At 62.7% G+C, this 83,649-nt stretch carries 87 protein-coding genes, 1 tRNA gene and 1 pseudogene; 34 read left to right on the top strand and 55 right to left on the bottom strand.

Annotation, left to right across the window (positions count from 1 at the left end; translation table 11 throughout):
- The 30 genes from PSV33_RS01510 to PSV33_RS01365 all read right to left on the bottom strand — a co-directional run.
- A partial coding sequence (locus tag PSV33_RS01510) for a retention module-containing protein (RefSeq protein WP_300557818.1) occupies positions 1-988 on the bottom strand: 988 nt, incomplete at its 3' end.
- A gap of 77 nt (positions 989-1,065) precedes the next feature.
- Entirely contained in the window at positions 1,066-1,560 is a 495-nt protein-coding gene (locus tag PSV33_RS01505; RefSeq protein WP_300557816.1) for a response regulator transcription factor, read from the bottom strand.
- A 195-nt stretch (positions 1,561-1,755) separates the two neighbouring features.
- Positions 1,756-3,051: an HlyD family type I secretion periplasmic adaptor subunit gene (locus tag PSV33_RS01500; RefSeq protein WP_300517235.1), complete on the bottom strand. Its 1,296-nt coding sequence runs from the start codon at positions 3,049-3,051 to the stop codon at positions 1,756-1,758.
- A gap of 116 nt (positions 3,052-3,167) precedes the next feature.
- Positions 3,168-5,366: a type I secretion system permease/ATPase gene (locus PSV33_RS01495; RefSeq protein ID WP_300557814.1), complete on the bottom strand. Its 2,199-nt coding sequence runs from the start codon at positions 5,364-5,366 to the stop codon at positions 3,168-3,170.
- Positions 5,367-5,866: 500 nt separating this feature from the next.
- A tRNA-Met gene (locus tag PSV33_RS01490) sits at positions 5,867-5,943 on the bottom strand.
- Positions 5,944-5,960: 17 nt separating this feature from the next.
- A complete protein-coding gene (rplQ, locus tag PSV33_RS01485) occupies positions 5,961-6,362 on the bottom strand; it encodes a 50S ribosomal protein L17 (RefSeq protein ID WP_300557813.1) in 402 nt (133 codons plus the stop codon).
- 83 nt (positions 6,363-6,445) lie between these two features.
- The gene (rpoA, locus tag PSV33_RS01480) at positions 6,446-7,435 is read right to left on the bottom strand and encodes a DNA-directed RNA polymerase subunit alpha (protein ID WP_096669182.1); all 990 of its coding nucleotides are present in this window, start codon (positions 7,433-7,435) and stop codon (positions 6,446-6,448) included.
- Between the two features lie 94 nt (positions 7,436-7,529).
- The gene (gene rpsD, locus PSV33_RS01475; RefSeq protein ID WP_096669184.1) at positions 7,530-8,153 is read right to left on the bottom strand and encodes a 30S ribosomal protein S4; all 624 of its coding nucleotides are present in this window, start codon (positions 8,151-8,153) and stop codon (positions 7,530-7,532) included.
- A 129-nt stretch (positions 8,154-8,282) separates the two neighbouring features.
- Complete coding sequence (rpsK, locus tag PSV33_RS01470) at positions 8,283-8,687, bottom strand: 30S ribosomal protein S11 (protein ID WP_077592475.1); 405 nt, start codon at positions 8,685-8,687, stop codon at positions 8,283-8,285.
- Positions 8,688-8,704: 17 nt separating this feature from the next.
- A complete protein-coding gene (rpsM, locus tag PSV33_RS01465; protein WP_096669186.1) occupies positions 8,705-9,070 on the bottom strand; it encodes a 30S ribosomal protein S13 in 366 nt (121 codons plus the stop codon).
- A gap of 24 nt (positions 9,071-9,094) precedes the next feature.
- The gene (gene rpmJ, locus PSV33_RS01460; protein WP_011481465.1) at positions 9,095-9,208 is read right to left on the bottom strand and encodes a 50S ribosomal protein L36; all 114 of its coding nucleotides are present in this window, start codon (positions 9,206-9,208) and stop codon (positions 9,095-9,097) included.
- Between the two features lie 28 nt (positions 9,209-9,236).
- Entirely contained in the window at positions 9,237-9,455 is a 219-nt protein-coding gene (gene infA / locus PSV33_RS01455) for a translation initiation factor IF-1 (protein WP_077563621.1), read from the bottom strand.
- A 5-nt stretch (positions 9,456-9,460) separates the two neighbouring features.
- Entirely contained in the window at positions 9,461-10,780 is a 1,320-nt protein-coding gene (gene secY / locus PSV33_RS01450; RefSeq protein WP_300557812.1) for a preprotein translocase subunit SecY, read from the bottom strand.
- Between the two features lie 23 nt (positions 10,781-10,803).
- A complete protein-coding gene (rplO, locus tag PSV33_RS01445; protein ID WP_300557810.1) occupies positions 10,804-11,235 on the bottom strand; it encodes a 50S ribosomal protein L15 in 432 nt (143 codons plus the stop codon).
- A 12-nt stretch (positions 11,236-11,247) separates the two neighbouring features.
- The gene (rpmD, locus tag PSV33_RS01440) at positions 11,248-11,430 is read right to left on the bottom strand and encodes a 50S ribosomal protein L30 (RefSeq protein ID WP_077592479.1); all 183 of its coding nucleotides are present in this window, start codon (positions 11,428-11,430) and stop codon (positions 11,248-11,250) included.
- 11 nt (positions 11,431-11,441) lie between these two features.
- Positions 11,442-11,960, bottom strand: a complete 519-nt coding sequence (rpsE, locus tag PSV33_RS01435) for a 30S ribosomal protein S5 (protein ID WP_096669190.1) — start codon at positions 11,958-11,960, stop codon at positions 11,442-11,444.
- A gap of 17 nt (positions 11,961-11,977) precedes the next feature.
- Complete coding sequence (rplR, locus tag PSV33_RS01430) at positions 11,978-12,343, bottom strand: 50S ribosomal protein L18 (RefSeq protein WP_077592481.1); 366 nt, start codon at positions 12,341-12,343, stop codon at positions 11,978-11,980.
- 11 nt (positions 12,344-12,354) lie between these two features.
- Complete coding sequence (rplF, locus tag PSV33_RS01425; RefSeq protein ID WP_300557808.1) at positions 12,355-12,888, bottom strand: 50S ribosomal protein L6; 534 nt, start codon at positions 12,886-12,888, stop codon at positions 12,355-12,357.
- Positions 12,889-12,910: 22 nt separating this feature from the next.
- Complete coding sequence (gene rpsH / locus PSV33_RS01420; protein ID WP_096669194.1) at positions 12,911-13,306, bottom strand: 30S ribosomal protein S8; 396 nt, start codon at positions 13,304-13,306, stop codon at positions 12,911-12,913.
- 17 nt (positions 13,307-13,323) lie between these two features.
- A complete protein-coding gene (gene rpsN, locus PSV33_RS01415) occupies positions 13,324-13,629 on the bottom strand; it encodes a 30S ribosomal protein S14 (protein ID WP_077592484.1) in 306 nt (101 codons plus the stop codon).
- 7 nt (positions 13,630-13,636) lie between these two features.
- The gene (gene rplE, locus PSV33_RS01410; RefSeq protein ID WP_300557828.1) at positions 13,637-14,176 is read right to left on the bottom strand and encodes a 50S ribosomal protein L5; all 540 of its coding nucleotides are present in this window, start codon (positions 14,174-14,176) and stop codon (positions 13,637-13,639) included.
- A 2-nt stretch (positions 14,177-14,178) separates the two neighbouring features.
- Complete coding sequence (gene rplX / locus PSV33_RS01405) at positions 14,179-14,499, bottom strand: 50S ribosomal protein L24 (protein WP_300517198.1); 321 nt, start codon at positions 14,497-14,499, stop codon at positions 14,179-14,181.
- Between the two features lie 9 nt (positions 14,500-14,508).
- Complete coding sequence (gene rplN, locus PSV33_RS01400; RefSeq protein WP_007869247.1) at positions 14,509-14,877, bottom strand: 50S ribosomal protein L14; 369 nt, start codon at positions 14,875-14,877, stop codon at positions 14,509-14,511.
- A 324-nt stretch (positions 14,878-15,201) separates the two neighbouring features.
- Positions 15,202-16,788, bottom strand: coding sequence for a glycerol-3-phosphate dehydrogenase/oxidase (locus PSV33_RS01395; RefSeq protein ID WP_300557805.1), 1,587 nt, complete (start codon positions 16,786-16,788; stop codon positions 15,202-15,204).
- 146 nt (positions 16,789-16,934) lie between these two features.
- Positions 16,935-18,665, bottom strand: a complete 1,731-nt coding sequence (locus PSV33_RS01390) for an ABC transporter substrate-binding protein (protein WP_300557803.1) — start codon at positions 18,663-18,665, stop codon at positions 16,935-16,937.
- An 88-nt stretch (positions 18,666-18,753) separates the two neighbouring features.
- The gene (locus PSV33_RS01385) at positions 18,754-19,062 is read right to left on the bottom strand and encodes a DUF2160 domain-containing protein (RefSeq protein WP_300557801.1); all 309 of its coding nucleotides are present in this window, start codon (positions 19,060-19,062) and stop codon (positions 18,754-18,756) included.
- Positions 19,063-19,074: 12 nt separating this feature from the next.
- On the bottom strand, positions 19,075-19,887 hold the full coding sequence (locus tag PSV33_RS01380; RefSeq protein WP_300557799.1) for a carbohydrate ABC transporter permease: 813 nt from the start codon (positions 19,885-19,887) through the stop codon (positions 19,075-19,077).
- A complete protein-coding gene (locus PSV33_RS01375; protein WP_300557797.1) occupies positions 19,880-20,773 on the bottom strand; it encodes a carbohydrate ABC transporter permease in 894 nt (297 codons plus the stop codon). The genes PSV33_RS01380 and PSV33_RS01375 overlap by 8 nt, the downstream gene beginning before the upstream one ends.
- On the bottom strand, positions 20,770-21,846 hold the full coding sequence (locus PSV33_RS01370; protein WP_300557795.1) for an ABC transporter ATP-binding protein: 1,077 nt from the start codon (positions 21,844-21,846) through the stop codon (positions 20,770-20,772). The genes PSV33_RS01375 and PSV33_RS01370 overlap by 4 nt, the downstream gene beginning before the upstream one ends.
- 1 nt (position 21,847) lies before the next feature.
- Positions 21,848-22,921 carry an ABC transporter ATP-binding protein gene (locus tag PSV33_RS01365; RefSeq protein WP_300557793.1) on the bottom strand — a complete coding sequence of 358 codons (1,074 nt, stop codon included), beginning with the start codon at positions 22,919-22,921 and terminating at the stop codon, positions 21,848-21,850.
- A 197-nt stretch (positions 22,922-23,118) separates the two neighbouring features.
- Here PSV33_RS01365 and PSV33_RS01360 point away from each other — a divergent pair, with 197 nt between their 5' ends.
- The 5 genes from PSV33_RS01360 to PSV33_RS01340 all read left to right on the top strand — a co-directional run bounded on the left by PSV33_RS01360 (position 23,119) and on the right by PSV33_RS01340 (position 27,874).
- Positions 23,119-23,886 (top strand): DeoR/GlpR family DNA-binding transcription regulator, encoded by a 768-nt coding sequence (locus PSV33_RS01360; RefSeq protein WP_300557826.1) that lies wholly within the window; start codon positions 23,119-23,121, stop codon positions 23,884-23,886.
- A gap of 23 nt (positions 23,887-23,909) precedes the next feature.
- Entirely contained in the window at positions 23,910-25,403 is a 1,494-nt protein-coding gene (gene glpK, locus PSV33_RS01355) for a glycerol kinase GlpK (RefSeq protein WP_300557791.1), read from the top strand.
- Positions 25,404-25,468: 65 nt separating this feature from the next.
- Positions 25,469-26,662 carry an esterase-like activity of phytase family protein gene (locus tag PSV33_RS01350; RefSeq protein WP_300557789.1) on the top strand — a complete coding sequence of 398 codons (1,194 nt, stop codon included), beginning with the start codon at positions 25,469-25,471 and terminating at the stop codon, positions 26,660-26,662.
- 6 nt (positions 26,663-26,668) lie between these two features.
- Complete coding sequence (proC, locus tag PSV33_RS01345) at positions 26,669-27,517, top strand: pyrroline-5-carboxylate reductase (RefSeq protein WP_300557787.1); 849 nt, start codon at positions 26,669-26,671, stop codon at positions 27,515-27,517.
- A gap of 138 nt (positions 27,518-27,655) precedes the next feature.
- Positions 27,656-27,874: a hypothetical protein gene (locus PSV33_RS01340; protein WP_300557785.1), complete on the top strand. Its 219-nt coding sequence runs from the start codon at positions 27,656-27,658 to the stop codon at positions 27,872-27,874.
- A gap of 67 nt (positions 27,875-27,941) precedes the next feature.
- Here the strand turns inward: PSV33_RS01340 and ubiA are convergent, their stop codons facing one another.
- The 3 genes from ubiA to PSV33_RS01325 all read right to left on the bottom strand — a co-directional run bounded on the left by ubiA (position 27,942) and on the right by PSV33_RS01325 (position 30,444).
- Positions 27,942-28,799 carry a 4-hydroxybenzoate octaprenyltransferase gene (ubiA, locus tag PSV33_RS01335; RefSeq protein ID WP_300557783.1) on the bottom strand — a complete coding sequence of 286 codons (858 nt, stop codon included), beginning with the start codon at positions 28,797-28,799 and terminating at the stop codon, positions 27,942-27,944.
- 26 nt (positions 28,800-28,825) lie between these two features.
- Complete coding sequence (locus PSV33_RS01330) at positions 28,826-29,344, bottom strand: Dps family protein (protein WP_300557781.1); 519 nt, start codon at positions 29,342-29,344, stop codon at positions 28,826-28,828.
- Positions 29,345-29,460: 116 nt separating this feature from the next.
- Positions 29,461-30,444, bottom strand: coding sequence for a LysR substrate-binding domain-containing protein (locus PSV33_RS01325; protein WP_300557779.1), 984 nt, complete (start codon positions 30,442-30,444; stop codon positions 29,461-29,463).
- A gap of 278 nt (positions 30,445-30,722) precedes the next feature.
- On the opposite strand from PSV33_RS01325, the gene PSV33_RS01320 reads away from it, so the two are divergent.
- Positions 30,723-31,055 carry a MoaF N-terminal domain-containing protein gene (locus PSV33_RS01320; protein WP_300557777.1) on the top strand — a complete coding sequence of 111 codons (333 nt, stop codon included), beginning with the start codon at positions 30,723-30,725 and terminating at the stop codon, positions 31,053-31,055.
- Between the two features lie 5 nt (positions 31,056-31,060).
- Here PSV33_RS01320 and recG read toward each other — a convergent pair whose 3' ends face one another.
- Positions 31,061-33,190, bottom strand: coding sequence for an ATP-dependent DNA helicase RecG (recG, locus tag PSV33_RS01315; RefSeq protein WP_300557775.1), 2,130 nt, complete (start codon positions 33,188-33,190; stop codon positions 31,061-31,063).
- A 17-nt stretch (positions 33,191-33,207) separates the two neighbouring features.
- Here recG and queA point away from each other — a divergent pair, with 17 nt between their 5' ends.
- Genes queA through PSV33_RS01300 form a run of 3 tightly spaced genes read left to right on the top strand, consistent with a single transcriptional unit; the run spans position 33,208 to position 36,462 of the window.
- Positions 33,208-34,257: a tRNA preQ1(34) S-adenosylmethionine ribosyltransferase-isomerase QueA gene (gene queA, locus PSV33_RS01310; RefSeq protein WP_300557773.1), complete on the top strand. Its 1,050-nt coding sequence runs from the start codon at positions 33,208-33,210 to the stop codon at positions 34,255-34,257.
- Between the two features lie 12 nt (positions 34,258-34,269).
- The gene (gene tgt / locus PSV33_RS01305) at positions 34,270-35,433 is read left to right on the top strand and encodes a tRNA guanosine(34) transglycosylase Tgt (RefSeq protein ID WP_300557771.1); all 1,164 of its coding nucleotides are present in this window, start codon (positions 34,270-34,272) and stop codon (positions 35,431-35,433) included.
- Positions 35,434-35,460: 27 nt separating this feature from the next.
- The gene (locus PSV33_RS01300; RefSeq protein ID WP_300557769.1) at positions 35,461-36,462 is read left to right on the top strand and encodes an aldo/keto reductase; all 1,002 of its coding nucleotides are present in this window, start codon (positions 35,461-35,463) and stop codon (positions 36,460-36,462) included.
- A gap of 80 nt (positions 36,463-36,542) precedes the next feature.
- Here the strand turns inward: PSV33_RS01300 and PSV33_RS01295 are convergent, their stop codons facing one another.
- The 7 genes from PSV33_RS01295 to PSV33_RS01265 form a co-directional block, all read right to left on the bottom strand.
- Positions 36,543-37,868: an Ig-like domain-containing protein gene (locus PSV33_RS01295; RefSeq protein ID WP_300557767.1), complete on the bottom strand. Its 1,326-nt coding sequence runs from the start codon at positions 37,866-37,868 to the stop codon at positions 36,543-36,545.
- A gap of 102 nt (positions 37,869-37,970) precedes the next feature.
- Positions 37,971-39,020, bottom strand: a complete 1,050-nt coding sequence (locus PSV33_RS01290; protein WP_300557765.1) for a serine endopeptidase — start codon at positions 39,018-39,020, stop codon at positions 37,971-37,973.
- 51 nt (positions 39,021-39,071) lie between these two features.
- A complete protein-coding gene (locus tag PSV33_RS01285; protein WP_300557763.1) occupies positions 39,072-41,018 on the bottom strand; it encodes an MFS transporter in 1,947 nt (648 codons plus the stop codon).
- A 178-nt stretch (positions 41,019-41,196) separates the two neighbouring features.
- Complete coding sequence (locus PSV33_RS01280; RefSeq protein WP_300557761.1) at positions 41,197-42,477, bottom strand: FIST N-terminal domain-containing protein; 1,281 nt, start codon at positions 42,475-42,477, stop codon at positions 41,197-41,199.
- A gap of 36 nt (positions 42,478-42,513) precedes the next feature.
- Positions 42,514-43,155 (bottom strand): glutathione S-transferase family protein, encoded by a 642-nt coding sequence (locus PSV33_RS01275; RefSeq protein ID WP_300557759.1) that lies wholly within the window; start codon positions 43,153-43,155, stop codon positions 42,514-42,516.
- Positions 43,156-43,215: 60 nt separating this feature from the next.
- Complete coding sequence (locus tag PSV33_RS01270; RefSeq protein ID WP_300557757.1) at positions 43,216-44,067, bottom strand: PhaM family polyhydroxyalkanoate granule multifunctional regulatory protein; 852 nt, start codon at positions 44,065-44,067, stop codon at positions 43,216-43,218.
- Positions 44,068-44,309: 242 nt separating this feature from the next.
- Positions 44,310-45,116 carry an enoyl-CoA hydratase/isomerase family protein gene (locus PSV33_RS01265; protein WP_300557824.1) on the bottom strand — a complete coding sequence of 269 codons (807 nt, stop codon included), beginning with the start codon at positions 45,114-45,116 and terminating at the stop codon, positions 44,310-44,312.
- A gap of 153 nt (positions 45,117-45,269) precedes the next feature.
- Between PSV33_RS01265 and PSV33_RS01260 the strand changes: the two genes are divergently transcribed.
- From PSV33_RS01260 to PSV33_RS01245, 4 genes are all read left to right on the top strand, one after another.
- Positions 45,270-45,638, top strand: coding sequence for a TraR/DksA family transcriptional regulator (locus PSV33_RS01260; RefSeq protein WP_300557755.1), 369 nt, complete (start codon positions 45,270-45,272; stop codon positions 45,636-45,638).
- A 31-nt stretch (positions 45,639-45,669) separates the two neighbouring features.
- Positions 45,670-46,044, top strand: a complete 375-nt coding sequence (locus PSV33_RS01255; RefSeq protein WP_300557753.1) for a hypothetical protein — start codon at positions 45,670-45,672, stop codon at positions 46,042-46,044.
- Positions 46,045-46,104: 60 nt separating this feature from the next.
- Positions 46,105-46,518 carry a VOC family protein gene (locus PSV33_RS01250; protein ID WP_300557751.1) on the top strand — a complete coding sequence of 138 codons (414 nt, stop codon included), beginning with the start codon at positions 46,105-46,107 and terminating at the stop codon, positions 46,516-46,518.
- 153 nt (positions 46,519-46,671) lie between these two features.
- A complete protein-coding gene (locus PSV33_RS01245; protein ID WP_300557822.1) occupies positions 46,672-47,277 on the top strand; it encodes a MarC family protein in 606 nt (201 codons plus the stop codon).
- Positions 47,278-47,297: 20 nt separating this feature from the next.
- Here PSV33_RS01245 and PSV33_RS01240 read toward each other — a convergent pair whose 3' ends face one another.
- On the bottom strand, positions 47,298-48,314 hold the full coding sequence (locus tag PSV33_RS01240; RefSeq protein ID WP_300557749.1) for a fumarylacetoacetate hydrolase family protein: 1,017 nt from the start codon (positions 48,312-48,314) through the stop codon (positions 47,298-47,300).
- A gap of 155 nt (positions 48,315-48,469) precedes the next feature.
- On the opposite strand from PSV33_RS01240, the gene PSV33_RS01235 reads away from it, so the two are divergent.
- The 4 genes from PSV33_RS01235 (at position 48,470) to PSV33_RS01220 (ending at position 52,136) form a co-directional block, all read left to right on the top strand.
- Positions 48,470-49,303 carry an IclR family transcriptional regulator gene (locus tag PSV33_RS01235; RefSeq protein WP_300557820.1) on the top strand — a complete coding sequence of 278 codons (834 nt, stop codon included), beginning with the start codon at positions 48,470-48,472 and terminating at the stop codon, positions 49,301-49,303.
- Positions 49,300-50,391 carry a DUF3108 domain-containing protein gene (locus PSV33_RS01230; protein WP_300557747.1) on the top strand — a complete coding sequence of 364 codons (1,092 nt, stop codon included), beginning with the start codon at positions 49,300-49,302 and terminating at the stop codon, positions 50,389-50,391. Before PSV33_RS01235 ends, PSV33_RS01230 begins: the two co-directional genes overlap by 4 nt.
- A 157-nt stretch (positions 50,392-50,548) precedes the next feature.
- Complete coding sequence (locus PSV33_RS01225) at positions 50,549-50,830, top strand: DUF3567 domain-containing protein (RefSeq protein ID WP_300517100.1); 282 nt, start codon at positions 50,549-50,551, stop codon at positions 50,828-50,830.
- A 166-nt stretch (positions 50,831-50,996) separates the two neighbouring features.
- Complete coding sequence (locus tag PSV33_RS01220) at positions 50,997-52,136, top strand: ABC transporter substrate-binding protein (RefSeq protein ID WP_300557746.1); 1,140 nt, start codon at positions 50,997-50,999, stop codon at positions 52,134-52,136.
- Between the two features lie 10 nt (positions 52,137-52,146).
- Here the strand turns inward: PSV33_RS01220 and PSV33_RS01215 are convergent, their stop codons facing one another.
- Positions 52,147-53,205, bottom strand: a complete 1,059-nt coding sequence (locus tag PSV33_RS01215) for an AbrB family transcriptional regulator (protein ID WP_300557744.1) — start codon at positions 53,203-53,205, stop codon at positions 52,147-52,149.
- Between the two features lie 102 nt (positions 53,206-53,307).
- Between PSV33_RS01215 and PSV33_RS01210 the strand changes: the two genes are divergently transcribed.
- Positions 53,308-54,198 carry a ChaN family lipoprotein gene (locus PSV33_RS01210; protein ID WP_300557742.1) on the top strand — a complete coding sequence of 297 codons (891 nt, stop codon included), beginning with the start codon at positions 53,308-53,310 and terminating at the stop codon, positions 54,196-54,198.
- 19 nt (positions 54,199-54,217) lie between these two features.
- Here PSV33_RS01210 and PSV33_RS01205 read toward each other — a convergent pair whose 3' ends face one another.
- Positions 54,218-55,558, bottom strand: coding sequence for an aminotransferase class III-fold pyridoxal phosphate-dependent enzyme (locus PSV33_RS01205; RefSeq protein WP_300557740.1), 1,341 nt, complete (start codon positions 55,556-55,558; stop codon positions 54,218-54,220).
- Positions 55,559-55,687: 129 nt separating this feature from the next.
- Here PSV33_RS01205 and purU point away from each other — a divergent pair, with 129 nt between their 5' ends.
- From purU to PSV33_RS01180, 5 genes are all read left to right on the top strand, one after another.
- Positions 55,688-56,560, top strand: coding sequence for a formyltetrahydrofolate deformylase (purU, locus tag PSV33_RS01200; protein ID WP_300557738.1), 873 nt, complete (start codon positions 55,688-55,690; stop codon positions 56,558-56,560).
- Between the two features lie 113 nt (positions 56,561-56,673).
- Positions 56,674-57,555 (top strand): LysR substrate-binding domain-containing protein, encoded by an 882-nt coding sequence (locus PSV33_RS01195; RefSeq protein WP_300557736.1) that lies wholly within the window; start codon positions 56,674-56,676, stop codon positions 57,553-57,555.
- A 189-nt stretch (positions 57,556-57,744) separates the two neighbouring features.
- Positions 57,745-59,247, top strand: a complete 1,503-nt coding sequence (locus tag PSV33_RS01190) for an FAD-linked oxidase C-terminal domain-containing protein (RefSeq protein WP_300557734.1) — start codon at positions 57,745-57,747, stop codon at positions 59,245-59,247.
- Positions 59,248-59,350: 103 nt separating this feature from the next.
- On the top strand, positions 59,351-59,704 hold the full coding sequence (locus PSV33_RS01185) for a CidA/LrgA family protein (protein WP_300557732.1): 354 nt from the start codon (positions 59,351-59,353) through the stop codon (positions 59,702-59,704).
- Positions 59,688-60,413 carry an LrgB family protein gene (locus PSV33_RS01180; RefSeq protein ID WP_300557730.1) on the top strand — a complete coding sequence of 242 codons (726 nt, stop codon included), beginning with the start codon at positions 59,688-59,690 and terminating at the stop codon, positions 60,411-60,413. The genes PSV33_RS01185 and PSV33_RS01180 overlap by 17 nt, the downstream gene beginning before the upstream one ends.
- A gap of 4 nt (positions 60,414-60,417) precedes the next feature.
- Here PSV33_RS01180 and PSV33_RS01175 read toward each other — a convergent pair.
- Positions 60,418-62,235 (bottom strand): annotated as a pseudogene (locus PSV33_RS01175) (carboxyl transferase domain-containing protein); the annotation flags it as partial.
- Positions 62,236-62,305: 70 nt separating this feature from the next.
- A complete protein-coding gene (locus PSV33_RS01170; RefSeq protein ID WP_300557728.1) occupies positions 62,306-62,857 on the bottom strand; it encodes a polymer-forming cytoskeletal protein in 552 nt (183 codons plus the stop codon).
- A gap of 119 nt (positions 62,858-62,976) precedes the next feature.
- Between PSV33_RS01170 and PSV33_RS01165 the strand changes: the two genes are divergently transcribed.
- Together PSV33_RS01165 and PSV33_RS01160 are read left to right on the top strand one after the other, a co-directional pair.
- Positions 62,977-63,288, top strand: coding sequence for a hypothetical protein (locus PSV33_RS01165; RefSeq protein WP_300557726.1), 312 nt, complete (start codon positions 62,977-62,979; stop codon positions 63,286-63,288).
- Between the two features lie 64 nt (positions 63,289-63,352).
- A complete protein-coding gene (locus tag PSV33_RS01160) occupies positions 63,353-63,802 on the top strand; it encodes a hypothetical protein (RefSeq protein ID WP_300557724.1) in 450 nt (149 codons plus the stop codon).
- A 27-nt stretch (positions 63,803-63,829) separates the two neighbouring features.
- On the opposite strand, the gene PSV33_RS01155 is transcribed toward PSV33_RS01160, so the two are convergent.
- From PSV33_RS01155 to PSV33_RS01125, 7 genes are all read right to left on the bottom strand, one after another.
- Positions 63,830-64,669: a hypothetical protein gene (locus tag PSV33_RS01155; RefSeq protein WP_300557722.1), complete on the bottom strand. Its 840-nt coding sequence runs from the start codon at positions 64,667-64,669 to the stop codon at positions 63,830-63,832.
- A gap of 9 nt (positions 64,670-64,678) precedes the next feature.
- A complete protein-coding gene (locus tag PSV33_RS01150) occupies positions 64,679-65,524 on the bottom strand; it encodes a YaiO family outer membrane beta-barrel protein (protein ID WP_300557720.1) in 846 nt (281 codons plus the stop codon).
- A gap of 63 nt (positions 65,525-65,587) precedes the next feature.
- Positions 65,588-66,574 (bottom strand): hypothetical protein, encoded by a 987-nt coding sequence (locus PSV33_RS01145; RefSeq protein ID WP_300557718.1) that lies wholly within the window; start codon positions 66,572-66,574, stop codon positions 65,588-65,590.
- The gene (locus PSV33_RS01140; RefSeq protein WP_300557716.1) at positions 66,571-67,623 is read right to left on the bottom strand and encodes a polymer-forming cytoskeletal protein; all 1,053 of its coding nucleotides are present in this window, start codon (positions 67,621-67,623) and stop codon (positions 66,571-66,573) included. Before PSV33_RS01140 ends, PSV33_RS01145 begins: the two co-directional genes overlap by 4 nt.
- The gene (locus PSV33_RS01135) at positions 67,620-69,056 is read right to left on the bottom strand and encodes a glycosyltransferase family 2 protein (RefSeq protein WP_300557715.1); all 1,437 of its coding nucleotides are present in this window, start codon (positions 69,054-69,056) and stop codon (positions 67,620-67,622) included. Before PSV33_RS01135 ends, PSV33_RS01140 begins: the two co-directional genes overlap by 4 nt.
- A 26-nt stretch (positions 69,057-69,082) precedes the next feature.
- Positions 69,083-70,198 carry a non-hydrolyzing UDP-N-acetylglucosamine 2-epimerase gene (gene wecB / locus PSV33_RS01130; protein ID WP_300557713.1) on the bottom strand — a complete coding sequence of 372 codons (1,116 nt, stop codon included), beginning with the start codon at positions 70,196-70,198 and terminating at the stop codon, positions 69,083-69,085.
- 69 nt (positions 70,199-70,267) lie between these two features.
- Entirely contained in the window at positions 70,268-70,561 is a 294-nt protein-coding gene (locus PSV33_RS01125) for a hypothetical protein (RefSeq protein ID WP_300557711.1), read from the bottom strand.
- 351 nt (positions 70,562-70,912) lie between these two features.
- On the opposite strand from PSV33_RS01125, the gene PSV33_RS01120 reads away from it, so the two are divergent.
- The 6 genes from PSV33_RS01120 (at position 70,913) to PSV33_RS01095 (ending at position 77,020) form a co-directional block, all read left to right on the top strand.
- The gene (locus PSV33_RS01120; RefSeq protein ID WP_300557709.1) at positions 70,913-71,356 is read left to right on the top strand and encodes a response regulator; all 444 of its coding nucleotides are present in this window, start codon (positions 70,913-70,915) and stop codon (positions 71,354-71,356) included.
- A 153-nt stretch (positions 71,357-71,509) separates the two neighbouring features.
- Entirely contained in the window at positions 71,510-72,226 is a 717-nt protein-coding gene (locus PSV33_RS01115) for a Crp/Fnr family transcriptional regulator (RefSeq protein WP_300557707.1), read from the top strand.
- Positions 72,227-72,371: 145 nt separating this feature from the next.
- A complete protein-coding gene (locus PSV33_RS01110; RefSeq protein WP_300557705.1) occupies positions 72,372-73,064 on the top strand; it encodes a Crp/Fnr family transcriptional regulator in 693 nt (230 codons plus the stop codon).
- A gap of 230 nt (positions 73,065-73,294) precedes the next feature.
- On the top strand, positions 73,295-73,666 hold the full coding sequence (locus PSV33_RS01105; protein WP_300557703.1) for a hypothetical protein: 372 nt from the start codon (positions 73,295-73,297) through the stop codon (positions 73,664-73,666).
- 51 nt (positions 73,667-73,717) lie between these two features.
- Positions 73,718-76,258 (top strand): EAL domain-containing protein, encoded by a 2,541-nt coding sequence (locus PSV33_RS01100; RefSeq protein WP_300557701.1) that lies wholly within the window; start codon positions 73,718-73,720, stop codon positions 76,256-76,258.
- 468 nt (positions 76,259-76,726) lie between these two features.
- Positions 76,727-77,020: a DUF4148 domain-containing protein gene (locus PSV33_RS01095; RefSeq protein WP_300557699.1), complete on the top strand. Its 294-nt coding sequence runs from the start codon at positions 76,727-76,729 to the stop codon at positions 77,018-77,020.
- Between the two features lie 132 nt (positions 77,021-77,152).
- Here PSV33_RS01095 and PSV33_RS01090 read toward each other — a convergent pair whose 3' ends face one another.
- On the bottom strand, positions 77,153-80,227 hold the full coding sequence (locus PSV33_RS01090; protein WP_300557697.1) for an L-glutamate gamma-semialdehyde dehydrogenase: 3,075 nt from the start codon (positions 80,225-80,227) through the stop codon (positions 77,153-77,155).
- 97 nt (positions 80,228-80,324) lie between these two features.
- Between PSV33_RS01090 and PSV33_RS01085 the strand changes: the two genes are divergently transcribed.
- The 3 genes from PSV33_RS01085 to PSV33_RS01075 all read left to right on the top strand — a co-directional run bounded on the left by PSV33_RS01085 (position 80,325) and on the right by PSV33_RS01075 (position 82,724).
- On the top strand, positions 80,325-80,804 hold the full coding sequence (locus tag PSV33_RS01085) for an Lrp/AsnC ligand binding domain-containing protein (protein WP_300557695.1): 480 nt from the start codon (positions 80,325-80,327) through the stop codon (positions 80,802-80,804).
- A gap of 177 nt (positions 80,805-80,981) precedes the next feature.
- Entirely contained in the window at positions 80,982-82,121 is a 1,140-nt protein-coding gene (locus PSV33_RS01080; protein WP_300557693.1) for an ABC transporter substrate-binding protein, read from the top strand.
- 21 nt (positions 82,122-82,142) lie between these two features.
- Complete coding sequence (locus tag PSV33_RS01075; protein ID WP_300557691.1) at positions 82,143-82,724, top strand: DUF3617 domain-containing protein; 582 nt, start codon at positions 82,143-82,145, stop codon at positions 82,722-82,724.
- 122 nt (positions 82,725-82,846) lie between these two features.
- On the opposite strand, the gene PSV33_RS01070 is transcribed toward PSV33_RS01075, so the two are convergent.
- Positions 82,847-83,569 (bottom strand): YggS family pyridoxal phosphate-dependent enzyme, encoded by a 723-nt coding sequence (locus PSV33_RS01070; RefSeq protein WP_300557689.1) that lies wholly within the window; start codon positions 83,567-83,569, stop codon positions 82,847-82,849.
- Between the last annotated feature and the right edge of the window lie 80 nt (positions 83,570-83,649).

Here is an 83,649-nt window from a genome sequence, read left to right as displayed (position 1 = left end):
TCAGGACGGCATTGGTCTCGGTCAGTGCCGCGGTGGCGCTGCTCAGGGTGGAGACGTCCTGGCTGCCGGTGATGTTGACCGTCACCGTGTTGCTGGCACCGTCTGTCGTGGTGACGGTGAACACTTCCGTGACCGTCTGGCCAGCGTTGAGGTTGTTCAAGGCGCTGCTGGTGGTGTAGGTCCAGGCGCCTGCGGCGTTGATCACGAAGCTGCCGTAGCTGCCGGCGGTGCCGGTCTGGGCCACCACCGTCGCGGCGGTCGCATCCAGGTCGCTCACGGCGAGGGTGCCGCCTGTCGTCAGGACGGCATTGGTCTCGGTCAGTGCCGCGGTGGCGCTGCTCAGGGTGGAGACCGACCCAACAACGGCAGAATCCGACGCAGGAACCACAGAAGCAACAGAAGCGCCAGTCGCAGGAAGTGCAGCGGAGAAGCCCTGATCGCCCAGTTCAGACGAGCCCGCCGCATCGTCGGGTCGCGGAGCGCTGCCAGCTGGCAAATACCCCAAAGATTGCCTGCCAAGTGAAGCGTATTCATACGTTAACGGCGCAAGCTCCTCGGCTGTCCTTAACAACTGCACAAAATTGTTGCCATCGTCAGCCCGTATATTGGCGCCGCCGGCGTCAGAAGCCGAACTCACCCCGGATGACGTTTCCTGCAATAACCTGTCAAGGCTGCTGCCTTCGCTAATCGCATTAAGAATGCTGGTGAGTTCTCCAACACGTGGCAAAAGGGCGCCGCTGTCCGCATCCGGCAGGACGTTGCCAAAGACGGTTGAGTCAAGTGTTACGGTTTCCCTGGAACGGAGAAGAAACTTTCCGCCTTGATCGAAGGCGAGTTCCACACGGCCTCCGGCCGCCGTGACGATTACTTCCCCTTCAAAAACAGGATCGCCGAACTTAAGAAGGCGCTGTTCACCATCGCTGTTCTGCGCAAAGGCTATGCCTTCAATCAAAACGACATTGCCGACGACGTTGGCTTCTTTTGCCATATCGAATCCCAGACGGAGTTATTACATTGAGTTTCAATGTAGTCCGTTTGACTGGCCAGGGGAACTGTACGGAGGTACTAGGCCGCCCCCCGATTCTGAGGGCGTCCGGACGCCTGGCCGTTCACGACCAGCGACAACTGAAGGCGATCCCGCACATGAAGTTTTTCAAGAATGGCGCCTACATGCGCCTTGACGGTTCGCTCTGTAATGCCAAGTGCTCGGGCAATCTCCTTATTGCTGGCTCCGGCGGCGAGCGTGGCGGCAACCTCCTTCTCCCGGTCAGTGAGGTCTTGAGACCAGCCAGACCTCACACCGGCCTCAACCCTACCAGCTGGCGCCTGCACCTGCAGCCGGCTGGTGGCGCTAACCAATCGCTGCATCAATGACTCCCCAATCCAGAGCCCCCCCTGCAACACAACCGCAGCAACCTGGATCAAAACATGAGGAAAGGCGTGCGTATTGCAATATCCCCGTGCACCTGCCGAAAAAGCGGCAATCGCCTCCTCATCTGTCGGCAAATCACTCAATGCCACGCAGGGGACCAGCTTCAAACGCGGGGCAAGACGTTCCATCTGCACAGCCACAGGCACGCCCTGCTCAAGCCGCAGCCAAACGAGATCAACCGTGCCCGCTTCCCAACCGGGTCTCACAGTGTGGACTTTGCCGGCTCTTCCCGTCTTGAAAGCTTCACTCCAGCGAGGAAGCATGCGTCCGTGCGGGCAGAGAAATAGATGTCCGGAGTCCTGAATTCCCACTGACGTCCCGATCTAGCGCTCTGTAAAGGCGGCCTGTTTTGCCTTCAATACAGGTTTGAGAAGATAGGACAGTATGGATTTTTGGCCGGTGATGATATCCACTTCAGCGACCATCCCCGGAATGATGGGAAGACCCTCACCCAGCTTGGATTTTTCGGTACGAACACGCACCGTATAAAAGGTATTGCCGCGCTCATCAGTGACCGAATCAGCGCCAATAAATTCCAGCTTGGCCTCGAGGCCACCATAGATGGAAAAATCATACGCTGTGAACTTCACCAGGGCCCGATCGCCCGGTCGCAAGAAAGCGATATCTTTTGGCAACACCTTGGCTTCGAGAAGAAGGTTTTCTTCAAGCGGCACAATTTCAATGATGTCCCTTCCCGGCTGAACCACCCCTCCCACGGTATTGACAAGAAGGCGCTTGACCGTGCCCTTGACCGGGGAGCGCAGCGAGGATTTATCGACTTTGTCTGCCAATCCAACCCCGCCAGCTGAACTCACGTTCAGCCTTGCCAAGGTATCGGACAACTCCTTGCGGGCTTCGCTCTGAAAATTCAAGGTGATTTCCTGAATTTTTCGCGAGGCTTCTTCGATCGCCGACTGGGTCTTTGAAATTTGGGCTGAGGCCATTTCCCGCTCGCCCAGAAAACGCCCCGTTTCCCGCTCCAGCCGGAGTAATTCGACTTCTGATACAGCGCCATCCTTGAGCAAGGGCTTGGTGTACCCCAGTTCTTTGGCCGTCAATTCGTATGCACGCGACGCCTGCTCCCGCTTCGCCCGAACTTCAACCAGTTCCTGCTGACGCTGAGCCAGTTGCTGCCGGGCGATAGCCAACTGTGCGTTCAAGGTGGATGTGCTGGCTTCGTAGGCACGAAGCTCCTCTCCGACTGTCTTCGGCGCCTCGGCAACGGCTTCAGGGGGTGGTACAAAAGCCACCCCTTCGGCAAGCGCACGCAGGCGGGCCGCCTTGGCCAGCAGGGCCAGATACTGGACGCGGTTTTCTTTGACGGAAGAATCGAAGCGCGTCGTATCGATGTTTACCAGCACTTGCCCAGGCTCAACAACCTGACCTTCCTGGACGAGAATTTCGGAAACAATACCGCCATCCAGACTTTGCAGGATCTGCAATTGCCTCGAAGGAATGACCTTGCCTTCACCTTTCGTAATTTCATCAACCTCCGAAAGCCCCGCCCATAAAACTGCCAGAATGAAAACCACGCCGAGGCTTTTAACGAGCATTCTGGCTCGCAAAGGCTCCTGGGCGAGCATGGCGCGGTCCGCATCACCGCCAAATCCCGCATCCATGCGACGATCATCTTCTCGCCACGATGAGAGCGTGCGATCCAGCCCAGGCTGCAACACTCGCCGGACAGCCTCCAGGCCGGCCATCAAGGGTCGAGCCCACGTGATCCATCGCGGCTTCATGAGGCTTTCCCAATGCGGCCGGCTTTCAGCGCCTCGATGACCTGCTCATAGGGACCATCGGCAACGATGCGACCCTCGTCGATAACGATGATGCGGTCAGCCAGATCCAGTAAGGTATTTCTATGCGTCACCACGACCATGGTCTTGTGTTTGGCATAACTGCGCAAGCGCTCCTTGAATTGCGCTTCTGAAGAAAAATCCATGGCGCCCGTGGGCTCGTCCAGCAACAACACCGGTGGTTCCAGCAAAGCTGCACGGGCGATTGCCACGCCCTGTCGCTGGCCGCCGGAAAGCGACTCTCCCCGCTCGCCAATGATCATGTCAAAGCCTTGAGGATGGCGATTGGCAAACTCAATCAAACCGCCCACCTCGGCGGCAGCCAGAATCGCCCCGTCGTCGGCATAGGGTGCCGCGATTGCGATGTTGTCGCGCAAGGTGCCGTAAAAAAGCATGGCATCCTGCTCAACATAACCGACGTTGCGACGCAAATCCGCGGGGTCAAGCTGGCGAAGGTCGATGCCGTCCATGGTGATCGCGCCTTCAGAGGGGGTGTAAAGGCCCAAAATCAGTCTCTGCAGGGTCGTCTTGCCCGAGCCCACCCGGCCAATCACGACCACATTCTCCCCCGGCTTGATTCTGAAGGAAACTCCTCGCAAAGCTTCCTGGGTACGCCCGGGATAACTGAAGTGCACATCGTCAAATACGATTTCCCCTGCGATGTCCGGCCGGTGTACGAAATTTATTTCATCGGAGCGCTCACCCGGTTTTTTCATCGTATCTTCAAGCGAGGCCAAGGCGGTTCTTGCATTCTGGTACTGCATCAACAGCGCCACAATTTGACCCAGCGGTGCCATGGCTCGCCCGGACAACATCGTGGCCGCGATCAGGCCGCCCATGGTCAGTTTGCCTTCATGAATCAGATACACGCCTGCCACGATCATCACGATGTTGATGAGTTGCTGCAGACTTGAGACAACGTTGATCACCGACGACGACAACAACCGCAGCTGAGCACTAACACGAGCGAGAAACGCTGCAGTGTCCTCGAGCTTCGCCTGCATCTGACTTTCAGCGCCGTGTGCCTTGATGGCCTCCATGGCTGTCAATGTCTCGACCAAGGTTGCATTGCGCATTGCAGAGGCTCTGAAAGTGGTCTCCGAAAGCAGATGCATCTTGTGCTGAACAATGTAGCTGTAAATGACAACAACAATGACCCCGACCAGAGGCGGAATGACCAGCGGCCAGGATATCCAGCCAAGGACGAGAAAGAACAGCAGGGCAAACGGGAGGTCAACCACAGCAGTGACTGTGGCAGATGCGATAAAGTCGCGCACCGATTCGAAGGAGCGAAGTGTCGCGGCATAGGAGCCCACTGAAGCGGGTCGCTCGGAAAGCCGCATCCCCAGCACCCGTTCCATGATCAGCGTGGAGAGCTTGATATCAATACGAGAACCCGCAAGATCCACAAAATAACCCCGCATGATGCGAAGGAAATAATCAATAACCAGCACCAGCAACAGGCCGAAGGCCAGCATCCAGAGCGTCTCGACCGCGAAGTTGGGCACCACGCGGTCATAGACATTCATCGAGAAAAGTGGCAAGGCGAGCGCAAACAAATTGATGAGGAGCGCCGCCGCCAGAATATCCCGATAAAGCGGAAACTGGTCCCGAAAAGCTCCCCAAAACCAATGTCGCTGAGGGATGTCAGCCAGCTCAGGGGTTCGCTGGTCAAAACGAAAGTTTGGCCGAGAGAAAATCGCGATGCCGACATATCGGCCAAGCAGTTGTTCACGTGACAGCTGCACAACGCCCTGGCCGGATTCCGGAAAAAGCAGGTTTGCAGTTTGCCCCTGATCATCCCAACCGAGCAGAAGACAGGCGCCATCGCCCTCAAGGAGCAGAACAACAGGCAAAAGCGCCGAATCTATTTTTTCAAGGGGACGTCTCAATATCTTGCATGACAGACCCGCGCGCGCTGCAGCACGGGAAAAGAGCGACGGAGGAAGACCCGCCTTGGGCAGAGGAAGGCCGGCAGACAAAGCGGCCCGCGTACTTGGCCGGCCATGTATGCGCGTCAACTCGACCAGACAGTCGAGCAAGGGATCGTGATGCAACAAGTCCTCGCGCAAGCCTTGGGCCAAGTGGCTAGCCTCGCTCTTAGGATTGGTCTGCAATGGCACGTTCATGTCACTCATTTCTCGATCTGTCAGGCCAGCTCTTTCAAAATTGAAGCCAACACGGAAAGTAACCAATTGTAATAAAATCAAACACTTGCCGCCACATTTGCAAGTCAGATTTTGTGAGTTGGCATCATTTTTGGCGACATCGGCTGCTTAGTGTGGCGGCACGACCCCATGACCGTCAAACAAATCTCTCAGCTGCCAGCCCTTTGGGACCGCTCCAAGAGTTTACGCGACAGAGAGGGCTACAGATTCGACAATTGCGTCATCCGAAAACAAAAGAGGCCCTAACTGCACATGTTACCCCTGCAAGGGTTGCCCGCCCGCGTCACAAGACACCAGCCTCTCATGGAAATCCCAACCGACCCGTTGGAAAAAGCAAATCGACCTCTTGAGTCCATGGACCAAGCAGACCGAAAGAGCCCCTCACCTACGTGGCAATAGCAAACAAACGGCGGAAAGCAAAACGCCCACGTGAAGTGGGCGTCTGCTACCAGCCTGAACGGCGTGGGTATTGGTTGCGCGGGCAAGATTTGAACTTACGACCTTTGGGTTATGAGCCCAACGAGCTACCAGGCTGCTCCACCGCGCGATATGATTTATTATACCCTATTCCGACTTAGCGATGTCAGAAGTAGTGTCTTCAGCAAACTCCGGGCGATCAACCAACTCCACCAATGCCATCGGTGCGTTGTCGCCGACACGAAATCCCATTTTGAGGATACGTGTGTAGCCACCAGGACGTGTCTTGTAGCGAGGGCCGAGCTCGGCAAAAAGCTTGACCACCATGTCGCGGTCACGCAGACGGTCAAATGCCAAGCGCTTGTTCGCGAGCGTAGGCTCTTTTGCCAATGTGATCATCGGCTCAACGACGCGGCGAAGCTCTTTGGCCTTGGGCAAGGTTGTTTTGATCGCTTCATGCTGAATAAGGGAATTCATCATGTTACGTAGCATGGCCAGCCGGTGTGAGCTGGTGCGATTGAGTTTACGAAGTCCGTGTCCGTGACGCATGGTGCTGTCCTTTCATTTTGTAATTCAGATAGCCGTATCAGGTACTACCTGTGCACTGCCTCCCGAGAGAGGCTTATTTTTAATTAACGCTTGTCAAGACCAGCCGGGGGCCAGCTTTCCAGGCGCATACCAAGTGTCAACCCCCGGGAGGCCAAGACTTCCTTGATTTCATTGAGCGACTTGCGCCCCAGATTTGGTGTCTTGAGAAGCTCGTTCTCTGTGCGCTGAATCAGGTCGCCGATGTAATAAATGTTCTCCGCCTTCAGACAGTTGGCAGAACGAACCGTCAGTTCGAGTTCGTCGACTGGACGCAGCAAAATCGGGTCAAATTGCTGGGAACTACGCTGCACTGGTGCATCAAAAGCAGCCAGTTCGTTGCCTTCAAGCTGTGCAAATACAGCCAGCTGCTCCACAAGGATTTTCGCTGAGGCCCGGACAGCATCTTCCGCAGTCACTGCACCGTTGGTCTCTATTTCCAGAACCAGCTTGTCTAGGTCGGTCCGCTGCTCGACGCGGGCACTTTCGACCGTATAGCTCACACGTTTGACAGGGGAAAACGATGCATCCAGGACAATCCGACCAATCGACTTGGTAGATTCGTCGCCGTAGCGGCGCATGGTTCCGGGTACATACCCACGGCCGTTTTCCACCTTGATCTGCATGTCTATCTTTCCGCCGTGCGACAAATTGACAATGACATGTTCTGGATTGATGATTTCGACATCATGCGGCGTCTGAATATCGGCGGCGGTCACGGGGCCTTCACCCTCCTTGCGCAAGCTCAGCGTCACTTCATCGCGGTTGTGCAGCTTGAAAACGACGCCTTTGAGGTTCAAAAGGATGTTGACAACGTCTTCCTGGACGCCATCAATGGACGAGTACTCGTGCAACACCCCGGCAATCGTGACTTCGGTTGCGGCGTGACCTACCATGGAAGAAAGCAAAACGCGGCGCAAGGCGTTGCCGAGCGTGTGGCCGTAGCCACGCTCGAAAGGCTCCAGAGTCACCTTGGCGCGGTTCGCGGCAAGCTGCTCAACGTTGATGGTTTTTGGTTTCAGTAAATTGGTTTGCATGCATCTTCCTCTCAATACCCTCGGCTCGTTACACCGATAAGGCCGGGTGAAGCGACCCTGCGCCTACAGTGCCCCGTAAGCGCAGGAACGAAAATTAACGTGAATACAGTTCGACGATCAACGACTCGTTGACGTCCGCAGCAAATTCGTCGCGATCCGGCACTTTCTTGAAAATGCCCTCGCCTTTGTCTATGCTGACATCCACCCAAGCCGGCATGCCGACTTGCTGCGCCAGTTGCAGAGCTTCCGCGACGCGGGTCTGCTTCTTGGACTTGTCACGAACGGCGATCACATCGCCCGTTTTGACCATGTAAGACGGGATGTTGACCGAGCTGCCGTTGACAGTGATCGCCTTGTGCGACACCAGCTGGCGCGCTTCGGCACGGGTGGAACCGAAACCCATCCGGTAAACCACATTATCCAGGCGCGATTCCAGAATAAAAAGCAGATTGGCGCCGGTGTTTCCCTTGCGACGATCAGCTTCTTCGAAATAACGGCGGAACTGCTTCTCCAGCACGCCGTACATGCGCTTGACCTTCTGCTTCTCGCGAAGCTGCAGACCGAAGTCCGAGGTCCGGGTACCGGAGGTGCGACCGTGCTGGCCGGGCTTGGAGTCGAATTTGGCCTTGTCCCCGATGGCTCTGCGAGCACTCTTCAGGAACAGGTCGGTGCCTTCACGGCGGGATAGTTTGGCCTTGGGGCCGAGATAACGTGCCACTTGAATTCCTTATGTCATCTGCTGCAGAAACTGCAGGAGCCGCAGGTAGTCACCCGACGGCGGTGGGCTTGATAAAAACTCACCCGGCTGGCCTGCGTGAAAACGAGGAACAAACCGGGAAAGCAGAACTTAAATACGACGGCGCTTCTGGGGACGGCAGCCGTTGTGCGGCACAGGCGTGACGTCGGCAATCGAATTAATGCGAATGCCAAGTGCTGCCAGCGCGCGAACCGATGACTCACGTCCCGGACCAGGGCCTTTGATTTCGACATCCAGATTCTTGATGCCCTGCTCGATGGCGGCACGACCAGCCACCTCAGAAGCGACCTGAGCGGCAAAGGGGGTCGACTTGCGCGAACCTTTAAAACCCTGACCGCCAGAAGATGCCCACGACAAGGCATTGCCCTGGCGATCTGTGATCGTGATGATGGTGTTGTTGAAAGACGCGTGAACGTGAGCGACGCCGTCGGCAACGTTCTTGCGTACTTTCTTGCGAACGCGTTGTGCTGCGTTACTGCTGGGGGCTTTTGCCATAACTACCTCTTACTCAATTATTTCTTCAAGGACTGTGCCGCCTTGCGCGGACCCTTGCGGGTGCGCGCATTGGTGCGTGTGCGCTGACCGCGCATGGGCAACCCGCGCCGATGGCGAAAGCCACGGTAGCAGCCGATATCCATCAAACGTTTGATGTTCATCGTGGTTTCGCGACGCAGGTCACCTTCAATGGTGAATTGCGCGATCTGATCGCGAATTTTTTCCAAGTCACCGTCTGTAAGATCTTTGACTTTTTTGGAATACGCAATGTCACATGCTTCGCAAATTTTGCGAGCACGAGTGCGACCGATGCCGAAAATAGCAGTCAAGCCGATTTCGGCGTGCTGCTGTGGCGGAATATTGATACCAGCGATACGAGCCATGTGCGTCCTCTAAAACTCTTGAAATCAGCCTTGACGCTGTTTGTGGCGTGGGTCTGTGCAAATCACGCGAACAACGCCCTTGCGGCGGATGATTTTACAGTTGCGGCAAATTTTCTTGACCGAAGCTGAAACTCTCATTTCTTTCTCCTAAACTTCTGAACTGTACTTACTTGGCGCGAAACACGATGCGTGCTCGCGACAAATCGTAAGGCGTTAACTCAACCGTCACCTTGTCACCAGGAAGAATGCGGATGTAATGCATTCGCATTTTTCCCGATATGTGACCCAAAACAATATGACCATTTTCCAGCTTTACGCGAAACGTCGCGTTGGGCAAGTTCTCCACGACCTCCCCCTGCATCTGGATAACATCATCCTTCGACATCCCAATCAACCACCTGGTGACGTTTTAAAGTTCGCTTTCTTCAGCAGGGATTCATACTGCTGGGACATCATGTAGTTCTGAACCTGCGCCATGAAATCCATGGTGACAACCACAATAATCAGCAACGAGGTTCCACCGAAATAGAACGGCACGTTGTACTTCAAAATCAGGAATTCCGGCAACAGGCACACAAAAGTGATGTAAATTGCGCCCGCCAGAGTCAAGCGCACCAGAATCTTGTCAATGTAACGCGCCGTCTGATCACCGGGCCGAATACCAGGAATGAATGCGCCGCTCTTCTTCAGGTTGTCGGCAGTTTCCCGACTGTTGAAAACCAGCGCGGTGTAAAAAAAACAGAAAAATATGATCGCACTGGCATACAGCAACACATAGATCGGCTGCCCCGGCGTCAGCGTACTGGCGATGTCCTTGAGCCAACGCGTCCCTTCCCCGGTACTGAACCAACCAACCACGGTTGCCGGCAAAAGGATAATCGACGACGCGAAAATTGGAGGGATCACACCGGCCATGTTGAGCTTCAAGGGCAGATGGGACGATTGACCGCCATAGACCTTGTTGCCGACCTGGCGCCTGGCGTAGTTCACCAGAATCTTTCGCTGCCCACGCTCTACAAACACAACAAAATAAGTGACCAAAACGACAACGGCGACAATCACGATGGCCACCAGAATACTCATGGCACCGGTGCGGACGAGCTCAAGCAAACCGCCAAGGGCATTGGGCAGGCCTGCTGCAATACCTGCAAAAATCAGGATCGAGATGCCGTTACCCAAGCCACGCTCGGTGATCTGCTCACCGAGCCACATCAGAAACATCGTGCCAGCAGTCAAACTGACCACGGCCGTCATGCGAAAACCAAATCCAGGAGCCAGCACCAGACCTGGAGAGCTTTCCAGAGCAATCGCAATACCCATCGACTGGAACAGTGCCAGACCCAAGGTCCCGTAGCGGGTGTACTGCGTGATCTTCCTGCGACCAGCTTCACCTTCTTTTTTCATCTGCTCGAATGTCGGAACGACATAGGTGAGCAACTGCATGATGATGGAGGCCGAGATGTAGGGCATGATGCCCAGCGCAAACACCGTGAACCGCGAAAGGGCTCCTCCAGAGAACATATTGAACAAACTCAATATGCCGCCCTGCTGCCCCTTGAACAGTTGCTGCAGCTGCCCGGGGTCGATTCCAGGAACCGGAATATGGGCTCCGACCCGATACACCACCAGCGCAAGCAGCAAAAACACAAGCCTGTTGCGCAGATCACCGAACTTGCCGGTTTTTGCAATTTGTGCAGAGCTGGTTGCCACTGGTCGTTATCCGTGTATGAAAATTAAGCGAGCACGCCGCCGGCGGCTTCGATCACGGCCTTGGCACCTGCAGTTGCGCCAATGCCATTGAGCTTGACAGCCTTGGTCAGCGCACCCGACTTGATAACCTTGACGTTCTTTGCCAACTGACCCACGAGGCCAGCTGTTTTGAGCGTCAACAGATCCACCTCGGCCAAACCGAGCTGTTCGAGCGCAGTCAAGGTGACTTCCGCATTGAACTTGAGGTTGTGCGATTTGAAGCCGCGCTTGGGCAAGCGACGCTGCAAAGGCATTTGACCGCCTTCAAAACCCACCTTATGGTAGCCACCGGCGCGGGATTTCTGGCCTTTATGGCCGCGACCGGCCGTTTTGCCAATGCCCGAACCGATGCCGCGACCGACGCGTCGTTTGGCATGTTTTGCGCCTGCGGCAGGCTTGATTCCGTTTAGTTCCATCATAAGCTCCGCTTACAGCACCTTGACCAGGTAGCTGATCTTGTTGATCATGCCGCGCACAGCGGGCGTGTCCTGCAGTTCGCTCTTGCTGTTGATACCGCGCAGGCCCAGACCGCGCACCGTAGCGCGATGGGATTCCTTGGTACCAATCGGGCTGCGAACCAGCGTCACCGTGAGTTTTTTCTCTGTCGTCATTGGGTATCGCCTTAGCCGAAGATTTCTTCGACGGATTTACCACGCTTGGCTGCGATGTCCGAAGCCGTCGTGGAGTTATTCAGGGCGTCCATCGTTGCACGCACCATGTTGTACGGATTGCTGGAGCCGTGGCTTTTAGCGACGATATCGGTGATACCCATCACTTCAAACACTGCACGCATGGGGCCGCCGGCAATAATGCCTGTACCTTTGGCCGCAGGCATCATCATGACGCTGGCAGCACCCCAATGGCCGAACACATTGTGATGAAGCGTGCCGTTTTTCAGGGACACCTTCGTCATGTTGCGGCGCGCTTCTTCCATGGCTTTTTGTACGGCCGCAGGCACTTCTTTCGACTTGCCCTTACCCATACCGACACGACCGTCGCCATCGCCAACCACTGTCAGGGCGGCAAAACCCAAAATCCGGCCGCCTTTGACAACTTTGGTCACGCGGTTCACCGCGATCATTTTTTCCTTCAGACCATCGTCTGGAGCGTCGTTTTGTTGTTTTGCTTGAAACTTAGCCATACTTAATTCCAGTCTGCTTAGAACTGCAAGCCAGCTTCGCGAGCTGCCTCGGCCAGCGCTTTGACGCGGCCGTGGTACGCAAAGCCAGCGCGGTCAAACGCTACTTTTTCCACACCTGCCGCTTTTGCCTTTTCGGCAATGCGCTTGCCAATGGCCTGCGCAGCAGCAACGTTGGCACCCTTGCCCGAAGCGCCAAGATCCTTGCGGACTTCGACTTCTGCGGTCGAGGCAGATGCCAGGATCTTGGTGCCGTCGCCAGAGATGACGCTGGCGTAAATATGCAAATTGGTGCGGTTCACCGTCAGACGGGCAACACCTTGCGTGGCAATGCGAATGCGGGTCTGGCGTGAACGACGAAGGCGCTGCTCTTTTTTGGTCAACATGGTGCAGCTCCTTATTTCTTCTTGGTTTCTTTGATCGTGATCTTCTCATCCGAATAACGGATGCCCTTGCCCTTGTAAGGCTCGGGAGGACGAACTGCACGCACTTCAGCAGCAATCTGACCGACGCGCTGACGATCCGACCCCTTGATGACCACTTCGGTGGGCGTAGGCGTCGCAACCTGAATACCGGCCGGCATATCCATCACCACGGGGTGCGAATAACCTACCGTCAAATTCAGCTTGGCACCTTGCGCCTGGGCCTTGTAACCCACACCAACCAGGTTCAGCTTTTTCTCGAAGCCCTTGGTGACGCCCGTCACCATGTTGTTGACCAGCTGACGCATGGTTCCACTCATGGCATTGGCTTCACGCGACTCGTTGGCCGGCACAAAAGTCAGCTGGCCAGCATCATTCTTGATGGTCACCAGGGCATTTTGCGTCAGCGCCAGGGTACCGAGGGCACCCTTGACATTGATCTGGTCGTCTTTCATCGCCACGTCCACACCCTGGGGCACGACGACTGGCATTTTTCCTACACGAGACATTTCAGTTACTCCTCAATGCCCGTTAGGCCACATAGCAAAGCACTTCACCACCGATACCGGTAGCGCGCGCCTTGCGATCAGTCATGACACCCTGGGGAGTCGTGACAATGGCGACGCCCAGACCGTTCATGACCTGGGGGATGGCGCCGTGGCCTTTGTAGACGCGAAGGCCGGGGCGGCTGACGCGCTCAATGCGCTCAATCACCGGGCGTCCTGCGTAATACTTCAGGGCGATTTCCAACTGGGGCTTGCCATCGTTGGCGCTGACGGAGAAGCCATCAATGTAGCCCTCATCCTTCAACACCTGCGCGATGGCGACTTTGACTTTTGAAGACGGCACCAACACAACGGCTTTTTCAACCATTTGTGCATTGCGGATGCGCGTCAGCATGTCGGCAATAGGATCACTCATACTCATTTGCGGTTCTCCTATGCTTACCAGCTTGCCTTGGTGATACCAGGGATATCACCAGCAAAAGCCAACTCGCGGATCTTGGCGCGAGCCAAGCCAAATTGACGGAATGTGCCACGCGGACGACCCGTGATCGCACAGCGGTTGCGCTGACGTGTCGGATTCGCATTGCGGGGCAACTTTTGCAACTCCAGACGGGCCAGTGCGCGCTCTTCATCGGAGCGCTTGGCGTCGTTGGACGTCGCTTTGAGTTCAGCGTGTTTCTTGGCGAACTTGGCCACGAGTTTGTCGCGCTTCAGTTCACGTTGCAATAAAGCCTGTTTTGCCATGCCCGCCTCAGTTCTTGAACGGAAAACGGAAGCCGGTGAGGAGCGCCTTGCACTCTTCGTCGGTCTTAGCCGTTGTGGTGATGCTGATGTTGAGACCACGCAAGGCGTCAACCTTGTCGTACTCAATCTCAGGGAAAATGATCTGCTCTTTCACGCCGATGTTGTAGTTGCCGCGACCGTCGAAGGCCCGACCCGAGATTCCACGGAAGTCGCGGACACGGGGCAATGCCACGGTCACGAAACGATCCAGGAACTCATACATCTGGACACCGCGCAACGTGACCATGCAGCCGATCGGGAGGTCTTCGCGGATCTTGAAACCGGCGATAGCCTTCTTGGCCTTGGTGACCACCGGCCGCTGGCCAGCAATCTTGGTCATGTCGCTGACGGCATGTTCCATGACCTTTTTGTCGGCCACGGCCTCACTCACACCCATGTTGAGGGTGATCTTGGTGATGCGGGGAACCTGCATCGGAGAGGTGTAACCAAACTTTTCCATCAAGCTTGGTGCGATTTTTTCGCGGTATTGCTGTTGCAAGCGTGCCATGTTCATGCAGCCTTAATTTCTTCGCCGCTGGACTTGAAGACGCGCACTTTTTTGCCGTCAGCCAACAACTTGATGCCCACCCGATCCGCCTTGCCCGTTGCAGCATTGAAAATGGCCACATTGGATTGGTGAATCGGCATGCTTTTTTCAACGATGCCGCCAGTGGCTCCCTTGAGAGGGTTGGGCTTGGTGTGTTTTTTCACCAGATTGATCCCGTCCACCAGCACATGGCTGTCGTCCTTGCGCAGCGAAATCGTGCCACGCTTACCCTTGTCACGACCTGCGATCACAATGATCTCGTCGCCTTTGCGAATCTTGTTCATGGCGCGTCCTTACAGAACTTCAGGAGCCAGGGACACGATCTTCATGAACTTCTCGGTGCGCAGCTCGCGCGTCACCGGTCCGAAGATGCGGGTGCCGATGGGCTCCAGCTTGGCGTTAAGCAACACGGCTGCGTTGCCATCGAATTTGACGAGTGAACCATCGCCGCGACGGATGCCCTTGGCAGTACGAACCACCACAGCACTGTAAACCTCGCCTTTTTTGACGCGGCCACGCGGAGCGGCTTCTTTGATACTCACCTTGATGACATCACCAACGCTGGCGTAGCGGCGCTTGGACCCGCCCAGCACCTTGATGCACATCACAGATTTGGCACCCGTGTTGTCAGCAACATCGAGTTTGGATTGCGTTTGAATCATTTAAATTAGTCCCAACTTGCACCAGCGCCTTTTCCCCAAAGGGGAAGACTTGCCAGTCAGTCTTGGGCCCGTCGTCCACACCGCAAACCACTCGCGATGCTTCCGTTAGGCAGAATTCTCAGCTTTTTACAGCGAAGCCCACGATTATTAACAAATTTCGTCCGCCTGTCAACACTTGGCGCTGCAAATTCTTCGACAAGCACGATTCCTGTCGGGGTCACATGCAAAAATGGCGTCAAACCCTAGATGGGTGGGAACAGGTCGCTATCAAAAACGAAGCGCCGGCGACGTGGCATCCCCATTCAGAATGCGCCTTGCCGGCATTCATTGCGGCAAAGTCAGGTACTGATCGGCCAAGGCAAGGAAATCCGCCAGGTGGGGATCCCGCTGGTTTTCCTCCACCAACAGGTCCGCCACGGTACGCGCCAGGGTCCTGGCCAGGGCGGCGTCCAGAAACAGAAGCCGGGATCGACGCGCCAATACATCCTCGACTGTGCGGGCGTACTCGTGGCGCGCCGCAAAACGCACCATCGCCTCCGTCAGGCCGCCGCCCAGCATTCTTTCCGCTCCCGGCAAGGCCTGGACGGCAGCAGCCTCGCTTCCATACAAATGCACACCCGGCTCATCACTTATCTTGTGGACGGAAGGCTGAGCCCCCACCAACTGGAGGCTTGCCGTGACGCCACCCGGGCGGTATGCCAGCAACTCAGCACCAAAACAGCTGTCCAGCACGTCTTCCGCCATCGCCCGGTAGGTTGTCCATTTGCCGCCGGTCACGGTAACCAGACCGCTTTTGCTGACCAGGACGGTATGTTCACGCGACAGCGCCTGTGTGCTGTCGCCGTCGTCTTGCGGTGGTTTGACCAGCGGGCGCAAACCGACCCAGATGCTCTTGATGTCGGCCGGGCCAGGCGCCCGGCTCAGGTAACGCGCCGATTCACCGAGGATGAAGGCGACCTCTTCGCGGAAGGGCAGCGGTTCGCGCGCCAGGTCGTTGCGCGGCGTGTCGGTGGTTCCCAGGATGGTCTTGCCGAGCCAGGGCACGGCAAACAGCACCCGTCCGTCCGCGGTTTTTGGAACCAGCAGGGCATGGTCGGTGGGCAAAAACGAGCGATCAACAACAATGTGAACACCCTGACTGGGTGCGACCATGGGTTTTGCCTCGCGACCTATGGCCTGACCGTCAAGGAGTCGCAGCTGATCAACCCACACCCCCGCCGCATTCACGATACATTTGGCCCACAGAGTAAGTGTTTGCCCACTTTCACGATCGGCCACATGCAAACCCGCCAGCTTGCCGCCCTCATGGACGAGGCCGGTCGCAGCACAATAATTGACAAGCAAGGCGCCGGCTCGGGCGGCACTGCGCGCCAGCGCCAACGCGAGCCGCGCATCGTCGAACTGCCCGTCCCAGTATTTGACCCCGCCCCTGAGTCCGGACGGGCGGGCCGTGGGCTGGAGCTGCAACGTTTCGGCGCGGTTGAGGAACTCGGTGGCGCCCAATCCGGCCTTGCCGGCCAGCGCGTCATACATCTTGAGTCCGATGCCATAGAACGGAGCTTCCCAGAACTTGTAGGAAGGCATCACAAAAGGCAGGGGCTGCGCCAGATGCGGCGCATTGGCCAGCAAGCGCGTGCGTTCATGCAGGGCTTCGCGAACCAGGGAAATGTTGCCCTGCGCCAGATAGCGAACCCCGCCATGAACCAGCTTGGTGGCGCGCGAAGAGGTTCCCTTGGCGAAGTCGTGTGACTCGACCACCACGACGGAAAATCCGCGTGCCGCGGCATCCAGCGCAACACCCAGGCCGGTGGCGCCGCCGCCGATGATCGCAATGTCGTAAGTGTGGGATGCCTTGAGGCGTTCTATCAGGTCGGCGCGTCGCGTTGGCAACGGTGGGGAATCAAAAGTCATGGGCTCCATTGTCCATCTCCGCGGCAAGCCCTGCACAGACTGCGCATTCGTGGCCGTCTTGTTGGCAAGCGCGCACGGACACTGTGGTCCGTGCGCGGTCTTGCATCAGTCAAGCAACATGCGGGCCGGGGCCCGGCTGGGCGCGGTTAACGAACCTTGCCGTCCTTCCAGGCCTGCAGCAGCTTGTCGTAGTTGATGGTCTCGCCCTTGGGCTTTTCGTTGGCCAGCTTTTTCCACGGCGCGCCTGTGTCGCTGAGGTACTTGGCCGGATCGCCTTTCGGGTTGAGCTTGGGGGCGCACCGATCCATACCGGCGCGCTCGAGGCGGGCCATGACCTGGTCCATCTCTTCGGCCAGCGTGTCCATCGCACCTTGAGGCGTTTTTTCGCCCGTCACGGCCTGGGCCACGTTTTTCCACCAGAGCTGTGCGAGCTTCGGATAGTCGGGCACGTTGGTGCCGGTCGGCGTCCAGGCCACGCGGGCCGGGCTGCGGTAGAACTCCACCAGGCCACCGAGCTTGGGGGCCATGTCTGTCATGGCCTTGGAGCGGATGTCCGATTCGCGGATCGGTGTCAGCCCAACAATGGTCTTCTTCAGCGAGGTGGTCTTGGCGGTCACGAACTGCGCGTACAGCCAGGCAGCCGCCGTCCGGTTTTCGTCATGGGCCGAGAAGAATGTCCAGGAGCCCACGTCCTGGTAACCGTTTTGCATGCCCTGCTTCCAGTAAGGTCCGTTGGGGCCGGGCGCCATGCGCCACTTTGGCGTTCCGTCGGCATTGACCACGGGCAAGCCTTTTTTGGTCATGTCGGCGGTGAAGGCGGTGTACCAGAAGATCTGCTGCGCGATCTGCCCCTGCGCCGGCACCGGGCCAGCTTCGCCGAACGTCATGCCGGTGGCTTCCTTCGGAGCGTACTTCTTCATCCAGTCCACGTATTTGGTCAGCGCATAAACAGCGGCAGGTGAGTTGGTCGCACCACCGCGGGAGACTGACGCACCGACCGGTGTGCACTTGTCGGCTGCCACGCGGATGCCCCATTCATCGACCGGCATGCCGTTGGGGATGCCCTTGTCTGCTGTTCCGGCCATCGACAGCCAGGCATCTGTGAAGCGCCAGCCCAGCGATGGATCCTTCTTGCCATAGTCCATGTGACCGTAGATCGGTTTGCCGTCGATGGTCTTGACGTCTTCGCTGAAGAAGGCGGCGATGTCCTCGTAGGCGCTCCAGTTCAGCGGCACGCCCAGCTCGTAGCCGTACTTGGCCTTGAACCTGTCCTGCAGGTCCTTGCGCGCAAACAGGTCGGCACGGAACCAGTACAGGTTGGCGAACTGCTGGTCGGGCAGCTGGTACAGCTTGCCGTCCGGTGCCGTGGTGAAACTGGTGCCGATGAAATCCTTGAGGTCCAGGCCAGGATTGGTCCATTCCTTGCCCTTGCCGGCCATGTAGTCGGTGAGGTTCATGACTTTGCCGTAGCGGTAGTGGGTGCCGATCAGGTCCGAGTCCGAAATCCAGCCGTCGTAAATCGACTTGCCCGACTGCATCGAGGTCTGCAGCTTCTCGACAACGTCACCTTCCTGGATCAGGTCATGCTTGACCTTGATGCCGGTGATCTCCTCGAACGCCTTGGCCAGCGTTTTGGACTCATATTCGTGGGTGGTGATGGTTTCCGACACCACGGAAATTTCCTTCACCCCCTTGGCCTGCAACTTCTTCGCCGCTTCGATGAACCATTTCATCTCGGCCATCTGCTGGTCCTTGCTCAGCGTTGATGGCTGGAATTCGCTGTCTATCCATTTTTTTGCCTCGGCATCGCCGGCGCTGGCGTTCTGCATGACCGTCAGGGCCGCTGCGAGTGCCAGTGCTGTGTAGCGCATCTTCATGACTTGTCTCCTCGATTGAACACCTCCCCCAGTGTTTCCATGACTCGCCCGGCCCGGGGAAGCAATGAGCCGAATCCGTACCCTCCCACTAGCCTTTGCGCATCACAAGCGCAATCCATCCCATGGAGATGAAAAAACTCACCCAGATCGATGGGTCAGCCTGCAAGCCCAGCGCCGCGCCGAGCTTGCCGCTGAGCCCGACAAAAATCAGATTGATATAGGCCGCCCCCAGCAGGCCGATGAACAACCGGTCGCCGCGTGTGGTATCCAGCGGCAGAAAGCCGCGACGCACGGTGGTGGGAGACTTGATCTCCCAGATCGTCATGCCGATCAGCATCAGCACAATGCAGCTGAAAAAGACCGCCACAGGCAAGGTCCACGCCATCCACTCAAACATGGTTGTTCCTCCTCATACCCGACCCATCGCAAAACCTTTGGCGATGTAATGCCGCACAAACCAGATCACGATCGCACCGGGGACGATGGTCAGCACCCCTGCGGCAGCAAGGGTCGCCCAGTCCATGCCCGAGGCCGAAACTGTGCGCGTCATCGTGGCGACGATGGGCTTGGCATTGACACTGGTGAGGGTGCGGGCGAGCAACAGCTCAACCCAGCTGAACATGAAGCAAAAGAACGCCGCCACGCCGACGCCGGCCTTGATCAGCGGCAGGAAGATGCGGACGAAGAAGCGCGGAAAGGAGTAACCGTCGATATACGCGGTTTCGTCGATTTCGCGCGGAATGCCACTCATGAAACCTTCCAGAATCCAGACCGCCAGCGGCACGTTGAACAGCAGGTGCGCCAGCGCCACGGCAATATGGGTGTCCATCAGTCCCACGGTGGTGTACAGCTGGAAGAAGGGCAGCAAAAACACGGCAGGCGGCGTCATGCGGTTGGTCAGCAGCCAGAAAAACACATGTTTGTCGCCGATGAAGCTGTAGCGGGAAAATGCATAGGCAGCGGGCAAGGCTACCGTGATCGAGATCACGGTGTTGATGGCCACATAGATCAGAGAATTGATGTAGCCCGAATACCAGGAGGGATCCGTAAAGATGGTCCGGTAGTTGGCCCAGGTGAACTCCTGCGGAAAAAAGGAGAAACTCGACAGGATTTCCGAATTGGTCTTGAAGCTCATGTTGATCATCCAGTAGATGGGCAACAGTGCAAAAAGAATGTAGGCAATGAGGAACAGCGTCCTCGCCTGGAAGCGGGGCTTAGTCACCGGCGTTCTCCTTGGTTGCCGTACCCACCCGCTGCATCCAGTTGTAGAGGATGAAACACAGCAGCAGGATGATCAGAAAATAGATCAGCGAAAACGCCGCCGCCGGCCCCAGATCGAACTGGCCCACGGCCTTTTGCGTGAGGTACTGCGACAGAAAGGTGGTTGCATTGCCTGGCCCGCCACCGGTCAGTACAAAGGGCTCGGTGTAGATCATGAAGCTGTCCATGAAGCGCAGCAGCACGGCAATCATCAGCACTCCGCGCATCTTGGGCAGCTGGATATAGCGGAACACTGCAAATTTGCTGGCCCCGTCGATGCGTGCAGCCTGGTAGTAAGCGTCCGGGATGGAGCGCAGGCCGGCGTAACAAAGCAGCGCGACCAGCGGCGTCCAATGCCAGACATCCATGACCAGCACGGTGATCCAGGCGTGCAGCGCGTTGCCGGTGTAGCTGTAGTCGAAGCCCATTTTCTGCAGCACCATGCCGAGCAGGCCAATATCGGCACGTCCGTAGATCTGCCAGATGGTGCCCACGACGTTCCAGGGAATCAACAGAGAGAGGGCCACCAGTACCAGAACCAGTGAGGCTCTCCATCCTTGCGCCGGCATCGACAGCGCCAGCGCGATACCAAGTGGAATTTCCACGGCCAGCACCGAAAACGAAAATGTCAGCTGCCGCCACAGCGCTGCGTGCAGGTCCTCATCGCGCATCACTGCCGCAAACCACTCGGTCCCGACAAACACCCGTCGCTCGGGCGAGATAATGTCCTGCACCGAATAGTTGACCACGGTCATCAGGGGCAGGATGGCTGAAAAGGCGACACAGATGATGACTGGCAGCACCAGCCACCACGCCTTCTGGTTGACCGGTTTGTTGGTGGTACTCATGCCACAAGCTCCTCGTTGGCATAAAAACAGGTATGTAGACCCAGCACCTGCAGCAAGACGCCCTCGCCGGCCCGCGGAACCGCCACCTCTGGCTGCAGACGCACTTTCACAGATGTCTCGCCGACCCGCGCTGTCAACATCGTGTGGGTCCCGATGTCTTGCGCCCGTGTGACGGTCGCGGGCAAGGCACCTGCAGTGCCGGACGCCGCCAGCGTCACATATTCGGGGCGTATGCCGAGCTTGTAGTGGCCGGGCGGCAGTTCCCGCCCGGTTGGCATGGGCAAGGTGCAGCCAGCAATCTCGAGGGAATCGCCGGTGACCCGGGCAGGTAAAAAATTCATCCCGGGTGAACCGATGAAGTGACCCACAAAAGTATGTTGAGGTCGCTCGAACAATGCATCGGCTGACCCGATCTGCACGGCGCGGCCGCGGGTCATCACTACCACCTGCTGGGCAAAGGTCAATGCCTCCACCTGGTCATGCGTGACATAGATCAGGGTGAGCTTGAGTTCATGATGAATCTGCTTGAGCTTGCGGCGCAGCTGCCACTTCAGGTGCGGGTCGATGACGGTCAAGGGCTCATCGAAAAGAACCGCTGAGACGTCCGGCCGCACCAGGCCGCGGCCCAGCGAGATCTTCTGTTTCGCATCGGCCGCGAGGCCGGCGGCGCGCTGGTTCAGCTGGCCACTCATCTCCAGCATCTCGGCGATCTGCCCAACCCGTTTTCTGATCTGGTCTTCCGGCATTTTCCGGTTGCGCAGCGGGAAGGCGAGGTTTTCGGCCACAGTCATCGTGTCGTAGATGACCGGGAACTGGAACACCTGCGCAATGTTGCGCTCCTGCGGCGTGGCATGGGTCATGTCCCGCCCATCAAATTTCACCGTTCCCTGCGACGGCGCCAGCAATCCGGAAATCACGTTGAGCATGGTGGTCTTGCCGCAGCCCGAGGGGCCCAACAAGGCGTACGCCCCACCGTCGTCGAAGGTCATCTGCAGCGGCAGCAGTGCGTAGTCGGCGTCCTCCTGCGGATTGACCTTGTACGAGTGCGCAAGGTCCAGGTCGATGCGTGCCATCTCAATGCACTCCCTTGCGCTGCGGCGCAACCAGCAAGGCGCCGCTTGCATCAAATACATATGCATGGGCCGGTTGGAGATAAAGCGCAATCGGCTCACCCAGATCGAAATAGTGCACACCAGTGAGCTGCGCAACCAGCTCACCAACTGCCGTGCTCACGTGCACAAAGGTGTCCGAGCCCGAGATTTCCGCCAACTCGACCTTCCCCGGCAGACTGACGTCCCCATCACGCGGCGTTTCGCGCAAGGCGCTGGCGCGCACCCCCACGGTCAGGCCCGTTGTCGCGCCAGGCGCCAGCACGATGGGCAGTTCGGCTCCGCCGATCAGTTGCACACCGTGCGCACTCGCCTTCGCGGCGATCAGGTTCATCGGCGGGTCACTGAAGGCGCGTGCGACCCGCAGCGATTTCGGTGCATGAAAGACTTCCGCTGTCGGGCCGTACTGAAGCAGTTCGCCACCGTCCAGCACGGCGGTATAGCCACCCAGCAACAGGGCCTCACCGGGCTCGGTCGTTGCGTAAATGACTGTCGAATCGCCGATGGCAAACAGCTGGGTGAGTTCTTCCCGCAACTCTTCACGCAGCTTGTAATCCAGATTCACCAGGGGCTCGTCCAGCAGCATCAGGGGCGCGCCCTTTGCCAGCGCGCGGGCCAACGCCACACGCTGCTGCTGTCCACCCGACAGCTCAGCCGGATATCGGTCCAGGAACATGTCGATGTGCAGCCGCCCGGCAATCTCGCGTACCTGCCGGTCTATGTCCTTGTCGCCGCGCAGCTTGAGCGGCGAGGCAACGTTGTCGGCGACCCTGAGCGAAGGGTAGTTGATGAACTGCTGGTAGACCATGGCCACGTTGCGTTCACGTACCGGCATGCCGGTCACATCTTCGCCATCGACCAGGACCCGGCCCGCGCTGGGAACGTCCAGGCCGGCCATCACGCGCATCAGGCTTGTTTTGCCTGCCTGGGTCGCACCCAGCAATACCGTCACTTCGCCTGGCCGCGGCGCAAGGCTCATGTCATAAAGCCAGGTTTCGGGGCCGACTTTTTTGCTGATTTTGTCGAGCAGGAGCTGCATCACGCGCCTTTTCGGGCGGCAGAGCGCGTGTGAGTCGGGGGGAGAGATGCGTACAAGTTTTGTCTACCTTGGTTCGTATCTTTTCTATTTTTCTTCCTTTCTGCGCGTTTTAAATAGATGCTTTCCCTAATTTGTTTCTTTTTGTTTCGATATACAGTCGAATGACCTACAGACTTGAATACCGACTCGAAGCACGCGTGAATTCCAATCCCCGGCAACTGAAACTTCTCGACGTCGTCCGCGCCCGAGGCTCCGTCACGGTTGAACAACTCGCAGACACGCTGGAGGTCACACTGCAGACCGTGCGCCGTGACGTGCAGCGCCTGTCCGAAGCCGGCCTGCTGACGCGGTTCCACGGCGGTGTACGGGTACCAAGCTCGACCATCGAGAACCTGGCGCACCGCCAGCGCGAAAGCCTCAATGCCGATGGCAAGGCGCGTATCGCGTTGGCCGTCGCAGCAGAAGTGCCGGACAACTGCTCGCTGATCCTCAACATCGGCACCACCACCGAAGCCATTGCCCGGGCGCTGATGCACCACAAGGGCTTGCGCGTCATCACCAACAACCTCAACGTGGCAGCCATCCTGAGCGGCAACCCCAACTGCGAAGTCATCGTGGCCGGGGGCGTGGTGCGCGCGCGCGACCGCGGCATCGTGGGGGAAGCTGCTGTTGACTTCATTCGCCAGTTCCGCGTTGACATTGCCCTGATCGGGATTTCAGGCATCGAAAGTGACGGTTCACTGCGTGACTTCGACTACCGCGAAGTCAAAGTGGCGCAAACCATCATTGAGCATGCGCGCGAAGTCTGGCTGGCCGCCGACAGCAGCAAGTTCAACCGGCCCGCCATGGTTGAGCTCGCCACGCTGTCGCAGATCGACCGGCTGTTCACCGACCAGCCTCCGCCTGAACCCTTCCCGGCCCTGCTGGCCGAGGCAGGCGTAAGCTGTGACGTGGCCTTTCCCTGAGACCCACCCAACCACCGCACACCATGACTTACCTGCTCGCTCTGGACCAGGGCACCTCCAGCTCCCGCAGCATCGTGTTTGACGAAAACGGCCATATCCTGGCCCTGGCGCAGCAGGAACTGCCGCAGATCTACCCCCGGCCGGGCTGGGTCGAACACGATCCGATGGAGATCTGGCGCACCCAGCTCGGCACGGCGCGCGAGGCGCTGGCCAAGGCAGGGCTCAAGGCGGCCGACATCCGCGCGCTGGGTATCACCAACCAGCGTGAAACGACCGTGGTGTGGAACCGCAAGACAGGTCAGCCCATCCACCACGCCATCGTCTGGCAGGACAGGCGTGCCGAAGCCACCTGCGCCAGACTGCGCGAAGAAGGAAAGGCCGATCTCATTCAGGCCAAAACCGGCCTGCTGGTCGATGCCTATTTTTCCGGCACCAAACTGAAATGGCTGCTCGACAATGTGCCGCAGGCGCGCCAGCGGGCAGCGCGCGGCGAACTCGCCTTCGGCACCATCGACAGCTGGCTGATGTGGCAACTCACTGGCGGCAAGCTGCATGCCACCGACGTGACCAATGCCTCGCGCACCATGCTGTTCAACGTGCACACCAATGCCTGGGATGCCGACCTGCTGGCGCTGCTGGACATTCCGGAGACCCTGATGCCGCGGGTGTTGCCCTCCAGCACGCACTTCGGCGATGTGCTGCCGGACCTGCTGGGCGGCGCCATCCCGATCGGCGGCGTGGCAGGCGACCAGCAAAGCGCTCTGTTCGGCCAGGCCTGCTTCAAGGAAGGCATGGCCAAAAACACCTACGGCACCGGTTGCTTCATGCTGATGCACACCGGCCACAAATTCCAGACCTCGCACAACGGCCTGCTCACCACCAGCGCAGCGCAGGTCACGCCGCACACCGAATACGCCTTTGAGGGCAGCGTGTTTGTCGGCGGCGCCGTGGTGCAGTGGCTGCGCGACGGCCTGCATGCGATCCAGGGCAGTGGCGAGGTGCAGGCCCTGGCGCAAAGCGTTCCCGATTCGGGCGGCGTCATGATGGTGCCGGCCTTCACCGGCCTGGGCGCCCCCTACTGGAAACCCGACGCGCGCGGCACCATCACCGGCCTGACACGCGGTACCACGGTGGCCCACATCGCGCGGGCCGCGCTGGAGAGCATTGCTTACCAGAGCGCCGCCCTGCTGCAGGCCATGAGCCGCGATGCGGTGGCGGCCGGCGCCGCACCGGTGGCCGAACTCCGGGTCGACGGCGGCGCCTGCATCAATGACCTGCTGATGCAGTTCCAGGCCGACCTGCTGGGCATCCCGGTGGTACGGCCCGCCGTGACCGAAACCACGGCGCTGGGCGCGGCCTGCCTGGCAGGGCTGTCCAGCGGCGTCTACGCCAGCACCACGGAGCTTTCCGCCATGTGGCGCGCAGAACGCACCTTCTTGCCCACTTTGAGCGCCGACCGCGCAGCCAGCCTGATGGCGCAGTGGGAACACGCGGTGCGGCAGACCGTGGCCTTGTAAGCCCGGGCCGGCAGAGGTCGGCGTCCCGTCACACCCCGTACAACAGCGAAGGCTAGACTTGCTTCATGCCTTGCCGATCTCAGCCTATCACGCCCCTGTTTGAAACAACCCGGCGCCGGACGCTCGGTTACGGGCTGGCTGCCACGCTGGGTCTGGCGGGCCTGACGTACCTGCCACTGGCGCGGGCCGCCCTGGCGCCCCCCCGCCTGCGACTGATCGGCGAAGCCCGCCTGCCGCACCGGCTCCAGTTTCAGGGCACCACCGTCGGCGGCCTGTCAGGTGTGGACTATGACGAGGCCAGCGGCCTGTACTACCTGCTCAGTGATGATGGCTCGACCATCAACCCGGCGCGGTTTTACACGGCACGCCTGTCCCTGGAAACAAGTCATCCGGGCGAGCCCATGCTGACGGGCGTGACCTTCCTGCGCCAGGCCGACGGCAACACCTACCCGGCGGCGCTGCGGGGTATCCAGGTTCCCGACCCGGAGGCGATTCGCTGGCGCCCGGCCAGCCAGACCCTGCTGTGGACCAGCGAGGGCCATGCATTGACGGGAGCTGCCCCCGCGTTGCGCGAAAGCCGCACCGACGGCACGCTGGTGCGCGAATTTGCGTTGCCGGCCATGTTCGACTTTCAGCTTGCCCGGGGGCCGCGCAGCAATCGGGCCCTGGAGGGCCTGGCCTTGAGCCCGGACGGCAGACAGGCCTGGATTGCCATGGAAGGCGCCCTGCGCCAGGACGGCCCCCTGCCCACCGTGCAGGCGCCGGGTGGACCCTGCCGCTTCACCCGGCTGGACCTGGCCAGCGGGAAAGCCATGCGGCAAATCGCCTATGTGCCCGACGCGGTTCCACGCGCACCTGTCCCGCCGGCCACACAAGCCGACAACGGCGTCACTGAAATCCTGATGCTGGATGCCGACCGCATGCTGGTGCTGGAGCGGGCCTACATGGCGGGGCATGACGTCCTCTCGGGCAATTCGCTGCGTCTCTACCTGATTGACACGCGCGAGGGAACGGACACGCTGGGCGCTCCCCAGCTGCAGCCCGGCACCTTTCAGCCGGTGGCCAAGACGCTGCTCGCCGATTTTTCGGCCTTCACCGGCGCAGGTCCCGGCCACAGGCTGGCCCGCCTCGACAACACCGAGGGCATGTGCTGGGGACCGCGGCTTCCCAACGGCAACCGCAGCCTGCACTTCATTAGCGACGACAATTTCAGTTCGCGGCAAATCACCCAATGGCTGGCTTTTGAATTTTTTGACTGACCCTTCATGACTTCACCCCTTCCCACAGACACCGAAACCGACACCAGCGCCATCGCCTTCATCGGCGGCGGCAACATGGCCAGCGCCATCATTGGCGGCCTGCTCCAACAAGGCACGCCCGCTGCCCGGATCCAGGTCGTCGAGCCCTGGGCCGAGCAGCGCGCGAAACTCCGGGCGCAGTTCGGCATCACCGCTGAGGCGGCACCCGGCGCAGCGCTGGCATCCGCCGCTCTGGTGATCTGGGCCGTCAAGCCCCAGACTTTCCGGGAAGCCGCCCTGCAGGCCGGCCCGCACACCGGCCAGGCCCTGCATCTGAGCGTGGCAGCGGGCATCCGCTCGGACAGCATGGCCTCCTGGCTGGCGACCGAACGCATCGTACGCGCCATGCCCAACACACCGGCCCTCGTCGGCCAGGGCATGACCGCCCTCTTCGCGCGTCCAGCCGTCACCGCCGCCGAGCGCCAGACGGTCGAACGCGTGATCCAGACCACCGGCGAACACCTGTGGCTGGCGCAGGAAGAGCAGCTCGACGCCGTGACCGCCCTGTCCGGGTCCGGTCCGGCCTATGTGTTTTATTTCATCGAAGCCATGGTGCAGGCCGGCACCGAGATGGGGCTGAGCCGCGCGCAGGCGCACCAGCTGGCGGTGCAGACGTTTGTCGGCTCGTCGGCTCTGGCCAAAGCCTCCAGCGAGCCACCGGAAACCCTGCGGGAACGCGTGACCTCGAAAGGGGGAACCACCTACGCGGCCCTCACCTCCCTGGAGCGGGACGGCGTCAAGCAGCAGTTCATGCGCGCGATGCACGCCGCCCGGCAACGCGCGGCGGAACTTGGTGACGAGTTTGGCGCGGCCTGAAGCGGGCAACGCACAGCCCGGGTCAACCGCCGGGGCGACGCAGACGTTGAATCAGGGCGCATACGCCGGTGTTCGCGCCCCTCAGGGTTCCCGGTTCATGCGAAAGCGAAACAGCCTTTCCAACACCCGGAGTTCACCATGAAGAAATTTCTGTCCATTCTCGCCAGTGCCGCCGTTCTCGCCATGCCCCTGGCCGTGATCTCCACGCCAGCCGCTGCGCAGACCGCCGCTCCTGCGGCAGCCCCGTCCACGGCTCCCGCCGCTGCACCTGCCAAAAAGGCCACACCCGTCAAGCTCAAAGCCAAGCGCAAGGCCGTCCGCAAGGCCAAAGCCAGGACCATCAAAAAAGCCGTTTGAGCCTCAGCGCGAGGCCTCGCTGACTGTGCCCGCCCTGTGCGGGCTTTTTCATGCCCGTGCGCCGGGCTCAGGCCATCAGGTAGGCCAGGGCGATGCCGGCAAACACCGTGAACCCCAGCCAGTGGTTCAGGCGAAAAGCCCTGAAGCAGTCGTCGCGCCCGCGCCGGCGGATCAGCCAGCCGTGCCACAGCGCCTGCCCCAGCGCCGCTGCAATTGCTATGAAATAAATAGCTGGTTGCGCAATATCCATAAGGGCCCAGGCCCAAATTGACAGATAAATCAGGTAACTCGCCAAAACCGCCGCCACGTCGAAGCGGCCCAGCGTGATGGCCGAGGTTTTCATGCCAATCTTCAGGTCGTCGTCGCGGTCCACCATGGCGTATTCGGTGTCGTAGGCGATCACCCAGAACAGGTTGCCCAGCAGCAGCAGCCAGGCCAGCGCCGGCACACGCGACTGCACCGCCGCAAACGCCATCGGAATGCCGAAGCTGAAGGCCACGCCCAGCACCGCCTGCGGCATGGACACATAACGCTTGGCATAGGGGTAGACCACGGCGACGGCCAGCGCGGCAAACGACCAGGTGATGGTGGCGGTGTTGGTGGTCAGCACCAGGCCAAAAGCCAGCAGCGCCAGCACGGCCCCCAGGATCAAGGCCTCCTTGACGGACACCGCGCCACGTGTCACCGGGCGCTGCGCCGTCCGTTTGACATGCCGGTCAAACTCCCGGTCGGCAACGTCGTTGAGGCAACAGCCGGCGCTGCGCATCAGGATGGTGCCCAGCGTGAACACCGTCAGCAGGTGCCAGCCGGGGAAACCGTGCGATGCGACCCATAACGCCGACAGCGTGGGCCAGAGCAGCAACAGCCAGCCGGCCGGCCGGTCCCAGCGGATCAGCTGCAGGTAGAGGTGTAATTTATTCGTCACGCAGCGATGTTAATGGCTGCGCGGACTCACTCTTCCAGCAGCGAACGCAGCATCCAGGCGGTCTGTTCGTGCACCGTCAGGCGCTGCGTCAGCAGGTCGGCGGTCGGCTGGTCGTCGGCCTTGTCGGCCACCGGGAACAGCTCCCTGGCTGTACGCGCGACGGCTTCATGCCCCTTCACCAGAATGCGCACCATCTCCAGCGCCTTGGGCGGCGTGGTCGGCACGTCGGGCACCGAGGCCAGCTTGCTGAACTGCGCATACGAGCCGGGCGCGGGATGGCCCAGCGAGCGGATGCGTTCGGCCACCGGGTCCACCGCGGCCCACAGCTCGGTGTACTGCGTCATGAACATGACATGCAGGGTGTTGAACATCGGCCCGGTCACGTTCCAGTGGAAGTTGTGCGTGGTCAGGTACAAGGTGTAGGTATCCGCCAGCAAATGGCTCAGGCCCTTCGCGATCGCGGCGCGGTCTTTTTCGCCGATGCCGATGTTGATGGGCGGCGCGCCGGTGCGGCCGGCAGAAGCCTTGGGAGATGTTTTGGCCATGATGTGTCCTTGATTTGAATGAGTCTGGACATCACTCTAAGCAATCGCCAAGCCCAAGGCAACAGTCAAACTGTATCGCCTTGATAGGCGTCATGAACCCAGCAGGGAACCGGGGCTCAGGACAGGCGTGTCACGCCCGGCAGTTCGCAGGCGTAAATCGCGTTACGCAAGGCGGCGATGGCTTCATACCGCGTGAAACTGCGGCGCCAGGCCAGCACCACACGCCGCGTCGGCACATGGCCCTCAAACGGCAGGTAGCGGATGTAGGAGGGCAACTCCGGCACTTCCCGGCTTTTGGCTTTGGAGACGGCTTTGGCCGGCGCCGGGTGCAGCAGGGCGTCCTTGGGCACGCTCAACCGGGGCACCAGCGTCACACCCATGCCGGCCGCCACCATGTGTTTGATGGTCTCCAGCGACGAGCCTTCAAAACTCTTGCGTATGCCCTCGGCATTGCTCGAAAACCGGGCGAACTCGGGGCAGACTTCGAGCACATGGTCGCGAAAACAGTGGCCGGTGCCGAGCAGCAGCATGGTTTCTTTTTTCAGCTCTTCGGCCGTGATGTTGCTGCGCGCGGCCAGCGGATGGTTGCTCGGTACGGCCGCCATGAAGGGCTCGTCGTACAGCGGCGCAATCGCCAGGTTGGTATCGGGAAAGGGTTCGGCCAGAATGGCGCAGTCGATCTCGCCGGTACGCAGCTCTTCCAGCAACTTGACGGTGAAGTTTTCCTGCAGCATCAAGGGCATCTGCGGCGTGAGCGCAATCGCCTGGCGCACCAGGTCGGGCAGCAGGTAGGGGCCGATGGTGTAGATCACACCGAGGCGCAAGGCACCGGCCAGCGGGTCCTTGCCGCGCTTGGCAATCTCGCGGATGCTGTCGGCCTGCTCCAGCACACTTTGCGCCTGGCGCACGATTTCTTCACCCAGCGGCGTCACCGTGATTTCGTTGGCGTTGCGCTCGAACAGCTTGACCTGCAACTCTTCCTCGAGCTTCTTGATCGCCACGCTCAAGGTCGGCTGCGATACGTGACAAGCCTCGGCGCCTTTGCCGAAGTGCTTTTCGCGGGCGACAGCGACGATGTATTTGAGTTCGGTGAGCGTCATGGGCTTATTGTGCGGCTTTTCGCGGCGGCGATGCTGACCGCTCCGGCGCATCCGGCCCGCTGCAGTCAGCCGGGCTCAGCACGCGTTTTCGCCGGTTTCATGCATCGAATCAGCCTTCAGGCCTTATCTGTTAGGCACGAGCAGCTATCAAATGCGCAGCGTCAGAAAAATCCATGATAGCCCTTGAAGGCAAAGGCTTACGCTGCTTCAGGCCATAGCCGACGGCCGGACATCTGCTGGCGGCACCTAGACTGGACCATCAACTACCGGAGCCACCGATGACCAACCCAAACTCCCCGGAATCGCTGAAGGGCAAGACCTTGCGCTGGAGCTTCGCGGACGGGCCCACCGCGGGCATGACGTTTGAACACAGCTTCAAGCAGGACGGCTCCGTCGCCTGGCGCACGGCCGGCAAGGAAGGCAAGTCCACTCGGGTCGATAAATGCGCCACCGTCAGAGTTGACGATTCGGTATTTGCCGTTTCTTACCTGGGCGGATCGGGTTACACGCTCACGGTGCTATTGAATTTCCGGAACAACGAAGCGATTGCTTTTGGATCCAACGACAAGGAATGGTCGCAGCAAAAGGGCAGCTTTGAAGTCGTGGACTGAATGCTTCAGGCCTTCAAAAATTCCGCCTTCCCCCCCAGCCATCGCAAAATATGCCGATGCGCGAGGTCCGGGTATTTTTCCAGCATCACCGGCGCCAGCGCCCGCGCCCAGGCCAGCAACTCGGTATCCGTCGCCAGATCGGCAAAACGCAGCAGCGGCGCACCGGACTGCCGCGCTCCAAGGAACTCGCCCGGGCCACGAATTTCCAGATCGCGGCGGGCGATCTCGAAACCGTCCTGCGTTTCCACCATGGCCTTGAGCCGGGCGCGTGCGGTTTCGCCCAGGCGCGGCGCGTCCCCGGTCGAATAAAGCAGCACACAAGCCGAGGCGGCTGCGCCGCGCCCGACACGGCCGCGCAGCTGGTGCAGCTGGCTCAGGCCAAAACGTTCGGCGTGTTCAATCACCATCAGCGAGGCATTGGGCACGTCCACACCGACCTCGATCACCGTGGTGCTGACCAGCACGCCGAGCTGGCCGCTGGTGAACGACGCCATCACCGCCTTCTTTTCGGCCGGCGGCATGCGGGAGTGCAGCAGGCCGACCTGTGTGCCGGGCAAGGCGGCGCTCAGCGCCTCGTGCGTCTGGGTGGCGTTGATCAGGTCGACCGATTCACTCTCTTCGATCAGCGGGCAGACCCAGTAGACCTGCCGGCCCTCGGCGAGCTGGCTGCGTATACGCTCGACGACCTCGTCGCGTCGCGTTTCGCTGACCACCTTGGTCACGATGGGCGTGCGGCCGGGCGGCAGCTCGTCAATCGTCGAAACATCGAGGTCGGCGTAATAACTCATGGCCAGCGTGCGCGGAATTGGCGTAGCCGTCATCATCAGAAGATGGGGCTCTTCCCCGCCCTGCGTCATCTTGCTTCGCAGCGCCAGCCTCTGTGCCACGCCAAAACGGTGCTGCTCGTCGATGATGGCCAACGCCAGATTGTCGAAAACCACCTTGTCCTGGATCACCGCATGCGTGCCGACCACCAGGCTGGCCGCGCCGCTGGCAATCATGGCCAGCGCCTCGCGCCGCTCTTTCGCCTTCTGGCTGCCGGTGAGCCACGCGGTCTGGATGCCCAGCGGTTCGAGCCAGCCGATCAGCTTGCGAAAGTGCTGTTCGGCCAGGATTTCCGTCGGCGCCATCAGCGCACACTGCCAGCCGGCGTCGATACAGCGCACCGCCGCCAGCGCCGCCACCACGGTTTTGCCGGAGCCGACATCCCCCTGCAGCAGGCGGTGCATGGGCACGTTTTTCTGCAGATCCGCCGCGATCTCGGCGCCCACGCGCTGCTGCGCGGCCGTCAGTCGAAACGGCAGGCGCTCCAGCAACTGTTCCTGCAGCGTGCACTGGGGGCCGTGCACAGGCGACCGCAACGGCGGCGCCCGCATGGCGGCCCGTACGCGACGCGCCTGCAGCTGCGACAGCTGCTGCGCCAGCAACTCCTCGGCCTTGAGCCGCTGCCAGGCCGGGTGGCTGCGATCCTCCAGCGTGGCCAGCATTACATCCGGCGTCGGGTTATGCAAAAATGATAGCGCCTCGCGCATACTGGACAAGGGCTGCGGCAGGTTTTTACTTAAAAATTCGGCCGGAAGGGTTTCCGCCAGATCGGCCCGTGCCAACCCGCCCAGCACGGCCTTGCGCAGATAGGCCTGCGGCAAACCGGCCACGGTGGGATACACCGGCGTCAGGGCGGTCGCGAGTTCACCACCAGCGGCGCGAAAACCCGGGTGCACCATCTCACGGCTCACAAAACCGCCGCGGATTTCGCCGCGCACCCGCACACGCGCGCCCACACTCAGGGTTTTCTGGTGCGAAGGGTAGAAGTTGATGAAGCGCAGCACGCAGGTGTCGCTGCCGTCGTCCACCGTCACGCGCAGCTGCCGGCGTGGCCGGAACGTGACTTCGCTGTGCGTCACCTGGCCCTCGATCTGCACCATGTCGCCGTCGCGTGCATCGGCCAGCCGGGTGATGCGGGTTTCGTCCTCGTAGCGCAGCGGCAGGTGCAGCGCCAGGTCGATGTCACGGCGCAGGCCCAGCTTTTCCAGCGCTTTCTGCGGCTGGGACTTGGGCGCCACCGCGTTGCCGGTGCCAGCCTCAGCCGGCGGCACCTTGCGGGGAGAAGCAGTGGGGGCAGACCGGGTGGGCATGGGACAATTGTGCATCCATGAAGACCTCGTTCAGCCTCAGTGATTTTGATTTCACACTCCCCGACGAACTGATCGCCCAGCACCCCACCGCCGAACGCAGCGCCTCGCGCCTGCTGGACGGGCGCGGCGCCACCCCGGTGGACCGGCGTTTTACCGAGCTGGCAGACCTGCTGCAACCGGGCGATCTGCTGGTACTCAACGACACCCAGGTCGTCAAGGCGCGCCTGTTCGGGCAGAAAAGCAGCGGCGGCCGGCTCGAACTGCTGATCGAGCGCGTGCTCTCGCCCACGCCGGAGGCCGGCCATGAAGTCGCCGCCCACATGAAAGTCAGCAAGAAGCCTTTGCCGGGCGCGGTGCTGCAGATGGACGGCGGTTTCACGGCCACCTTGCTGGGCCGCTGGCCCAACGAGGACGGGCCGCTGTACCACTTTGCACTCAGCAGCGATCCGTATGCGCTGATGGCCAGCCACGGCCATGTGCCGCTGCCGCCCTACATCACCCACACCGACTCGGCCGTGGACGAGCAGCGCTACCAGACGGTGTTTGCCAAAAACCCGGGCGCGGTTGCGGCGCCGACGGCCGCGCTGCATTTTGACGAGGCCATGTTTACGCAGCTCGAAGCGCGCGGTGTACAACGCGCGACCGTCACGCTGCACGTCGGCGCCGGCACTTTCCAGCCCGTCAAAGCCGAAAACATCGCGGACCACACCATGCACTTCGAACGTTTTGAAGTGCCCGAGGCCACGCTGCAGGCCATCCAGGACTGCAAGGCGCGCGGCGGCCGGGTGGTCGCGATCGGCACCACCAGCGTGCGCGCCCTTGAGTCGGCGGCCAAATTCGGCCCGGACTACAAGGACACCAATATCTTCATCACCCCGGGCTTTGAGTTCCAGGTGGTGGACCTGCTGCTGACCAATTTCCACCTGCCCAAAAGCACGCTGATGATGCTGGTCAGCGCTTTTGCCGGTTACGAACACATCATGGCGCTGTATCGCCATGCGATTGCCGAACGCTACCGCTTTTTCAGTTACGGCGATGCCATGCTGCTGCAACGAACCCTCGCCTGAGACAATCATCCCATGCTGAAATTTGAAGTCCTGACCACCGACGCGGCCACCACCGGCCCCGAAGGCGCCTACCTGGGCTCTTTTGCCCGCCGCGGCACGCTCACCCTGAACCACGGCGTGGTGCAGACCCCCATCTTCATGCCGGTCGGCACCTACGGCACGGTCAAAGGCGTGATGCCGCAGTCGCTGCACGAGATGGGCGCGCAAATCATTCTGGGCAACACCTTTCACCTGTGGATGCGTCCGGGGCTGGACGTGCTGCAGCAGTTCGGTGGCCTGCACAAGTTCGAGAACTGGCACAAACCCATCCTCACCGACAGCGGCGGTTTCCAGGTCTGGTCGCTGGGCGAGATGCGCAAGATTTCGGAAGAAGGCGTGAAGTTCGCGTCGCCTGTCAATGGCGACAAGCTGTTCCTGACGCCCGAGATCTCGATGCAGATCCAGACCATCCTGAACAGCGACATCGTGATGCAGTTCGACGAATGCACGCCCTACGACACCAAAGGCCACATCACGACCGAGGACGAGGCGCGTTTTTCGATGGAGCTGAGCCGGCGCTGGGCGAAACGCTGCGAGGACGAGTTTGCCCGGCTGGAGAACCCCAACGCGCTGTTCGGCATCGTGCAAGGCGGCATGTTTGAAAACCTGCGCCAGGAGTCGCTCGATGCCCTGGTCGAGATGGACTTTCCCGGCTACGCCGTCGGCGGCGTCAGCGTCGGCGAGCCCAAGGAAGAGATGCAACGCATCATGGCGCACACGCCGCACCGCCTGCCCGACCACAAGCCGCGTTACCTGATGGGCGTGGGCACGCCGGAAGACCTGGTCGAAGGTGTGGGCGCCGGCGTCGACATGTTCGACTGCGTGATGCCCACACGCAATGCGCGCAACGGCCACATGTTCACGCGTTTCGGCGACCTGAAAATCCGCAATGCCCGCTACAAAACCGAAGAGGCGCCGGTGGACAGCACCTGCAGCTGCTACACCTGCAAGAATTTCAGCCGTGCCTACATGCACCATCTGGACCGTTGCGGCGAGATGCTGGGCCCCATGCTCAGCAGCATCCACAACCTGCATTACTACCTGAACCTGATGCAGGAAGTGCGTGATGCGCTGGATGCCGGCAAGTTCGCTGCCTTTGTGCGCCAATTCAAACAGGACCGGCAACGCGGCGTATAAGCAGCCGCCTCACGACAAGGAGTTTTCATGAAATACCGCCGCCTTGGAAGCAGCAACCTGAAGGTGTCCACCCTGTGCCTGGGCACCATGATGTTCGGCCAGCAGACCCCGGACGACGAAGCGGCGCGCATCGTTGCATCGGCGAAAGAACATGGCATCAACTTCATCGACACCGCCGATGTCTACAACGAAGGCGCCTCTGAAATGCTGTTGGGCAAACTGCTGGCGGGTCAGCGTTCGCATTGGGTGTTGGCCAGCAAGCTCGGCAACAAGGCCGGCCCGGGTGTGAACCAGGGCCACTATTCGCGCAGCTGGATCATGCAGCAGACCGATGCCATCCTGGCGCGGCTGGGCACCGACTACCTCGACATCCTGTACCTGCACCGCGACTTCCATGGCGAAAATCTTGAAGAAGCGGTGCGTGCCATCGGCGACCTGATCCGCAGCGGCAAGATCCGCAGCTTCGGCCTGTCCAACTTCCGCGGCTGGCGCATTGCCGAGATCGTGCGGCTCTGCGAAAAAACCGGTGTGCCGCAACCGGTGGTCTGCCAACCTTATTACAACCTGCTCAATCGCGGCCCCGAGGTCGAAATCCTGCCGGCCTGCGGCCACCACGGCCTGGGCGTTGTGCCTTACAGCCCGCTGGCGCGCGGCGTGCTCACTGGCAAGTACCCGCCAGGCCAGCCCCCGGCCGAAGGCACGCGCGCCGGTAGCGGCGACAAACGCATCCTGGAAACCGAGTTTCGCGAAGAGTCACTGGTGATCGCGCAGAAGATCAAGGCGCGCTGCGAGGCCAAAGGCTGGGTGCCGGGCCAGTTTGCCGCCGCCTGGGTGCTGGCCAATCCGCTGGTCAGCGCCGTGATTGCGGGACCGCGCCTGCTCTCGCACCTGGAAGATGTTTACGGCGCGGTGGACCTGGTACTGGACAGCGACGACGAGGCCTTCATCAACGAGCTGGTGATTCCGGGCCACGCCTCCAGCCACGGCTACAACGACCCGAGCTACCCCTTTTACGGTCGCCCGGTCTGAGCCCATGGCACGCTATTAAATAAGTAGCTGCTTGCGCCCTGTGCATAAGGGCTGCAGCCCGTTTTTACTGAAATTCCGGCTCAACCCTGCTTCTGGAACAGCACCAGCCTGGTTTCGGTGGCCACCATGCCGTCCTTGCCGGCCGTCATCGACACCTCGTAACGCGTGCCGGGCAGCGGAAACTGCGGCGTGAAGCTGAACGAGAAGTTGCCGTTGCCATCGGCCTGAACCCGCTGCGTCAGCAAATCCTGGTTCATGCCGAACAGGCCGGCGAGCGTTCCCACGGCGCTGACCTTGACATCAACCATCGCGCCTGGGGCGGTGCGTCCGCGCACCACCACCGGGCTGCCTTCGACTGTGGCGTTGTTGGCGTGGCTGGTGACCTGCAACAGCACGGTCGCAGGCGCGGCGCTCACGGCCGAAGCCACGTCGAAACTCCAGGTCTGGCGCACGGCATTGCCCACCATGTCCTTGGCGGTCACGTCCACGGCGTAGCGGCCGGCCGGCAGGTCTGCGCGGTAGGTGAAGAATTGCGGTGTGATCTGCGCCGCGGCAGTGACATCGCGCCCAGCCAGCATGATGCGAACGCTTTTGGGGTCCACGCCCACGCCGCCGGCATCGTCAAAGGTGCCGGACACCGAGGTGTTGGCGCTGCGCGTGATGGACTCACCGTCGCGTGGCGACAGGTTGCGGATCACCGGCGGCTTCGCATCGGCCAGCAGGGGCTGGGTCAGGGTGGAGGTCACCGCGCGGTCGCCGACACGCAGGGTGGCTACGACAGGCCGGGAGGGGGCGAGGTTGTCCAGGCGACGGATGGTGTAGGCGCCCTCATACACACCGGGCCGCACCTCGCGCATCGCCACATTGTTGATGACTCCGGGAATGTCGAAATCTGCGGTACCGCCTGGCGCGCCGTTCAGCGTGAAGCGGAGTTCAGCGCCCGGTTCGAGCTTGTCGACCGGCGCCACCGTGAAGCGGTCGATTTTCAGGCCGGCCGGTGGCGCAGCAGCCACGTCCTGGCGTGCGATGCCGGCGGGAAAGGTGTAGTTGGTCGCGATGCTGCGGTTGCGCACCTTCAGCGTGGCACGTATGGCGCTGCTTTCCGTGATCCGGTCCTGGCGCCGGAGGGTGTAATTTCCCGTGTACACCCCTCGCGCGGTTTCCTTGAGCACGATGGTGCGGGGCGCGCCGCGCACAGTCAGGCTGACCCGACCCCGCGGTGTGCCTTCCACCGTGAACTCCAGAGTGGCGCCGGCCCGGAGACCGTCGTCTGTTCCCACCTGCAGTGATCGCAACTCCGGGGCGGCGGGCTGCGCCAGGACCGTGCCCGGCAGGACCAGCAGAGCGGTGGCGGCGGGAAGCAGCAGAAAAAGGGCTGCCACCTGGTTGCGAATCTGTTTTTTCATGGTGTTCAAACCTGGAGTAAGGATTGGCCCACTGTGATCGCAACGAAGCGTAATACCTGTAAGAGAACAAGGGTGCCGAGCGTAGGCGGCCAGCGAAAACCGTCAAGGACAGGACGCCGTTTTGGCATCCGCGCCGCAGGCGTGACAGAACTTGGCAAATGCGCTTTTGCGCGTAGTGCAGATGCCGCAATGGTCAAACAGGCCGATGCCGCAATGCGGACAGAAGTCGATCTCCTGGTTTTTCAGATCCACCGCGCGTTCACAGCCGGGGCATACACCTTTGGACAGGCGCGTCAGTGCGGTGTCGTAGCTGAGTTCTTCGCGGCGCTGCGCATCGGGCAGTTGTTCGGCCAGTTTCTGTTTTTCCAGATAACGGTTCAGCGAAACAATCGCCTGCCGCCCGACCAGCACCGTGATGACAATGCCGACGATGTAACGCACATAACCGCCGTAACTGGGCAGGTAGGGCACGAGCTCGACAAAAAAGGCGAACAGTGCAAAAAAGATGAAGCCCCAGACAAAGGGCCACCAGGTGCTTTTGCGCTTTTTGGCAAACAGCCACCCCGCGGCCACCAGCAGCGGCAGGGTCAGGGCCAGCCGGTACAGAAACACGCGCAGCTCCTGGGCACGCTGCGCTTTTTGCCACTTGTCCTGCGCCGTGCGTTCCATCTCAGCGATGCGTTCACGCGTGCGCGTGGCGCCCTGGCTGGCGTCCAGCGCCTTCTGCTGCTCGGTCTCCATCGTGGCCAGCGCCTGGCGCTCGGCCGCTTTAAGGGTATCCAGCGCGCGTGTCCGTTCAATCAGCTCCGGGTCCTGGTCGACCCGATCGGTCGCGCGCCGCGTCGCCAGCCAGTTGCTGAAGGTCTCGCTGGCCGAGCGCGAATTGGCCTGCGCCACGCGCAGCTTGAGCCGCGCCTGCTCCAGCGCTTCCTGCGCCTGGCGCCCCTGGCGTTCCGCCGTCTTGAGGCTCTCGCGTGCCTCGGTGGCGGCGGGCTGCTCGATGAAATCGTCCAGGGTCAGGACCTTCTCGACCCGCGGCAGGTCGCCCACCACCGTGCTTCCCAGGCCGATCAGGAAGGCGGCAAATACAAAAGCCACCAGCCAGAGGCCGCGCTGAAACCATTTTTCGGACAGTCGTAATGCTTTGCTCATGGAGGCTCCAGTTTCAGGAAAAAGTGTGTGACCAGGCGGCGCCCCCGGGTGTCAGGCTTTTTGCAGTGCCAAGACCCGGGCCCGCAGCATGTCCGGCTGCACCTGCGTGCCCGGAATGGCCGGCCCGACGTTCAGGCCCACGCGGCTCAGCAGGCCGCGGCGGAACGGCCGCACCATGGCGCCGCCTTGCTCGATGCGGCTGAAGAAAGACCCCCAGAGATTGGTCAGCGCCATGGGAACCACCGGCACGCTGAGGCCATCACGTCCGGCGTTCTCCAGGATCTTCATGATGCCGCCCTCGAAGGGTTGAAGCTCGCCATCCCGGGTGATGCCACCCTCCGGAAAGATGGCCAGCAGGTCACCGTTTCGCAACACCCTGGCGGCCGCTTCGAAAGCCGCTTCATAAGCCACCGGGTCCTGGTCGCGCGGCGCGATCGGGATCGCCCTGGCGAGCCGGAACAGCCAGCCGAGCACCGGCATGTTGAAAATGCGGTGGTCCATCACGAAATAAATGGGGCGTGGGCTGGCCGCCATCAACAGCAGGGGGTCGATAAAACTCACATGGTTGCAGGTCAGCACAGCCGCGCCCTGCGCAGGAATGTTGTCGTCGCCCTGGACCTTGAAGCGGTAGATGCAGCGCGAGGCGATCAGCGCGATAAACCGCAGCAGGTACTCCGGCACCAGCATGAAAATGTAAAACGCCACCACCGCATTGGCCAGGCCCACAAACAGGAAGACCTGCGGAATGCTGAAGTCGGCCTTGAGCAGGGCGCCAGCAAGAACGGCGCTGACAATCATGAACAACGCATTGAGAATGTTGTTGGAAGCAATGATGCGAGCGCGGTGGGTGGGCTGGCTGCGCAGCTGGATCAGCGCATACATGGGCACGCTGTACAAACCGGCAAACAGGCTCAGCAGTGCCAGGTCGGCCATCACGCGCCAGTGGGCCGGCTGCGCCACAAAGGCAGCCAGGCCCATGATCGGTGAAGCCGGCAGTCCGCGCGAGGAGAAATACAGGTCAATCGCAAACACGCTCATGCCGATGGCACCCAGCGGCACCAGGCCGATCTCGACATGACGCCGGCTCAGCACCTCGCACAACAGCGAACCGGTGGCGATGCCGATGGAAAACACCACCAGCAGCAGGGAGGCCACCTGCTCGTTGCCGTGCATCACCTCTTTGGCAAAACTCGGAAACTGGCTCAGAAAGACGGCGCCAAAAAACCACATCCAGCTGATGCCCAGCATGGAGCGAAACACCACAATGTTGCCGTACGCGAGCCGAAGGTTGTGCCAGGTCTCGGTGACCGGGTTCCAGTTGATCGTCAGGCCGGGGTCGGTGGCGGGCGCAGTAGGAATGAACTGCGCCACCACCCGCCCCGCCACGGCCAGCAACACACAGGAGAGCGCCACATACAGCGGACCCACACCCGGCACGGCCACCATCAGCCCGCCAACGATGTTGCCCAGCAAAATGGCGACAAACGTGCCCATCTCCACCATGCCGTTGCCGCCGGTCAACTCGCGCTCGTTCAGTGCCTGCGGCAGGTAGGCGAACTTGACCGGACCGAACAGCGTGGAATGCAGTCCCATCAGAAAGGTACAGGCCAGCAGCAGCGGCACCTGCAGGTTCACGTCGCGGCTCAGAAAACCGGCGGCCGCCACCACCATGATCACGATTTCCAGGTTCTTCACGAAGCGGATCACGCGCGTCTTTTCGTATTTGTCCGTGAGCTGCCCGCTGGTCGCCGAAAACAGCAGAAAGGGCAGGATGAACAGGGCGCCTATCACCAGCCCCGCCAGCGCGGGCGGCAACCAGCTCACGCTGAGCTGGTAGGTCACCATCACGGTAAAAGCGAACTTGAACAGGTTGTCGTTGGCGGCACCCGAGAATTGCGTCCAGAAAAAGGGGGCGAAGCGACGCTGGCTCAAGAGCGCGAACTGGTCCGGATGCCCGTGCGGCGGCGGGGCTACCTCAACGACTGTTTCGGCACGCATGGTGGACTGCTCCTGTTTTTTCGGCTGGTGATGCGAGCCACGCCCGGTTGCCCGGTTGCGCGCGCAAGGCTGAAGCGGATTCTGCCCTGCTTTTCATGACAGCTCCGCGGCAGCTCCCGCCCCGGCTGCGAACCGCCCGCAGGGAATGCGCGACCGTTGCCAGGCGAAGCCTGTCTGCCTAGCCGCCCGCTGAAGTAAACACCGTCAGCACGCCGGTGTAGCCATAGAGGTTGTGGCGCGCGATTTCCCCACCGGCAAAAAAACCGACCAGCGGCACGTCGCCAAGGGCACGCCGCACAATCTGCAGCTCGGCGCTGGGCGCGCCGAAGTGCGGGCCGCCGCGCCCGGCGCAGCTGATGTAGATCGCGCCGGCAATGCGTCGGGCCGGGTGCGGTGCCGATTCGGCCTCGGACGCGCTCAGCGCACTGGCGACTTCCAGCGTCAACTCCTCCGGCTCCAGTTCCTCGCGGATCTCGGCGCAGACGCGCACCAGGTCGGCACGCGCCGCCTCGGCATTGCGTTCGCAAAAGGCCAGCTTCATGCCCGGGCTGGGCACCTCGGCAATGGCCACGCCCTGGCGCGCCGGATCCAGGCCGATGATGTGGCGCACCAGCACATCGGCCCCGAACTGCCCCGGGCGCCGGATCCGGCCGTCCTGCAGGGCATCGGCGCCGCTCAGGCCGACCAGCGTGGTGCGCACTTTTTCGAGCGCCTCGCGCGGCGCATCGAGCGACACGCCGAGGTCCTCCAGCATCACGTCGAGTGCGCTCTGGCCGTCCAGTTCCGTCACCACATTGGCGTCGCAGGCGGTGATCTCGTGCTCCCGCGAGACCGGTCGGCAACCTTGCGTCACGCGCGACATCAGGCCGGCGCCCTGGGCAAAAGCCACCCCGCTCAGGCCGCCGCTGAACACGCCGCCGGCGGCGCCCTGCCCTTTCACATTGCCGCTGCCGCTGAGCGCAAACTGGACCGCCTTGCTGCGGCTCGACGCCAGCCCGCCAAACACGTAGCCGCTGCTGGTGCGCTGGGCCATCTCGGCGATCAGCTCGGCCACGTCGGGGGTGCCGGCGTCGGCGTGCACCAGCGCGGTATGCGCCTGGAAATGGCTGGCGCCGGGCGGCGGCAGGGGCGACACACCGGAAAACACGCGGTACTGGTCCGACGGCAGTTCGCACAACATCACCGCCAGCGCGGGCTCGTCGAAATACTCGACATTGTTCGACGCGATACCGATGCCGACCGTGCCCGCCCAGTCGGTGATTTCAGGCAGCTCGGCGCCCAGGAAGTCCAGGATGTCCTGCGCCTGCGCGGTGTAGTGGTCGGTGATGTAAAGCAGGCCCAAACCGGGCGAACTGGCATAACCGTGCAGGGCCATCTGCGCACGCAACTGGGCCAGCACCAGGCCGGCTGCCATGCGCCATTGCGGGTGGGTGGCGTGGCCGTAGGGAAAAAGTTTCATGGGCTTGTCAGGACAGGTTGGCACTGGCGATCTGCCTCACCACTTGGGCAGCAGTCGCTCTCCGGGAAGCACATCGTAAGGCGAGGCCCAGCCGGGCAGCCCGCGCAGGCGCGCAAGCCATGCCTCGATGTGCGGGTATCGCCCAGCGACTTCGTAGCCGCTTTCCTCCAGCGGGTAGAAAAGATAACCGGACAGCGAGAAGTCGGCGATGGTGGCGACCCCGCCGACCATCCACTCGCGTGTGGCCAGATGTTTGTCGACGATGGCAAAGGCGGCGTCCATCCGCGCGCGCAGCCAGGCCATCACGGCCGGGTCGGGCGCGGCGGGGCCGAAGGCCTTCATGAAGCGGTAGGTGGCGAAGTAACTGGTGAACTTGTGGTTATCGAAAAACAGCCAGCGCAGCACCTCCAGCCGGTCGTCTTCCGTGGCGCCGTCATACGCGCCGTGTTTTTTCGCGAGGTAGCCCAGAATGACGCCCGACTGCGTGAGGCGGCGCGTCCCGTCCTCCAGTACTGGGGCCTCGCCCATCTCGTTGGTCTGCGCGCGCCAGGGCCCGGTGCGCGTGACACCCTCCATGAAATCCACAAAAACCGGCTCCCAGGACTGGCCCAGGGCGCGCAGCAGGAAAGCCACCTTGAAGGTGTTGCCCGACTGGCAAAAACCATGAAGACGGTACATGGGAACGCTTTCTCGCTTTCTTTCAGATGCCTGCCAGCCGGCCACCGGCGCGGCGGGGGTTCAACGCGTGGTCTTGCGCGCCACCTTGCGCACCGGCGCCTTGGCTTTCGGCTTGGGTTTGGCGCCTGCCGCGGTTTTGGCCGCCGCCGGGGTGGGCCAGGCCTGGCTGCTGCGCAGAGCGCTGTCCATCGCAGAGCGGGCGCCCCGGGCCACCGTCTTTCCAGCGGAACTGGCCATGCCCTTGGCCAGGTCGGTGGCCATGCCGGTGGCGGTTTTCATCGCATCCTTGGCCAATCCGGCGGCCATGTTTTTCGTCGTGCTCATGGCGGTTTTTTTGGCGGCGTCCTGCATGGCCGTGGTGGCGATGTTCTGGAACTGCTGCGTCAGCGCCCCCCACCACTGCATGGGGTCGACCACGCCAGGCGCCGGCGCGGCGGCTTTGTCAGCCTTGGGCTTCGTGGCTTTGGCCTTCGCGGCCGTCTCACTGTTCTGGTAACTGGTGGGAGGTACCTCCAGCCCCGAGAACGTCTTGGCTTTGTCGGCCACTTTCTGCACCCCGCCCGCCACCGTGTCGGCGACCTTGAGCTTGAAGGCATTGGCCACATCGCCCATGTTGAAATTCATGCCCTTGAGCGTGGCCAGGGTCATCTTCTGCACTTCCAGTGCCTGGATGGTGGCCTTGAGCGCCATCGCGTTCTGGTCCAGCCAGAACTGGACCGCCTTGAGCTCCTCGATGCGTTTGTCGAGCTCCTCGACATTGAGCGTCGGCGCGACCCAGTTGCCCAGGTTGGGCAGCTGGGGAATGCTTTGCGACGCGCTGCCGGCCGCCTGCTTGGCAAGGTTCTGCAGGAAATCAAAGCCCGGGACCAGTTTGCCGAACCCGGCAAAAGAAGGGTTGTCTGCGTCGCTCATGGTTGTCTCCTGATGTTGTAGGAAGTGCCCGAAGTCCCGCGGCATTGCACTGACTTGCGGTTCACGGTGCTTTCATTGTGCAGGGTCGGGGCGGCGCGTCAACCCGTTTTTCTGCCTCCAGCCGGCGCATCGCATCCCCCCAGGTCACCTGCCCCGCCTGGCCGCCTCAGCCAAAGCTTCAATAAAAATCAGCCGCGAGCCCTTGCCTGATGTGCGCAAAACGCTATTAAATCAGTAGCAAATCAGGTTTTGGGTGCATAGGAAGGCGGACGGCGCTCACGCAAGCTGGCCACACCTTCGCGCACGTCGGGGCCGGCAAAACCCATGAACTCCAGCGCCAGCGAGGCGTCGAAAGCCGGGCCTGCCTGGCGCAGCCAGTTATTGAGCGCGTACTTCGTCCAGCTGATGGCGGTTTGCGAGCCGGCGGCCAGGCGGTCGGCGACCTCATAGGCCTTGGGCAACAGCTCGTTTTCGTCGACAGCCAGGGAAACCAGTCCAATGCGCTCGGCCTCCTCGCCGCTGATCGGCTCACACAGCATCAGGTAGTACTTGGCCTTGGCCATGCCGCACAGCAGGGGCCAGATGATGGCCGCATGGTCACCGGCGGCCACACCGAGGCGCGTGTGGCCATCGACGATCTTCGCGCTTTTCGCGGCAATCGAAATGTCGGCCAGCAGCCCCGCCACCAGCCCGGCGCCCACCGCCGGCCCATGCAAGGCGCTGACAATGGGTTTGTCGCAGTTGATCACGTTGTAGACCAGGTCGCGCGCCTCTTTCCAGACGCGGGTGCGGGTGGCAAAGTCGTCGGCCATGTCCTGCACCAGCGCGAGGTCACCGCCGCCGGAAAAACCCAGGCCTTCGCCGCGCAACACGGCGCAGCGCACCGAGTCGTCGCTGCCCACGTCGCGCCAGATCTGCGCGAGTTCGCGGTGGCCGTCATGGCCGGCCGTCGGCAATTTGCCGTTGAGTGCTTTCATCTGGATGTCCAGCACCGCTCCGCCGGCACCGCGGCGCGTGATGTGAAGGGTCTGGTAGGCGCTGTAATCCATCGTCTGGGCCGTCATGGTGTCTCCGTCAGGGGGCAAAAGGAATGCCTGAATTGTGCCCTGCACAGATCAGGCCCCGACCGCTTGACATTCATCAACCGGGGCCATGACGCCATGGCGCATGATGGAGATGAGTACAAGACAAGAAGGAACCCCATGGACAAACAACACAGCGCACCCTACCAGAAGCAATTGCTGGGCATGCGCACTGCCCTGCTCGCACAGATCGCGGCGCAGCGTGGCGGAACCGTCAGCCGCGCTGACGCCGCCGCTGACCATTTTGGCCAGCCCGAAGACTCGCGTGCCCAGGTGGCCACCGAACGCGAACTCGAGTTCGCCTTGGGCGAGCGCGAGACAGCCGAACTCGCCGCCATCGACACGGCACTGGCCCGCATCGAAGCCGGGACCTACGGAAAATGCACCGACTGCGGCGTGACCATCCCTGCCGCCAGGCTGCAGGCGAGCCCCGAAGCGTGGCGCTGCATCGCCTGCCAGGAAAAGGCCGAGCAAACCCGTCCGGCCTGAGCCCCTTTTTCTTTTTTCTTCAAAGGATTTCATGAGCACTTTTCACGCCGTTGTCTGGATCGACCAGTCCGAAGCCCATGTGGTGATGTTTGACCGCGAACACATGGAAGCCCAGCGCATCAAGTCGCGCTCGCACCACAAACACCAGGGCAAGGCCGACGACAGCGCCACCTTTTTTGCCGACGTTGCCCGGGCATTGAACGGCACGCACGAAGTGCTGCTCACCGGCCCCGGTCTGGTGCGCAACCAGTTCCGCGACTGGTGCAGCAGCCACCTGCCGGCGGTGGCTGACGCTGTAGTGGACTCGGTAGCCGCCGACCACCCGAGCGACGCCCAGCTGGTTGCGCTGGCCCGTCAGTACTTCAGGAAGTTCGACAACATGGCGGCCGATCCTTCGACCGTCTGAGCGCAGGATTTTTTCGCCGGAACACCACCCGGCGGCACACAGGCTGCTATCCTTGACCGGATGCGCAGCCTGTTTCATTTCGCCTTCAATGTCACCGATCTCGACGAGGCCCGCCGTTTTTACGGCGGCGTGCTCGGTTGCGCCGAAGGCCGCAGTACCGAGAGCTGGGTCGATTTCGACTTCATGGGCCATCAGCTCTCGCTGCACCTGGGCCAGCCCTTCAAAACCGAACGCACCGGCCATGTGGGCGACACACTGGTGCCCATGCCGCATTTCGGGCTGGTCTTGGGCCTGCCCGACTGGCAGGCCATGGCCAAGCGCCTGCAGGCCGCCGGCACCGACTTCCTGTTCGAGCCGCAGGTGCGTTTTGAAGGCCAGCCGGGCGAGCAGTGGACCATGTTCTTTTGCGACCCCTTTGGCAACCCGCTGGAGATCAAGGGCTTCCGCGACCTGGACGCCATTTACGCGTCATGAGGATGGGCCGGTGAACACGCCGCCGCGAGACCTCTTCCATCAGGCAGGAGCCGCGGATCTGGCTTCGCCAGTCCGCAGGCGCAGCGGACCCTTTCCCCGTGCAAGGGGCAGGGAGCTGCCGCAGGCACGAAGCGAACGACCGTGGGGGCCAAAGTGACCTACACCTTTGCCTCGGCCACGATCCTGCTGCTCCTGATCACTGATCCGCTGGGCAACATCCCGATTTTTGCCAATGCGCTGCGTCACGTCGCGCCCGAGCGGCGCGCCTTTGTGATCCTGCGCGAGGTGCTGATCGCCTTTTTGCTGCTGCTGGCCTTCATGTTCGTCGGCGACCGCTTCCTGCGCCTGATGAACCTGAGCGAACTCTCACTGCAGATTGCCGGTGCGGTGATCCTGTTCCTCATCGCCCTGCGCATGATTTTTCCCGGCGGCCACCCGGCGGCAGAGCCCCTGCAGGGCGAACCGCTGATCGTGCCGCTGGCCATCCCGGCACTGGCCGGGCCTTCGGCGCTGGCCACGGTACTGCTCTTGGTGTCGCAGGCACCGGCACGGCGCATGGAGTGGGTGGCGGCCCTGTGCGTCACCATGGCGGTGTGCGCTGTGGTCCTGGTGCTGGCCGAACGCATCCAGCGGGTGCTGGGCGACCGTCTGCTGACGGCCTTCGAGCGATTGATGGGCCTGATCCTGGTGGCGATTTCGGTCGAGATGCTGCTGCGCGGCATCCAGCTGTTCATCGCGCAGACGCGCGCTGCAGGCTGAGGGGCGCGCAGCCCCGCCCCTTACTTGACCGGTACGGCCGGAACGATCTTCTGCTCGATCGCGCCGAAAATCAGCTCGCCGTCCTTGCCCTTCATTTCAATACGGATGGTGTCGCCGTATTTCATGAAAGCCGTTGAGGGCTTGCCGTCCTGGATGGTCTCGATCGCGCGCTTCTCGGCGATGCAGCTGTAGCCCTTGGGCCAGTCGGTCTTGCCCTTGACCTCGACACCCTTGTTGCTGACGGTGCCGGAGCCGATGATGGAGCCGGCGCGCACGTTGCGGGTCTTGCAGATGTGGGCGATCAACTGGCCGAAGTGGAAGGTCATCTCCGGACCAGCGTCGCACATGCCGACCTTGCGGCCGTTCCAGGTGCTTTGCACGGTCAGGTTCAGGCGGCCGTGGTCCCAGGCGTCGCCGAGTTCGTCCAGGGTGACCGCCACCGGGCTGAAGGCCGTGGCCGGCTTGCTCTGGAAAAAACCGAAACCCTTGGCCAGCTCGTTGGGGATCAGGTTGCGCAGGCTCACGTCGTTGGCCAGCATCACCAGGCGTATGCCTTCGAGCGCCTGCTCGGGCGTGCTGGTCATGGGCACGTCGCCGGTGATGACCGCCACTTCGGCCTCAAAGTCGATGCCGTAGTCCTCGCTGGGGCAGACCACATCGTCGCAGGGGCCGATGAAGTCGTCGCTGCCGCCCTGGTACATCAGCGGGTCCTTGTAAAAACTGTCGGGCACCTCGGAGTCGCGCGCCTTGCGCACCAGCTCCACATGGTTGATGTAGGCCGAACCATCAGCCCACTGGTAAGCGCGCGGCAGCGGCGCCATGCAGCGCACCGGCTCAAACGGAAACGCGTGGCGTGCCTTGCCGTTGTTCAGCGTCTCGTACAGGTCCTGCAATTGCGGGGCGAGGAAGTTCCAGTCGTCGAGCACCTGCTGCAATTTGGTGGCGATGCCCGTCGCATAATGGGCCGTCGACAGGTCGCGTGAGACGACCACCAGCTGGCCGTCACGTGAGCCATCTTTATAGGTTGCGAGTTTCATGGGGTTCCTTCGGGGATGATGGGAAGCACGGCGACGGATCGCGGCAGGAAATTGGAGTTACGATAAGTGAAATCAGTTTACCTAAATGTAATTTTCAATTTTAGTCGAATTCCATGAAAGAGCGCAAAACCGCCCCCGCCGCATCGCCTTCCAGCCTGCCCGCCCAGCGCGCCGGCATCCAGTCGGTGGAGGTTGGTTTCAGTCTGCTGCAGGTGCTCAGCGCCTCGCCGGGCGCGCTGATGCTGCGCGACCTCGCCTTTGCTGCCGGCATGAGCGCCGCCAAGGCGCACCGCTACCTGGTGAGTTTCCAGCGGCTTCAGCTGGTGACGCAAGACCCGGGCACCACACGTTACGACCTCGGCCCGGCGGCGCTCAAGCTGGGCCTGGCCTCCCTGTCGCGCCTGGACAGCGTCAAGCTCGCACGCCAGCGCCTGGGGCCGCTGATGGAGCAGATCGGCCAGACCCTGGCCCTGGCGGTGTGGGGTAACCAGGGGCCGACCATCGTGCACTGGGAGGAGTCGCCGCAGGCCGTGACCGTCAATTTGCGACTGGGCGACGTGATGCCCCTGCTGTCCTCGGCGACCGGCCTGTGTTTCTCCGCCTTCATGGCGCAGCCCGCCGGCAGCCGCAGCAAAAAAGGCCCGGCGACCAGGCCGCCCGCCCAGGACAGCCTGACGCCGCTGCTCAGGGACGAACTGGCACGCATGCACAAGCTCGCCCGCAAGGACGTGCCCAAGACCATGGCCGAGGTCACGGCGTTACTGGACGAGGTGCGCCGGCGCGGCCTGTCACGCGTGGTGGACACCCTGCTGCCCGGCGTGGCCGGATTCTGTGCGCCGGTGTTCGACGCCGACGGCCACCTGGTGCTGGGCATGGTGGCGATGGGCTCGCTGGCCAATTTCGACCCCGCCTGGGACGGCGCGGTGGCCAGGCCCCTGGCGGCAGCGGCGCGGCAACTTTCCGCCGATCTGGGATTCACAGGGGCATGAACACCCCGCCCGCCCGGCAGGCACCCGCGCTGCCGGCGCGACCCCTGATCACCCTGACCTCGCTCGTGGCACTGGCCCATGTCCTGCTGCTGCAGGCGGCGCCGCTAGCCTGGGGGCCGGTGCCCGACCCGCAAGCGAAGGCGCCACGCCCCTTCATCACGCGAACGCTGGAGATCAAACCCGAACCGGCGGTGGCCAGTGCCCCCGCTGCTCCGCCGGTGCGCCCACAGCCGGTCCGGCGTCGCGCCCCTGTTTCACCATCAAATCGGGCCCCAGCCCCCGAACCAAAAGCGCCACCAGCTATCGAATCAATAGCACCTGCAGCCGCTGACAGCACCGCCCCGGTTGACCTGCCGGGCCCGCCGGCCGAGACCGCCGCAGCGACGACAGAATCGGTCGCGCCCACCTCCCCCCCAACACCACCGCCCCTGCCCGGCGCCAGCACGGCCCTGACCATCCCCGGCTCGGTGCGCCTCAAATACGCGATGACGGGTCGAGCCAAAAACCTGGACTACAGCGCCTTTGCCCAGCTCGACTGGTTGCAGGACGGCCAGACCTATGACGCCAAAATGGTGGTCAGCGCCCTGTTCCTGGGATCACGCAGCATGACCAGCAGCGGGCGCATCACCGCCGACGGCCTGGCGCCTACGCGTTTTCTGGACAAGTCCCGCAGCGAACGCGCGGCCCATTTTCAGGCCGACAAGGGCACGATCAGCTTCAGCGCCAACACGCCAGACGCGCCCTGGCTGCGCGGCGCGCAGGATCGTCTGAGTGTTTTCCTGCAACTGGGCAGCCTGCTGGCCGGCGCCCCGGCCAGCTACCCGGTCGGCGCCAGCGTGTCGCTCTACACCGCTGGCCCGCGCGAGGCCGACACCTGGACCTTCACCGTCGAATCCGAGGAAACCCTCAAGCTGCCCGCCGGCGAAGCGGCCACGCTCAAACTCACGCGCAAGCCGCAGCGCGACTATGACCAGACCGTCGAAATCTGGTTCGCGCCGTCCATGGACTACCTGCCGGTGCGCAGCCGCATCACCCAGCAAAACGGTGACTTCATCGACCAGCAACTGCGCGCAGTCGAAAAACCCTGACACCACGCAGGCGCCACCGCGCCCCTTTTCGTCACGCTGTGATTTTTTTGGCATTTCGGGGCAATTCAGCACATTTCGGCGTGTTTCGGGGATTTACCCTGTGTGTCTTGAACTCCGCCCGGCCGTTGATATATGGGTACAAGAAGGAAACCACACCATGCACATGCTCTACGACTCCGAATCCTTCGCGGTGATGCAGATCCATGCCAACGCCCCGGAGGAGTCTGCGCCCGCCCCGGCCGTGCCCCAGCTTGCCCGCAACGGCTTCGAGATTGTCGACAAACGCTCCGGCAAGGAGGTCTATCTGGACGGCTCCTGGGCAGAACTTTTCCAGCAGCGCCTGAACGTCTGGCAAAAAAACACGCCGACGCAGGAAGAACTCGAGGACATGCTCGAAAGTTATGCGGAGCTGGCGCACACGCCTGTGGGGCTGCACTGAGCGCGCACGCGCAGGCGTCGCTCGGGATCGGGTCCACGATGTTTCTGGAAGGTCATTGACGGTCATCAAACAGACCGGTGCGGGCGCGCGTAACATTTGTTTACATTAGCTGCCCGTTCACGCGATGGTCGGCGGTGCCTCTGACACCTTGCCCCGGGACCCGACCATGACGCTTTCTCTTCCCCGACTCCTCGCCGCCTGCCTCGTGCTGTGCACGCAATGGGCGCTGGCCGCCGATGGCGTGGCACCGCGCCAGATCCTCATCGGCCAGAACATCACGCTGCAGGGCGGCAAAAACGACTACGGCATGGCCGTGCAGGACGGCATCCAGACCTACCTGCAGGCCGTCAACGCCCGTGGCGGCGTCAACGGACGGCAGGTCGTGCTCAGGACACTGGACGATGACAACCAGCCGGCCAGGGCCGAGGCCAATGCCCGCCAGCTCGTAACGCAGGACAAGGTGTACATCCTGTTCGGCTCGATCGAAGGCGGCCCGTCCACCGCCGTGATGAAAGCCGCAGTGGACCTGAACGTGCCGTTTTTCGGGCCCATGGCGGGCTCACCCACACTGCGGCGCCCGCATCAGCCGCTGGTTTTTCCGGTGCGTGCCGAGCACCGCGACGAGTTCCGCGCCCTGCTCGACTACGCGAAGAAGACCGGGACCACCCGTGTGGCTTTTGTCCGGTCCGACTCCGAGACCGGCCAGCAACACCTGGAGAACGTCAAGCTGGCATGCCGGGACCTGGGCATGGAACTGGTGGCAGATCTGCCCTTCAAATCCGATGTGAGCGACGTGCAGATCGGCCAGATGGCCCAGCGCATCGCCGCGACCAACGCCCAGGTGGTGATCAACCACGGCGGCGCCGCCATGTATGAACGGCTGATTCGCCAGGCCCGCAAGCAAGGCGTACGCGCCACCTTCAGCGGCGTGAATTCGGGCTCGACGCAGCTCGCCAAACATCTGGGTGAACTGGCGCACGGCATGGTTTTTTCCCAGGTGGTGCCCAGCCCCTGGGAGCGCAAGACAGCCATCACGCGCGAGTACCAGGAAGAATTCGCGCGCCTCAAACCCGGGCAGGAGTTCTCCTACGGCAGCCTGGAAGGCTATCTGACGGCCAAGGCCCTGGTCGCGGCCCTGGCACTGGCCGGCAACGATCCGACCCGCGACAGCTTTGTGCGCGGCCTGCACAACGCCGGCAGCATCGACCTGAACGGCCTGCGGGCCAGCTACCTGCCCGGCTCGCATACCGGCCTGACGCTGGTGGACCTGGCCATCGTCACCCGCGAAGGCAAGTTCCGGCATTGAAGGCGCGGACTCAGTCCGCCGGGTAGAGCCAGCGGTGGAGCGGCGCCACCAGAATCAGCACAGCCACGAGCCGGCACACCTGAAACGCCGTGACGACCGGCACACCGAGTTGCAGCACCTTGGCGGTAATCGCCATCTCGGCGATGCCGCCCGGGGACGTCCCCAGAATCAGCGTGGCCAGCGGCAGGCCGGTGGTCCACGCCAGCAGCGCGGCAAAGCCGCTGCACAGCACCAGCATGGCCAGGGTGCCCAGCACCACCGAGGCCATCCAGCGCGGCGCGGCGTGCAGAAAAGCCGGGGAAAACCGCACGCCCAGTCCCACGGCAATCAGCAGTTGCGCGCCGTTGGTCAGCCAGGGCGGAATGCCCGACAGGTGCAGGCTGGCCATGGTCAGGCCCATGGTTGCCAGCAGCGGCCCCATGAACCACGGGTTGGCCCGGCCCAGCCGCAGCATCAGCCAGGCGCCCGTGGCTGTGGCCCCGGCCAGCGCGGCCAGGCCCGGCCCGTTCACAGCGCGCAGCACCGGCGGGTTCAGGTCCAGCCCATGCAGCCCGCTGAACTGCATCGCAAAAGGAATGGTCACCGTGACCAGCAGCAGCCGCAGGCTGTGCGAAGCCGCCACCAGGTCGGTGCGCGCATGGGCACGTTCGGCCAGCAGGGTCATCTCGGAAGCGCCGCCAATGGCCCCCGCGAAATAACTGGTGGCGCGCATCGCCGGCGCCGGCACGCCGGGCATGTGCGGTGCATTGACACGGTGCAGCCAGCCGCCAAAGGCCAGGCCCAGTCCCAGCGCCCAGACAATCGCCAGGACAATGGCCCACCACAGGCTGCCCACCAGCGCGGTCACCTGCGGCGTGAAGTAAAGCCCCAGCACGGTGCCGATCACCCACTGGCCGCTGTTGTTAAGCGGCCGCCAGCTGGCAGTCGGCACGCCAGCGATCGAGGCGCAGGCCGCGGCCAGCAACGGACCGATCATCCACGGCAGGGGCGTGCCGATCCGGACGCAGAGCCAAGCGCCGGCCAGCGCCAGCAGCAGGGTGAAAACAACATGAACAGGCTTGAGGCGCATCCGGGGCAGAAAGACAGGAACAGGAACAGGAAAGGGATAGATGCAGGGTTTTGGCTGACCGGCCTCCGCCGGTTTACAGATAGGTCTAGTATCGCCCTGAGCATGGCCACGAACACCCCACCCCCTTCCCCTGCGAACACCTGCCGGCGCACGGCCGTCCTGGCCCCGTTGCTGCTTGTGCTGCTGGCCGCCTGCGCCAGGGTGCCCGAGCCCCGGCTGTTTCCGCATGCGCCCAATGACATCACCGTACGCACCGAGGCCCTGCTGCCTGCTGACGTGATCCTGCTCGGCGAGCAACACGATGCGGCCGAGCACCAGGACATTCACCGACAGGTCATCGAGTACCTGGCGGTGCGCGGCCGGCTGGCGGCCGTGGCGCTGGAAATGGCCGAGGCCGGTACCAGCACCGCGGCCCTGAAATCAAACAGCACCCAGCTGCAGGTGCAGGCCGCCCTGGGCTGGAACAACAAGAGCTGGCCCTGGGCCGCCTATGGCCCGGCGGTGATGGCTGCCGTCAAGGCCGGCGTGCCGGTGCTGGGCGCCAACCTGCCGGCGGCGCAGATGCGGGGCGCCTCGGCCGACGGCCAGCTGGACCAAAACCTGCCCGGCCCCGCGCTCAAGGCCCAGCAGCAGCTGATACGCATCGGCCACTGCGGCTTGTTGCCGGAGGACCGGATCTCCCCGATGACACGCGTCCAGATCGCACGCGACATCCGCATGGCGCGTACGCTGCAGCAGGCGGCCCTGCCCGGAAAAACAGTGGTGTTGCTGGCCGGCAGCGGCCATGTCAACCGCACGCTGGGCGTGCCCCAGCACCTGCCGCCAGGCCTTGCCGTCAAGGCCGTGCAGTTGCGCGCCGGTCCGGCACCGGCCGCGCCGGATGCGCGCCAGGAGGCCGAAAGCAGGGCGGCGTTTGATGCTGTCTGGCCGACCCCGGCCGTGCCGGAGCAGGACTACTGCGCGAGTTTGAGAGAACCGCCCGGGGCAAAGTAGCCCCGTCCCCGGCGCGGCCTCAGGCGTTCTTCCTGATGGAATCCGCCACCACGCTGACGATGCGTTCGATCTGCTCCTTTTCCACGATGTAGGGCGGGCAGATCACGATGTTGTCGGCCGCCGGGCGCACCAGCACGCCGTGTTTGAAGCAGTCCATGAAGATGTCATAAGCGCGTTTTCCAGGCGCACCGGCGATGGAAGCGAGTTCCACCGCACCAGCCAGGCCCAGGCTGCGGATGCCGACCACATTGGGCAAACCCTTGAAGCCGCTGTGCATGGCATCACCGAGCACGGTGCCCATCTGGCCGGCGCGTTCAAACAGTTTTTCTTCCTTGAACAGCCCCAGCGTGGCAATGGCCGCAGCGCAGGCCACCGGATGCCCGGAATAGGTGTAGCCATGGAAAAACTCGACCGCATGGGCCGGGCTGTCGGCATTGGCTTCCATCATGGTGTTGTAGATGCGGTCGGTGCAGATCACGCCGCCCAGCGGGATCACGCCGTTGGTCACGCACTTGGCAAAGTTCAGCATGTCGGGCACCACGCCGTAGTAGTCGGCGGCGAAATTGGTGCCCATGCGGCCGAAGCCGGTGATGACCTCGTCAAAAATAAGCAGGATGCCGTGTTTGTCGCAGATCTCGCGCAGGCGCTTGAGGTAACCCTTGGGCGGCAGGTACCAGCCGGCGCTGCCGGCCACCGGCTCGACGATGACCGCGGCAATGTTGCTGGCGTCGTGCAGCGGCAAAATGCGCTGCTCCAGCTCCAGCAGGATGTCTTCTTCCCAGACCGGTTCGGCGCCGTGGATGTAGGCATGTTTGACCGGGTCGTGGATGAAACGCATGTGGTCCACCCGCGGCAGGAAGGCCGAGCCGTACACCTTGCGGTTGGCAGGAATGCCGCCCACACTCATGCCGCCGAAACCAACGCCGTGGTAACCCTTTTCGCGGCCGATGAAAACGTTGCGGTGGCCCTCGCCGCGTGCGCGGTGGTAAGCCAGCGCCACCTTGAGCGAGGTGTCGGCCGCTTCCGAGCCGGAATTGCAGAACAGCACCTGGTTCAGGTCGCCGGGGGCCATGCCGGCAATCAGGTCGGCGGCCTTGAAGGCCTGGTCGTTGCTGGCCTGGAAGGCGGTCGCGTAGTCCAGCGTGTCGAGCTGCTTCTTGATGGCCTCGTTGATCGGCTTGCGGTTATGGCCGGCGCCCACGCACCACAGGCTGGAGATGCCGTCGAGCACCTGCTTGCCGTCGTGCGTCGTGAAAAACATGCCGTCGGCTTTCACAAAAACCCGCGGATCCTTCTTGAAGCTGCGGTTGGGCGTGAAGGGCAACCACTGGTGGTCCATGTTGAAGTCTTGATAGGCCATGAAGAAATCTCCTGCTAGAAAATGAGGCAGCCGGGTTTTGGCGGGATGTGATGCATTCTGGCACTCCCGGCGACAATGTGCTTTCCGGCACGGCGCCCCCGTTCCGCCACCTGCGACAATTCATCCCCCATGAGCCCTACTTATATCCTCACCCTGTCCTGCCCCGACCGCCCGGGCATTGTTCATGCGGTTTCCGGCTTTCTCTTCGAGCGCGGCGGCAACATCCTGGAAGCGGCGCAGTTCAGCGACGACAAGCGCGACGACCCGGCGGCCGACGCCACGGGCCTGTTTTTCATGCGCGTCAGTTTCACCTGTGACCAGCTCTCCTTTGAAGAGCTCAAGGAACAGGTCGGCGTGCTGGGCGTGCTGTTCGACATGCGCTGGGGCCTGCACCAGACCACCGAGCCCATGCGCACGGTGCTCATGGTCAGCAAGGAAGGGCATTGCCTGAATGACCTGCTGTTTCGCTGGAAGTCCGGGCTGTTGCCGCTGGACATCCGCGCCATCGTCTCCAACCACCGCGATTTCTACCAGCTGGCGGCCAGCTACAACGTCCCCTTTCACCACATTCCGGTCACGGCTGCGACCAAGGAAAAGGCCGAAAAGAAGCAGTACGACATCATTGAGGCCGAAGGCGCCGAACTGGTGGTGCTGGCGCGTTACATGCAGATCCTGAGCAACGACCTGTGCAAAAAACTCGCCGGCCGTGCGATCAACATCCACCACTCCTTTCTGCCCAGCTTCAAGGGCGCCAAACCCTACTACCAGGCCCATGCCCGCGGCGTGAAGCTGATAGGCGCCACGGCGCACTACGTGACGGCCGACCTCGACGAAGGCCCCATCATCGAGCAGGACGTGGCACGCGCCGACCACAGCAAAACCGTCGAAGCCCTGACCGCCATGGGCCGGGACACAGAAAGCCAGGTGCTGGCGCGTGCCGTGCTCTGGCACAGCGAACACCGGGTGCTGCTGAACGGCCACAAGACAGTCATCTTCAAATAAACATGGCCCCCACGCTTGTCACTGCGTGTACTACGCTGCCCCCCGAGGGGGCCGCTGCGCCTGCGGGCCGGCAGAGCCGGACCCGCGGCCCCTGCTGGTAAAGACACGGCCATATGACCGCCGCCCGCATCCCGCCCATCCAGTGCCTGCTGACCTTTGAGACGCTGGCGCGGCTGCGCAGCGTCACGCAGGCAGCGGAAGAACTCAATGTCACCCCGAGCGCCGTCAGCCACCGGGTCAAGCAACTCGAACAGATCATTGGTACCAAGCTGTTCGGCCGGGCCGATTTCTCGCTGACCACCGAAGGCAGCGAATACCTGGCCCATGTGCGCGAGGGCCTGGCGACGCTGCAGAAATTTCCCGGCACAGCCGGCCAGAGCGGCAGCCCCGGCAAACGGAAACTGCGCCTGGCGGTCACGCCGACCTTTGCCCGCTCCATCCTGATCCCGCGGCTGCGCCAGTTCACCGACGCCTACCCCGAGATCGACCTGACGCTGCAGGTGTCGATTCCCCTGCTGGACGTGGTGGCCGAGGACGCCGACCTGATCGTGCGTTTCGGCACCGGGCGTTATGCCGACCTCGAGCACGTCTGCCTCATGAAGGACGAAGTCACGCCGCTCGCGTCGCCAGCCTATGCGCGCGAACACGGGCCGTTTGAAACTGCGGAAGACCTCGAGGGGGAAGCGCTGCTGCGCTCGCCGCTGGAGCCCTGGCGCACCTGGTTTGCCGCGCATGGACTGGACTGGTCCGAGCCGGTCGATGGCTCGCAGTTCAACGACATCGGCCTGATGTGCGACGCCGCCGCCGCCGGCATGGGTGTGGCGCTGGTGCGCCTCAAACTGGGCGCGCCGTGGCTGGAACACGGCTCCCTGGTGCGGCTGTACGAACGCAATGTCGCCAGCCCGCACGCCCACTACCTGTGCTGGCGCACCGGCATGATGGACCGCTGGGAATGTGCCGCCTTTGCCGAATGGCTGAAAAAGTCGGTGGCATAGGCCCTGCCGCCCCATCTCTTCAAGCCTTTTATGACTCCAGTCCTTGCTGGATAAGCGCAAACAGCTATTAAATCAATAGCATTCCGGTTTTCACAAAAGCCCGCCATTTTCTTCACGCCGCGCGCAGGCACTTTGCATTAAAGTGCATTCATCCCGGCGCCAAGCCGTGTTTCACCCTGAAGGCCGCCCATGAACGCTCCTCTCGACCCCCGGCAGCAGCATCTGCTGGAACGCTCCGAACGCCAGGCGCAGGTCGTCGCCGCGTTGCAGGCGGTGCTTCCGGCCCACGCGCTGCTCTGGAACAGTGAAGACACCACGCCGTACGAATGCGACGGTTTGACCGCCTACCGCGAGCGGCCGCTGGTGGTCGCCCTGCCTGAAACCTATGCGCAGGTGCAAGCCGTGCTGAAAACCTGCCATGCGCTGCAAGTCCCTGTGGTGGCACGTGGCGCCGGCACCGGCCTGTCCGGCGGCGCCATGCCGCACAAGCTGGGCGTCACCCTGTCGCTGGCCAAGTTCAACAAGATCCTGAAGATGGACGCGGCCAGCCGCACCGCCGTGGTCCAGGGCGGTGTGCGCAACCTGGCCATCAGCGAAGCCGCCGCGCCGCTGGGCCTGTATTACGCGCCCGACCCTTCCAGCCAGATCGCCTGCACCATAGGCGGCAACGTGGCCGAAAACTCGGGCGGCGTGCATTGCCTCAAATACGGCCTGACCCTGCACAACGTGCTCAAGGTTCGGGGCTTCACGATTGAAGGCGAGGAAGTCGAGTTCGGCAGCGACGCACTGGACTGCGCCGGTTACGACCTGCTGTCGGTGGTCATCGGCAGCGAAGGCATGCTGGCCGTCACCACCGAGGTCACCGTCAAGCTGGTGCCCAGGCCGGTGCTGGCGCGCTGCATCATGGCCAGCTTCGACGACCTGCGCAAGGCGGGCGATGCGGTGGCTGCGGTGATTGCCGCCGGCATCATTCCGGCCGGTCTCGAGATGATGGACAAGCCCATGACCGCGGCGGTCGAGGACTTCGTGCACGCCGGTTACGACCTGACGGCCGAGGCGATCTTGCTGTGTGAAAGCGATGGCACACCGGAAGAGGTCGAGGAGGAAATCGGCCGCATGAGCGAGGTGCTGCGCCGGCATGGGGCCACCGCGATTGCGGTCAGCCAGAACGAGGCCGAACGCCTGCGCTTCTGGAGCGGCCGCAAAAACGCCTTCCCGGCCAGCGGCCGCATCAGCCCCGACTACATGTGCATGGACTCGACCATTCCGCGCAAGCGCCTGGCCGACATCCTGCTGGCCATCCAGCAGATGGAAATCAAGTACGGCCTGCGCTGCGCCAATGTGTTCCATGCCGGCGACGGCAACCTGCACCCCTTGATCCTGTTCGACGCGAACGACGCCGACCAGCTGCACCGCTGCGAGCTGTTCGGTGCCGATATCCTGGAAACCAGCGTGGCCATGGGCGGCACCGTCACCGGCGAACACGGCGTGGGTGTCGAAAAACTCAACTCCATGTGCGTGCAGTTCTCCGCCAGCGAGAACGAGCAGATGTTCGGCGTCAAGCGCGCCTTTGACCCACTGGGTTTGCTCAACCCCGGCAAGGTGATTCCGACGCTGCAGCGCTGCGCCGAGTACGGAAAAATGCTGGTGCGCGGCGGCAAGATCGCCCATCCCGACCTCCCGCGATATTGATGCCCCCACGCTCTTCACTGCGTGTGCCTGCGGCGGTACGCTGCCCCTTGCACAACAAACAGGGGGTTGACCTTGCCTGGGGCGGCCCGGCGCTGCGGTCGCCATGACAGGCCTGCGCGGCCTGGCCTGGCTGCTGTTGTTGCAGTCCATCGGCGAACTGCTCTCGCGCGGCCTGTCGCTGCCTTTCCCCGGCCCGGTCATCGGCATGATGCTGCTGCTGGTCGCGCTGCGCTGGCCGCTGGTGCGCGAGCCGGTGGCAGCCTGCGCGGATTTTCTGCTGACGCACCTCTCGCTGCTGTTTGTGCCGGTGGGTGTTGGTGTCATGACCCACCTGAGCCTGGTCAGCCAGTATGGCGGCCGCATGTTGCTGGTGATTGTTCTGTCCACCCTGATCGGGCTGGCCGTGACGGTGCTGACCCTGCATGTCCTGTGGCGCAAACATGCCGAAATTCGTTGAACTCTGGGTCTACCTTTCCGCCACGCCGCTGTTCGGCCTGACGGCCACGCTGGTGGTCTATGTGCTGGCTCAGGCCATTTACGCACGCCTGCGGCAGGCGCCCTGGGCCAACCCGGTGCTCTGGACCGTGCTGGTGATTGCGGCGGTGTTGCTGGCCACCGGTGTCTCTTACCCGACCTATTTCGCCGGCGCGCAGTTCATCCATTTTCTGCTCGGCCCGGCCGTGGTGGCGCTGGCCTGGCCGCTGTGGCAACGCCGCGCCGAGTTGCGCCAGCGCTGGGGCAGCCTGCTGCTGGCAGCCCTGGCCGGCGGCATCGCGGCCAGCGGCTCGGCACTCGCGCTGGGCTGGGCCGTCGGGCTGCCCCTGGAGGTGGTGCTGTCACTGGCACCCAAGTCCGTCACCGCGCCGGTGGCCATGGGTATTGCCGAAAAAATTGGCGGCATTCCGGCACTGGCGGCGGTGTTCGCGGTCATCACCGGCCTGGTCGGTGCGCTCAGCGGCAAATACCTGTTTGATGCCTTCGGGATTCCGCTGGATGCGGCCGGCTGGACGGCGCGCGGCTTCGCGCTCGGCACCGCCTCACACGGGATAGGCGCCGCCCGCGCGCTGCAGGTCAACGCCGATGCCGGGGCTTACGCCGGCCTGGCGCTGGGGCTGCAGGTGGTGCTGGCCTCGCTGCTGCTGCCCCTGCTGTTCCGGCTTTTTTAGGCATTCACCAGGCGTCGATGGCCACTCCGCCGTCTGCGGGCCGGATCTGCGCCGACTGCAGGCCGCGCACCAGCCAGTCGCGCGTCTGCGCCGGATCAATCACCGCATCGATTTCCAGCGTGGTCGCCATGTTGAGTGCGCCGCCCTTGTCATACTGCTGCGCCACCAGGGTCTCGTACAAGGCCTCACGCTGCGGACCTTCGGGCTGCGCCTCCAGTTCCTTGCGGTAGCCGAGTTTCACCGCCCCCTCCAGCCCCATGGCGCCGAATTCGCCGGTGGGCCAGGCCACGTTGAAAGCCGGCGCGTGAAAACTGCCGGCCGTCATGGCCATGGCGCCCAGCCCGTAGCCCTTGCGCAGCACCACACTGAAAAACGGCACCCGCAGATGCGCGGCGGCAATGAACAGGCGGCTCACATGGCGCACCTGCGCCTGCGCCTCGGTCTGCGGGCCGACCATGAAACCCGGGGTGTCCACCAGGCTGACCAGCGGCAGGCCATGTGCATTGCACAGCTGCATGAAACGCGCGGCCTTGTCGGCCGCATCGGCGTCGATGGCGCCGCCCAGGTGCAGCGGGTTGTTGGCCAGAATGCCCACAGGCCGCCCCTCGATACGCGCCAGCGCGGTGTGAATGCCTTGCCCAAAGCCGGTGCGCAGCGCCAGCACGCTGCCCGCGTCGGCGATACCGTCGATCACCGCCCGCGTGTCGTACACGCGCAAGCGGTTCTCGGGCACCAGCTCGCGCAAGGCCAGGGCATCGGGCGCAGTGAACGCCTGCAGGGCACCCTGAAAAAAGGACAGATAGTGCCGAGCCGCCGCCACCGCCCGGGTTTCGTCGTCCACCAGCACGTCGATGACGCCATTGCCGTGCTGCACGCCGGCCGGCCCGATCTGCTCGGGTTTGAACACGCCGAGGCCACCGCCCTCGACCATCGCCGGGCCACCCATGCCGATGTTGCTGCCCCGGGTGGCAATGATCACGTCGCAGCAGCCCAGCAATGCTGCATTGCCGGCAAAACAGCGACCCGCCACCATCCCGATCACCGGCACCCGGCCATTGAGTCGGGCAAAACTCGCAAAGGTGCCGACATGCAGGCCGGCAACGATGGGCATGTCGGTGTCCCCGGGACGTCCGCCACCGCCTTCGGCAAACAGCACCACCGGCAGCTTGTTCTGCAAGGCGATGCCCAGCATGCGGTCTGTTTTCTGGTGGTTGCGCATGCCCTGCGTGCCGGCCAGCACGGTGGCGTCGTAGGCCATCACCACGGCCCGGCTTGCCCGCGGGCCGAACAGGGCGCCGTTGATGCTGCCGATGCCGGTGACCATGCCGTCGGCCGGGGTGTTCCTGACCAGGTCTTCTTCACTGCGGCGGCTGCGCTGCGCCGCGACGGCCAATGCGCCGTATTCCATGAAAGAGTCCGCGTCGCACAGGTCGGTGATGTTCTCGCGCGCGGTGCGCAGGCCCAGGGCGTGTCGCCGCGCCACCGCTTCGGGCCGGCTGGCGTCCTGCGTGGGCGCATGACGATTCAGGGTGCGCTGCAGGTCAGCGCGCACACCATCAGACGTAGGGGATGGTGCTTGGACTGGCACAGGCTGCGCCACGGCCTGTGCGGGTTCGATACGCGCGAGCAGCGCGCCCGCTTCCACGAGCTCGCCCTCGGCAAAAAAAACTTCGCCGACGCGGCCGGCCACGGCCGCCCGCACTTCATGCTCCATCTTCATGGCTTCAAGAATCACCAGCAGGTCCCCGGCCTGCACGGCTGCGCCGGGCTCGACCTGCCATTGAACAACCTGGGCTTGAAGGGGGGAGTGAACCGCGGACATCGGCGCATTTTGCGCCCGCACGACGCGCCGCTGTCGTCAACTCGGTGACAGCGTGCGCAGCGCTGAAAACTCAGGCGACCTGAAGGCCCGGCTTTCCAGCCAATGCGGTTTTCGTGTTGGTCACGGCGCCAAACAGGATTTCGCCGGCGAGTTGACCACCCTCTTCGATCACCAGCTTGCCATAACGGATCTTGCCGGTGACCTTGCCGGTGGCATAAATCACGAGCTTCTGGCGCACCGTCAGGTTGCCGTCAAACGCACCATGGATTTCGGCGATGTCGATCTCGGCCGAACCCTTGAACTCGCCGTGCTCGGAGATCTGCATCACGCGCGAATCCATGGTGGCCTCCACCAGTCCTTCCACCACCAGGGTGTCGCAGTCAGTGATCTCGACGCCCTTGAGCTTGATGTTGGGGCCGACCGTCAGCTTGCTGCCGCCACTCTCGCGGGTAGCGGCGGCAGCCGGCGCGCTGCTTGCTGCGGTCACAGCGGCGGCGGGCGCGCTGTTCGAGACGTTGGTTGCCGCAGGACTGTTTGCGTAGGGATTGGGGTTGGGGTTGCCATGACGCAGACCGGAAGACTCATTGTCGCGTTTGCCGAAGAACGGTGATTGCAGTGCCATCTGGGATTTCCTTCAAAAGGACCCGATGGTACGGAGAGCACTTTGAAAAGTCTCCACTGCTAATGCAAGATGAGTAACGAAATAACCGGGTACGGGCCGCGAGCTTGTAGACTGGGACCATGCATTACACGGTCAGGATTTTTCACAGCGAGGATGTCTGCGACACCGAACGCGCCAGCGCAGCGCAGCGGTTTCGAGGCGCGCTTGAGGCCTCGCTCGGTGATGCCAGTCTGGTGGCACCCGTTTACCGCGCCTACCTGCGCTTGCTGCAGATTCATGGGGAGCAGAACCGGCCCTGGGACCTGGCGCCGGCGGAGCAGTTGCTGGCAGACCAGTGGGAAGCCGCCGAACTGGCGGCCACGCAAGCGGCCTTTGGCGCCGAACGCTACATGGGCGATGCCCATTTTGAACTGGAGATTCAGGACAGATGAGCACGCCGGCCCGACCGCGCGCTTTGTACGGATAATTACACCAGTTGCCAGAAAAGGGGAGTTTGTGGAGTTTGTTGTCTTGCTCGTGGGGGTGATCGTGCTGGGGCTGCTTGGCTGGGGCATCTACCGCGCCATGAAACGTCGGGAGACCGGCTCGCCGGCAGCCGGCCGGCAGGCGGAGCCGCAGAGCAGCACGCTGGATGACAGCACCTACCGGGTCAGTTATGCGCCGCCCGAGTTTGAGTGGAGCGGCACCACCACCGGCGCCCTGCCGGTGAAAATACTCACCTACAAGCAGTACGAGTGCCTGGAAGACGCGCGCTACGGATTCAGGATCGTCGCCTTGCCGCCCAGCGAGCGCAAGCAGCCGCAGCCCCACAAAACCCGTGCCCACGGGCTCAAAACCGTCGCCTCACTGAAAAAACACGGTTTCCTGGCCGATGACGGCGAAGGCGGCCACCTCATCACCGACCGCGGTCTCAATGCCCTGGAAGTCTGCAGCGTGCGTTATTGAACTGCGTGCAGATCCGCCCGGGTCAGATCAGACCGTGGCGTCTGGCGGCGCGCCGCTGACAGCCCAGGAGTACAGGGCGACAAACACCAACGCGTCAAAGACGGCACCCATGCAGATATACAGCACAGGCATGAACAGCACCGACAGGTGCTGCATGATGAAAGCCTGCGCCAGCACCTGATGGGGAATCATGACGGCAAAAAAGCCCAGGATCAACGCGGTGTGGAACAGCTTGATCGACAGGCGCTGGTTCAGGATGTAATACCCCATGGCCAGCATCACCGGCGTGGCCAGCATGACCACGTAACCAATGGTCATGAGCTCTTCGCTATGCCGTGCGATGCTGTACGGAAAGGCCTGCGGCGACAGCCAGAAATAGATCACCGTCACCAGCTGGATCACGCCCACGATACGCACGGGGTACTTGAGCGGCAGTTGCGCATTTTTCATGCGTACGGACAGGGCCAGCGCCAGCAGCGTCACGACCGCCGTCACGAGCAGGATGGTGCGGCTTGGCAGCGGCCTGTCGTCCGGCCCGCTCGACAGCTGCATCGCGTATTGCCCCGCATCGTTGAGCTGGTTGGTCAGCGTGAAGGGCATGTCCAGCCCGTTGGACCAGAACAGAATGCAGTCGCGCCAGAAATCAAACAGCCACGGCTTTCCGTAGTACACCAGCGCGCACAGGATCAAGGGCAGGACGACTGCCTGCGCCAGCAGCCAGGGCGTGACCTTCAGAGGAGTGATGGACCGGTGCGGGCGCACGAGGACCTGGCGGGCGCGGGCTTCCCGGGCCGCGGAAAAGGAGGCGTTGAAAAGTCGCTCCTGCTCACGGGCGGCTTCGGTCAGGGAGTGGGTTCTGGAGCTCATGGGGCGTGATCAGAAATCGTGGAAAACGCCGACATTCACACCACTGCGGCGGTACAGCGGGTTGGTGTAGCGGTTGGCGCCCACCAGCACGCCGGTACGCGCATTGAACCAGTGACGCCAGGTCAGACTGGCCTCACGGCTGTCAAAGTTGACCAGTTGCCGGTTGGCGGCAATCGCCAGATAACCTTCGCTGCCCCAGCCATAACGCGCAGTCACCAGGTCCTGCTTGTTGCGCCCCCATGTCAGCGCCACAAATTGTTGCTGCGTATCCACCGAGCCCGGGTTGCTGCGATTCACACGGACACCACCCTCGACAATCCAGGGGGTCTCGAAGTAGTAGGCAGCACCGATGGACAGGCTGCGGTCGGTGTGCCCGTCAGGGGCCTTGTAATGGCCCACGCCCACAGACCCGACGAGATTGCGGGCAGGAAGGAATTTGCGGTAAATCGTCGCGTCTACCCGGTAACGTGGCAGGTAAAACGCCCCGTCTCCCACACCCAGTGCCAATGAGCCAAACCAGTCTTCGTTGAAGGTATAGGTGTCGCTCACGCCCAGGAATGTGCCATTTTCGCCAAACCGCTTGTGCGCGGACAACTCACCCTGCAGCACATGTTTGTCCACCCCATAGACACCCCTCAGCGTCAGGTCGTGCCAGTTCCCGTAACCATTGGTCAGGTGCTGGACGCCGGTGCTCAGCTCCAGATTGCGCACCGGTTCCGCACCAGACGGCTCGGGCGGTGGGGTCAGCATGCTGCCGGGCTGGACCGAGCCGCTGCCCGCGCCTCCCGTCTGTGCCGCTACAGGCGCCGCGGCACCAAGGATCACCAGCAAGGCTGGGAAAATGACTTTCAACATAAAACGTCCTCCAAAAAATTGTTGTGTCTTGCAGCCTGGGTCCACGACCCGGCTCACTTCACCCTATTTGCAGCTGGTCTGCTTGTCCACAGCCACCACACCCCGGCTGAGCAGGATCTGATAGGACGCCTCATCGCTCACCGACCAGCGTTTCGAATGGCGCAGCGGCGTGGACTCGCGCAGCCAGCACCCTGCGCTGACCTTGTCGTTCTGCCGGAGCGCCAGCACCGCCAGCAGCCCCCATGGGTAGTCGGCCTGGCCCTGAATCAGCCACTCGGCTCGGTGAGCCGCCATCCAGTCGCGGTAGTAGGGCCTCGAATTGACGGGCAGCAGCGGAAAATCGAACATCAGCGGAAAAATCTGTGCCACATGGTCGGGATAGAAAGCCTGCTTCTGGGAGCGCTGCTCGAGCTGGGTAGACACCAGAAACCGCTTGTTCACCGGGTCCCAGAACGTGTCATGAATGGCGCGCGCAAGCTTGTCAGAAGCGGCCCTTTGCTGCGGCTGTTTCAGGTGCACCTTGAGCGACCAGACTTCCAGGTTGTCCATGAACAGGCCATGCAAGACCACCGGCGAGACCATGTAAATGCCGCGCGACGGCTGGTACAGGTGCTCCAGTGCGACTTTGCTGACCTCATGGCTCTTGCGCCAGACCGGGTTGCCGGCCAGCTTGGCCGGCATGGTTTCCAGCAGCTTCATCCAGATCGCCAGCAGGGAGTCGTCGGCATCGGCCGTCTTGCAGGACACCCATGTTTTATCGGCACCCCGGCAGAACCGGTCAAAAGTGCCGTCCGGTTTTTGCCGTGGCACCAGCCAGTTGGCAAACTTTTCAGCCGGTACCGAGATGTCCATGCCGTTCTCGTGCGCCAGCAGCAGGGCCTGCATGGCGAAATAGGGGTCCGCCGAATCGCCACCGTGCAGCACGGTGATGGCGCCGCTGTCGTCCGTGTAGCCGCCCAGCTCCAGAGGTGCTGCCGCACCGGCACACGACGCCTGAGTCAGCAGCAGCGTGCCCATCATACAAACCGTCAACAGTTGTTTGAACCTCATGCCTGCTTCACCATGCCAATCTCTCTGGCCCACAGGGTGCCATGCACAACCACGCCGTCTTCCACGATGATGTTGCGGGCCGTCACCGTGGTGGGCGCTTCAGGCAGGCCCACCAGCGCGCTGGCCCCGATCAGGATGTCGCTCTCGGACACCACCGGACCCCAGGCGCTGGCGTCCTTGTAAATATAAACGCGTTTTTCACAGGTTACCGCGCCCTGCACACTGGCACGGTGGCCGATGCTCACCCCTTCGCGCGCCTTGATGTCGCCAACGATGGTGGTCGCCGCGCCAATGGTCAGAAAGCCCGTCACAACCAGCGATCCCCGGTAAATGCTGCCGGCCGGCAGCGCGCAATCACCCCGGATCAGGTACAGCAGGGGCGTTTGCTGGACGGCGCCTGGCAGATCGGCATAACTGGCTGGCGCCTGCACAGCATCAGCGGGCGACGGCACAGGGCTGAGCTGCGCGCCGAACCGGAGGGTGGGCGCATTCAGGCGCTCGAACCAGGCTTCGTTGCCAAGCTCAATGGCACTGCCGGCGGACACCCGCCGCAGCGCCACACTGCGCGGCCCCATGCGCAGCACGCCGTCGGCATGGGCCCAGTCTTTGACGATGCTGTGCTCACCCAGATCAATGTCACCGGTGGCATACAGCGCCGGGAAGACCGATTCAGCGCCGGCGCGCAGGCTTCCCTGCACATAAACCGGCTGCGCACTGTGGATGGGCAAAGGGCTGGCAATGCTGCTGCGTGCAATCAGCCGCTTCTCCGCCTTGCCCCAGTCCAGCTCGGTACCGGCCGCCCAATCCGGATCGTCGACAAATTCGAAATCCTCATACCCGGTGGGCTCGCCCAGCCCGAGTTTGGCCGAGACATCGGCATGCAGACGCCGGGCAAAGTGGTCAATGTCGGTGGTGTAGTTGGCCGAAATCGGCAGCGCTGCGAAATCCGTGGGCCGCAGCCACTCGCGAAACGCGGGCACAAACGGCAGCGTCAGCAGCAACAGGCAGATCAGGGCAAACGCGGTATAGGTGATGTAGTTGGGGGTCATTGTTCAACGGCCTTGGAGCGGTAGCGGATGGTTTTGTCCCAGACCATCTCGCGCTTGAAAATCCTGTCGAGCAGCAAGCTCCAGACAGCGCCCGAGATGGCGAACAGGCTGACCAGGAAGCCCAGCATGTTGAAAGGCAACAACCTGAGGCGCCGCCGGTTACCGTCAATCAGCACGGCGATCACAATTTCAAAAAACGCGGCAAAGTTGCCCAGCGTGCCATAAATCATCAACGCGAAAACGGGAATCAGCGACGACAGCAGGGAACCCGCATTGAGGAAGTACAGCCCCAACGCCAGACACCACCCGGCCAGCATCACCAGCGGAATGACAAACACAAACAGCAGCAACAGGCCGTCAATGCGCTGTGCTGGTGTCAGGTACGAACTGGTGGCGAACTTCCACCAGTAGCGCGTCATCACCTGGTTGTGGCCCTTGGCCCATCGCGTCACCTGCTTGATGCGCACGCTCCACTCTTCGGGCACTTCTTCATAACACTCCGAGCGGTTGGTGTATACCGTCTTCCAGCCGTTGAGCATGAGCCGGAACGTGATGTCGGTGTCTTCGGCCAGCGTGTCGTCGTGCCAGCCGCCCACCGCCTCCACCGCCGACAGGCGCACGCCACCGACGGTGCCGCCGTACTGAGGCAGCAGGTTCATGTTCATGCGCGCCTGCTGGTCCACCTGGTAGCCGCCCGAGCGCTCCAGGTCCAGCATGCGGGTCAGCAGATTGGCGCCGCTGTTGACAGGCACCACGCGCCCCATCACCGCGCCGACTTCCGGGTCAAAAAATGGGGCCACCAGCTGCTTGAGCAGGCCGCGGCCGGGCACGTAGTCGGCGTCAAAAATGATGGCGATGTCGCCCTCGGCAAAATTCAGGGCGTCCTTCAGCGCGGCCGACTTGCCGGCCTTGCCACTGGTGCGGTGGAACGGTGAAATGCGCGAAGGGAACCGCGCCACATAACCGTCGATGATCTCGCCAGTGCCGTCCTTGGACCGGTCATTGACAGGAATGATCTTGAGACACTCCACCGGGTAGTCGGTATTGAGCAGCGCCTCGATGCAGCCGGCAATGACCTTCTCCTCGTTGTGCGCAGCAATGAAGACGGTGATCATCGGCCAGCGCGCCACGGCGATGTCGATGTAGGGGTGGCGTTGCACGCCGGTCAGCCGGTTCATGGTGAACATGAAGTGGCGCACGCCATAGATCATCATGCCCACCACGATCACGAACAGCAGGGTCGTCATCACGGCGGCAACCGGGTAATCCTTGAACGAAGGAATCAGCGCACCCGTTGCCGGGGCTTGCGCCAGCGCCGGCCCCGCCCCCATGAGGGCGACGGATGCGAGGAACAGCGCCACACGCAGCCGGCCCGGCCGCCGCAGGGCGGGAACGGGGCTTTCGGCGAGAAGGTCGCAAGAGGAAGGCAACATGAGCATGCTCCAGTGGAAAGGTTCGGTCAGGCCAGCGCGGGAACGGCGGTGGGCGCCGCGACCAGACTGTCCTTGAGCAACGCCACGATCTGCGCGGAGGCTGTGCCGTCACCAAACGGATTGCCGGATTGCGCCATCCGGGTGTACGCCCCGGTGTCCTTCGACAGCCGGGTGACCTCGGCAACGATGGCGCTGCGCGTCGCGCCGATCAGCAGGGCGCAGCCCGCTTCAATGGCTTCAGGCCGCTCGGTTTCATCGCGCAGCACCAGCACCGGCACGCCAAAGGTCGGAGCCTCTTCCTGCAGGCCGCCGGAGTCGGTCAACACCATCCACGCATCGGCCAGCGCCTGCTGCATGCCGGTGTAGTCCAGTGGCGCCGTCAAAGTCACGTTGGCAATATCGCCCAGCAGGGCATTGACAGGCCCCTGTATCACGGGATTGAGGTGCACCGGAAACAGCACCTGCAGATCAGGCTGCTGGCGCGCAATGTCGGCTATGGCGCGGCAGATCTCCTCCACGTCATTGCCCCAGTTTTCACGCCGGTGCACGGTGACCAGCAAATGGCCGCGGCCCGCGCTGGTGCGCCTGACGCCGCGGTGGGCGCAGGTCCATTGCTGGGCATCGATCACGGTGTTGCCCGTGAGGTGGATGAACTCATCGGCAATGCCCTCCGTCTGCAGGGCCACCATGGCGCGCTGCGTGGGCGCAAAGTGAAACTGGGTCAGGCGGCTGATCATCTGCCGCAGGCCCTCTTCGGGAAACGGCCGGGCGAGGTTGTAGGTACGCAGCCCGGCCTCCACATGCGCCAGAGGGACGCGGTTGTAGAAGGCGGCCAGCGCGCCCTGAAAGGCACTTTCGGTGTCGCCCTGAACAATGACAAGCGACCAGTCCTGCGACGTCATCACCGTGTCAAGCTGCTCCCGGCAGCCCATGCTGAATGCCAGCAGGCTGCTGCCTGCGCGCTCCAGCGTGATGTCCGGCACCACGTCGAAACATTCGAAGATCTGGCTCGCCATGTCCCCATGCTGGCCCGTGTGCAGCCACTGGACGCGCGCCCAGTCGGTTGCACGCAGCGCGTGATAGACGGGCGCCAGCTTGATGATTTCAGGGCGTGTGCCCGAGACGATAAGAATGTTTTGCATGGAAGCTTTTCAGAAAAAGAGGGAAAGGGCTGGCCGGGAACCTGCGCGCGCAGGCGCCTCAGCGGTGGATCAGGCCGGTTGCGCGCTCGCGCCGGGGCCGGTCATGGCGCCGGGGGTCAACAAGTCAACAATCACGACCAGGTCGCCGCCGAAACGGCCCACGCCGAGCTCACTCATGAATTGCTGTTCCTGCGCGGCAGAATCCAGGCGCAGGAAACACAGGGCTTGCCGCTTGCCAGCCTGGCTGGCCGCCAGGATGTCCAGCCGGGCCACGGACCCATAACGCGAGCACAGCGAGTGAAGCGCCGGCCGCAGCGTGCCAATGTCGGGAAAGTTTTTCAGCTGGTCGAAGTCGTTGTGCATGGTGTTGAGGTCCGAATGGCTTACCGGATGGGTGTTAACTTAAGTTCTCATGGACTATAAAAACCACAAAGGACCGGGCGCCTGAGCAAATGCCGTCCCTGCCTGTAGGACGCGGCCCCAGTCCCTCTGTGCGCTGGCACACACAAGCCCTGTCCCAACACCTCCCCACTTTCATCAGCGATTCAGGCTACCGCGAGGAAGGCGAACACGCGCAGCCCCGTCCTACAGACCAGCACGCCGATGGACGGCTTTTTTTTCCAGTTGGCGGCGTCTGATGGGAGAACCCGCTGGATTGACCGTATGGCACGCGGTCAACGTCTCAACCCACAACAAGACTGCAGGACAAGCAACATGGCACTCATCACCTACCTCGCCGAAGACAACCAGATCATTCGGGAAAATCTGATCGACACGCTGGAGGAAATCGCCGATGTCCAGGTCGTGGCCCACGCGGTCACCCAGGCTGAAGCCAGCCGCTGGCTGACGCTGCATGACGGCACCTGGCACCTGGCCATCGTGGATCTGTTCCTCAAGGAGGGCAGCGGGCTGGGGGTGCTGGCCGGCTGCCGCCACCGCGAGCCCTACCAGAAAGTGGTGGTGCTGACCAACTACGCCACGCCTGAAATCCGCCGGCGCGCGGCTGAACTGGGCGCCGACGCGGTGTTTGACAAGACCACCGAAATCGACGCGCTGCTAGCCTATTGCACCGAACAGACGGCCAACATCCTCACGGAAGACGTGCAGGCGGCGCAGCGCGAAGCCGTCGCGCAGCACGACCAGGCCATGCCGACCTGAGGCAAGCAGGTGGTTCGCGCCCTGACAGCCGTTCATCGGTTTGTTCGATAGCGCACATACACAGGGTCCGGAACGGCCTAACATCACAGGCTGGCCAGGGACCTCTGCCAGAGGCGCCACTCGAAGCCAGATACCGCTTCGGAGCTTTTGTTGATGGCCGTTTCCCCCGATCCCCGAAAAAACGAGTTGCTGGCTGCCCTGCCTGAGGCCGAGTTCCAGCGCTGGTTGCCGCAACTCGAATGGGTGGACATGCCGCTGGGCCAGGTGGTTTATGAATCGGGCAGCACCCTGAGCCATGTGTACTTCCCGACCACCGCCATCGTCTCCCTGCTGTATGTGATGGAAAACGGCGCCTCGGCCGAAATCGCCGTGGTTGGCCACGAAGGTGTGGTCGGCATCTCGCTGTTCATGGGCGGCGAATCGACACCCAGCCGGGGCGTGGTGCAAAGTGCCGGCCAGGGCTTCCGGCTTCCCTCGCAGGTCATCAAGGAAGAGTTCAAGCGGGCACCTGTATTGCACCTGCTGCTGCGCTACACCCAGGCACTGATCACGCAGATGGCGCAAACGGCGGTGTGCAACCGCCACCACTCGCTGGACCAGCAGCTGTGCCGCTGGCTGCTGCTGAGCCTGGACCGGCTGCAGGGCAACGAATTGGTGATGACGCAGGAACTGATTGCCAACATGCTGGGCGTGCGCCGCGAAGGCGTGACCGAAGGTGCCGTCAAGCTGCAAAACCTCGGCCTGATCCGTTATTCGCGCGGCCGCATCACGGTGCTGGACCGCCCCGGGCTGGAAAACCGCACCTGCGAATGTTATGCCGTGGTCAAAAAGGAATATGACCGCCTGCTCCCCGACAAGCTGGCGATCTGACCCCTGTTCCGTCTGCGCGCGCGGCCCCTTGTCCGAACGGATAGATTATCTAGCGCATACTGGGACACCGACTGGAACTGAATCTGACAGTGGCGCGGCCTTGTAATTGCCCCCGTGAAGGGGCCGCAACCCACCGGAGAGCCGCTTGTCTGCAGTCGAAAACCACCTCCTCGAACTCCTGCCGCGCCGGGACCGCGCGCGCCTGCTGGCCAACTGCGAACCCGTCGAGCTGGCACTGTCCGAGGTCCTGTGCGAGCCCGGCCAACCGGTCCGCCACGTGTACTTTCCCACCCAGGGCTTTATCTCGCTGGTCACGCCGGTCGAAGGCAGCCCGGGCGTGGAGGTGGGCATGATAGGGCGCGAAGGCATGCTGGGTGCGCAGCTGGCGCTGGGTGTCGCCATCGGGCCATGGCGCGCGGTGGTGCAAGGCGCTGGTGGCGCCTGGCGCATCGGCACGGTCGCCTTCAGGCGCGAGCTGGCGCGCAGCCCGGCGCTGCAGCGCGGCCTGCAGCGCTACCTCTATGTGCTGATGGCGCAGCACGCCGCGTCGGCCGGCTGCCTGCGTTTTCACCTGACCGGCCAGCGCCTGGCGCGCTGGCTGCTGATGAGCCAGGACCGCGCCCACGCTGACAGCTTCCATGTCACCCACGAGTTTCTCGCCTACATGCTGGGCATGCGCCGCGTCGGCATCACCGTCGCCGCCCGCGCGTTGCAGAAGGGCGGCCTGATCGAGTACCACCGCGGCGAGCTCACCGTGCTGGACCGCCAGGGGCTGGAAGCCGCCGCCTGCAGCTGTTACGCCGCCGACCGCCAGACCTACGCCGACTTGTTGGGCTAGCCGTTTTTTTCAACCGTTCGCCCTGCGCCTGTTGAAGAGATGAAGGCTTGAAGGATTGAAGGCTTGAAGGCTTGAAGGGCCGAAGCCTTGGCACTGGCCGCTCTGTGCGACAACGCACAGACGATAGAAAAAAAAACATATACAACCAGCAGCATCGGACCGCGCCCCCTCCGCAACTGCACCCCTGCAGGCGATGACGGCCACCACCCCATGACACAGAGAGGCTAAAAATGACCTCGTTCTTTCTTCCGCACACGCCCGGACAGGCCACCGGCGTGGGCCCGGCCGCCTCTTACGCGCCACCAACCTTGGCCTCGGGCCAGAACGGATCAGCGCCCCACCCCAAGGCAGCCACTTCTGATGCACCGTACGACGCGCATCGGGCCATCGAGGTCGAGGACTGGGATGTCCTGTTCGAGGCGGTGAAAACCACGTTGCGGCGCATTGTTGGCGAGCGGCTTGGAGAGCTGCCCGAGGTCCCTGCTCATTCGGCAGCACTGTCGGCCAGCCTGGTGCAGGCCGTTGTGCTCGACTGTGTCGGCTCCCTGGACCGCCTGCACGCCGCACTGAAGCAGGAACGCAGCCAACGTCCGACACCGTGACGGGCGCTTTGCGAAGCCCGGGCCAGCGCTGCGTCTGTTAGCGTGGTGACCATGCTGGTCACCCCTCCCCCGCCCCACAACCTCCCCCCCGCCCCGCCCCTGCCGCCGTCGAGCCCACTTGCGGTGCTGGAGCGGGCCACCGGTGCGGGCGCGTGGATGCTGGCGCTGCCCTCGCATCAGCTGACATGGACGGCGCACCTGGCCGCCATGCTGGAAATGACGCCGGAGCAGGCGCCGGACTGGGCCAACGCGCTTGATGTGTATGCGCCCGAGTCTCGCGCCCGCATGGCCGCGGCGCTGGACCGCTGCCTTGCCGACGGAACGGCGTTTGACCAGGAGGTGCAGGTCCTCACCGGGCGCGGCCAGCGCCTGTGGATGCGCTCACTGGGCGAGGCCTTGCGCGATGTTTCGGGCACCATCGTGCAACTGTCCGGGGTGTTGAAAGACCTCACGGCCCAAAAACGCGCCGAACAGGAAACCCAAAGCCTGACCATGCGGCTGGCCACGACACTGGCAAGCATCACCGACGCTTTTGCCACCCTGGACCATGAGGGCCGGCTGACCTATGTCAACAGCGAGAGCGAACGCCTGCTGCGCGCCCCGGGCAAGGCCCTGCTGGGCCGCAAACTCTGGGACGTGCTGGAGGGCAATGCCACGGGCCGGGTGCACCAGGAAATCCTGGACATGCTTGGCGGCGGCGCCAGCCGCGAGTTCGAGGTCTTCTGTGCCATTCCCGAACGGTGGCTGGAGCTGCGCGCCTACCTTTTTGAAGAGGGCGTGGCCATGTACCTGCGCGATGTCAGCGACCGGCGCCAGTCGCAGGAGCAGTTGCTGCTGCTGCAAACCAGCATCTCGCGCCTGAACGACATTGTGCTCATCACCGAAGCCGGCCCACTGGACGACCCCGGCCCCCGCATCGTGTTCGTGAACGACGCCTTCGAACGGCAGACCGGCTACAGCCCCGACGAAGTGCTGGGACGGACGCCGCGCATTCTGCAGGGGCAGCGCACGCAGCGCGTCGAGCTGGACCGCATCCGGCTGGCACTGCAGGAGGCACGGCCGGTGCGCGCAGAACTCATCAACTACAAGAAAAACGGCGAGCAATTCTGGCTGGAGCTGGACATCGTGCCGGTGGACTATTTCAGCCGGGGCCTGACGCATTGGGTGGCCGTGGCGCGCGACATCACCGAACGCAAGGCCGCCGAGGAAGAAATCGAGCACCTGGCGTTTTACGACACGCTGACCCAGCTGCCCAACCGCCAGCTGCTGATGGACAGCCTGCGCACAGCGCTGACCCACACGGACAACCCCGACAAAACCGGGGCGCTGATGTTCATCGACCTTGACAACTTCAAGATGCTCAATGACACGCGCGGCCATGCCACCGGCGACCTGCTGCTGCAAAAGGTGGCGGCGCGGCTGAACAGCTGCGTGCGGCTGCGCGACACCGTGGCCCGCCTGGGTGGCGATGAATTTGTCGTCCTGCTGGAAGACCTGGGTGACGACCTGCCGCTGGCCCACAAGAAGGCAGAAGTTGTGGCAAAAAAAATTCTGGCCACCTTGTGCGAACCCTGCGACCTGTCGGGCCAGGACTATGACGGCACCTGCAGCATCGGCATCACGCTGATCACCCAGCACGAAAAAAGTGTGGGCGACCTGCTCAAGCAGGCCGACCTGGCGATGTACCAGGCCAAGGCCGCGGGGCGCAACACCATCTGCTTTTTTGACCCCGGCATGCAGGCCGTGGCGACTGCCAACGCAGCGCTGACCTACGAACTGCGTCAGGGCCTGCGCAACGAGGAATTCGTGCTGCACTACCAGCCGCAGGTCGGCCCCAAGGGTTTCATGGTGGGCGTCGAAGCCCTGGTGCGCTGGCAGCACCCGCAACGCGGCCTGGTGTTCCCCGATGGTTTCATTCCCCAGGCCGAGGAAAGCGGACTGATCCTGCCGCTGGGCAAGTGGGTGCTGGAAACCGCCTGCGCCCAGCTGGCGCGCTGGGCCGCCTGCCCGGAAACCGACAGCTTCAGCATCGCGATCAACGTCAGTGTGCGCCAGTTCCGTCACCCCGAGTTTGTCGAGCAGGTCATGAAGGCCATCGCCAACGCAGGCATCAGCGCGCACCGGCTCAAGCTCGAGCTGACGGAAAGCCTGCTGGCCAACGACATGGACGTGACGATTGCCAAGATGGGCATCCTCAAGGACGCCGGCGTGACGCTGTCCATTGACGACTTCGGCATCGGCTACTCGGCGCTGTCTTACCTGAAACACCTGCCGCTGGACCAGCTCAAGATCGACCGCGCGTTTGTGAAGGACGTGCTGACCGACCCGAATGACGCGGCAATTGCCCGAACCATCATCGGCCTGGCACAAAGCCTGGGGCTGGGTGTCATGGCCGAGGGTGTGGAGACCGAAGCCCAGCGCGACTTCCTGGCCCGCCACGGCTGTCACTGCTTCCAGGGTTACCTGTTCTGCAAGCCGTTGCCGATCGACGAGCTCGAAGTGTTCATCCATGGCCTGGCGCGGCCGTCAGAAGACGCGCCGGCCAGTTCAGTCGCGCAGCTCGCGGCTATCAAAGCGCTACTGAATCAATAGCTGCAAGCGCATAATCCATGCGGGCTGGAAGCGATTTTGGCTTGCAGACCTGATTCAAGTCCCGCGCGGGCGTCAGCCCGGGGACCAGCAGCTGTTGGAGCGAAGGTCGAGGTTTTTGCCTGGCGCCTCATGCCTTGTGCGCCCACGCAAACGGACCAGCCACTGCTGATTGTCAGCAGCGACCGCGACGCCGCGTTCCCGATGAAGGGGAGCTTCTTCCGATTTTTTCATTGCCCGGCTCCGGCAGAGCCTGCTCTGGACAGCACAAAGACAATTCAAACCCTTATTGTTTCTGTTATGGCAATTATTAATTGAGTGATTTGCTATTTTTCTTTGTTATTGGCAACAGTACAGTTCATACATCGATGAGCCGCAACCAATAAACGACTCACCGAGGCTGGACAGACGGGGATCAACAAGCCCGCCATGCCCGGAAATGTTTATTCATTCTCACAAGGAAATTTCATCATGAACGCATCCAAATTCTTCGCTGTTGCCGCTCTTGCCACCGTTGCCTCTTTTGGCGCCCACGCCGACGAGGCTGACGGTTCGCAATTTGCCGTCCAGTTCAACTCGACCCGTTCCGTGGCCGAAGTCCGCGCCGAAGCCGCCGCCAAAGTGGCCACCCACAGCCAGGAGCCTGCCGGCTCGCGCGTGGCAGCCACCGTGCAGTCTTCCACCGACCGCGCCACTGTCCGTGCACAAGCCGCTGACGCTGTCCGCCTGGGCCAGATCCCGCGCGGCGAAGCCAGCTACATGTAAGGACTGCAGGCTGACCGGGTTTCCGGCCAGTTGATCCCTCACCAGCCGGGCTCCGGCCCTGGCAGTGGGTGAATTTTTTGAAATCGGGCTCTTCGGAGCCCGATTTTCTTTTCGGGACAGGAAGCTGACCGATCACGTCCCCGACAACAAGGCCGCATTCCCGCCCGCCGCGGTGGTGTTCACCGTGACGGTCTGCTCGGCGCAGAAGCGGACCAGGTAGTTGGGGCCGCCGGCCTTGGGGCCGGTGCCGCTGAGGCCCTCGCCGCCGAAAGGCTGGCTACCCACCACCGCACCGATCATGTTGCGGTTGATGTAGATGTTGCCGACATGCGCAGCCGCGGCCAGCGCCTGGGCGCGCGAGTCGATGCGGGTCTGGATGCCCAGCGTGAGGCCGTAGCCGAGGGCGTTGATCTGCCCGATGACGGCTTCGGGAGTTTTCAGCGCGCCGCTGCCCCAGCGCACGATCTGCAGCACCGGGCCGAAAATTTCGTCTTTCACCTCGGCCAGGCTGGCGACTTCAAAGGCGCAGGGCAAGACCAGATTTGCTACTGAATCAGGAGCTGCTTGCGCCCGCCTGTCAAGGACTGGAAGCACTTTTGATGTGGAACCCAGGCGCTGCAGGTGGTTCTGGATGCCCTCAAACGCCTCGCGGTCGATGACCGGGCCGACGTCGGTGGAAAGCAGGGCCGGGTCGCCCACGGCCAGCTCCTGCAGCGCGCCCTGGATCATGGCCATCACCTTGTCGGCAATACCCTCGTGCACACACAGCAGGCGCAACGCCGAGCAGCGCTGTCCGGCCGAGCGAAAGGCGCTTTGCACCACGGCGTCCACCACCTGTTCGGGCAGCGCGCTGCTGTCGACCAGCATGGCGTTGATGCCGCCGGTCTCGGCGATCAGCGGCACGATGGGGCCGTCTTTGGCGGCCAGCGCGCGGTTGATGATTTTGGCAACTGCGGTGGAGCCGGTGAACACCACGCCGGCCACGCCCGGCGCCGCCACCAGGGCCGCGCCAACGGTCTCGCCGGGGCCGTGCAAAAGCTGCAGCGCATCTTCTGGCACACCGGCGGCGTGCAGCAGCTTGACCGCGGCCCAGGCCACGCCCGGCGTCTGCTCGGCGGGTTTGGCCAGCACCGCGTTGCCGGTAGCCAGCGCGGCGGCGACCTGGCCGGTGAAAATCGCCAGCGGAAAATTCCAGGGGCTGATGCAGACCCAGACGCCGCGTGCGGTGAGCCGCAGCTCGTTGGTTTCGCCCGTCGGCCCCGGCAGGGCGATGGGCGCCATGATGCGTTCGGCCTCATTGGCGTAGTAGCGCAAAAAATCAATCGCCTCGCGCACCTCGGACACCGCGTCGCCCCAGGTCTTGAAGGCTTCCTGGACCAGCAGGGCGCAGAAGGCGGGCATCTGCTGCTGCAGCGCGTCGGCGGCGCGGCGCAGGGTGGCGGCGCGTTCGGCCACAGGCACCTTGCTCCATTTTTGATAGCTGGCCGCGCCCGTGGTTACTGCGCTAGAGGCCAGTTTTGCATCAAACGCGCGGACCACAGGCACCTGCGTTGTCTGCAGCGCGGCCAGCAGGGGTGCACGCATGCTCTCGACCGTGAGGTCCAGCCCCCCGCTGTTGGGGCGGCCGGGGCCGTAGAGGGCCGGCGGCAGCGGCAGGGACGACGCAGGCGCCATGCGCAGGGGCGAGGTCAGCAGCTGGTCCATGCCCACCGACTCGTCGGCGAGCTGGTGCACAAAGGAGGAGTTGGCGCCGTTTTCCAGCAGACGGCGCACCAGGTAAGCCAGCAGGTCGCGGTGGGCGCCGACCGGGGCGTAGACCCGGCAGCTGATCTGCGGGTTTTTCAGCACCTCGCGGAACACCCCTTCGCCCATGCCGTGCAGGCGCTGCAACTCGAATTGGGCTCCCACTGCAGGTCCCGCCGACAGGCCGCCCTTGGGCGGGACAGCCCCCTCGGGGGGCAGCGCAGTACGCGAAGCGACAAGCGTGGGGGCCCTGACCCGGGACGCCATCTGGATGATGGCGGCGATGGTGCCGGCGTTGTGCCCCGCAAACTGCGGGTAAATCGCGTCAGGGGCGGCCAACAGGGCCTGCGCGCAGGCGAGGTAAGACACATCGGTGTGATGCTTGTGGGTGAATACCGGGTAATGCGGCAGGCCGAGCTCCTGCGCGCGCTTGATTTCCGAGTCCCAGTAGGCGCCCTTGACCAGGCGGCACATGAAGCGCAGCCGGTATTGGCGGGCCAGGGCGATGACGTGGCCGACCAGCTCCAGCGCACGCGTCTGGTAGGCCTGCAGGGCCAGGCCGAAGCCCTGCCACTGCGGCTGCTGCAGCGCCACCTGCGCGGCCAGCGCCTCAAAGACGTCCAGCGAGAGTTCGAGCCGGTCCACCTCTTCGGCGTCGATGGTGAGGTTGATGTTGGCGCGCGCCGCCAGCTCGCACAGGCCCCAGACGCGCGGCACCAGTTCGGCCAGCACACGCGCATGCTGCGCGTCCTCGTAACGCGGGTGCAAGGCACTCAGCTTGATGGAGATACCGTCATTTTGCTCGCAGGCGGCCGCCGGATCTGCGCGAGCAGCTATGGATTCAATAGCGTTTGTATAGCTGGCCAGGTAATGCAGCGCGTCGGCATCAGTGCGTGCACCCTCGCCCAGCATGTCGTAGCTGAACCTCAGATTTGCCGTCTTCCTGCGCGCACTGTCGGCCTCGCTCATGGCGTCACCTATCGTCTGACCGAGCACAAACTGCCGGCCCAGCAGTTGCACCGCGCGCAGGGTGGCGGCTACCACGGTACGCGCGCCGAGCTTGCTCATGAGGCTGCTCTGGCCATCCTCCGGCAAAAACTTCTTGGACATCGCGATGGCCGAGGCCGACAGGCGCGCCATCATGGCGTCGCTGGCGCCTTCAAAATCGGCGCGACCGAGCTGGTCGGCGGTCAGGGCAATGGCCGTTTCGGCATCGGGCACACGCAGCAGTGCTTCTGCCAGGCGCATCAGCGCCAGACCCTCGGCGCTCGAAATCGGGTACTCCTTGAGCAGGCTTTCCATGGCCCAGAAGGGCGGCGGGTTGTTGCGCACCGCCTGTACCCAAGGCCGGGCCAGGGGCGTGGCGGCCGTCCAGTCGAGCGCCCCGGCCAGTGCCTGCAAATGCCCCGCAACGATGTCGGCCTCGGGCCGGTAGGGAAAAGGAAGGCGGGGCTGCTGCAACATGAAAATCTCCGAAATCTGGTGAATAACGCCATGTTGTCTTGATAGCAGAAGAATTTAACGCTAAATTTGGCCTGACAATCCGAATAAATCACCACTCATGCTTGACTTATCGCCCGCCATCGACCGCATCGACCTGAAAATCCTGAGCGTGCTGCAGCAGGACGGGCGCCTGTCCAACCTCAAGCTGGCCGAAGCGGTGGCGCTGTCGCCCACGGCCGTGCTGGCGCGTGTGCAGCGGCTCACGCGCGACGGCTACATCCTGGGCTACGAGGCGCGGCTGAACCCGCTCAAGCTGGGCGCGGGCATGCTGGTGTTTGTCGAGGTGTTGCTGGACCGCACCACGCCCCATGTGTTTGAGGCTTTCAAGGCAGCGGTGCAGGTGTACCCGCAGATCATGGAATGCCACATGGTGGCCGGCGGTTTTGACTACCTGCTCAAGACCCGCATGGCCGACATGGCGGCCTACCGCGACTTTGCCGGCAACGCGCTCTGGCAGTTGCCCGGGGTGCGCGAAACCCGCACCTACGCGGTGATGGAAGAGGTCAAGAACACCACCCAGCTGGCCCTGGGTGTGTGAGCACGGCAACGGCGGCGACGCCTGCGCGCGACAATTTGCGGCGTTTCAGCCAATAGTTCATGACTTGGCGACAAATCGCGTTGTCACCGCCTCCGATTTGGACTAAGTTGGCTTCGGACAGGCCCTGCCTTGTACCGGCGAGCCTTCCGCATCGTGCAACAACGCGAGGAGTCCGGCATGAACATTTTTCACCAATGGGGGGCCTGCAGCCTGCTTGCCCTCCTGCTCACGGCGCCCGCCCACGCGGCGGACATCGGCGTCACGGACAGGGAAATCCTGGTGGGGCAGTTCGCGGCGCAGACCGGCCCCGCGGCCGAACTGGGAAAACGCATGCAGCTGGGCATGCTGGCGCATTTCAACGCAGTCAACGCGGCCGGCGGCATCAACGGGCGCGCCATCCGGCTGGTATCACGCGACGACGGGTATGAGCCTGAGAAGGCGGCCGCCGCCGTCAAGGCGCTGATCGAGGAAGACAAGGTGTTTGCGCTGGTGGGCTCGGTCGGCACGCCCACCACGCTGGCGGCGGTGCCCGCCATCAATGCAGCGGGCATTCCGCTGATCGGCCCCTTCACCGGCGCGCAGGCCCTGCGTGAGCCGCTCAACCGCCATGTTTTTCATGTACGCGCCAGCTACTTTGACGAAACCGAACGTATCGTGCAGCACCTGAGCACGCTGGGCATCAAGAAAATTGCGGTGTTCTACCAGAACGACTCCTACGGCAAGGCAGGCCTGGAAGGCGTGACGCGGGCGCTGGCCAAACGCAGCCTCAAGCCCGCCGCAGCGGTGACGGTGGAGCGCAATTCGGTCGATGTCACCGCCGCATGGGCCGAGCTGGTCAAAGCCGCGCCGGAAGCGGTGGTGCAGATCAGCGCCTACAAATCCTGCGCAGCATTGATCAAGCTGGCGCGCAGCAAGGGGTACGGCGGGCAATTTTTCAACGTGAGTTTTGTCGGCTCCACGGCCCTGTCGGCGGAACTGGGCGATGCCGGCGCCGGCGTGACGATTTCGCAGGTGGTGCCTTTTCCCTACACACCTTCGTCAGAGATCGTGCGCGAGTACCAGCAGCGCATGACCGAAGCCGGCAACAAGGACTTCGACTTCTCCAGCATGGAAGGTTTTCTGGCCGCCAAGGTGTTTGTCGAAGGTGTGCGCCGGGCCGGCAAGGCCCTGACACGCGCCGGCCTGGTCAGCGGGCTGGAGTCCATGCGCGATGTCAACATGGGCGGATTCCTGGTCAACTACAGCCCGACAAACCATGAGGCTTCCCACTACACCGACCTGACCATCATTGGGCGTGGCGGGCGTTTTGTTCGTTAAGTTTTTTTTGGGGGATATTTCATGAATCGCTTTTTGTCCCGGGGTCTGTTCACGGCCTGCGCACCTGCGCTGGGCCTGCTTTTTCTTTTGGCCCCACCCGTCGCCGCACAGTCCCTCAAGCCTGGCTTGTGGGAGATCAACAACAAGATGCAGTCCAGCTCGGGCCAGGTGGAAAAAGCCATGGCCGAGGCGCAAAAGCAGATGGCCGCCATGCCGCCCGAGCAGCGCAAGCTGATGCAGGACATGATGGCCAAGCAGGGCGTGGCCATGGGCCCCGGTGCCGGAGGCAACAACATGGCCATGAAAATCTGCATGACGAAAGAAATGACAGAGCGCAATGAGTTGCCGGCCCAGCAAGGCGACTGCAGGACCACGAACTCGCCTCGTTCGGGCAACACCATGAAAATGTCGTTCGCCTGCACCCAGCCACCGTCCAGCGGCGAAGGCACCGTGACCTTCGTCAGCCCCGAGGCCTACACGATGAAGATGACCATGAAAAGCGCGGTGCAGGGCAAGCCGGAAACCATGACCATGGACGGCGGCGGCAAGTGGCTAAGCGGCGACTGCGGAAACATCAAACCCCTGGCCGCACCGAAGAAATAGCCCCCACGAGCCCCCGGCGCGCAGGAGCTGCAAGGCCCTTCTTCAGTCCAGCAGGGGCCGCGGGTCCGGCTTTGCCGGACCGCAGGCGCAGCGCAGTACACGCAGTGACAAGCGTGGGGGCTCTATCTCTTTCCGAAAATGGCGGTGCCTACCCGCACCATGGTGCTGCCGGCATGAATGGCGGCCTCCAGATCGGCCGTCATGCCCATCGACAGCGTGTCCATGGCCTGCGGCAACACGCCGGCCCGATTTATCTGGTCAAAAAGGTCTGCAGCCCTTTGGTGGACGGCGCAGGCAGCTACAAAATCAGGAGCAGGCTCGGGAATCGACATGAGACCGCGCAGCTGCAGCCGCGGCAGCCGCGCCACCTCGGCCGCCAGCGCCTGGGCCTCCTGCGGCGGCACGCCGGACTTGGTGGCACCGCCGTCGATGTTGACCTGCAGGCACACCTGCAGCGGCGGCAAATGTGGCGGACGCTGCTCGCTCAGGCGCTGCGCAATCTTGAGGCGGTCCACCGACTGCACCCAGTCGAAATGTTCAGCAACCAGCCGCGTCTTGTTGCTCTGGATGGGACCGATGCAATGCCATTCTGAAGGGCGGGAAGCCAGCGCGCGAAGGCCATCGGCTTCCCATCCCCGAACCACGAGAATCTTGTCCACCCCCTCCTGGATGTAGTTCTCGCCGAACTCGCGCTGGCCGTCGGACATGGCCTCAATCACCGCGTCGGCACCGAAGGTCTTGGACACAGCCAGCAGACGCACGCTTGCGGGGTCGCGCCCGGCAGCGACACAGGCCGTGGTAATGCGGTCACGGACGAGTTGGAGCTTGCGCACAATCATGGTCATAATCCAACTGTAAAACTTTTCAGGGATCCCCGGGATGGACATTACCCAACTGCTGGCTTTTAGCGTCAAGAACAAGGCGT

This window comes from Polaromonas sp., assembly GCF_029945895.1.
Classification (GTDB): domain Bacteria; phylum Pseudomonadota; class Gammaproteobacteria; order Burkholderiales; family Burkholderiaceae_C; genus Polaromonas.
This window is presented reverse-complemented; position numbering and strand designations above follow the sequence as displayed.

Bases quoted from the DNA above. Each gene is read 5' to 3' on its own strand.
- PSV33_RS01505 (WP_300557816.1), bottom strand. From the start codon at position 1,560: ATGGAACGTCTTGCCCCGCGTTTGAAGCTGGTCCCCTGCGTGGCATTG.
- PSV33_RS01500 (WP_300517235.1), bottom strand. From the start codon at position 3,051: ATGGATGCGGGATTTGGCGGTGATGCGGACCGCGCCATGCTCGCCCAG.
- PSV33_RS01495 (WP_300557814.1), bottom strand. From the start codon at position 5,366: ATGAGTGACATGAACGTGCCATTGCAGACCAATCCTAAGAGCGAGGCT.
- rplQ (WP_300557813.1), bottom strand. From the start codon at position 6,362: ATGCGTCACGGACACGGACTTCGTAAACTCAATCGCACCAGCTCACAC.
- rpoA (WP_096669182.1), bottom strand. From the start codon at position 7,435: ATGCAAACCAATTTACTGAAACCAAAAACCATCAACGTTGAGCAGCTT.
- rpsK (WP_077592475.1), bottom strand. From the start codon at position 8,687: ATGGCAAAAGCCCCCAGCAGTAACGCAGCACAACGCGTTCGCAAGAAA.
- rpsM (WP_096669186.1), bottom strand. From the start codon at position 9,070: ATGGCTCGTATCGCTGGTATCAATATTCCGCCACAGCAGCACGCCGAA.
- rpmJ (WP_011481465.1), bottom strand. From the start codon at position 9,208: ATGAGAGTTTCAGCTTCGGTCAAGAAAATTTGCCGCAACTGTAAAATC.
- infA (WP_077563621.1), bottom strand. From the start codon at position 9,455: ATGTCGAAGGATGATGTTATCCAGATGCAGGGGGAGGTCGTGGAGAAC.
- rplO (WP_300557810.1), bottom strand. From the start codon at position 11,235: ATGGAACTAAACGGAATCAAGCCTGCCGCAGGCGCAAAACATGCCAAA.
- rpmD (WP_077592479.1), bottom strand. From the start codon at position 11,430: ATGACGACAGAGAAAAAACTCACGGTGACGCTGGTTCGCAGCCCGATT.
- rpsE (WP_096669190.1), bottom strand. From the start codon at position 11,960: ATGGCTAAGTTTCAAGCAAAACAACAAAACGACGCTCCAGACGATGGT.
- rplR (WP_077592481.1), bottom strand. From the start codon at position 12,343: ATGTTGACCAAAAAAGAGCAGCGCCTTCGTCGTTCACGCCAGACCCGC.
- rplF (WP_300557808.1), bottom strand. From the start codon at position 12,888: ATGTCTCGTGTAGGAAAAATGCCAGTCGTCGTGCCCCAGGGTGTGGAC.
- rpsH (WP_096669194.1), bottom strand. From the start codon at position 13,306: ATGAGTATGAGTGATCCTATTGCCGACATGCTGACGCGCATCCGCAAT.
- rpsN (WP_077592484.1), bottom strand. From the start codon at position 13,629: ATGGCAAAACAGGCTTTATTGCAACGTGAACTGAAGCGCGACAAACTC.
- rplE (WP_300557828.1), bottom strand. From the start codon at position 14,176: ATGGCACGCTTGCAACAGCAATACCGCGAAAAAATCGCACCAAGCTTG.
- rplX (WP_300517198.1), bottom strand. From the start codon at position 14,499: ATGAACAAGATTCGCAAAGGCGACGAGATCATTGTGATCGCAGGTCGT.
- rplN (WP_007869247.1), bottom strand. From the start codon at position 14,877: ATGATTCAAACGCAATCCAAACTCGATGTTGCTGACAACACGGGTGCC.
- PSV33_RS01395 (WP_300557805.1), bottom strand. From the start codon at position 16,788: ATGACTTTTGATTCCCCACCGTTGCCAACGCGACGCGCCGACCTGATA.
- PSV33_RS01390 (WP_300557803.1), bottom strand. From the start codon at position 18,665: ATGAAGATGCGCTACACAGCACTGGCACTCGCAGCGGCCCTGACGGTC.
- PSV33_RS01385 (WP_300557801.1), bottom strand. From the start codon at position 19,062: ATGTTTGAGTGGATGGCGTGGACCTTGCCTGTGGCGGTCTTTTTCAGC.
- PSV33_RS01375 (WP_300557797.1), bottom strand. From the start codon at position 20,773: ATGAGTACCACCAACAAACCGGTCAACCAGAAGGCGTGGTGGCTGGTG.
- PSV33_RS01370 (WP_300557795.1), bottom strand. From the start codon at position 21,846: ATGGCACGCATCGACCTGGACCTTGCGCACTCGTACAAGGTCAATCCG.
- PSV33_RS01365 (WP_300557793.1), bottom strand. From the start codon at position 22,921: ATGCAGCTCCTGCTCGACAAAATCAGCAAAAAAGTCGGCCCCGAAACC.
- glpK (WP_300557791.1), top strand. From the start codon at position 23,910: ATGACTTACCTGCTCGCTCTGGACCAGGGCACCTCCAGCTCCCGCAGC.
- PSV33_RS01350 (WP_300557789.1), top strand. From the start codon at position 25,469: ATGCCTTGCCGATCTCAGCCTATCACGCCCCTGTTTGAAACAACCCGG.
- proC (WP_300557787.1), top strand. From the start codon at position 26,669: ATGACTTCACCCCTTCCCACAGACACCGAAACCGACACCAGCGCCATC.
- PSV33_RS01340 (WP_300557785.1), top strand. From the start codon at position 27,656: ATGAAGAAATTTCTGTCCATTCTCGCCAGTGCCGCCGTTCTCGCCATG.
- PSV33_RS01330 (WP_300557781.1), bottom strand. From the start codon at position 29,344: ATGGCCAAAACATCTCCCAAGGCTTCTGCCGGCCGCACCGGCGCGCCG.
- PSV33_RS01325 (WP_300557779.1), bottom strand. From the start codon at position 30,444: ATGACGCTCACCGAACTCAAATACATCGTCGCTGTCGCCCGCGAAAAG.
- PSV33_RS01320 (WP_300557777.1), top strand. From the start codon at position 30,723: ATGACCAACCCAAACTCCCCGGAATCGCTGAAGGGCAAGACCTTGCGC.
- recG (WP_300557775.1), bottom strand. From the start codon at position 33,190: ATGCCCACCCGGTCTGCCCCCACTGCTTCTCCCCGCAAGGTGCCGCCG.
- queA (WP_300557773.1), top strand. From the start codon at position 33,208: ATGAAGACCTCGTTCAGCCTCAGTGATTTTGATTTCACACTCCCCGAC.
- tgt (WP_300557771.1), top strand. From the start codon at position 34,270: ATGCTGAAATTTGAAGTCCTGACCACCGACGCGGCCACCACCGGCCCC.
- PSV33_RS01300 (WP_300557769.1), top strand. From the start codon at position 35,461: ATGAAATACCGCCGCCTTGGAAGCAGCAACCTGAAGGTGTCCACCCTG.
- PSV33_RS01295 (WP_300557767.1), bottom strand. From the start codon at position 37,868: ATGAAAAAACAGATTCGCAACCAGGTGGCAGCCCTTTTTCTGCTGCTT.
- PSV33_RS01290 (WP_300557765.1), bottom strand. From the start codon at position 39,020: ATGAGCAAAGCATTACGACTGTCCGAAAAATGGTTTCAGCGCGGCCTC.
- PSV33_RS01285 (WP_300557763.1), bottom strand. From the start codon at position 41,018: ATGCGTGCCGAAACAGTCGTTGAGGTAGCCCCGCCGCCGCACGGGCAT.
- PSV33_RS01280 (WP_300557761.1), bottom strand. From the start codon at position 42,477: ATGAAACTTTTTCCCTACGGCCACGCCACCCACCCGCAATGGCGCATG.
- PSV33_RS01275 (WP_300557759.1), bottom strand. From the start codon at position 43,155: ATGTACCGTCTTCATGGTTTTTGCCAGTCGGGCAACACCTTCAAGGTG.
- PSV33_RS01270 (WP_300557757.1), bottom strand. From the start codon at position 44,067: ATGAGCGACGCAGACAACCCTTCTTTTGCCGGGTTCGGCAAACTGGTC.
- PSV33_RS01265 (WP_300557824.1), bottom strand. From the start codon at position 45,116: ATGGATTACAGCGCCTACCAGACCCTTCACATCACGCGCCGCGGTGCC.
- PSV33_RS01260 (WP_300557755.1), top strand. From the start codon at position 45,270: ATGGACAAACAACACAGCGCACCCTACCAGAAGCAATTGCTGGGCATG.
- PSV33_RS01255 (WP_300557753.1), top strand. From the start codon at position 45,670: ATGAGCACTTTTCACGCCGTTGTCTGGATCGACCAGTCCGAAGCCCAT.
- PSV33_RS01250 (WP_300557751.1), top strand. From the start codon at position 46,105: ATGCGCAGCCTGTTTCATTTCGCCTTCAATGTCACCGATCTCGACGAG.
- PSV33_RS01240 (WP_300557749.1), bottom strand. From the start codon at position 48,314: ATGAAACTCGCAACCTATAAAGATGGCTCACGTGACGGCCAGCTGGTG.
- PSV33_RS01230 (WP_300557747.1), top strand. From the start codon at position 49,300: ATGAACACCCCGCCCGCCCGGCAGGCACCCGCGCTGCCGGCGCGACCC.
- PSV33_RS01225 (WP_300517100.1), top strand. From the start codon at position 50,549: ATGCACATGCTCTACGACTCCGAATCCTTCGCGGTGATGCAGATCCAT.
- PSV33_RS01220 (WP_300557746.1), top strand. From the start codon at position 50,997: ATGACGCTTTCTCTTCCCCGACTCCTCGCCGCCTGCCTCGTGCTGTGC.
- PSV33_RS01215 (WP_300557744.1), bottom strand. From the start codon at position 53,205: ATGCGCCTCAAGCCTGTTCATGTTGTTTTCACCCTGCTGCTGGCGCTG.
- PSV33_RS01210 (WP_300557742.1), top strand. From the start codon at position 53,308: ATGGCCACGAACACCCCACCCCCTTCCCCTGCGAACACCTGCCGGCGC.
- PSV33_RS01205 (WP_300557740.1), bottom strand. From the start codon at position 55,558: ATGGCCTATCAAGACTTCAACATGGACCACCAGTGGTTGCCCTTCACG.
- purU (WP_300557738.1), top strand. From the start codon at position 55,688: ATGAGCCCTACTTATATCCTCACCCTGTCCTGCCCCGACCGCCCGGGC.
- PSV33_RS01195 (WP_300557736.1), top strand. From the start codon at position 56,674: ATGACCGCCGCCCGCATCCCGCCCATCCAGTGCCTGCTGACCTTTGAG.
- PSV33_RS01190 (WP_300557734.1), top strand. From the start codon at position 57,745: ATGAACGCTCCTCTCGACCCCCGGCAGCAGCATCTGCTGGAACGCTCC.
- PSV33_RS01185 (WP_300557732.1), top strand. From the start codon at position 59,351: ATGACAGGCCTGCGCGGCCTGGCCTGGCTGCTGTTGTTGCAGTCCATC.
- PSV33_RS01180 (WP_300557730.1), top strand. From the start codon at position 59,688: ATGCCGAAATTCGTTGAACTCTGGGTCTACCTTTCCGCCACGCCGCTG.
- PSV33_RS01170 (WP_300557728.1), bottom strand. From the start codon at position 62,857: ATGGCACTGCAATCACCGTTCTTCGGCAAACGCGACAATGAGTCTTCC.
- PSV33_RS01165 (WP_300557726.1), top strand. From the start codon at position 62,977: ATGCATTACACGGTCAGGATTTTTCACAGCGAGGATGTCTGCGACACC.
- PSV33_RS01155 (WP_300557722.1), bottom strand. From the start codon at position 64,669: ATGAGCTCCAGAACCCACTCCCTGACCGAAGCCGCCCGTGAGCAGGAG.
- PSV33_RS01150 (WP_300557720.1), bottom strand. From the start codon at position 65,524: ATGTTGAAAGTCATTTTCCCAGCCTTGCTGGTGATCCTTGGTGCCGCG.
- PSV33_RS01145 (WP_300557718.1), bottom strand. From the start codon at position 66,574: ATGAGGTTCAAACAACTGTTGACGGTTTGTATGATGGGCACGCTGCTG.
- PSV33_RS01140 (WP_300557716.1), bottom strand. From the start codon at position 67,623: ATGACCCCCAACTACATCACCTATACCGCGTTTGCCCTGATCTGCCTG.
- PSV33_RS01135 (WP_300557715.1), bottom strand. From the start codon at position 69,056: ATGTTGCCTTCCTCTTGCGACCTTCTCGCCGAAAGCCCCGTTCCCGCC.
- wecB (WP_300557713.1), bottom strand. From the start codon at position 70,198: ATGCAAAACATTCTTATCGTCTCGGGCACACGCCCTGAAATCATCAAG.
- PSV33_RS01125 (WP_300557711.1), bottom strand. From the start codon at position 70,561: ATGCACAACGACTTCGACCAGCTGAAAAACTTTCCCGACATTGGCACG.
- PSV33_RS01120 (WP_300557709.1), top strand. From the start codon at position 70,913: ATGGCACTCATCACCTACCTCGCCGAAGACAACCAGATCATTCGGGAA.
- PSV33_RS01115 (WP_300557707.1), top strand. From the start codon at position 71,510: ATGGCCGTTTCCCCCGATCCCCGAAAAAACGAGTTGCTGGCTGCCCTG.
- PSV33_RS01105 (WP_300557703.1), top strand. From the start codon at position 73,295: ATGACCTCGTTCTTTCTTCCGCACACGCCCGGACAGGCCACCGGCGTG.
- PSV33_RS01100 (WP_300557701.1), top strand. From the start codon at position 73,718: ATGCTGGTCACCCCTCCCCCGCCCCACAACCTCCCCCCCGCCCCGCCC.
- PSV33_RS01095 (WP_300557699.1), top strand. From the start codon at position 76,727: ATGAACGCATCCAAATTCTTCGCTGTTGCCGCTCTTGCCACCGTTGCC.
- PSV33_RS01090 (WP_300557697.1), bottom strand. From the start codon at position 80,227: ATGTTGCAGCAGCCCCGCCTTCCTTTTCCCTACCGGCCCGAGGCCGAC.
- PSV33_RS01085 (WP_300557695.1), top strand. From the start codon at position 80,325: ATGCTTGACTTATCGCCCGCCATCGACCGCATCGACCTGAAAATCCTG.
- PSV33_RS01080 (WP_300557693.1), top strand. From the start codon at position 80,982: ATGAACATTTTTCACCAATGGGGGGCCTGCAGCCTGCTTGCCCTCCTG.
- PSV33_RS01075 (WP_300557691.1), top strand. From the start codon at position 82,143: ATGAATCGCTTTTTGTCCCGGGGTCTGTTCACGGCCTGCGCACCTGCG.
- PSV33_RS01070 (WP_300557689.1), bottom strand. From the start codon at position 83,569: ATGACCATGATTGTGCGCAAGCTCCAACTCGTCCGTGACCGCATTACC.